Source organism: Streptomyces sp. NPDC088706, from assembly GCF_044752765.1.
Classification (GTDB): domain Bacteria; phylum Actinomycetota; class Actinomycetes; order Streptomycetales; family Streptomycetaceae; genus Streptomyces.
Genome location: NZ_JBIVLW010000003.1, coordinates 282,312 through 396,272, shown reverse-complemented (window position 1 = coordinate 396,272; position 113,961 = coordinate 282,312). Strand labels below are relative to the sequence as shown.

Sequence of the window (113,961 nt, the reverse complement as noted above, 5' to 3'; positions counted from 1 at the left end):
GGGGGCCGTGGACCCGGGCGCCTGCCGTGGCGGTCTCGGGGCCATGGCTGTGCGGCCTGGAGTGCGCTGTCCACGGGGCGTGCGGTCCACGGGGCGTGCGGTCCGGGGCCGGTGCGGTCCGGGGTGTGCGGTCCACGGGGGGCGCGGTCCGGGGTGTGCGGTCCACGGGGGGCGCGGTCCGGGGTGTGCGGTCCACGGGGCGTGCGGTTCGGGGTGTGCGGTCCGCGGCTCGTGTGGCCCACCGCCGGGGCCGTGCGGTTCGGGCCGCGCGGCCGTGGCCATACGCTGGACGGGTGACCCACGAAGCCGCCGGGGGGCCTCCCACCCGGAACGATGAAGACCGGCAGGACGACGACCGGCCCGCCGAGCCGCGGCCGACGCCGGAGACGCAGGGCGCCCCGGCCGGGGCGGCCGGTGACCCGCAGGACGCCGCGCCGCGCCCCGAGGCGCGGTTGGCCAGAGCCGTGCAGGCGGCCGAGCTGGCGCTGATCGAGTTCGAGATCGCGGTGGAGACCTTCCGGGTGGAGGTCGAGAACTTCTCCCGGCTGCACCACCAGAAGCTCGGCCCGATGTACGCGCGCCTCGACGAGCTGGACGCGCAGATCGCCGAGGCGCGGGCCGCGAAGAGCGGTGACCCCGAGGACCTGCGCAAGGCCAAGGAGGCGCGGGACATCGTCATGCCGATGCCCGGCGTCGACGAGCTCTTCCACGACTGGATGGACTCCGACGGGCTCTCCCCCGATGCGTCGGCCATGCTCACCGAGCAGCCGGTGCGGCCGCCGAAGCGGGTCAGGCCGAGCGAGGAGGCCCGCAAGCTCTACCGGGAGCTGGCCCGCAGGGCCCACCCCGACCTGGCCCAGGACGAGCCGGAGCGGGAGCGCAGGGACGAGTTCATCACCCGCGTGAACGCCGCCTACGGGCGCGGTGACGTCGAGTTGCTCAAGGAGCTGGCGGCGGAGTGGGCGGCGGGACCGGCCCGGCCGCTCACCCCGCTCGGCGAGAGCGAGGAGCTCTACGCCCGGCTGGAGTGGCTCAGCCGGCGTAAGGAGCTGCTCACGCTGCTCGCCAAGGAGCTGGAGGACAGCGCGATCGGCTCGATGCTGCGGATGGCCCCGGACGACCCGGACCAGCTGCTGGAGGACATCGGGGACCAACTGCTGGGCGAGGTGTCCCGGCGGGAGGCGGAGCTCGCGGAGATGGTGCAGTAGCGTTCCCGGTGACTCTGCCGCGTACGTACGAGAGAAGGCATGACCCATGAATTTCGCCCCGCTGCCCTCGGTGGATGTCGCGGAGGTGCCGTCGGACGGCCTGGTCCTGGACGTCCGCGAGAACGACGAGTGGGCGGCCGGTCATGTCGAAGGTGCGCTGCACATTCCGATGAGCGACTTCGTGGGCCGGTTCGGTGAGCTGACGGAGGCCGCCGAGGACGGTCGGCGCGTCCATGTGATGTGCCGGGTCGGCGGGCGGTCCGCCCAGGTCACGCAGTACCTGGTGCAGCAGGGGATCGATGCCGTGAACATCGACGGCGGCATGCTCGCCTGGGACGGGGCCGGGCGCCCCATGGTCACGGACAACGGGGCCTCGGCCTTCGTCCTCTGACGCCCGCGCTCGCGGGCTCCTGAACCGCGTCAGCCCAGGGGGTGGGCGGCCAGCAGGTCGCCCAGCGCCTCCTCGTGGGCCGCCGCCGGGCCGAGGGAGAGCTCGATCTGCTTGGCCCAGGCGTGATAGCGGTGCAGCGGGTAGTCGGTGTCCGCGCCGAAGCCGCCGTGCAGGTGCTGAGCGGTCTGCACGATGCGGCGCACCCCGTCGGAGGCCCAGATCTTCGCCACGGCGATGTCACCGTGGCGGGCAGCGCCCCCTCGGCGTCGGTGGAGATCCGCCAGGCGGCCTGCCAGAGCGTCACCTCCATCGCCCGCAGGTCGATGTACCGGTCGGCGGCCTGCACCGCCACCGCCTGGAACGTGGCGACGGGAAACCCGAACTGCTCACGCTTGCCGGTGTACGCGGCGGTCATGGCGAGCACCCGCTCACCCAGCCCGAGGGCCAGCGCGCAGGTCCCCGTGGTGAGCATGACCCGCAGCCAGTCCCAGGCACCGGGCGCGTCGATCAGTTCGCGGGCGTCGACACGTACGCCGTCGAGCCGGACCTCCGCCAGGCGCTCGCCGCTGGTGGAGACCTGGTCCGCCAGGGTGACGCCGTCGCTGGTGGGGTCCACCACGGCGAGGACGGGCCGGCCCTCGGCGGTGTGAGCGGGGACGGCTATCCGGTCGGCCGCCTGGGCCCAGGGGACCGCCGACTGCACGCCGTCGAGCACCCAGCCCGCAGGCGCGGTGTCCCCGGCCTCTCCCTCTGGCCGTGCGGTGACGGCGCGTTCGGCCGGATCGTGGCCGGTGCGCCCGTTCGCCCCGGCGGTCAGGACCAGCTCGCCCCGGGCGGCCCGGGGCAGCAGCTCCGCCGCGAGGGCGCGCTCGCCGTACCGCTCGACGGCCATCGCCACCGCGCAGCTCTCCAGCAGCGGAACCCTGGCCAGGACCTTGGCCGCCTCGCGCAGGACCAGGCAGAGCGCCACCGGGTCGAGCCCGGCGCCCCCGTACTCCTCGGAGACTGTGAGGCCGAGCAGGTCAGAGCTCGCCAGCTCTCCCCACAGTCGGCGGTCGATGTCCTCGGCCACGGCACCCGGGCTCAGCGAGGGGCTGGGCACACGGTCGGGGACGACGCCGGAGAAGACCGCCCGGGCCGCTTCCACGGCCGCCTGCTGTTCCTCGGTGAAGGTGAAGTCCACTGTTCCAACCTCCCGTTGGCGGTACCTGACGGCCCGTCAAGATAGAACAGGTTCTAGGAGAAGGGAACAGGTTCTACGGGGAGGAAACAGCGTCAGCGGTCGAAGTCCAGCTCCACCTCCGGGGTGAGCGGATGCGACTGGCAGGCCAGCACGAAACCCGCTTCCGTCTCCTCCGGCTCCAGAGCGAAGTTCCGCTCCATTCGGACCTCTCCCGAGACGAGGAACGCCCGGCAGGTCCCGCACACCCCGCCCTTGCAGGCGTACGGAGCGTCCGAGCGGCTGCGCAACACCGTCTCCAGCAGCGACTCCGCGTCCTTCACGGGCCAGCTGCCCGACCGCCCGTGCAGGGTGGCCGTCAGTGTGGAGTCGGAGGGGGCGGTGACCTTGACCACCGTGACGTCCGACGGGCCGTCGTCGACGTGGAAGATCTCCTGGTGGATCCGGGTCCGGTCGACGCCCAGCGCGCGCAGGGCCTTCTCCGTCCCCCGTACGAGGCCCAGCGGTCCGCACAGGAACCAGCCGTCCACCGCCGCCACCGGAAGCACCGCCGGCAGCAGCGAGGTGAGCCGCTCGGTGTCCAGCCGACCGGAGGGGAGCCCGGCCGACTGCTCCTCCCGGGAGAGCGCGGTGATCAGCTGGAAGCGGTCCGGATAGCGGTCCTTGAGGTCGGCCACCTCGTCCAGGAACATCGTGGAGGCCGCCGTACGGTCGCTGCGGATCAGGCAGAACCGGGCCTTCTCCTCCTGGGCCAGGAGGGTTGCCGCCATCGACAGCACCGGCGTGATCCCGCTTCCGCCGACCACCGCCGCGAAGAGACCCGGACGGGGCCTCAGGACGAAGCGGCCCATCGGAGGCATGGCCTCCACCTGGTCCCCGACGGACAGCTTCTGCAGGGCGTAGGTGGAGAACGCCCCGCCCTCGACCCCGCGGATGCCGACCCGCACCACCGGTTCGGCGGGCTGCTCGGTGGCCGGTGCGCAGATCGAGTACGAACGGCGGATCTCCTTGCCGTCCACGCTGAAGCGCACGTTCAGGTGCTGGCCCGGGGTGTGGCGGAAGGTCTCGCGCAGCTCGGCCGGCACGGCGAAGGTCACGGCCACCGCATCGTCCGTGATCCGTTCGATCGCGCTGACCCGGAGCGGATGGAACATCTACAACTCCTTGAAGTGGTCGAACGGTTCACGGCAGGCGACGCAGCGGCGCAGGGCCTTGCACGCCGTGGAGGAGAACCGGCTGAGCAGCTCCGTCTCCGTGGAGCCGCAGTGCGGGCAGCGCACCGAGAGCGTCAGCGGCACCGGAGAGCCGTCGGCGCTGTGGGCGCGCGGAGGCGCTATGCCGAACTCGGCCAGCTTGCGGCGCCCTTCGGCGCTGATGTCGTCGGTCGACCACGCCGGTGCGAGCACCGTCACCACGGAGACCTCCGGCACGCCCCTCTCGTGCAGCACCCGCTCGATGTCGGCGGACATGGCCTCGATCGCCGGGCAGCCGGTGTACGTGGGGGTGAGCCGCACGGTCACCCGGCCCGGGCCCTCCACATCCACGCCCCGCAGGACGCCGAGCTCGGCCAGGGTCAGCACCGGGAGCTCGGGGTCCGGGACGGAACCTGCGAGGGTGCGCAGCTCCGCCTCCAGCGGGGTGTCGGTCACCATGACGCCCCCGGGTGGCTGCGGTGCAGGTGCTGCATCTCGGCGAGCATCCGGCCGAACGGCTCGGTGTGCAGGCCCTGCCGCCCCGCGCCCGCCGCCCAGGCCCCGGTCCGCGGCCCGGTCGGGAGCGTCAGCGTGGCCCGCTGCACGGTGTCGGTGACGGCGGAGAGCCAGCTGCGCTCCAGCTCCTGCCAGTCGACGCCTGAGCCCGCGGCGTCCACTCCTTCCACCGGCTGGAACATCTCGCCGGTGAAGCGCCAGAGCGCCTGCAGGCCCCGCTGCGTCCGCTCATGGCTCTCGGCGGTGCCGTCGCCGAGCCGCATGATCCACTGCTCGGCGTGGTCGCGGTGGTAGGCGACCTCCTTGACGGCCTTCGCCGCGAGGTCGGCGAACTCGCCACCCCCGGCCGCCAACCGCTCGTACAACAGGTGCTGGTAGACCGAGAAGTAGAGCTGCCGGGCGATGGTGTGGGCGAAGTCCCCGTTGGGCTGCTCGACCAGCTGGAGGTTGCGGAAGGACCGCTCCTCGCGGAGATAGGCCAGCTCGTCCTCGTCACCGACGAGCGAGAGCAGCACCCGCGCCTGGCCGAGCAGGTCCAGGGCGATGTTGGCGAGGGCCACCTCCTCCTCCAGGACGGGGGCGTGGCCCGCCCACTCCCCCAGCCGGTGCGAGAGCACCAGCGCGTCGTCGCCGAGGGCGAGGGCCGCGCTCACAGGTGCTTCACCCCGTCCGGGATCTCGTAGAAGGTCGGGTGGCGGTAGGGCTTGTCGCCGGCCGGCTCGAAGAACGAGTCCTTCTCGTCGGGGGAGGAGGCGGTGATCTCCGTGGACGGGACGACCCAGATCGAGACGCCCTCGGAGCGGCGGGTGTAGAGGTCGCGCGCGTTGCGCAGGGCCATCTCGGCGTCAGGTGCGTGGAGGCTGCCCGCGTGGGTGTGGGACAGCCCGCGCCGCGAGCGCACGAACACCTCCCACAGTGGCCAGTCGGTCGAGCTGCTCATGCCGTCTCCTCCACGTGCTGTGCGGTCCGGGTGGATGGGGTGGTGTGCTTGGCGGCGTACGCTGCGGCCGCGTCCCGGACCCAGGCGCCCTCCTCGTGGGCCCTGCGCCGCTGGGTGATGCGCTGTTCGTTGCACGGGCCGTTGCCCTTGAGGACCTCCTGGAACTCCGTCCAGTCGATCGCGCCGAAGTCGTGCTGGCCGCGCTCCTCGTTCCACCGGATGTCGGGGTCCGGCAGGGTGAGGCCCAGCGCCTCGGCCTGGGGCACGCAGATGTCCACGAAGCGCTGCCGCAGCTCGTCGTTGGAGTGCCGCTTGATCTTCCAGGCCATCGACTGCTCGGAGTGGGCCGACGCGTCGTCGGGCGGGCCGAACATCATCAGGGACGGCCACCACCAGCGGTCCACCGCGTCCTGGGCCATCGCGTGCTGGGCCTCGGTGCCGCGGCTGAGGGCGAGCAGCAACTCGTACCCCTGGCGCTGGTGGAAGGACTCCTCCTTGCAGATGCGGACCATCGCACGGGCGTAGGGGCCGTAGGAGCAGCGGCAGAGCGGCACCTGGTTGGTGATCGCCGCGCCGTCCACCAGCCAGCCGATCGCGCCGACGTCGGCCCAGGTCAGGGTGGGGTAGTTGAAGATCGACGAATAGCGCTGGCGCCCGGCGTGGAGCTTGTCGAGCAGCTCCTCGCGGCTGGTGCCCAGCGTCTCGGCCGCGCTGTAGAGATACAGGCCGTGTCCGGCCTCGTCCTGCACCTTGGCCATCAGGATCGCCTTGCGGCGCAGCGAGGGCGCGCGGGTGATCCAGTTGGCCTCGGGCTGCATGCCGATGATCTCCGAGTGGGCGTGCTGGGCCATCTGGCGGACCAGTGTGGCGCGATAGGCCTCGGGCATCCAGTCGCGCGGCTCGATGCGGTCGTCGGCGGCCACGGTCGCGTCGAAGACCGCGAGGCGGGCCTCGTCCACCGCGTCCGAGGCCGTGCCTGCGACCTGACCTGCCGCTTTCGCCGTGCCTGAGGTGCTCTGCGTCGTCTGGCCCGCAGTCACTGCCGCCATCCCGGACTCCCTACCGACCGATCGTTCGGTTCATTGACTTCAATGGTCGGTCGGAGGCCCGTAGGGTGTCAACCCTGTGGATAACTGAGTGGTGATCGACGGTGAGCGGGGCGGGATGGATGCGGACCACGGCGGGAGCTCCGGTGGCGGGGATTCCGGCAGCGTGCACGAGGGCGTCCGGCGCCGGGCCGTCAGCCACGGACCTGCGGAACCGGAGGCTCCGGAAACCGTTCCGGCTCGTCCCGGGCCCGGCGTGGGCATAGCCGGGCTGTCATTCGGCCACCAGGTCGTCGCCGCGCTGGCCCTCTCCCTCATCGGGCTGCTGGCCTGCGCACAGGTGTCGATGGTCTTCCTGCACGTCGCCCCGTCCAACACGCTGACCAAGCAGCACGGCAAGTCGGTCGACGAGTGGATCTACCCGGAGTTCGAGCAGAACTGGAAGCTCTTCGCGCCCAACCCGCTCCAGCAGAACGTCGCCGTCCACGTCCGGGCCGAGGTGGCCGGGGCGGACGGGCGCCGCACCACCGACTGGATCAGCCTCACCGACGCGGACGCCGACGCGATACGCGGCAACCTCCTGCCCAGCCATGTGAACCAGAACGAGCTCCGCAGGGGCTGGGACTTCTACGTGAACTCGCACGACGACCGGAACCGGCCCAACGGCCCGCGCGGCGACCTCTCCGAGCGCTACGTCCGGCGCATCGCCATGCTGCGGCTGGACGGGGTCGAGCTGGGCGGCGCGGTCGAACGGATCCAGATCAGGTCGGCCACCAGGCTGATCGCCCCGCCCTCCTGGTCCACCGAGAAGGCCGGCACCCGGCCCAGCTACCGCGTACTGCCCTGGTGGAACGTGACCGCCGACGATCTGCCCGCACCGCGTGACGCGGCGCGCGGCGAGGAGGGTGAGCAGTGACCGCCACCCCGCCCCCCGCACCACCGGCCGACCGGCCCGCGCCCGTCCCGGAGCCCGGCGCGCCGGACCGGATCGCCGCCGCAGGAACGGCTCTGGCCCGCGCCCTCCAGCGCATCACCGCCTCCGCCCTCGGCCCGTACCAGAGCGCCGTCATCCGGATCGGCTTCGCCGCCACCTACCTGTTCTTCCTGCTGCGCGAGCTGCCGCACCGCCACGAGCTGTACGGCCCCGACAGCCCGTGGCACTGGGACCTGGCCCGGCAGCTCACGGCGGGCAACGACGCCTTCTCCGTCCTCCTGTGGTCGGACAGCGCCCTCTGGTTCGAGGTGGTGTACGCGCTGACCGTGCTGTCGGCCGCCGGCCTCCTCCTGGGGTGGCGCACCCGCGTCACGTCGGTCCTCTTCATGGTCGGCGTGCTCTCCGTGCAGAACCGCAGCGTCTTCATGGGCGACGGTGGCGACAACGTCATCCACCTGATGGCGATCTACCTCGTGCTGACGCGCTGCGCCCAGGTCTGGTCGCTGGACGCCCGGCGCTCCGCCCGCGACGCGGAGCGCGGCACGCTCGGCCTGCCGCCCCGGCGGGACGTCGTGGGGCCGCTGCTCTGGGCGGTCCTCGGCCCGGCCCTGCTGACCGCCACCGTGATGGAAGGCCTCGGCGGGACCTGGTGGTTCCCGGTCCTGCTGTGGATCCTCTGGCTCTCCGCCGCCGCCTGGTGGGCCGCGAACCGCTACGCCCCGCACGGGCAGCAACGCGCCCTGCTGGACGTGCTGGCCAACCTCGCCCACAACGCCACGCTCGTCGTGATCATGGTGGAGGTCTGCCTGATCTACGCGACCGCCGGCTGGTACAAGATCCAGGGCTCGCGCTGGCAGGACGGCACCGCGCTGTACTACCCGCTCAAGCTCGACTACTTCGCCCCGTGGCCCGCCCTCTCGGACGTGCTCGCCTCCAGCGGGGTGATGGTGATGGTGCTGACGTACGCGACGGTCATCGTCCAGGTCGCGTTCCCGTTCACCCTGTTCAACCGGCGGCTCAAGAACGTCCTGCTGGTCATCATGATCGGCGAGCACGCCGGGATCGCGCTGCTGCTCGGACTGCCCTTCTTCTCGATGGCGATGATCGCGGCGGACGCGGTGTTCCTGCCGACGGTCTTCCTCGTCTGGCTGGGCGGCCGGGCCGCGCTGGGCCGGCGGCGGCTGCTCGCAAGGCTGCCCCTGTCCGCCCGGTCCCGGAAGGGGCGGGAGGCGCCGGGCGCCGCGGAGGTTCCCGGCGCACGGCCGGTGGCCGACGCGGCCGGACCGGGGGGCGGAGGCCGCGGCGGTCCGGGGGAGGCCCCGCCGCACGGTGCCGGCGGGGGCCATACGCTCGTCGGGTGAGCAGCGAGACCGGCACGGCCGGCAGTACCCCAGAGCCCGCGCCCGTGGACCCCTCGGCACCGGAGCCCCCGCCCGTGGACCCCGTCCCGGCCGAGCCCCTCCAGTACGACGACGGCTACGGGCAGGTGATCGGCGTCGGGCCGCACCCGCTGCCGTGGCCCGAGGGCGAGCGGTACGACCCCGAGCTGCTGGCCCACGGCGACCGGCGCAACGTCGGTGACGCCTACCGCTACTGGACGCGGGAGGCGATCGTGGCCGACCTCGACCTGCGGCGGCACGACTTCCACGTGGCCGTGGAGAACTGGGGCCACGACTTCAACATCGGCTCGGTCGTCCGGACCGCCAACGCCTTCCTGGCGAAGGAGATCCACATCGTGGGCCGGCGGCGCTGGAACCGGCGCGGCGCGATGGTCACCGACCGCTACCAGCATGTGCGCCACCACCCGGACACGGCGGACCTGACCGCGTGGGCCGCGGCCCAGGGGCTGCCGATCATCGGGATCGACAACCTCCCCGGCGCCGTACCGCTGGAGCGGACCGAGCTGCCGCGCCGGTGTGTGCTGCTGTTCGGGCAGGAGGGGCCGGGCCTGACCGAGGAGGCGCGCGAACACGCCTCGATGGTGTGCTCGATCGCGCAGTTCGGCTCGACCCGGTCCATCAACGCGGGGGCCGCGGCGGCGATCGCGATGCACGCCTGGGTGCAGCGGTACGCCGATGTCCCCGATCCCCGGGACACCCCCTAGGCCTGGCGGCGCACCTCCACCACACGGAAGCGGTTGGCGACGAAGGCCGCGTCGCACAGGGCCGCGTTGGCCGCCGGGTTGCCGCCCGAGCCGTGGAAGTCGGAGAACGCGGCCGTCTGGTTGACGTAGACCCCGCCGGTCAGGTTCAGCGAGAGCTGGGCCGACTCGTCCAGGCAGACGTCCTCGATCGCCCGCTCCACCTCGGCGGAGGTGGTGTAGGCGCCGACCGTCATCGCGCCCTTCTCGCGGATCGTGCGGCGGAGCAGCTCCACGGCGGCGGGCGTCGACTCGACCGCCACGGCGAAGGAGACCGGGCCGAAGCACTCCGAGAGGTAGGCCGCGTCCTCGTCGGTCTTGGTCCCGTCGAGCTTGACCACGACCGGCGTCACGACGACGGCGTCAGGGAAGTCGGCGCTGGCGACCGCACGCGAGGGCAGGGCGACCTCACCCAGCTCACCGGCCCCCTCCACCCGCGCCTTGACGTCCGGGTTGACCAGGGCGCCGAGCAGGGCCGCCGCGCGGGCGTCGTCGCCGAGGAGGCCGGTGACGGCCGCCGCGATGTCGGCGACCACGTCGTCGTAGGACTTGGCGCCGTCGTCGGTGGTGATGCCGTCGCGGGGGATCAGCAGGTTCTGCGGGGTGGTGCACATCTGGCCGCTGTAGAGCGAGAGCGAGAACGCCAGGTTGCCGAGCATGCCCCGGTAGTCGTCGGTGGAGTCGACGACGATCGTGTTGACGCCGGCCTTCTCCGTGTAGACCTGCGCCTGGCGGGCGTTGGCCTCCAGCCAGTCGCCGAAGGCGGTGGAGCCGGTGTAGTCGATGATCCGGATCTCGGGGCGGACCGCGAGGGTCTTGGCGATGCCCTCGCCGGGCCGCTCGGCGGCGAGCGCGACCAGGTTGGGGTCGAAGCCCGCGTCGGCCAGCACCTCACGGGCGATCCGCACGGTGAGCGCCAGCGGCAGCACGGCCCTGGGGTGCGGCTTCACCAGCACCGGGTTGCCCGTGGCGAGCGAGGCGAACAGGCCCGGGTAGCCGTTCCACGTGGGGAAGGTGTTGCAGCCGATGAGGAGCGAGATCCCGCGGCCGGTCGTGGTGAACGACTTGGTCAGCTTGAGTGGATCGCGCTTGCCCTGCGGCTTGGACCAGTCCGCGGTCTCCGGTGTGCGGACCTGCTCCTGATAGGCGTACGCGACGGCTTCCAGACCGCGGTCCTGCGCGTGCGGGCCGCCCGCCTGGAACGCCATCATGAAGGCTTGACCACTGGTGTGCATCACGGCGTGGGCCAGCTCGTGGGTGCGGGCGCTGATCCGCGCCAGGATCTCCAGACAGACCAGGGCCCGGGTCTCGGGACCCGCCGCCCGCCAGGCGCCGGTGCCGGCCCGCATCGCCGGGAGCAGGACGTCCACATCGGCGTGCGGATACTCGACGCCGAGCTCCGGGCCGTACGGCGAGGTCTCCCCGCCCGTCCAGCCGTCGGTGCCCGGCTGGTCCAGGTCGAGCCGGGTGTTCAGCACCGCGTCGAACGCGGCTTTGCCCTCAGCCGCCCCGAGACTGCCCGGAGCGCCGCCCTCGCCGTAGGCCTTCGGGTGCTCGGGGTGCGGTGACCAGTACGCGCGGGTACCGATCGTGTCGAGGGCCTGGTCGAGCGTGGGCCGGTGGGTCTCGGACAGCTGCTGGGGGGTGAGCGCGGCGGCCATGGCGGACCAACTCCTCATCGAGCCGGGCGGGGACGTACGGACGGAGTTAGAGTAACCGAACGATCGGTCGGGACAAGGGGCCCCAGGGAACCTGTGGACAACTCATGGGGGAGGATCGCGGACATGACCACGGCCAAGCGGGACACGTACACCCCGGAGACTCTGCTCACCGTCGCTGTTCGGGTCTTCAACGAGCGCGGTTACGACGGCACCTCCATGGAGCATCTCTCCAGGGCGGCGGGCATCTCCAAGTCCTCCATCTACCACCATGTGGCGGGCAAGGAAGAGCTGCTGCGCCGGGCCGTGAGCCGGGCGCTCGACGGGCTGTTCGCCGTCCTCGACGAGCCGGGGGCGGTGCGCGGGCGCGCGATCGAGCGGGTCGAGTACGTCACGCGCCGGACCGTCGAGGTGCTGATGGCCGAGGTCCCCTACGTCACGCTGCTGTTGCGGGTGCGCGGCAACACCAAGACCGAGCGCTGGGCACTGGAGCGGCGGCGCGAGTTCGACCACCGGGTGGCCGAGCTGCTGAAGGCCGCGGTCGCCGACGGCGATCTCCGGGCCGATGTGGACATACGGCTGGCCACCCGGCTGCTGTTCGGCATGGTCAACTCGCTGGTCGAGTGGTACCGGCCGCAGCCGGGCGGCTTCCCGGGGGAGGAGCAGCTCGCCGACACGGTCGTCCAGCTCGCCTTCGAGGGGATGCGGGCGACCGGCCGCTGAGCCCGCGCGCGCCGGGCGCCCGGCCCGGCCGACGCCGGGGCGCGTTCAGGCCAGTTCCGCCGGGCGGTCCGGGCGGGGACCTAGGTCCGTCTCCTCGAAGACCAGCAGCGTGCGCGTCGACAGCACCTCGGGGATGGACTGGATCCGGGTGAGGACCAGTTCGCGCAGCGCCCGGTTGTCCGGCGTGTGCACCAGCAGCAGGACGTCGAAGTCCCCGCTGACCAGCGCGATGTGCGTGGCACCGGGGAGCGCCTGGAGCTGCTCGCGCACGGTGCGCCAGGAGTTCTGCACGATCTTGAGCGTGATGTACGCAGACGCGCCCTGCCCGGCCCGCTCGTGGTCGACCCGCGCGCCGAAGCCGCGGATCACACCGTCCTCGACCAGCCGGTTGATCCGGGCGTAGGCGTTGGCGCGCGAGACATGGACCCGCTCGGCCACCGACCGTATCGAGGCGCGGCCGTCCGTCTGGAGGATGCGCAGGATGTCGCGGTCGATGGCGTCCAGGGGGCGCGCGGGCGGGACCTGGCCGGGGCCCTCGCCCCGGTCGGCCATTTGTTCAGCTGCCATCTGCCCGCGCCTCCCTGTTGTGGACGACCTGCCTCTATCCCAGGCTGTGGAGAACCGTTTGTCCACAGGCTGAAGGTGCCTGTAGCCAAAATGCGCCCGCGACCGAACAATCGGTTGGTGAGGCGCACCACACCCGTGCCTCGCCGGCTGCGCGACACCTACGCGACATGTCCCGCCACCCCGACATATTTCGACACCCTCGAATTCTCGATCTCCATCGATGCCTGGAGGGCTTCCCATGACGGTCCAAGAGCTGCCCGGCGCGGCCGCCTACCGGCCCACGCCGCCCCCGGCCTGGAAGCCGATCACCGACCCCGCCCCGCTGCTCCCGGACCCGGAGCCCTACCGGGTGCTCGGTACGGACGCGGTCGCCGATGTGGACCCCGAGCTGCTGCTGCGGCTCCACGCCGAGCTGGTCCGCGGGCGCCGGTACAACACGCAGGCCACCGCGCTGACCAAGCAGGGCCGTCTGGCGGTCTACCCGTCGAGCACCGGCCAGGAGGCGTGCGAGATCGCCGCGGCCCTGGTGCTGGAGGACCGGGACTGGCTCTTCCCCAGCTACCGGGACACGCTCGCGGCCGTGGCGCGCGGACTCGACCCGGTCGAGGCGCTGACCCTGCTGCGCGGCGACCGGCACACCGGTTACGACCCGCGTGAGCACCGCATCGCCCCGCTCTGCACCCCGCTCGCCACCCAGCTGCCGCACGCGGTGGGCCTGGCGCACGCCGCTCGGCTCAAGGGCGACGACGTGGTCGCGCTGGCCATGGTCGGCGACGGCGGCACCAGCGAGGGCGACTTCCACGAGGCGCTGAACTTCGCGGCCGTCTGGAAGGCGCCCGTCGTCTTCCTCGTCCAGAACAACGGCTTCGCGATCTCCGTCCCGCTGGCCAAACAGACCGCCGCCCCCTCCCTCGCCCACAAGGCCGTGGGGTACGGGATGCCGGGCCGGCTGGTCGACGGCAACGACGCCGCCGCCGTGCACCAGGTGCTGAGCGAGGCCGTGGCCCGGGCTCGCAGGGGCGAGGGCCCGACGCTGGTCGAGGCCGTCACCTACCGCATGGAGGCCCACACCAACGCCGACGACGCCACCCGCTACCGGGTCGACAGCGAGGTCGAGGCCTGGCGGGCGCACGACCCGCTGCGGCTGCTGGAGCGCGAGCTGACCGGCCGCGGGCTGCTCGACGACGAGGGCATCGAGCGGGCGAAGGAGGCCGCCGAACGCATGGCGGCCGCGCTGCGCGACCGGATGAACGCCGATCCGGTGCTCGCGCCGATGGACCTCTTCACCCACGTGTACGCGCAGCAGACCAGCCAGCTCCAGGAGCAGGCCGCCGCCCTGCGCGCCGAGCTGGACGCCGAGCAGGACCACGAGCACAGCGCGGAGGCAAGACGATGACCACCGCGGCGACGAAGACCGGCGGACGCCCCGCGAAGGCGAAACCCGCCACCATGGCGCAGGCCCTCGGGCGGGCCCTGCGCGACGCGATGGCCGAGGACCCGACCGTGCACGTGCTCGGCGAGGACGTCGGCACCCTGGGCGGGGTCTTCCGGATCACCGACGGGCTGGCGAAGGAGTTCGGCGACGAGCGGTGCACCGACACCCCGCTGGCCGAGGCGGGCATTCTCGGGGCGGCCGTCGGCATGGCGATGTACGGGCTGCGGCCCGTGGTGGAGATGCAGTTCGACGCGTTCGCCTATCCGGCGTTCGAGCAGCTGATGAGCCATGTCGCCAAGATGCGCAACCGCACCGGGGGAGCCATGCCGCTCCCCATCACCGTGCGCGTGCCCTACGGCGGCGGGATCGGCGGGGTGGAGCACCACAGCGACTCCTCCGAGGCGTACTACATGGCCACCCCGGGTCTGCACGTCGTCACGCCGGCCACGGTGGAGGACGCGTACGGGCTGCTGCGCGCCTCCATCGCCTCGGACGACCCGGTGGTCTTCCTGGAGCCCAAGCGGCTCTACTGGTCCAAGGCCGACTGGTCGCCCGAGGCCCCGGCCGCGGTCGAGCCGGTCGGCAGGGCCGTGGTCCGGCGCCCCGGGCGCAGCGCCACGCTGATCACGTACGGGCCCTCCCTTCCGGTCTGCATGGAGGCCGCCGAGGCGGCCGTCGCGGAGGGCTGGGACCTCGAAGTCGTGGACCTGCGCTCCTTGGTGCCGTTCGACGACGAGACGGTCGCGGCCTCGGTGCGGCGCACCGGCCGTGCGGTCGTCGTCCACGAGTCCCCCGGTTTCGGGGGCCCCGGCGGTGAGATCGCGGCCCGGATCACCGAGCGGTGCTTCCACCACCTGGAGGCCCCGGTGCTGCGGGTGGCCGGGTTCGACATCCCTTACCCGCCGCCCATGCTGGAGCGGCACCATCTGCCGGGAGTGGACCGGGTGCTCGACGCGGTGGCGCGGTTGCAGTGGGAGGCGGACAGCTGATGGCCCAGGTCCTCGAATTCAAGCTGCCGGACCTCGGTGAGGGGCTGACCGAGGCGGAGATCGTGCGCTGGCTGGTGGAGGTCGGCGATGTCGTCGCCATCGACCAGCCGGTCGTCGAGGTCGAGACGGCCAAGGCGATGGTGGAGGTGCCCTGCCCCTACGGGGGCGTGGTGACCGCCCGGTTCGGCGAGGAGGGTTCCGAACTCCCGGTCGGCGCTCCGCTGCTGACGGTGGCGGTGGGGGCGGTGGAGGCCGCCTCGCAGGGGGACGACGGATCTGCCGCCGCCGAGCCCTCCGGGTCCGGGAACGTGCTCGTGGGGTACGGGACCGGCGCGCCGGCAGCCAGGCGCCGGCGTATCCGGCCGGAGCGGAACGGCGCCCCGGCAGTTCCCGCGGCCGGCTCCGCCCCCGTGGCCGCCGCGCTTCCCGCGGCCATTCCCGCCCCCGTGGACGCCGCGGCTCCCGCAGCCGGTCCCGCGCCGGTCCCGTCCGGCGAAGTCAACGGTCGGCAGGGGCCCGTGGCCGTGGTCTCGCCACTCGTACGGCGGCTGGCCCGGCAGCACGAGATCGATCTGCGGCGGCTGACGGGATCGGGGCCCGACGGGCTCATCCTGCGTGTCGACGTCGACTCCGCGATCCGGCGGGCCGGGGAGGCCACGGAGGCGGAGCCCCGTACGGCAGCCGAGCCGATCGCGGCGCAGGCTCCCACGGCCCGGGGAGGCACGGCCGCGTCGGTCGCCGAGCGGATTCCGCTGCGCGGGGTGCGTGGAGCGGTGGCCGACAAGCTGTCGCGCAGCCGGAGCGAGATCCCGGACGCCACCTGCTGGGTCGACGCGGACGCCACCGAGCTGATGGCCGCCAGGGCCGCGATGAACGCCGCCTCGGGCCCCTCCGGCGGGCCCAAGGTGTCGGTCCTGGCGCTGCTGGCGCGGATCTGCACGGCGGCGCTGAACCGGTATCCCGAGCTCAACTCCACCGTCGACACGGCCGCGCGGGAGATCGTGCGCCTGCCCGGCGTGCACCTCGGGTTCGCGGCGCAGACGGAGCGGGGCCTCGTCGTCCCGGTCGTCCGGGACGCGCACACCCGCAACGCCGAGTCGGTCGGGGCCGAGATCGCCCGGCTGACCGAGCTGGCGCGGACGGGGAAGCTCAGCCCGGCCCAGCTCACCGGAGGCACGTTCACGCTGAACAACTACGGGGTGTTCGGGGTCGACGGTTCGACGCCGATCATCAACCACCCCGAAGCGGCGATGCTCGGCGTCGGCCGGATCATGCCCAAGCCCTGGGTGCACAACGGTGAGCTGGCCGTACGTCAGGTCGTCCAGCTCTCGCTCACCTTCGACCACCGGGTGTGCGACGGCGGAACGGCCGGGGGCTTCCTCCGGTACGTGGCCGACTGCGTGGAGCAGCCGGCGGTGCTGCTGCGCACCCTGTAGGGCCTCCGGTCGCCCCGCGGAGCCCGGCGTCGGGCGGACGTCCCCTCCGGACCTGGCCTGTGGCCACCCCGGAGGGGACGTCGGACACAGGCGCCGCCCATACTCGACGTATGACCGCCTACGACGTGATCGTGCTGGCCGGCGGGGCCGCCAAGCGGCTCGGCGGCGCCGACAAGCCGGCCGTGCGGGTCGGCGGCCGCGCGCTGCTCGACCGGGTCCTGGCGGCCTGCGACGGCGCGGCGGCCACCGTCGTGGTGGGCGGCCGCAGGCCCACCTCCCGGCCGGTGACCTGGACGCGCGAAGTCCCTGAGGGGGGCGGCCCGTTGGCCGCGCTCGGCGCGGGGGTGCGGCTGACGGCGGCGGAGCGGGTGCTCGTCCTCTCCGCCGACCTTCCGTTCCTGGGGCCGGCCACGGTCGACGCCTTGCTCGCCGCCGCCGGTGAGGACGGCCGGGAGGGCGCGCTCTGCACCGACCCCGACGGCCGCGACCAGCCGCTCGTCGCCGTCTACCGCGCGGAGCCGCTCCGCCGGGAGCTGGCCCTGCTCGCCACCGAGCACGGCGGCCTCGCCGGGCTGCCGCTCAGGCTGTTGACCGGGGAACTGGACCTCGCCCGGGTCGACGCCGGGCCGCATGCCGCGTTCGACTGCGACACTTGGGACGACATCGCCACCGCCCGGGCCCGGATCAGGGAGCATGGGGCCGTGCTGGACGAATGGATCACCTCGGTCAAGAACGAACTGGGAATCGACCTCGACGTCGACACCGATGTCCTGCTCGACCTCGCCCGCGACGCCGCGCACGGGGTCGCGCGGCCCGCCGCCCCGCTCACGACCTTCCTGGTGGGGTACGCGGCCGCCCGGGCGAGCGCCGGCGCCGGGCCGGAGGAAGCCGCGGCGGCGGTCGCCGAAGCCGCCCGCAAGGCCACCGCGCTCGCCCTGCGCTGGGAGGCCGAGGCCGCGGAGGAGGGGAGCGGGGCGGAGGCGAGCGGCGACGGGGCCGGAACGCCATGACGGGCGGCGCCCCGACCGGACGCAACGGCATGGCGGGCGGCGCTCCGACCGGACGCAACGGCATGGCGGGCGGCGCTCCGACCGGACGCAACGGCATGGCGGGCGGCGCTCCGACCGGACGCAACGGCATGGCGGGCGGCGCTCCGACCGGACGCAACGCCATGACGGGCAGCGCCCCGACCGGCCCCGACAGGGCCTTGGCGCGTGCCGCGGCCGAGGAGCTGGCCGTCGAGCAGGCCCTGGCACTGGTCGGCGGCCGTCATCAGGTGCGTCATCCGGTGAACGACCAGGCGAGCGATCACGTGCCGTGTGACCAGGAGCCCGGCGGGCCCACCGACGCGTCGGACGACCCGCGGCCTTCCTCGTACCCGCCCCTCCCCCCGTACGCGACGTCCGGCACCCCCACCCCCGCGCCGCCCACTCCCACGCCGCCCTCCCCCGCGCCCGACCTCCCCTGGGACCGGGCGCGGGTCGTCGCCGCGCGGGCCGGGCGGGGCGGGCCGCGCGCCGTGGTCCGGCTGTCGCTGGACCACGCCCTGGGACAGGTACTGGCCGAGCCGCTCGCCGCGCTCACCGACCTGCCGCCCTTCGACACCTCGGCCATGGACGGCTGGGCCGTCGCCGGACCGGGCCCCTGGACCTTCGAGGAGGGCGCGGGACTGCTGGCCGGCACCGGATCGAGTGCCGGCCCCGCCCCCGCCCTGCCCGACGGCACCGCCGTACGCATCGCCACCGGAGCCCGTACCCCCGCCGACACCACCTCGGTCATCCGCAGCGAGCACGCCCAGGTCGACGAGGCCAGGCGGCTGCTCTCCACCCGGCGGCCCGTCGTCACCGGGCAGGACATCCGCCCCCGGGGCCAGGAGTGCCGCTCGGGCGACCAGCTGGTACCCGCCGGGATGGTGGTCACCCCGGCGGTGCTCGGGCTGGCCGCCGCCGCCGGGTACGACGCCCTGCCCGCCGTCGCCCGGCCCCGGGTCGACGTCCTCGTCCTCGGAGACGAACTCCTCGCCGCGGGCCTCCCGCACGACGGCCTCATCCGCGACGCCTTCGGCCCCATGCTCGGCCCCTGGCTGCGGGCCCTGGGCGCCGAGGTGTCCGGCCCCAGCCGCCTCGGGGACGACGCCGAGGCGCTGCGCGAGGCCCTCGCCTCCTGCGACGCCGATGTGATCGTCACCACCGGCGGGACCGCGGCGGGCCCGGTCGACCATGTGCACCCGGTCCTGGCCGCCCTCGGCGCCGAACTGCTGGTGGACGGCGTCGCCGTCCGCCCCGGCCACCCGATGCTGCTGGCCCGGCTCTCCCCGGACGGGCCGTACCTGGTCGGGCTGCCCGGCAACCCGCTCGCCGCCGTATCGGGGCTCCTGACCATCGCCGAACCGCTGCTCGCGGGGCTCGCGGGCCGCCCGGCCCAGGACGCCTACCGGGCGCTCGTCCACGCCGATGTGCCCGGACATCCGCACGACACCCGCCTCGTCCCCGTGGTCCACCGCGCGGGGCCGGCGGGCGGCCGGGACCACGTGGCGCCCCTGCGGTACAACGGTCCCGCCATGCTGCGCGGGATCGCCGTGGCGGACGGACTGGCCGTCGTACCCCCCGGCGGGGTACGGTCCGGCACCGAGGTGGAGATTATCGATCTCCCATGGGCCCCGGCGACGCCGTGGACGGAAGGGTGTTTCACGTGAAACTTCCCGGCCACGACGCGATGGCCAGGCGCGCCGACGAACATGTCGTGCCGACGCGGGTGATGCTCCCCCGGCGGGTCGTCGACGGTCCGGCCCGGCAGGTCGGCAAGCGGCTGCTGATGGCGCTGCTCGTGCTGGCCGCGACGGTGCTGATCGTCTGGCTCGACCGCGCGGGCTACAACGACAACGCCGACGGCAAGGTCGACCTGCTGGACGCGGTCTACTACGCGACGGTCACCCTGTCCACCACCGGGTACGGCGACATCACCCCGTACAGCGACGGCGCCCGGCTGATCAACGTGGTGCTCGTGACACCGCTGCGCGTGATGTTCCTGATCATCCTGGTCGGCACCACTCTCGAAGTCCTCACGGAACGGACCCGCGAGGACTTCCGGCTGAAGCGTTGGAGATCCAACTTGCGTGACCACACCGTCGTCGTCGGCTTCGGCACCAAGGGCCGTTCGGCGATCCAGACCCTCTGCGCCACCGGTCTGCCGAAGGAGCAGATCGTCATCGTCGATCCGGCCTCCAAGGTGATCGAGGCGGCCAACGCCGAAGGCTTCACCGGCGTGCTCGGTGACGCCACGCGCAGCGATGTGCTGCTGCGGGCCGAGCTCCAGAAGGCACGTCAGATCATCATCGCCACCCAGCGGGACGACACCGCCGTGCTGGTCGCGCTGACCGCGCGTCAGCTGAACCGCGGGGCGAAGATCGTGGCGGCGGTCCGCGAGGAGGAGAACGCGCCGCTGCTGCGGCAGTCCGGTGCCGACGCGGTGATCACCAGCAGTGGCGCCGCCGGACGGCTGCTCGGCCTCTCCGTCCTCAGCCCCAGCGCGGGCACGGTGATGGAGGACCTGATCCAGCAGGGCAGCGGCCTCGACCTCGTCGAACGGCCGGTGATAAAGGCCGAGGTGGGCAAGAGCGTCCGGGAGACCGACGACCTGGTCGTGAGTGTGCTGCGCGGGCACCGGCTGCTCGGTTACGACGATCCGGCGGCCAGCCCGTTGCAGCTGACGGACCGGGTCATCACCATCGTGCGCGCCACGCCGCCGACCGGCTCCGGTCCTTCGGGCCCCTCCCTGCCTCACCTGCCGCACCACCGCCCCTGACCCGGTGAGCCGCGCGGCCGGCCGTGCGAGGAGCGCGTCCGGCCGACGGCGGGAGTAGCCTCGCGGCCATGCATGCGATCACGATCCCCGAACCCGGTGGCCCCGAGGCACTCGTCTGGGCCGAAGTACCCGATCCCGTACCCGGCGACGGCGAGGTCCTCGTCGAGGTCGTCTCCAGCGCCGTCAACCGCGCCGATGTCCTCCAGCGCCAGGGCTTCTACGAGCCGCCGCCCGGCTCGTCCCCCTACCCCGGTCTGGAGTGCGCGGGCCGTATCGCGGCGCTCGGCCCGGGGGTGAGCGGCTGGGCGGTCGGCGACGCGGTGTGCGCGCTGCTGTCGGGTGGCGGTTACGCGGAGAAGGTCGCCGTACCGGCGGGCCAGCTCCTGCCCGTACCGGACGGCGTGGATCTGACGGTGGCGGCCGCGCTGCCCGAGGTGACCGCGACCGTCTGGTCCAACGTCTTCATGGTCGCCCACCTCCGCCCCGGCGAGACGCTGCTGGTCCACGGCGGGTCCAGCGGTATCGGCACGATGGCGATCCAGCTGGCGAAGGCGGTCGGCGCCCGGGTGGCGGTCACAGCGGGCAGCCCGCAGAAGCTCGCCGAGTGCGCCGCGCTCGGCGCCGACATCCTCATCGACTACCGCGAGCAGGACTTCGTGGCGGAGCTGGCGAAGGCGACCGACGGCGCGGGGGCGGACGTCATCCTGGACATCGTCGGCGCCAAGTACCTGGACCGGAACGTGCAGGCGCTCGCCGTCAACGGCCGCCTGGCGATCATCGGCCTCCAGGGCGGCGTGAAGGGCGAGCTGAACCTCGGCGCCCTGCTGACCAAGCGGGCCGCCGTCACCGCGACCTCCCTGCGGGGCCGCCCGCTCGACGAGAAGACCGCCATCATCGCCGCCGTACGCGAGCATGTGTGGCCGCTGATCGCCGACGGGGTGGTCCGGCCCGTCGTCGACCGTACGGTGCCCATGGCGGACGCCGCTCAGGCGCACCGGGTGCTTGAGTCCAGCTCCCACATCGGCAAGGTGCTGCTGGTCACGCCGGGCGCGTGAGCAGGCGGAACGCAGAACGGGGCCCGGCACACCACGGTGTGCCGGGCCCCGCTTCCGTTGTACGCCGTCGGCTGTGGCTACAGGTACGGGCCCGAACGGATCGGTCCGTGCGGGTCCCCGCCGCCTTCCTCGTCCTCATGGGTCATTCCGGGCGGCAGCGCGCGGCGCATCTGCTCCAGCTGGGCTCGGGCCGCCATCTGCTGGGCGAACAGCGCCGTCTGGATGCCGTGGAACAGGCCCTCCAGCCAGCCCACCAGCTGGGCCTGCGCGATCCGCAGCTCGGCCTCGGAGGGCACCGACTCCTCGGTGAACGGCAGGGAGAGCCGCTCCAGCTCCTCCACCAGCTCCGGCGCGAGACCGTCCTCCAGCTCCTTCACGGAGCTGGCGTGGATCTCCTTCAGCCGGACCCGGCTCGCCTCGTCGAGAGGAGCCGCCCTGACCTCCTCCAGAAGCTGCTTGATCATGCTGCCGATGCGCATGACTTTCGCGGGCTGCTCGACCATTTCCGTCACCGGGACCTCGCGCGACTCGTCGTCACTGGCACCGCCGCCGACAGCCATTCCGTCCTGGCCCACGACAAGGACCTGCGGATGCTCCTGCGACCGGTCATTCCTCGGCATTTCCATGCCGCCATTGTCTCGCACACATGCCGTACCCCACGTTGGTGCCCCCGGAAACGGATGATCCACCGTCTCCGGGGGCACCGAAGTGAGCGGCCCTACCCCGCGCGTCGGGCCAGCTTCAGCCGGGAGCTGGTGAGTGCGGCGGCGAGCAGCCCGGCCAGCACCGGGACGACCAGGGCCAGCAGGGTGATGGTCTCCCACGGCATCACGATCGGTGTGTACGCCGACTCCATCGGATCCGACCGCATCTGTGCCAGGGCCTCGCGCAGGTCGGTCAGGCGCAGGGCGACCGCGGGCACGATCCCCGCCGCCGTGCCCAGCAGCACCCCGGTGAGGGCGACGACCAGGCACTGGAACCCGGAGAGCGAGCGCCGCACGCCCGGGGGCGCTCCCACCGCGCTGAGCGTGGTGAGGTCGGCCTCGGCGTCGGCCTTGGAGAGCCCGGTGGTGATGGCGGCCGCGCCCAGGGTGACGACCCCGGCGAAGAGGGCGAGGATCAGCAGGACCGCCTCGTCCTCCCGCTGCTGCTGAGGACTCGCGGTCATCACGTACGCGCGGTTTCCGGCCTGCTCGATCGCCGCGTCGGCCGCCTGCCGCTCGGCGTCGTCCGGCTCACGGCTCAGCGTGTAGACGCTGGCGTGGTCCTCGGCGTGCAGGCCGAGCCCGTCCGCGGTCCGCTGCGGCAGGATCAGCCGGATGCCCGGGGTCGACGCGTAGCGGTCCGGCGCGACGTACACCTTCAGCCGGTCCGTGGTGGTGCGGGCCTTGCCGGGGTGCCGGGCGCGGTTCTTCTTGTCCCGGTCGTTGTAGGTGTGGACGGCCTTGAGGGTGACCTCGCCGTTCTTCGCGTACGCCGGGTTGAGCAGGACGGGTACGCCCGCGGCCAGGGCCTTCGCCGCCGCCGGGTCGTCGAGCTTCACGTACGAGGTGAGCAGCCCGGCGTCACCGACGACGACCTTGCTGTCGTCGGAGCCGAGCGAGACGGAGGTGAACTTCTCGTCCATGCAGGCGGGGGAGTTCATCAGCCGCTTGTGCTCGTCGGCCGAGATCCGCAGGGCGAGCTCCTTGGCGCCCTTGCCCTTCAGGGGACAGGAGTGACCCTTTCCGGTGGGCTTGACGATCTCCATGGACCCGCAGCCGCCCTCCTCCTCGTAGTACACCGAGCAGTCGCTGCCGGCCCAGACCCTCCCGATGTCGGCGCGCCCGCCGCTGACGGGGTAGTTCTGCTCGACGGCGGCCCGTGCGCGGGGCAGGGCGCTCTTCTCGGTGGTGTCGAAGACCATCAGCGCGGCGGTGCCCGCGGTCAGGTCGGGCCGGTGGTCGTACGCCTGCTCGGCGGCGCTGCTGCTGGTGTACGTGGCGATGGCGACGCTGCCCGCGACGGCCGCCATGACGGCGGCGACGGCGGGGGCGGTACGGCCCCGGTTGCGGGCCGCGTCGCGCAGGGCCATGCGGGGCGTCAGCGGCAGCCGGCGGCCGAGGCGGCCGAGGAGACCGACGATGACCGGGATGCAGCCGAGGAGGCCGAGTTCGGCGAGTACGGAACCGCCCGCGACCAGCTTGGTGTTGCCGCTGACGCCTCCGTACACCGCGACGGCGATGCCGCCCGCGAGCACGAGGGAACCGACGACCGGCAGCACACGGGAGCTGCGGCGGGAACCGCGGCGGCCGGTGAGCGACTCCAGCACGGACTGGCGTCCCGCCACGATCGCGGGGGCGAGGGCGGCGAGGACCCCGGTGACCAGGCCGAGTACGGCGATGGCGAGGATCTCCCAGGGCCGGACGGTCAGTTCACCGAAGCGGTTGCCGGTGAAGTCCTCGATCATCGGGCGGAACAGGGCGGTGAGGCCGAACCCGGCCCCGACGCCGACGGCGGCGCCGACCGCGCCGAGCACCGCACCGCCCGCGAGCACCACGGCCCGGACCTGGCTCCGGGTGCCACCGCACGAACCGACCAGGCCCAGCTGCCGGCGCGAACGGCGGGCGCCCACGGCGAACGCCGGTCCGGCCAGCAGCACGATCTCCAGGACGGCCATGGCGGCCACCGTGAGGGCCGCCGCGGTCAGCTCCGCGTCGTTGCTCTCCCAGCTCTCCGTGTGCGCGGCCATGGGCACTTCGGAGTCCGGCGGCGGGTCCAGGACGACCTGGCGGGCTCGGACCACCACGCCCCTGTCGTTGGCGGCGAGCACGTCGGGCCAGGTCACGCCGGTTCCGGGCGGACCCTGGACCAGCCACTTCATGTCGCTCGCCTGGGGCGGCAGGATCTCCTTGTCACCGTCCGCCGTCTTCTGCCACGGGGTGATGACCGCGCCGGGAACGGCGAACAGGGACTCCTTGGCCAGCTCGGCGGGGAGTTCCACCGCACCGGTGAGGGTGTAGGCCTGCTGGGGGCCGCGCACGGTGACGCGGTCGCCGATCGACAGCCCGGACGCCTCGATGAAGGCCTCGGTCGCCGCCACCTCGTTCTCGGCCCGCGGGTAGGCGCCGTCGGTCAGTTCGACCCGGCCGCGCAGCAGCGGGTCCGCGACGGCCAGTTCGGTGATCTCGGTGTCGGTGATGCCGTGGCGGGTCGTCACGGACGCGGGCACGGACTGCTCGGTGAGGTACCGCGAGCCCTTAGGGAAGGTCGCCGGTACGTCGAGGCGTTTCCGCTGGTCCTCGGGAAGGGGGTCCGGGGCGTCCTCGGGCGTCTGCCACAGGGCACCGTCGGGCATCTGCTCCAGCCGGACGGAGCCCATCCCCTGGTCCGAGTAACGGGCGTCGGCCGCCCCCAGCTCCGCCGTCAGCTCCTCCGCCAGGGTGGGCAGGGCGCTGCGGTACGTCACGTCGGCGGCGGTCACCCCGAGGACCGGCAGGGCGATCATGGCGACGACGAGGGCGCTGCGGCCCTTGGCCCGCGCGGCGTCGCGTCTGGCTATGCGGAGGGCGGCGCGCCACCCGGAGAAGGGGCTCACTCGGCGGTCCCGGAAGCGGCGGAGGTGGTCCCGGCGGCTCCCGCGAGCAGCGAGTCGGCCCCGGTGGTCAGCGTCTGGTCGACGATCGAGCCGTCGCGGAGGAAGACGACCCGGTCGGCCCAGGCCGCGTACCGGGGCTCATGGGTCACCATGACCCCCGCCGCTCCCTGGTCGCAGCGGGTGCGCAGCAGGGCGAGGACGGCCTCGCCGGTCTCGGAGTCGAGCGCTCCGGTCGGCTCGTCGGCGAGCACGAGGCGCCGCTCGCCGACCAGGGCGCGGGCGATGGCGACGCGCTGCTGCTGGCCGCCGGACATCTCGTCGGGGAAGCGGTCGGCTATCTCGGTCAGCTTCATCTCGGCCAGAGCGGCGAGGGCTTCCTTGCGGGCCTTGCGTACGGAGACGCCGTCGAGTTCGCGGGGCAGCGCGATGTTCTCGGCGGCCGTCAGGGCGGGGATGAGGTTGTAGTCCTGGAAGACGTATCCGACGCTTCGGCGGCGCAGGGCGGCGACGCCCTTGCGGCCGAGGGAGGCGATGTCCTGGCCCTCGATGATCACGTGACCGCTGGTGGCGTTGTCGAGCCCGCCGGCCAGGGTCAGCAGGGTGGACTTGCCGGAGCCGGAGGGCCCCATCACGGCGACCAGCTCCCCCGGGTACACGGAGAGGCTGATGCCGCGCAGGGCGTGCACCTCGGCGATGCCGGAGCCGTGGGTACGGGTCAGCGCCCGCAGTTCGAGTACGGGGGCGCCTGAGGACGGCGGCGGTGTTTTGGCGGCGGGCGAGGACATGGTGGGTGGTTCCCCCTAGGACGAAACGCGCTGGTCGTGGAGTGCGGAACAGGAGTCGAGCAGGCTCAGCGCCGGGTCTTCGCCCGCCCCGTCAGAGACCGGGCCGGGCTCCGGGTGGCCGCCGGTCCGGGTTCGGTTGAGGGCTCGGTGGCGGCGGCCTCGGCGAGGCGGACGAGCCGCGACTCGCAGTGGTCGAGCCAGCGGGCCTCGGCCTCCGCCTGGAAGATCAGCTGCTCCACCACGAGGAGCCAGGCGACCTCGTCCCGGTCGGCCGGGACGTCGGCCAGGGCCTGCGCCTTGAGCCGGGTGTAGTCCTGCATGGCCTTGAGGGTGTGGTGGCGCTGGGACTGGATGACAGCGCGGATGTCGACACCCGGGGCCCCCACGGCCATGGCGAGCTTGATGGCCAGCTCGTCGCGGGGCGGACTGGTGCGGTCCACCGGGGTCTCGAACCAGTTGCGCAGCTCGGCCCGGCCGTCGCCGGTGATCGCGTAGAGGTCGTGCCCGGCGTCGTCGGCCCCCTCCTTGACGATCATGCCGTCGCGCTCCAGACGGCCGAGCGTCGTGTAGACCTGGCCGACGTTCAGGGGCCAGGTGGAGCCGGTGCGCGACTCGAACTCGGTGCGGAGCTGGGAGCCGTAGCGCGGGCCCCGCTCCAGGAGGGCCAGCAGCCCGTGACGGATCGACATACCGAGTATGTATACCGAGTATGTTGCTCCTGGCAAGTCCCTCCGGCGTACCGCTACGGAGGGCGGCGGTCAGTTCACGCGGCGCAAGCGGAACGCGAGGAAGCCGAGTCCCAGGCCGACCAGGGCGATGCCGGTACCCAGCGACACCTGCCGCACCTGCCGCAGGGCGGCGGCGTCCAGGGCGCGGGCGGCCGGAGTCCCGGGGTCGCGGGACGCCTCGGGCGACGGCGTGACGACCGGCAGGTCGGCGGCGCTCTCCTCGGGCTCGTCCGACGGTTCGGGATCGGCCGGCGGCTCGGCCCGCGCCAGCTCCAGCGGGGTCAGCGAGCGCCCGGGGCGCGCTTTCCCGGCCCCCGCCGCACGCCCGGCCATCGGTGCGGTGGACCCCGACACCTCGACCGAAACGGAACGGCCGGGCGAAGGGGACGCGGAGCCCGCCGGAGCCCCGGCGCCGTCGACGTACGCGGAGTCCGCGGACGGGTCGGAGCCCGGCTCCACGGCCCCGGGACTGAGGGCGCCGGACGGGGCGGGCGGGGCCGAGGGGAGCGCGGAGGGGGGTGCGGCGCCCGACGTGAGGGGCGTGGCGATGGGGCTCGACGCCCCGGAGGGAGCGGCGCTGACGGACGGCCCGCCGGCCGCCGACGACGCGTGGGCGGTATCGCTCCGCGGCTCCCACGGGCCCAGCACCGTACCGGCCGCCACCAGCAGACAGACCGCGCACCTCGACGACCACACGGCCGGAAGTCCTGGAGCCATGAGATCAGCGTCACATGGGCCTTCCCGTCCGGCATCCCGGACGGGCAACAAGGAGATAACCGGCCGTTCCGGGTCGACTACCGATCCGGAACCTCGGTCATTACGGCGTCATCATGATCGAATCAGCCGCACATGATCAGAAACGGACACAGGGCGGGGGGCGAACACCGGGCGGGGAAATCGAAGCCCCGCGCGGTCGAAACAACCCGCGCCGGGGGGACGAATCCGCACCGGTGGGACGAACCCACGCCGGGGGGACGAATCCGCACCGGTGGAACGAACCCGCGCCGGGGGGACGAATCCGCGCCGGGGGGACGAATCCGCGCCGGTGGAACGAACCCGCGCCGGTGGAACGAACCCGCGCCGGTGGGTCCCTCGCCGGGAGGCCTACCGGCCGGTCAAGAAGGCCGGCCCGTGGAGATCTGCAGCTCGAAGTGGGCACCCTGCTCGGGGACCGCCGTCCCCGGCGACGGGAACTGCCCGACGACCTGGCCCTCCGCGTATGTGTTGCCGGGCTCCTCGATCTCCTTGACCGTCCAGCCGGCGGCCGCCGCGCACTCCTTCGCCGAGAAAACGTCCTTGTAGACGAAGCGCGGCGCCTGGACCTTCTGCGGGTCGTTGGAGTCCTCCGGCGCGTCCGTGCACAACGTGCTCTTCATCGTCCGGTTGCGCTCCGGCGGCCGGTAGCCCTCCTCCGTGGAGGTCTCGCTGGTCCCCGGATCGCCGCCCTTGCCCGCGTCGTCGTCCTTCTTCTGGAGGGCGACCGCGGTGATCAGGCCGCCGACGGCGAGCAGCGCGACGACGATCGAGCCGACGATGACCGGCATGTTCCGCCGCGAGCCGCCGCCCGTGGCGCCGGCGGCCGTCCCGTGCTGTGGGCCGAGCGGGTACGGCGGCGGGGTGTGGTGGGCGAGCGGGCCCGGCGCCGCGTAGCCCTGGGCCGCCTGCGGGTAGCCGTAGCCCTGCGCGGGCGTCGGGGCCGGCTGGTTGTACGGGCCCGGCCGGTGCGGCTGCGGGTGCTGCGGATGCGGCTGGTACGGCGTCTGGACGCTCTGCGGGGCCGGGGCGGCCTGGTCGACGGGCGGGAACACCGCCGAGCCGACGCCCGCCCCGCTGTTGGCCGGTCCGCCCCCGGCGACGATCGCCGGCGCGCCGGTCCGGCCCCCGGAGGCGTTCAGCACCCGGGCGATCTCGTCGCGCATCGCGGCGGCGCTAGGGAAACGCTCGTTCGGGTTCTTCTTGAGGGCGCGGGCGACGAGCGCGTCCATCGCCGGGGTGACCGACCGGTTGATGCTGGACGGCGCGACCGGCTCCTCCTGCACATGCGCGTACGCGATGGCGAGCGGCGAGTCCGCGTCGAACGGGATCCGGCCGGTGAGCAGCTGGAAGAGCATGATGCCGACCGAGTACAGGTCGGAGCGGGCGTCGACACCGCGGCCGAGGGCCTGTTCGGGGGAGAGGTACTGCGGGGTGCCGACGACCATGCCGGTCTGCGTCATCGAGGTGACACCGGACTGCATGGCGCGGGCGATGCCGAAGTCCATGACCTTCACGACGCCACGCTTGGTCATCATCACGTTGCCGGGCTTGATGTCGCGGTGGACCAGGCCCATCTCGTGGCTGGTCTCCAGCGCGGCCAGCACGTCCGCCGTCACCTTGAGCGCCTTGTCGGCGGGCATCGCGCCGTGCTGGCGGATGTCGGCGGCCAGCACCGAGCCGAGCGGCTGCCCCTCGACGTACTCCATGACGATGTAGGGCATCAGCGCGCCGCCGAGCTCGTCCTCGCCGGTGTCGAAGACCGAGACGATGTTGGTGTGCTGGAGCTTGGCGACGGCCTGCGCCTCGCGCCGGAACCGCTCGCGGAACGACTGCTCGCGCCCCAGCTCCGTGTGGAGGGTCTTGATCGCGACCTGGCGGTCGAGGGCGGAGTCGTAGGCCAGGTAGACGGAGGCCATCCCGCCTTCGCCGAGCAGGTCGCGCAGCTGGTAGCGACCGCCTGCCACCGCCCCGCCCGCGTAGCGGCCCTGTGCGCCGTCCTGGCTCATGACTTGCATCCCCCTAGGCGGCGCACTCTGCACACGCGATGTTTCTGTAGGACGTGATCGCGTGCGACGCGGTTCCGTTCGACGCGATGCTGTCCGACGTGATCGACGCGCCAAGTCTGCCCGAGGGGTCCGACACGTCAAGCCGGGTGCCCGTTCCGTGACCCTACGCACAAGAAGCGTCTCGGAAGCGTTACAGGAAACGCGGGAAACAAGGGGGAGGGCGCGCCGGCCGATCGGATGATCCGTCCGGAGCGGAACCAGGGTGTCCGGTGGAGGCTGTAGCGTGACGTGGCAATGCAGCAAGGCACCGTGAGAACCCGCGGACGCGCGGACAGATACGACGGCGAGGACTGATGGCACCCGATTCCGAAGCAAACGGCGGCGGAGTTTCGGATGGCTCCGACGCCTGGGGTGTCGGCGGCGTCGTCGGTGACGGACGCTACCGGATGACCTACCGGCTCGGCCGTGGCGGCATGGCGGAGGTGTACGCGGCGGAGGACGTCCGGCTCGGACGTACGGTCGCGGTCAAGCTGCTCCGCTCCGACCTGGCCGAGGACCCGGTCTCCAAGGCCCGCTTCACGCGCGAGGCGCAGTCCGTGGCCGGCCTCAACCACCACGCGATCGTGGCCGTGTACGACTCCGGCGAGGACGTCGTGGGCGGCCAGACCGTCCCGTACATCGTGATGGAGCTGGTCGAGGGCCGCACCATCCGCGACCTCCTCCTGACCGCCGAGGCGCCGCCGCCCGAGCAGGCGCTGATCATCGTCTCGGGGGTGCTGGAGGCGCTGGCCTACTCGCATCAGCACGGCATCGTGCACCGTGACATCAAGCCCGCCAACGTGATCATCACGGACTCCGGCGCGGTCAAGGTGATGGACTTCGGCATCGCGCGGGCGCTGCACGGCGCCCAGTCGACGATGACCCAGACCGGCATGGTCATGGGCACGCCGCAGTACCTCTCCCCCGAGCAGGCGCTCGGCAAGGCCGTCGACCACCGCTCCGACCTGTACGCCACCGGCTGCCTGCTCTACGAACTGCTCGCGCTGCGGCCCCCGTTCACCGGTGAGACCCCGCTCTCGGTGGTCTACCAGCACGTCCAGGACATCCCGGTGCAGCCGTCCGAGGTCTCGGACGTGGTGCCGCCGGAGCTGGACGGACTGGTGATGCGCTCGCTGGCGAAGGACCCGGACGACCGGTTCCAGAGCGCCGAGGAGATGCGCGGCCTGGTCCAGTACAGCCTGCAGATGCTCCAGGTGCAGGGCGGCCACACCGGTACGTGGAACACCGGCCCGGTCGCGCTCCCCGAGGGCGCCCGGACCCCGCCGCACGGGGTGACGGGCTCGACCCGCGCGATGGGCCACCCGGTGCACGGGGACACTTCGCAGGGCCCGATCCTGCCCCCGCTCAACCCGGACGACGGCGGCTACGACGGCGGTCAGCGCGGCGGAGGCGGGCGCGGCAAGATGTGGCTCTTCGTGGTGCTCGCCCTGGTCGCCATCGGCGCCGGGGTCGCCTTCGCGGTCAGCGCGTCGAAGGGCAACGGCGACAAGAAGGAGCCGGTCAAGCCGTCCTCCTCGGTGAGCTCGTCCGAGGAGGAGCCGTCGGAGAAGCCGTCCGAGGACGAGAAGACCGATGAGCCGGAGGAGCCGGACACCTCGTCGGGCGGCCAGACGCAGCCCGACCCGCCGCAGTGGTCCCAGGACCCGACCCCGAGCCGGCCCTCCTTCACCCCGTCCCCGACCCCGTCCGACCCGGACACCGGTACGACGGACGGCAACACCAACGAGGGCTCCAGCGGCGAACCGAGCGGCGAGCCCAGCGACCCGGCCACCGACCCGGGCACGCCGGGCGGCGGCAACGGGGGCAACGGCGGCAACGGGGGCAATGGCGGCAACGGGGGCAACGGTGGCGAGCCGGGCGGATCCGAGGGCGCGAACACCGGCAGCGGGGACACCACCGGCCCCACGGCGGGGGGAACCACCGCCTAGTCCGTGAAGGCGGCGCACACCGCCTCGTATTCGCGGGTCCACCACACCGCCAGGGCCGACACCGCGGGGAACTGCGGGTCGGCCCTTCGGTCGTCCAGGCGGTAGCGCCAGCGCAGTATCCAGAAGTCGTTGAGCCGTTCCCACCACACCCGGTGCACGGCCGCGGCCAGTTCGGCCGTTCCCGGCCCCGCGGCTCGCCGGTACGCGCGGGCGTACGCCCCTACCTTCGCCAGGTCCAGTTCCCCGCCCGGCTGCACGAAGAAGATCGCCGCCGCCCGGACCGCCTCCTCGGCGCGCGGCTGCACCCCCAGCCGGTCCCAGTCCACGATGGCGACCGGATCGGCGCCCCGGTAGAGCAGGTTGAGCGGATGGAAGTCCCCGTGCACCCACCCGGTGGCGGGCCCGTCCGGGGTCGGCGGCCGGCGGTGCGCATGCCGCTCCAGCAGCGTCCGGCGCTCCACGAGGCGATGCACGGCGAGCTCGTCGAAGGCGTCGCGGGGGGTGTCCCGGGGGCGCTGTCCGCGCGCCGCGGCCAGCAGCTCGTCGATCAGCGCGAATGTGTCGGCCGCGTCCGGACTGCCGTACCCGGCGGGTAAGGGCCCGTGGGAGACCCCGGGTTCCCGCTCCGGCGGCATGACCTGCTCAAGGGCGGTGTGTACGGCTCCGAGGAGCGTCCCGAGCCGCTGGGACTGGTGGGCGGTGAGCTGGGACCCGACCCGGTGCAGTCCCTCGACCCAGGGGTGCAGCGCGTAGCAGCGGTCGCCGATCACCGTGACCGTGGTGCCCTCCGCGTCGGTCAGCGGCGGGACGACGGGCACGCCGAGGGAGGCCAGGCGCTGGGTGGCGCGGTGCTGGTGCACGATGGTGGCGCGCTCGCCGGTGGCGTCGTCGATGTGCCTCTTGTCGAGGTGGTGCTTGAGGAAGTAGGAGCCGCGGGTGGTGGACACGCGGTATCCGTGGTTCAGCAGCCCCTTGGCGATCGGCTCGCAGGCCAGGGGTTGCCCCACGTCCGGGTAGCGGCGCAGCACCTCGCCGACCGGAGGAACTGGTGGGCGGGTTGCATATGAGCGCGGCACTTACCAAATGCTAGATCACACAGCGTGGCGGACAAGCAGACTTGCGCCGAAGTCCAGAGTGTGCTCGGTGACGAAGTGCGGGTCGACCCGGAGGTAGGCCGCGTCGAAGGGTTCCCCGTCGGCGTGGGTGGGCGGGGCACCGAAGAGTTCTGCCTGCCCGGGGCAGGGATGGACGATCTCGGCCGGCCCGGTGAACTGCACCGACCACAGGTCGCCGCCGTCGCCCGGGGAGGCCGCGTTGTAGTTGTCCGCCCCGTAGGCGACGACGCTTCCGTCGCACGCCTCGTGGTAGCCGAAGCCGCTGTGCATCCGCAGCAGGATGCGGCCGTCGCTCACGATGTGCCGGGCCACCGCCAGGAACGGCAGGGCGCGCATGCTCGTGGCGAGGCGGCCGTACGGGACCCGGCGGAGCAGCTCGATCGGCGCGCCGGGCCCGGTCGCGGGGGATTCGTCGGAGGGCATACGGTCCACTGTCCGGCACGCGTAGGAGCCGGGTAAGAGTCCCCGGGCCCCAGGTGGCCCGGGACCAAGGTCCCGGCGCTCATCCCTCCGTACGGCGTCGGCTCAGCGGCGCTCGGCCTGGAGCCGGGCGACGTACGCGGCCGCCTGCGACCGGCGCTCCATACCCAGCTTGGACAGCAGGCTGGAGACGTAGTTCTTGATCGTCTTCTCGGCGAGGTGCAGCCGCTCCCCGATGACCCGGTTGGTCAGCCCCTCTCCGATCAGGTCCAGGATCTTGCGCTCCTGCTCGGTGAGGTTCGCCAGCTTGTCGTCGCCCTTGCCGTTGGCCCCGTCGCGGAGCCGCTCCAGCACCCGGGCGGTGGCGGCGGGGTCCAGCAGGGATTTGCCGGCGGCGACGTCACGCACGGCATTGAGCAGTTCATCGCCCCGGATCGCCTTCAGCACATATCCCGAAGCGCCGGCCATGATCGCGTCGAAAAGGGCCTCGTCATCGGCGTACGAGGTGAGCATCAGGCATTTGATGTTCTCGTCCAGCGAACGGACCTCCCGGCACACCTCCACGCCGCTGCCGTCGGGCAGCCGGACGTCGAGCACCGCCACGTCGGGGCGCGTCGCCGGGATCCTGACCAGGGCGTCGGCGGCCGTGCCCGCCTCGCCGACCACCTCGATGTCGGACTCGACGGAGAGCAGCTCATGGACGCCACGCCGGACGACCTCGTGATCGTCGAGCAGAAATACCGTGATTTTTCCATCTTCGCGCACGATCGCAGTCTCACATACTCGCCCCCTCTCCGCTCTTCCCTGCCGCTGATCCGCGGGATAACGTGCCGTTGTTCCGGCGGCCTGCAAGGCTGTTACCAGTGCTGTGACCAGCAGAGCTTCGTGATTTTTTCGATTTACTTGGAAATCCAAGCAAAAACGCAGGTCAGATAGGGTTTCGCAGTTATGCGATGCACTGGGTAACGTGCCTATGACAGGGCGCTCGCCGGGGCACCTGTCACGCCTGTATCCCGGCCGAGCGGCACCCACCCCGTGCACGGGTCCGGACACAGGCGAGCCGCACTGGTCTCCCGGCAGACCCCGGGGGCCGGACCGACGGAGGAGCACGCACGTGACCGTGGAGAGCACTGCCGCCGCGCGTAAACCGCGACGCAGCAGCAAGCGGACCAGCGCCGCGAAGACGCCACAGAGTTCCGAGCCCCAGCTCGTGCAGCTGCTGACGCCCGAGGGCGAGCGTGTCGAGCACCCGGACTACAGCATCGACCTGAGCGCCGACGAGCTGCGCGGTCTGTACCGGGACATGGTGCTGACCCGCCGTTTCGACGCCGAGGCGACCGCCCTGCAGCGGCAGGGGGAGCTGGGCCTGTGGGCGTCGCTGCTGGGCCAGGAGGCCGCGCAGATCGGCAGCGGCCGGGCGCTGCGCGACGACGACTACGTCTTCCCCACCTACCGCGAGCACGGAGTGGCCTGGTGCCGTGGGGTCGACCCCACCAACCTGCTGGGCATGTTCCGCGGGGTGAACCACGGCGGCTGGGACCCGTCCACCAACAACTTCCACCTGTACACGATCGTCATCGGCTCGCAGACCCTGCACGCCACCGGCTACGCCATGGGCGTCGCCAAGGACGGCGCGGACTCCGCCGTGATCGCGTACTTCGGTGACGGCGCCTCCAGCCAGGGTGATGTCGCGGAGTCGTTCACCTTCTCCGCGGTCTACAACGCCCCGGTCGTGTTCTTCTGCCAGAACAACCAGTGGGCCATCTCCGAGCCCACCGAGCGCCAGACCCGCGTGCCGCTCTACCAGCGCGCGCAGGGGTACGGCTTCCCCGGCGTCCGGGTCGACGGCAACGACGTACTGGCCTGTCTGGCCGTGACCCGCTCGGCGCTGGAGCGCGCCCGCCGCGGTGAGGGCCCGACCCTCGTCGAGGCGTTCACCTACCGCATGGGCGCCCACACCACCTCCGACGACCCGACGAAGTACCGGGCCGACGAGGAGCGGGCCGCCTGGGAGGCCAAGGACCCGATCCTGCGGCTGCGCGCGTACCTGGAGAAGGAGAAGCTCGCCGACGAGGCCTTCTTCACCGCGCTGGAGACGGAGAGCGAGACCCTCGGCAAGCGGGTGCGCGAGGCGGTACGGGCGATGCCCGACCCGGAGCCGATGGCCCTGTTCGAGCACGGCTACGCCGACGGCAGCTCGCTCGTCGACGAGGAGCGCGCCCAGTTCGCCGCTTACCAGGCATCGTTCGCAGACTCCGCCGAGGAGGGCAAGTAGCCATGGCCGTGGAAAAGATGTCCATCGCGAAAGCGCTCAACGAGTCGCTGCGGCTGGCCCTCGACACCGACCCCAAGGTCCTCATCATGGGTGAGGACGTCGGCAAGCTCGGCGGCGTCTTCCGCATCACCGACGGCCTCCAGAAGGACTTCGGCGAGGAGCGGGTGATCGACACCCCGCTGGCCGAGTCCGGCATCGTCGGCACCGCGATCGGCCTGGCCCTGCGCGGCTACCGCCCCATCGTCGAGATCCAGTTCGACGGCTTCGTCTTCCCCGCGTACGACCAGATCGTCACGCAGCTCGCCAAGATGCACGCCCGCGCGCTCGGCAAGATCAAGCTGCCGGTCGTCGTCCGCATCCCCTACGGCGGTGGCATCGGCGCGGTCGAGCACCACAGCGAGTCCCCCGAGGCGCTGTTCGCGCACGTCGCCGGGTTGAAGGTGGTCTCTCCGTCCAACGCGAGCGACGCCTACTGGATGATGCAGCAGGCCGTCCAGAGCGATGACCCGATCATCTTCTTCGAGCCCAAGCGGCGTTACTGGGACAAGGGCGAGGTCGACACCGAGTCCATCCCCGGCCCGCTCCACAAGGCCGTGACCGTCCGCGAGGGCAACGACCTCACGCTCGTCGCGTACGGCCCGATGGTGAAGGTCTGCCTGGAGGCGGCCGCGGCCGCCCAGGAGGAGGGGAAGTCGGTCGAGGTCCTGGACCTGCGCTCGATGTCCCCCATCGACTTCGACGCCATCCAGACGTCGGTCGAGAAGACCGGCCGGCTCGTCGTCGTCCACGAGGCGCCCGTCTTCTACGGCTCCGGCGCGGAGATCGCCGCCCGCATCACCGAGCGCAGCTTCTACCACCTGGAAGCGCCGGTGCTCAGGGTCGGCGGCTACCACGTGCCCTACCCGCCGGCCCGGCTGGAGGACGAGTACCTGCCCGGCCTGGACCGGGTGCTCGACGCCGTCGACCGCTCGCTGGCGTACTGAGGGATTGAGGGGTCGTGACGACGATGACACAGACATCCGCTCGCTTCCGCGAGTTCAAGATGCCCGACGTGGGCGAAGGGCTCACCGAGGCCGAGATCCTCAAGTGGTTCGTCCAGCCCGGTGACACGGTCACCGACGGCCAGGTCGTGTGCGAGGTCGAGACGGCGAAGGCGGCGGTGGAGCTGCCGATCCCGTTCGACGGGGTGGTGCACGAGCTGCGCTTCCCGGAAGGCACGACGGTGGACGTCGGCCAGGTGATCATCTCGGTGGACGTGGCACCGGGGAGCGGGGACGAGGTTCCGGTTCCCGCCCCGGTGCAGGAGCCGGTGGAGGCCGCCGCTCCGGATGGCGAGCCGAAGGGCCGTACGCCGGTCCTGGTCGGCTACGGGGTCGCGGAGTCCTCCACCAAGCGCCGTCCGCGCAAGGGGGCGGCGGCTCCCGAGGCCGCCGCCGTCGCGGCGGCGGTACAGGCGGAGCTGAACGGCCACGGAACTCCGGTGCCCGCTCCCGACGCGGTGACCGCCCGTCCGCTGGCCAAGCCGCCGGTGCGCAAGCTCGCCAAGGACCTGGGGATCGACCTGGCGACGGTGGTGCCGACCGGCAAGGACGGCGTCATCACCCGCGAGGACGTGCACGCGGCCGCGGCTCCGGCCGCTGCCGCCGAGGCGCCCGCGGTCTCCGAGCCGGTGGCGGCGGCCGCGCCCGAGGCCCCGGCCGCCGTGGGCTCGGCCCGCGAGACCCGCATCCCGGTCAAGGGGGTCCGCAAGGCGATCGCGCAGGCGATGGTGGGCAGCGCGTTCACCGCGCCGCATGTCACCGAGTTCGTCACGGTCGACGTGACGCGCACGATGAAGCTGGTGGCGGAGCTCAAGGAGGACAAGGACATGGCGGGGGTGCGGGTCAACCCGCTCCTGATCATCGCCAAGGCCCTCCTGGTGGCGATCAAGCGGAACCCCGAGGTCAACGCCGCCTGGGACGAGGCCAACCAGGAGATCGTGCAGAAGCACTACGTGAACCTGGGCATCGCGGCGGCCACCCCGCGCGGTCTGATCGTGCCGAACATCAAGGACGCGCACGACAGGACGCTGCCTCAGCTCGCGGCGGCCCTGGGCGAGCTGGTCGCCACGGCTCGGGACGGCAGGACGTCCCCGGCGGCCATGGCGGGCGGCACGGTGACGATCACCAACGTCGGCGTCTTCGGCGTCGACACGGGCACCCCGATCCTGAACCCGGGCGAGTCCGCGATCCTGGCGGTCGGCGCGATCAAGCTCCAGCCGTGGGTCCACAAGGGCAAGGTGAAGCCGCGTCAGGTCACCACGCTGGCCCTGTCGTTCGACCACCGCCTGGTCGACGGCGAGCTGGGCTCCAAGGTGCTGGCCGACGTGGCGGCGATCCTGGAACAGCCCAAGCGCCTGATCACCTGGGCGTAGCCGGCCGCAGGAACGGCGAAGGGGCCCGGCCCGCACGATGTGTGCGGGCCGGGCCCCTTGCTCGAACGCGCGGGCGGGTCACGTCGTGAACCCGTGGTCCGGCGGTTACTTCGTGAACCCGTGTCCGGCGGCTACTTCTTGAACCCGTAGTCCAGGAGCTTCGTCGCGTCGGCCGTGCGGTTCGCCTCGGAGGACGACGTGAGCACGGTGCCGATGACCGTCTTGCCCTTACGCGTCGCCGCGAAGACCAGGCAGTACTTGGCGGTCGGGCCGGAGCCCGTCTTCACGCCGATCGCGCCGCTGTAGCTGCTGAGCATCTTGTTGGTGTTGGTCCACGCCATGTTGCGGTAGCCGCCACTCCTGGTGGTGACCTTCTGCGTCGTCGACTTCGTCTTGACGATCGAGCGGAACGTGGAGTTCTTCATCGCCTGGCTGGCGATGATCGTCAGGTCGCGGGGGGTCGAGTAGTTGTTCCCACCCCCTATGCCGTCGAACGAGTCGAAGCTGGTGTTCTTCAGCTTGAGGCTCTTCGCCGTGGAGTTCATCTTGCCGATGAAGGACTTCACGCGGGCCGCACGGGTCGTGCCGGAGCCGAACTTGTCGGCCAGGGCGTACGCCGCGTCGCAGCCGGACGGGAGCATCAGGCCGTAGAGGAGCTGGCCCACGGTGACCTTGTCGCCGACGATGAGCCGGGCGGACGAGGCGTTCTTGGAGACGATGTAGTCGCTGTACGCCTTCTGGACCGTGACCTTGCTCTTGAGGTTCACGTTCTTCTGCGACAGCACCACGAGAGCGGTCATGATCTTCGTGGTGGAGCCGGTGGAACGGCGGATGTCCGCGGACTTGCTGTACAGGCCCTTGCCGGTGTCGTTGTTCATCACGAAGCCGCCCTTGGCGACGATCTTCGGAACCGGCGGCGCTGCGGCGTGCGCCGTCGAGGCGAAGGCGCCGCTCGCGAGCACCGCACCTGCGGTGAGTGCCACGGTGCTCGTGATGGTGACGCGATTGATGCGCTTGATCCCGATTTTCAACTGAACGCTCCAAATGCCCCTGATATGCGGCCACATAAGGGTGCCGCTCGGTGATGAGACGATTGGGGCGGGCGAAAGGATGCGTTCCCGGACGGGTGAATTTGCGCAAGCTTGGCTTTGACGCCGGACATCCGACGCCGGCCCGGCGGCCGGCAGGGTGACCGTGAGGTCCAGAATCCGGACGGGGGTCCAGCATGCGTGCATGTTGTATCTATGCTGTGCGCATGCCTGCCTCCGCCCCCGTGCAGCCGCCGCGTACGTCCCTCAAGCAGCCACCCGCCGCCGAGCGCGTCTACACGCACATCAAGGAGGCGGTCCTGGACCGTCGCTACGAGGGCGGGACGCTGCTCACCGAAGGGGGGCTCGCCGACGCGGTAGGGGTGTCGCGGACGCCCGTACGGGAGGCGCTGCTGCGGCTGGAGGTCGAGGGGCTGATCAAGCTCTACCCGAAGAAGGGCGCCCTCGTGCTCGCCGTCTCCGCGCAGGAGATCAAGGACGTGGTGGAGACTCGGCTGCTGGTGGAGGAGTTCGCGGCACGCAAGGCCGTGCCCGCCTCCGCGCAGTTGGTCGCACGGCTCGAAGAACTCCTGGAGGAGCAGCGGCAGCTCGCGGAGGAGGGGGATCTGGCGGCCGTGGCGGTGAAGGACCGCTGTTTCCACGCCGAGATCGTGAAGCACGCCGGCAACGAGATCCTCTCGCGCCTCTACGACCAGTTGCGCGACCGCCAGTTGCGGATGGGTGTCGCGGTGATGGAGGCCCACCCGGGCAGGATCGAGGCCAACATCACCGAGCACGGTGAGCTGTTGGCGGCGATCAGGGCCGGGGACGCCGAGGGTGCCGCACAGGTCGTGCGGCGCCATGTCGGCCGGGTGCGGGTGCTGGTCCGGGGTGAGGACCGGTGAGTTCGGCCGCCGCTCCCTCGCCCCCGTTGCCCGGTGACCCGCCCGGGGGCCGGCGCGCCGCCTGGGTCTGGGGCATCGGCGTCGCCGTCTACTTCGTCGCCATCATCTTCCGTACCAGCCTGGGCGTGGCCGGTCTCGATGCCGCCGACCGGTTCGACGTCAACGCCTCGGCCCTGTCGACGTTCTCCATCCTCCAGCTCCTCGTCTACGCGGGCATGCAGATACCCGTGGGGCTGATGGTCGACCGGCTCGGCACCAAGCGGGTCCTCACCATCGGGGCCGTCCTGTTCACGGTCGGTCAGCTCGGCTTCGCGCTCTCCCCCTCGTACGGCATGGCGCTGGCCGCACGCGCCCTGCTCGGCTGCGGTGACGCGATGACGTTCATCAGCGTGCTGCGGCTCGGCAGCCGCTGGTTCCCCGCCCGGCGCGGCCCGCTGATCGGACAGGTCGCGGCGCTCTTCGGCATGGCCGGCAACCTCGTCTCGACGCTCTTCATCGCACGCGCGCTGCACAGCTTCGGCTGGACCACGACCTTCGCCGGCAGCGCGGCGGCGGGTGCGGTCGTGCTGGTCCTGCTCCTGCTCTTCCTCAAGGACCACCCCGAGGGGCACGAGCCGCCGCCCGCCGAGCACGCGGGCGCCGCCTACGTCCGCAGGCAGATCGCCGCCGCCTGGCGGGAACCGGGGACCCGGCTGGGCATGTGGGTCCACTTCACCACCCAGTTCCCGGCGATGGTGTTCCTGCTGCTCTGGGGGATGCCGTTCCTCGTGGAGGCGCAAGGGCTGAGCCGGGCGACGGCGGGCACGCTGCTCACCCTGGTGGTGCTCTCCAACATGGCCGTGGGGCTCGTCTACGGGCAGATCATCGCCCGCCACCAGGAGGCGCGGGCCCCCATCGCCCTGGGCACGGTCGCGACGACCGCCCTTCTCTGGGCCTGCGCGATCTTCTACCCCGCCGATCACACGCCGATGTGGCTGCTGACCGCCCTGTGCGTGGTGCTGGGCGCCTGCGGCCCCGCCTCGATGGTCGGCTTCGACTTCGCCCGGCCCGCCAACCCGCCGGAGCGTCAGGGCACCGCCTCGGGGATCGTCAACATGGGCGGGTTCATCGCCTCCATGACGACGTTGTTCGCCGTGGGGGTGCTGCTGGACACGACGGGCGGCAACTACCGGGTGGCGTTCGCCTCGGTCTTCGTCCTGGAGGCGTTCGGCGTCGCCCAGATCCTGCGGCTGCGCCGCCGGGCGGCGCTGAGGGAACGCGACCACCATGTGGTGAGCCGTGTGGAGGCCGTGCACGTACCCGCGTGAGACGCGCGGCCGAGGGCTGGGCGGCGCGCCCGCCCGTCCGTGAGTGAACTCCGGGGCGGGCGCCGCCGGGGAAGCCGGAGGTTACGGAGTCACGGCGAAGTGGTCCAGGATCGCCGTGGCCAGCTCCTGGTCCCCCTCGGCCTTGATCCGGTCGGTGACCGCGGCGGGGCGGACCCGGCCGCAGGCGAGGCGTACGTACGTCTCCCAGTCCATGGAGAGCGTCACCGCCGGGCCCAGCGAGGGGGAGCCGTCGATCGAACCGCGGCCCTCGGCGTCGACCCGTACCGTCCGCAGGAACTCCACCGGACCATGCACGTCCAGCACCACCGCCGAGTTGGCCGGCGCTCCCGCGCTCTTGGCGATCACCTTCGGCAGAGCGGCGAGCAGGACGTCCCGGGTGATGTGCGCGCCGGGGGAGTCCAGGTTGCCCGGCTGACCGAGCGTCGTCCGCAGGTCCTGCTCGTGCACCCAGACGTCGAAGGCCCGCATGTTGTAGGCCACTTCGAGGGTCTGCTCGGCACCGAGGGGCGCGCGGACCGTCGTCTCCGGGGCACGGGACTCGTTGCGGAGCTGCCGGGCGCGGCGGATGAGGACGTACTCCAGCTCGGACGTCATCTCCGGGGCGGTGTGGTGGCGCCGGACGTCGACCTGCATCTCCATGTAGCGGGCGAAGTCGCTCTGTACGTGGTAGAGGTCGCGCGGCAGCGTATGGATCGGGCGCGGGTCGCCGAGCATCTCGCACTCCATGCCGATGACGTGCGACACGATGTCCCGCACCGACCATCCGGGGCAGGGCGTGCGGCGGTTCCACTCCCCCTCCGCGAGTGGCTTGACCAGGTCGGCTATCGCTTCGATGGAGTGAGTCGCGGAGTCGGCGTAGGTCTGGAGGCTGGGATGGACGGTCACGGGACCCCTCGGCGGTTCTTCGGTGCATGGGCTGGAGAGCAGGGAGGGCCGGCGGGCGGGCCGGCACGGACGACGCTGTCTGCGGGCTGCTGTCTGCTTGCTGCGTGGGAGTTCTAGCCGCCTAAGTTACGCTGCGAGCAGGCACCCCGGCAGTGCTTTCGTGTGACGATCGTAGGCCCGTGTTGACGGCTCGAATGCCAGGACGGTGGTAGTGTGCGCGCCTCCCTCATCCAGATCGCAGTAGACCCGGACGAATCCGTCGAGGCCCGGCGGGAGCGAGCCGCCGCGCTGGTGGTCGCCCAGCGCGGCGTCGACCTGGTGGTCCTTCCCGAACTCTGGCCGGTCGGGGCGTTCGCCTACTCCGTCTTCGAGCAGGAGGCCGAGCCGCTCCAGGGCCCCACCCACGAGGTGATGGCGAAGGCGGCCGCCGAGGCCGGGGTCTGGCTGCACGCGGGTTCGTTCGTCGAGCGCGCCCCGGACGGCGTCCTCTACAACACCACGCTGGTCCTCACCCCGGACGGCGAACGCTCGGCGGTCTACCGCAAGATCCACCGCTTCGGCTTCGACCAGGGCGAGGCGGTCATGATGGGCGCGGGCGACGAGCTGGTGACCGTCGCCCTGCCGCAGACCACGCTGGGCCTGGCCACCTGCTACGACCTGCGCTTCCCGGAGCAGTTCCGTGGTCTCGTCGACGCGGGCGCCGAGACGCTCGTCGTGGCGGCGGGCTGGCCGGAGCGCCGCCGCTCCCACTGGACGCTCCTGGCGCAGGCCCGCGCCGTCGAGAACCAGGCGTACGTCCTTGCCCTCGGCACGGCGGGCAGCCACGCCGACATCCCGCAGGCCGGCCACAGCATCGTCGTCGACCCGTGGGGCGAGGTGCTGGCCCAGGCCGGGGCGGACGAGGAGATCCTGACCGTGGAGTTCGACCCGGCGAAAGTGGGCGCGACCCGTGAGCAGTTCCCGGCGCTGAAGGACCGCCGCCTGGGGCTCGCGCCGCCGCGGTCCTGAGTCCCGCCGTTGTTTCACGTGAAACAGCGAACTCTCGCGCCCGGTCGCTCCCTCAGTCCTCGTCCTCCTTGTCCGCCAGCACGATCACGCACATCGATACGGCGATGAGCAGCGCGATGTCCGCGTCCTCCCGGACCACGTCGATGCCGTAGGTGTCCCGGAGGGTCAGCCGGCGCCGCGAGATCTGGGCCAGCAGCTCGCCGTCGTACTCGATGGCGAACTCGCGGTCCAGGATCTTGCCGCTGACGTCGAGCTCCGTACCGTCCACCAGGGTCACCCGGTAGTGGTTGCGGAGCAGCGAGAGCCGCTTGTGCCTGACCGTGGCCAGCTCCTCGCCGCCGCGTTCGATGAGCATGGTGTCGCGCAGGCTGATCAGCTTCTGCCGCAGCTCGACGAGCACCCGGCCGTCGGCGTTCTTCAGCTCGAAGGTGTCGCGCAGCCGCATGGCCTTGCCGTCGACCAGGAAGACCTTGCGGCCCTCGCTGTCCTCGATCCAGTAGTCGTCACCGATGGCGAACAGCCGCTCCCGCACGAGAAGTCTCATGCGACACAGGTTCCCCCGGGCCCCGGCGGAATGCGCGCAGGTGGGGCAGGTGTTGACTTGTGGCATGGCAACTCGTGCACGCGTCCGCGCCCCCGAACTGATCGGCAAGGGCGGCTGGCTCAATACAGGCGACCGGCAGTACACCCTCCGAACTGCGAGGACGCATCGTCATCCTCGATTTCTGGACGTCCTGAACCATTGAGGGAACTCCAGAGAGGGTGAGACCGTGCATCACCACACCATCGCTGACCTGTACCTACGCCTGTCGCTGGACAGGGAGGGCAAGACAGCGATCGACCGCCAGGAAGCCGACTGCCGCGCGTGGGCGGAGCGCAACGGGATCACGGTCCGTAAGGTCCACATCGACCGGGGACGGTCCGGATACAAGAGCGTCAGCCGCAAGGGCTTCGACGACGCCATCACGGCCGTGACGTCCGGAGTCGTCGGTGTGCTGATCGTGTGGAAACTCGACCGGTTGAGCCGTAAGGGTATCGGCGAGGTCGGCAGGGCCCTGGACGACTTCAGCCGGGTGGGCGGGCGGCTCGTGTCCGTCATGGACGGTCTCGACACGGCGAACGACAGCGCCCGCGTCACCATCGTGCTCCTCGCCGAGCTTGCCCGCAACGAGTCCCGGAACCTGGGAATGCGCGTCGGCAACGCGAAGCGGTACCTGCGGCAGCGAGGCCAGTGGATCGGTGGACAGCCCCCATACGGGCTCAAGGTGGACCCGGACACCAAGAGGCTTGTGCACGACCCGGAGACTGCCGTGTACGCGCGGCTGATCGCTGACGAAGCGCTCTCCGGGAAGGCCCTCGTTCATGTGGCGCGGTTCCTGAATGAGCATGGGATCGAGTCGGCCCGTGGCGGACAGTGGAACTCGTCCAGCGTGATGCAGTTGCTTCGCGGTCCCGCCTTCGCCGGGCTCATGCCTCAGACAACGTACGAGGAGGCGGCGGACGGGACCCGAAAGTACGGCTCGAAGGTCATTCCATACCGCGATCCCGAAACGCTGGACACCGTGAGCATCGGTGAAGGCATCCTCACGGTAGGAGAGCGCGAACTCATCATCAGGCAGCTCGAATCCCGTACCTTCCCGGTTGCCGGAAAGCGCCATGGACAGAAGCAGGGGACAGCGCTCCTGACCGGGATAGCCGCTGTGGCCTGTGCGGGTCACTTATGAGCAGGGCCGGAACGTCGTATGCCTGCTCCTCGAACCGGATGGGGCGGGGGTGCCTCGGAGTCACCGCGCGGGTAGAAAGCCTCGATACCTACGTGAGTGACGCGTTCTTGCGCCGTCTTCCCGCCCTTGAGCCCGACGACGACCTGCTTGCCGTCATCGCGGAGCGCTGGGTGAAGCAGGAGGACCCGGAAGTGTTCGCCAAGCGTGACGCGATCGAAGCCGAAATCAAGGAGGAGGAAGCGCGTCTCGCCGATCTGGAGGAAGCGCGCTACGTACGGGGAGAGTTCAGCGGATCGGATGCCATCGACCGGTACAACAGGCTTGCCGGAAGACTTCGAGGGCGCATCGAGGGCCTGAGGGGTGGCCTTGCGGACTTGCACGCCCGGGGGATCAGCTTGCGCATCCTGACGGGAACGCTGGCCGGTAGCTACTCCCCCAAGGGTGAGGGCAAGTTCTTCTTCACGATGATGGTCGCGTTCGCCGAACTGGAGCGGGACATGATCGTGGAGCGCACACGGGCAGGACTGGATGCTGCTAAGGCTCAAGGGCGTACTGGTGGGCGTCCTGCCGTGATGGACGCTGACAAGCTCGCTGCGGCCCGCGCGCGCCGCGCCAAGGGGGAGAGCGTCACGGCCATTGCCAAGGCGCTGGGAGTGTCCCGTGCGACGCTGTACCGGGCGCTGAGCGACGAGGCGTAGTCAACTCGACCCAAGAGGCCGTCTGCCCGCTGGGGTGGGCGGCTTTGTCGTGTGTGGTCCTGTGGTGGGCCTCGCTGAAAGTTCGGGGGCCGACCGCTTTGGCGATCCCAGCCCAAGCTCGACATGCCCGCGCTGGGTGCGATCACGTTTTTTTCATGCTCTTACCCTCTTGACCAGCGCTGCTGCTCTCTGAGTCGGGTGAGAAAGCCACAGTTAAGGGTGGGGAGGGAGCACGAAAGCGGACCTTAGGGGACCGCCGGCGTATGGCATCTCCGGGTCCGTACGGGTTGACTGCCGACCGTAGCTATCCAAGGTAGGGCGTCGGCCGGTTCTCCAGGAAATGTTGGATGCGCAGCCGCTGCGTGTGGTGCATAGGCAGTTCACTCACCTCGCCCGGCTCCACGAACCGGAGTTCCGTGCTCTCATCCGAGATCGTCAGTGTCCCGCCGATGATGCGCCCGCGAAAGCACACGTTGAACTGCCTTCGCACCTCTCCGTCCGTGTAGGCGATGACGTGGCGCGGGTCTGTGTAGGTGCCGACAAGTCCCGTGATCTCCACGTCGAGCCCCGTCTCCTCCTTGACCTCGCGGACGGCCGTACCGGGCAGGGAGTCGTCCATGTCCATGCCGCCGCCTGGCAACGCCCACAGATCGTTGTCCCGGCGTCGTTGAAGCAGGATGCGGCCCTGCTCGTCGGTGACGACGGCGGAAGCCGCTACGACCAAGCTGTTGGGCAGGGGAGCGTTCGGATCGTCGTAATACTCGGTGCGTGCCATCGGCTCACCCTTCCACGGTCTGAGCTGTCTCCCACACGGAGTTGAAGCTGTTCGCGTAGGCGCCGAACACACCCCCGTCGCCACTGCGCCGAAGGTGCCAGACGGGCGCACCGTACGCGTTCACGCCCCACACGTGGGCATTGACCAACACTTGATCGTCCGCGCGGCACAGGCTGTTGTAGAGCGTTGTTCCGTGCACCCGCAGTTCAATGCCCGGTACCCCGATGAGTGGCCGGTAGTGCATCAGCGCCAGACGGCACCGGCTCTCGATCCCGTGACCGAATTTCTCTTCGCGGCCCCTCTGTTGCACGTTCTCCGCGTCCGCGTCCCCCAGAGCGATCCGGATCGTGCACCCCCCGGCGGCCCGCTCTCGAAGAAGGTCGTTCAGGCTCGGGTACGCCTCATGCAGGTACACCCCCGCGTAGACCAGTACGTCAATGAGCTTCCGCGCTTGGGCGAACAGCTCCACGTACGTGGAAACGGGCACGTCCGCCCGCTGGTCGTACAACGCCACAAGTTCCGGGCTGACTGCCCGCGCGGCGCGTGCCTGCCTGAGCGCCGGCCAGAGCGCGTGTACGTCCTCCCCCAGGGTCTCGGCAGCTTGCAGAGCTGTCGCGCGCCGTGGTGTGCGGCCGAGGTTGACCCACCGTTCCACGGATTTGGGATCTACTCCCACCGACTCGGCCAGGCTCTCGTGCGTCCATCCTCCGGACGCCATGGCAGCCCGGAGACGTTCGTTCGGCATGGCATCTCCCTTGTACGCGGACATTCCAGGGACGTTCTACCTGCTGCGGGACGTCCCGAAGTGGGAAACGTACGAGGTTCCCCCGTCCCGGCGACGGCTGGAAGATCACCTCATGAGCGAGCCCAGGACGTATCCCAGTGCACCGGTAGAACTACCGCTGTGGCCACCGGCCTTGGAGCCGACACCGTGGACGGGTGCGCCGGTTGCATGGAGTTGGCCAACGTGCGTGACCGTGCCCGTGCGGTGGGCGACACGACCACGGTGTCCGACTGCAACGTCTACATGCGACGCCACCCGGAGGGGCACCAATGAGTACGCGAACGGTGTACCGGTTCGTATCCCACACGATCCGGCACGCTCCGGAGGGCGGAGTCGTCTACGAAGCGTTCTGTACGGCTGCCGACTGCGGGGCCGACTCCGGTCCCCAGGGTGACCAGGAAGCCGCACAGGACTGGGCTCTCCGGCACGCGGGGCGCACCGGTCACGATCTCTTCCGGCGCGTCGTGGCCGACCATGGGCGGGTGACCCGCGCCGGATAGCAGGGGTCAGGGCTGGGGGAGCGCAGGAGAGAGCACCGGTAGTGGCACCCTTGGACGCATGAGCAAGCGAGCCCGCGTCCGCGCCCCTGAGCTGCAAGGGCGGTCCTGGATCAACACCGGTGGCAAGGAGCTGTCCCTCGCGGACTTCCGAGGTCGCACATTGGTGCTAGATTTCTGGACCTTCTGCTGTGTGAACTGCCTGCATGTCCTGGATGAGCTGCGGGAGCTGGAGGAGAAGCACCGCGACACCGTGGTGATCATCGGGCTCCACTCGCCGAAGTTCGTCCACGAGGCCGAGCACCAGGCCGTCGTCGATGCCGTCGAGCGGTACGAGGTCCACCACCCGGTCCTGGACGACCCCGAGCTGGCCACCTGGAAGCAGTACGCCGTCCGGGCCTGGCCCACGCTCGTCGTCATCGACCCCGAGGGCTATGTCGTCGCCCAGCACGCGGGCGAGGGCCACGCGCACGCCATCGAGAAGCTGGTCGAGGAGCTGGAGGCCGAGCACGCCGCCAAGGGCACGCTCCGCCGGGGCGACGGCCCGTACGTGGCGCCGGAGCCTGTCGCCACGCATCTGCGCTTCCCGGGCAAGGCGCTGCTCCTGCCCGACGGGGGCTTCCTCGTCTCCGACACCACCCGGCACCGCCTGGTCGAGCTGGACGCGGACGGCGAGACCGTACGGCGCCACTTCGGCACGGGGGACCGCGGGCTGAACGACGGCGGCCCGGACGAGGCCCGGTTCAGCGAGCCGCAGGGGCTCGCCGTGCTCCCGGACGGCCGTATCGCCGTCGCGGACACCGTCAACCACGCGATCCGCGCCCTGGACCTCACGACCGGGGTGACCAGCACCCTCGCCGGGACCGGCCGTCAGTGGTGGCAGGGGACGCCGACCAGCGGCCCGGCGCGCGAGGTGGACCTCTCCTCGCCGTGGGACCTGGCCTGGTTCGGTGACCGGTTGTGGATCGCCATGGCGGGTGTGCACCAGCTGTGGACGTACGACCCCGAGGACCAGGCCGTGCGCGTCGCCGCCGGGACGACCAACGAGGGCCTGGTCGACGGGGAGGCCGCCGAGGCCTGGTTCGCCCAGCCGTCCGGGCTCGCGGTCTCCGCCGACGGCGACCGGCTCTGGGTCGCCGACTCCGAGACCTCCGCCCTGCGCTGGGTCGACCGGGACGGGCAGGTGCGCACGGCTGTGGGCACCGGCCTCTTCGACTTCGGGCACCGCGACGGGGCGGCCGCCCAGGCGCTCCTCCAGCACCCGATCGGCGTGACCGCGCTGCCCGACGGGTCCGTGGCGATCTCGGACACGTACAACCACGCCCTGCGCCGCTACGACCCCGCCTCCGACGAGGTCACCACGCTCGCCACCGACGTACGCGAGCCGAGCGACGCGGTGCTGGTCGACGGCGACCTGGTGGTCGTCGAGTCGGCCCGGCACCGGCTGACCCGCCTGCGGCTGCCCGAGGAGGCCGTACGCGTCCCCGAGCAGGCGCACCGTACCCAGCGCGCGGCCACCGAGATCGCCCCGGGCACCCTCCGGCTCGACGTGGTCTTCCAGGCGCCGGCGGGACAGAAACTGGACACCCGGTACGGGCCCTCGACCCGCCTGCTGGTCTCCGCCACCCCGCCCGAGCTGCTGGCCGAAGGCTCCGGCGCGGGCACCGACCTGGGGCGCGACCTGGTCCTCGCGGACGAGGTCACCGAGGGCGTGCTGCACGTCTCCGCGATGGCGGCGTCCTGCGACGACGACCCGGCCGACGAGTACCCGGCCTGCCATGTCCACCAGCAGGACTGGGGCGTCCCCGTGCGCGTGACGGCGGCGGGAACGGCCCGGCTGCCGCTGGTGCTGGCAGGGATGGACGAGCAGGGCTGAACCACGGGCGGCGCGGGAGCCACCGGTCCAGGAGGAGAGGCCGGTGGTTCCCGCGCGTCACGTTCGGTGATGCGGTGGGACCCTGACGGGCCAGGGCCGCACCGATCCGGTGGGAACCTGACGAGTAAGGGCCTTACCGCGGGTCAGTGGTAGCGCTGCTCGTCGTCCTGGACGACCGTGGTGGTGGGCGGCACGACCATGCGCCGACGGCGGGCGATGCTCATGTAGACGAAGACCCCGATGAGGCCGACGAGCATCATGATCCAGCCGACCAGGTCGACATTGACGGTGTCCACCTTCCAGTCGGTCGCGAACGCCAGGATCGCGCCACCACCGATCAGAAGAATGCATCCTCCGAGCCCCATGATTCCCGCCTCCTCGACGATCCGGTGTATCCGGACCGGTTGTACGGGTCGGGTACCCGGCCCGGCAACAACCATGTCCGAGCCGGTCGTTGAGCGTGGCTGTCAGCCCGTCAGGAACGCCGTGAGCGCGTTGGCCAGCAGATACGGGTCGTCCGCGCCGCACAGTTCACGGGCGCTGTGCATGGACAGGATGGCGACGCCGATGTCCACGGTCTGGATGCCGTGCCGGGCCGCGGTGATCGGGCCGATCGTCGTGCCGCAGGGCATCGAGTTGTTGGAGACGAACGTCTGCCACGGCACGCCCGCCTTCTCGCAGGCGGCGGCGAACACCGCGCGGCCGCTGCCGTCGGTGGCGTACCGCATGTTGACGTTGACCTTGAGGATCGGCCCGCCGTTGACCACCGGGTGGTGCGTCGGGTCGTGCCGCTCGGGGTAGTTGGGGTGCACGGCGTGGCCGGTGTCGGAGGAGAGGCAGACCGTTCCGGCGAGGGCGCGGGCGCGGTCCTCGTAGGTACCGCCCCGGGCGAACACCGAACGCTCCAGCACCGTACCCAGGAGCGGCCCGTCGGCCCCGGTGTCGGACTGGGAGCCGTTCTCCTCGTGGTCGAAGGCGGCCAGTACGGGGATGTACGGGAGCTCGTCGTCCGGCTGCCCGGCGACGTCGGCCAGGGCGGCGGTAGCGGCGTGCACGGAGAGGAGGTTGTCCATCCGCGGCCCGGCGACCAACTCCCGGTCCCGGCCCAGGTAGGACGGCGGTTCGATGGCGTGCGGCATGAGGTCCCAGCCCGTGACGTCCTCCGCGTCGACGCCGGCCTCCTCGGCGACGAAGCGGATCAGGTCGCCCTCGGCCACCTCGCCCAGACCCCAGATGGGCTGCATGTGGCGCTGCCGGTCGAGCTTGAGGCCGTCGGTGTTGGCCGACCGGTCCAGGTGCACGGCCAGCTGGGGCACCCGCAGCAGCGCCCGGTCGATGTCGACCAGCCGGTCGGTGCCGTCCCGCAGCGAGATCCGGCCGGCCAGGCCGAGGTCCCGGTCGAGCCAGGTGTTGAGCAGCGTGCCGCCGTAGACCTCGACGGCGATCTGGCGCCAGCCGTGGGACCCGGTGTCCGGCAGCGGCTTCACCCGCAGGTTCGGGGAGTCGGTGTGCGCGCCGACGATCCGGAACGGGGTGTGCGCGGACGCGCCCTCCGGCACGTACCAGGCGATGATCGCCCCGCCGCGGAGCACGTATTTCCCACCGGCGCTCGCGTCCCAGGCGGCGGTCTCCTCGACCTGGCGGAATCCGGCCTCCTCCAGCCGGGCGGCCGCGTTGGCCACGGCGTGGTACGGGGACGGGCTCGCCGCCAGGAAGGACATCAGGTCATCGGTGTGCGCACGGTCGAACCGGTGGCGAGAACTCATGGTCTTCACTGTATCGAGGGACCTGAGTCCGGAATCCGGTGACCGGCTGGGGTACTGCCCCGGGGCCTACAGCTCGTCGATCGCGGTCAGGTCGATGTCGATGTCGTACGGGGCGGACAGCTTGAGGCGGTCGTGGTGGACGCCGGTGGAGACGTAGGTCCTGTTGACCGGGTCGAGTTCGTAGGTGATGACCATGGGGCGGTGCCCATCGCCCACCATTTCCACGAGCCAGAAGTGCTTGATGCCCGCCGCCGCGTACTTGTGCGGCTTGGTGTCCCGGTCGCGGTCCTCGGAGTCGGGGGAGACGACCTCGACGGCGAGGAGAACGTCGGCGGCCTCGTAGCGAGTCTGGAGCTGATTGCCGTCCGCCTCCGCCGACACCACCACCAGATCCGGCTCGGGCACACTCCGTCTGCCCAGGACGACCGCCATCTCCCGACGCACGCGCAGGTGCCCAGGCACATGGAGGCGCAGCCCCTGCTCCAGCAGATACATCGCCAGCGTGTGGAACTTCCGCTGCGGACTGACAAAAACCAGGCTCCCGTCGATCAGCTCCGTGTGCGGCGGGAGGTCAAGCGTGAAGAACTCGTCCACGGTGTAGCCGTCCGCAGGCGGGACCGGCCACTTGGAGCCGTCCGGCTGACGGTGCAGCGATTCGGGCAGTGCCTCGGCGGTCATGGTTCCTCCCATGGACGGGATTCCGGGCCATGCACTCAGCGTACCCAGCTGATACGACAGCGCCGCCACCCGAACGAATTCCGGGTGGCGGCGCACGTTGACGAAACAGACGAGCGATTTCCTAGAAGGACGCCTCGTCCAGCTCCATCAGGGAGTTGTCGACGCTCTCGGCGAGCGCGCGCTCGGCTGAGACGCCCGGCAGGATGTTCGCGGCGAAGAACTTCGCGGCGGCGATCTTGCCCTGGTAGAAGGCCACGTCCTTGGCGGAGGCGGTCGGCAGCTTCTCGGCCGCCACGGTCGCGCCCCTGAGGAGCAGGTAGCCGACGACGACGTCGCCGGAGGCCATCAGCAGGCGGGTGGTGTTGAGGCCCACCTTGTAGATGTTCTTGACGTCCTCGCCGGTCGCGGTGAGGTCGGTGATCATCGTGCCGACGATCGCCTCCAGGTCCACGGCCGCCTGGGCGAGCGAGTCCAGTGCGGGGGCCAGCTCCTCGTTGCCCTGGGCGCCCGCGAGGAACTTCTTGATCTCCTCGGAGAGCGTGTTGAGCGAGACGCCCTGGTCGCGGACGATCTTCCGGAAGAAGAAGTCCTGGCCCTGGATGGCCGTCGTGCCCTCGTAAAGGGTGTCGATCTTGGCGTCCCGGATGTACTGCTCGACCGGGTACTCCTGGAGGTAGCCGGAGCCGCCGAACGTCTGGAGCGACTGCGCCAGCTGCTCGTAGGACTTCTCGGAGCCGTAGCCCTTGACGATCGGCAGCAGCAGGTCGTTGAGGCCGTTCAGCGCCTTGGCGTCCTCGCCCGCGGCCTCCTTCTCCTGGATCGCGTCCTGGACGGTGGCGGTGTACAGCACGAGGGAGCGCATGCCCTCGGCGTACGCCTTCTGCGTCATGAGCGAGCGGCGCACGTCGGGGTGGTGCGTGATGGTGACCTTGGGCGCCGTCTTGTCCATGAACTGCGACAGGTCGGTGCCCTGGACGCGCTCCTTGGCGTACTCCAGCGCGTTCAGGTAGCCCGTGGAGAGGGTGGCGATGGCCTTCGTGCCGACCATCATGCGGGCGAACTCGATGATGCGGAACATCTGGCGGATGCCGTCGTGCTTGTCGCCGATCAGCCAGCCCTTGGCGGGGTGGCGGTTGCCGAAGGTCATCTCGCAGGTGTTGGAGGCCTTGAGACCCATCTTGTGCTCGACGTTCGTCGCGTACACACCGTTGCGCTCGCCCAGCTCACCGGTGGTCCAGTCGAAGTGGTACTTCGGGACCAGGAAGAGCGACAGGCCCTTGGTGCCGGGGCCCGCACCCTCGGGGCGCGCCAGCACGTAGTGGAGGATGTTCTCGGACATGTCGTGCTCGCCCGAGGTGATGAAGCGCTTCACACCCTCGATGTGCCAGGAGCCGTCCTCCTGCCGCACGGCCTTCGTCCGCCCGGCGCCGACGTCGGAGCCGGCGTCCGGCTCGGTCAGCACCATCGTCGAGCCCCACTGCTTCTCGACGGCGATCTCCGCGACCTTCTTCTGCTCCTCGGTGCCCTCCTCGAAGAGGATGCCCGCGAACGCGGGACCGGAGGAGTACATCCACACGGCCGGGTTCGCACCGAGCAGCAGCTCCGCGTAGCCCCAGATCAGGGAGCGGGGCGCGGTGGTGCCACCGATCTCCTCGGGCAGGCCCAGGCGCCAGTACTCCGAGTCCATGAAGGACTGGTACGACTTCTTGAAGCTCTCCGGGACCGGCGCGGTGTTGGTCTCCGGGTCGAAGACCGGCGGGTTGCGGTCGGCGTCGGCGAAGGAGTCGGCGAGCTCGTTCTCCGCGAGGCGGACGACCTCGTCGAGGATGCTCTTCGCGGTGTCGACGTCCATCTCCGCGAACGGACCGGTGCCGTACAGCTTGTCGCGCCCGAGGACCTCGAAGAGGTTGAACTCGATGTCGCGGAGATTCGACTTGTAGTGCCCCATGGGAAGGCTCCGTAATCAATAGCAGTGGCGCGCAGCGCCCCGGGGAGTGATGCGGGTCGGGCGACAGGCAGGCGTGGGTACAGGCAGACGCGGGTGTATCAGCTGACCTCTACGATGATGCTACCCGTCAGTAATAACGCGCAACCCCTCAAGCCGTAGATGTGTCCGATTACTCTTTGCAGCATGTACGGCTACGACCAGAACCCTGGTGCTCAGCAGCAGATGGGTCAGATGGGCGGCGGCTACGGCGAGCAGCCGCTGTATCCCGAACCCTCTCCGCCCTCCCTGGCCGACGCGGTACGGGCCTTCACCACCGGCTCCCTCTCCGCCGAGGACTTCCAGCAGATCTTCGCCACGTCGAAGGTCTACTGTCCGCGCGGTGACAACCCCGGCTTCCTGGCCCTGCACAACACGCAGCAGCCCGTGATCCCGATGTTCACCACGCTCAAGGAGCTGCGGCTCTACGCGGGCAAGGAGTCCAAGTACTTCGTGATCACCGGCGCCGAGGTGATCGACCTGCTGCCCACGGGGTACGGCTTCGTCCTGGACATGGAGGGCGATCACCGGATGGTCTTCGACGCCAAGGCGGTCGAGCAGATGGTCGACTTCGCGATGCGTCGTATGTACGGGTAGGTTCCGGGCTCGTGGGTCGCTGACCTGCGAGTTCATCGTCCGGGCCAGGGTCCGCGCCAGGGGTGGCGCGGACCCTTTGTGCTGCTGGAAGTGCTGGCGGAGGTACTGCCCGCAGTGCCCCTGAGCGCGGCGGGAACGGCGCACGCCTTGCAGGATGTTCATCATTCAACTAAATTCGTTCCAGAAGATCCCGCCCGGAGGTGGCTCCCATGCCCGCAGTGACCGTCGAAAACCCGCTGACCCTGCCCAAGGTGGCCGCTTCGGGTGACGCCGCGGCCCGCCCCGTGCTCGCCGTCACGACGGCGCCGAGCGGATTCGAGGGCGAGGGCTTCCCGGTCCGCCGCGCGTTCGCGGGGATCGATTACCAGCACCTCGACCCGTTCATCATGATGGACCAGATGGGTGAGGTGGAGTACGCCGCCGGCGAGCCGAAGGGCACCCCCTGGCACCCGCACCGCGGCTTCGAGACCGTCACGTACCTGATCGACGGCAGCTTCATCCACCAGGACTCCAACGGGGGCGGCGGCACCATAGAGAACGGTGACACCCAGTGGATGACCGCCGGATCCGGGCTGCTGCACATCGAGGCACCGCCGGAGTCGCTCGTCCTGTCCGGCGGGCTCTTCCACGGCCTCCAGCTCTGGGTGAACCTGCCCAAGGCCGACAAGATGATGAACCCGCGCTACCAGGACATCCGTGGCGGCGAGGTCCAGCTCCTCGCCTCCCCGGACGGCGGTGCGCTGCTCCGGGTCATCGCCGGTGAGCTCGACGGGCACCAGGGGCCGGGCATCACCCACACTCCGATCACGATGATCCACGCCACCGTGCGGCCCGGCGCCGAGGTGACCCTGCCCTGGCGTGAGGACTTCAACGGCCTCGCGTACGTCCTGGCCGGGCGCGGCACGGCCGGCGAGGAGCGCCGCCCGATCCGCCTCGGACAGACCGCGGTGTTCGGCAGCGGCTCCTCGCTGACCGTCCGCGCGGACGAGAAGCAGGACGGGAACACCCCGGACCTGGAGATCGTCCTCCTCGGCGGCCGGCCGATCCGGGAGCCGATGGCCCACTACGGCCCGTTCGTGATGAACAGCCAGGCCGAGCTGAAGCAGGCCTTCGAGGACTTCCAGGCCGGCCGCCTCGGGACCGTCCCCGCCGTCCACGGCATGTGACGACCCCCTCGTACGCGTACGGAGCGATCCTTTCGTGCGCGTACGGAGCCCGCCGGGCCCCTCATGTGACGACCCGTCACCCGTACGGTGGCGGCGGGCGGGCCGGCCGGCGCGCGCCGTGATCGGCTGGGAGGGTGCCTGCCTCCCAGCCCCTTCTGCCCGACGGCGCCCGCCGCGCGGCCGCCTGGTGCGGTGTCGTCCTGCTGGTCGCGGGGGTCGCCGCCGTCGCCGTCTGGCTGGTCGTCACCCTCAAGACCGCGGTCACGCCGGTGCTGCTCGCCCTCCTCGGCACCGCGCTGCTCGGCCCCGTGCACCGCTGGCTCATCGCCCGTGGGCTCAACCGGTCGCTGGCCGCCGGGCTGACCTGTGCGGCGCTCGTCGCGGTGGTGGGCGGGGCCGGGTACATCGTGGTCACCGCCCTCATCGACAGCGGTGACCAGATCGTCCGGTCCCTCAAGGAGGCCGGTCAGTGGGTGATCGACCACCTCGACATCGCCGGCAGCTCCGACGTCGACGACCTCGCCGACAACGCCGGGAACCTGATCGGCAAGTTCGGCGCGAGCGCCGCGGGCGGTCTGCTCAGCGGGATCAGCCTGGTCGGCACGCTGGTGGCGACCGGTGTGCTGGCCCTCCTGCTGACCTTCTTCTTCCTCCGCGACTCCGACCGGGCGGCGCACCTCGCGCACGCGGTGGCCCCGCGGGGCACCGGTGACCTGGTGGAGGCCATGGGGCGGCGGGCGTTCGAGGCCGTCGAGGGCTTCATGCGCGGCACCACGTTCATCGCGCTGATCGACGCCGTGTGCATCACGGTGGGCCTGCTGATCCTGGACCTGCCGGGGGCGGTGGGACTGGGCGCGCTGGTCTTCGTCGGTGCCTACATCCCGTACCTCGGGGCCTTCATCTCCGGCGCCGTCGCCGTGCTGGTCGCGCTGGCCGACCGGGGGTTCGTGATCGCGCTGTGGGTGCTGGGGGTGGTGCTCGCGGTCCAGCTGCTGGAGGGCCATGTGCTCCAGCCGGTGATCCAGAGCCGTACGGTGCAGATGCACCCGGCGATGATCATGATCGCGCTGACGGCGGGAGCGGGCGTCGCCGGACTGATGGGCATGCTGCTCGCCGTCCCGATGTGCGCGGCGGCCGTCGGCGTCCTGGGTGAACTACGCAGGCGCTCGGGAGACGCTGTCGGCCCGTCCGGCGTTTGAGGACGGAACCCCCGCGAGGGAGACCCCGCCCGCCCGGAGCCCCCGCACCCACCCGGGCCTAAACCTCCGCCCCACCCGCCTCGTACAGCTCGAACCAGATCGACTTCCCCTCCCCCCGCGGATCCACCCCCCACGCGTCCGCCAGCATCTCCATCAGCACCAGCCCCCGGCCGCTGGACGCCATCTCCCCGGGCCGCCGCTTGTGCGGCAGCTCGTCGCTCGCGTCGGCCACCTCCACCCGCAGCCGCCGCTCCCCGCGCTCCCCCGACACCTGCGCCACCATCAGCGCGTCCCCGTCCGTGTGGACCAGCACATTGGTGGCCATCTCCGAGACCATCAGGACGGCCGAGTCGACCTGCTCGGGGTCCTTCCAGTCGTGCAGCAGCTCCCGGACGAGCTGCCGGCCCACCGCGATCCGCTCGGGCTCGGCCTGCGCGATCGTCAGGACACTGCGCCGGGTCGGCGTCTGCGGCGCCCGGGTGCTCGCACGGCGCAGCACCAGCACCGCGATGTCGTCCTCGCGCCGGTCCGCGAGCGGCCCGGTCGTGTAGTGCGAGGTCGGCCCGTGCACGGCCTGGACCAGGGCGTCGGCCATCTGCTCCAGATCCTCGGTGGGCTCCTCAAGGACCGGGCGCAGCCGGGTCCAGCCGGAGGCCATGTCGTGGCCGCCGGTCTCGATGAGGCCGTCCGTGCAGAGCATGATCGTTTCTCCGGGTTCCAGGACGACCCGGGTGGTGGGGTAGTCGGCGTCCGTCTCGATGCCGAGCGGCAGCCCGCCCGCCGTCTGCCGGATCACCGCGGTGCCGTCGGCGCTCACCACCACCGGGTCGGGGTGGCCCGCGCGGGCGATGTCCAGCGTTCCGGTCTCCGGGTCCACCTCGGCGTACAGGCAGGTGGCGAAGCGCGACGCGGCGGGCTCGTCGTCGCCCGCCACACCTTCGTAGGCGTCGGTCAGCCCGGAGAGGAAGCGCGAGGCCCGGGCCAGCACCGCGTCGGGACGGTGGCCCTCGGAGGCGTACGCGCGCAGGGCGATGCGGAGCTGGCCCATCAGTCCGGCGGCCCGCACGTCGTGGCCCTGGACGTCGCCGATGACCAGGGCGATCCGGCCGCTGGGCAGCGGGATCATGTCGTACCAGTCGCCGCCCACCTGGAGCCCGCCGCCGGTCGGTACGTACCGCGCCGCCACCGTCATGCCGGGGATGTCCGGTCCCAGCGTCGGCATCATCGAGCGCTGGAGCCCGAGCGACAGCTCCCGTTCGGTCTCCGCGACCCCGGCCCGGGCCAGTGCCTGGGCGAGCATCCGGGCCACCGTGGTGAGCACCGCGCGCTCGTCGGGCGAGAACCCCACCGGATGCTGGAACCCCGCCATCCACGCGCCCATCGTGCGGCCGGAGGAGACCAGCGGCAGGTACGCCCAGGACTGCCGCCCGAAGCGCCGGGCGAGCGGCCAGGTGGCCGGGTAGCGGCGGCGGTACTCCTCGGGGGAGGGGAGATAGATGGCGCGGCCGGTGCGGACGACCTCGGCGGCCGGGTAGTCCGTCTCCAGAGGCATGTCGGTGAAGGGTTCCTCGTCCCCCGGGCTCTGGCCGTGGTGGCCGATGATCGTCAGCCGCTCCCCGACGGAGCCGAAGACCGCGAGCCCGTCCGGGGAGAAGCCGGGCATGGAGAGGGACGCGGCGACCCGCAGCACCTCCTCCGTGGACCGGGCCTCCGCCAGCGCCCGTCCGGCGTCCAGCAGGAACGCCTCCCGGGACCTGCGCCAGTCCCCGGTGATCGGCGTGTGGGGGCCGGACGAGCCCAGCTGGGGCTCGGCGACCTCCTGGAGCGTGCCGATGAGCAGGTAGTTCTCCGCGTTCCCGGCCGCGTCGACGACCGGCTTGGAGCGGCTGCGTACGGTACGCAGCACCTGCCCCCGTTCGTCCACGATCCGCAGCCGGGCCTCGGCCAGGGTCCCCTCGGCGACGGCCAGGTTCACGACCCCGTAGATCTCGTTCCAGTCGACCGGATGGAAACGGGAGCGCACCGCCGCCTCCCGGTAGCTGCCGGACTCGGCGGGCAGGCCGAGCAGCCGGGCCGCCTCCGCGTCGAGCGTGACCGTGCCGGCTGCGTTGTCCCAGCGCCACAGGCCGGTCGCGATCGCGGCCAGGACGTCCTCGGTGCGCATTGCCCCACTTTAGGAAGATGTGCTCGCCGTACGCCACCGAGGGGACGCCGAGTGCGAACGTTGTCCGGTGTGGCTCGTCGGCGTACGGCCGGTCCCCGGCGGGAGCGGGCGGGAAAGGGAAATGAAGAGGCCCCGTGCCGGGCGGTAGCCTGGGGTGGCTCAATCCACCACCCCGAACCGCGAAGACTGGATGAACGACGATGCATCGGTACAGGTCCCACACCTGCGGCGAGCTCCGCGCCTCTGACGTCGGCACCGACGTCCGGCTGAGCGGCTGGCTGCACAATCGCCGAGACCTGGGTGGCATCCTCTTCATCGATCTGCGCGACCACCACGGTCTGGTGCAGCTCGTCGCCCGCCCCGGCACCCCCGGCAACGACGCCCTGGCGAAGCTCACCAAGGAGACCGTCGTCCGGATCGACGGCAAGGTCTCCGCACGCGGCGCCGACAACGTCAACCCGGAGCTGCCGACCGGTGAGATCGAGATCGAGGTCACCGAGGTCGAGGTGCTCGGCGAGGCCGGGCCGCTGCCCTTCACGATCAACGCCGAGGACGGCGTCAACGAGGAGCGGCGCCTGGAGTACCGCTTCCTCGACCTGCGCCGCGAGCGCATGCACCGCAACATCATGCTGCGCTCGGCCGTGATCGCCTCCATCCGCTCCAAGATGGTGGCCCTCGGCTTCAACGAGATGGCGACCCCGATCCTCACCGCGACCTCGCCCGAGGGCGCCCGCGACTTCGTCGTCCCGTCCCGGCTGAACCCCGGCAAGTTCTACGCCCTGCCGCAGGCCCCGCAGCAGTTCAAGCAGCTGCTGATGATCTCGGGCTTCGACCGCTACTTCCAGATCGCGCCCTGCTTCCGCGACGAGGACGCCCGCGCGGACCGTTCGCCGGGCGAGTTCTACCAGCTCGACGTCGAGATGTCGTTCGTCGAGCAGGAGGACGTCTTCCAGCCGATCGAGAAGCTGATGACCGAGCTCTTCACCGAGTTCGGCAAGGGCCGCGAGGTCACCTCGCCGTTCCCGCGCATCCCGTTCCGCGAGTCGATGCTGAAGTACGGCAACGACAAGCCGGACCTGCGGGCCAAGCTGGAGCTCGTCGACATCTCGGACGTCTTCGCCGACTCCGGGTTCAAGGCGTTCGCCGGCAAGCACGTCCGCGCGCTGCCCGTCCCGGACACCGCCGGCCAGTCCCGCAAGTTCTTCGACGGCCTCGGTGAGTACGCCGTCGAGCACGGCGCCAAGGGCCTGGCCTGGGTGCGCGTGGGCGAGGACGGCACGCTGGCGGGACCGATCGCCAAGTTCCTCACCGAGACCGATGTCAAGACGCTCACCGAGCGCCTCTCGCTGGTCCCGGGGCACGCGGTGTTCTTCGGGGCGGGCGAGTTCGACGAGGTCTCCAAGATCATGTCGGTCGTCCGGGTCGAGGCCGCCAAGCGCGCCGGCCACTTCGAGGAGGGCGTCTTCCGGTTCTGCTGGATCGTCGACTTCCCGATGTACGAGAAGGACGCGGAGACCGGGAAGATCGACTTCTCGCACAACCCCTTCTCGATGCCCCAGGGCGGCCTGGCCGACCTGGAGGAGAAGGACCCGCTGGACATCCTCGCCTGGCAGTACGACATCGTCTGCAACGGCATCGAGCTGTCCTCGGGCGCCATCCGTAACCACGAGCCCGAGCTGATGCTCAAGGCCTTCGAGATCGCCGGGTACGACCGCGAGACCGTCGAGCACGAGTTCGCGGGCATGCTCCGCGCGTTCCGCCTCGGCGCCCCGCCGCACGGTGGCATCGCCCCCGGCGTCGACCGCATCGTGATGCTGCTCGCCGACGAGCCCAACATCCGCGAGACGATCGCCTTCCCGCTCAACGGCAACGCCCAGGACCTGATGATGGGCGCCCCGACCGAGCTGGACGAGTCCCGGCTGCGCGAGCTGAACATCCAGCTGCGCAAGCCGGTCGCGGCGAAGGGCGCCTCCGAGAAGCCCGCCGCCGACAAGTAGGCGCCGCCGCGCCGCTTCGCCGTGGCGGATGTTTCACGTGAAACAGCCCCCGATCACCCGATCGGGGGCTGTTTCGTCGTGCTCACGCAGGAGCTGAAGACGGCCGGGTTCGTCGCGCGGGCTCGCAGAGCTCCCCGGCGGCCGGGCGACGCCGTACAGCCGGATGGCCCCGGATCGGGTTCGGCCGCGCCGGGACCGGCAAGGACTGGCACCGAGACACCCCTCTCGCACCGCGTGCCGCCGCCACGCCGTCCGCCGTCATCCGAGGAGCCCGCCACCGTGTCCGTCCCGCGCCGCCCGCCCGCCCTGCTCACCGCACCGCTCCTCGTCCTGGCCCTGCTGCTCGCCGGCACCGGCTGCACCTCCGGCACCGCGCCCGCGAAGGCCCCGGTGGGGGCCCCGGGGAAGGGTGCGGCGGGCCCGGAGTCCGACGCCGCCTCCGTACACCGGGAGTCGGCCGCCGCCGAGCCGGCGCCGAGCCCCGCGGAGATCCCGGGCCTGGGGCCGCTGACCCGGGCGGAGATCCCCGAGGGGGCCCGGCAGGCGTTCGTCGTCGCCGGGGAGGACGAGGACGCCCATCGGTCCAGCGCGGTGCTGTACAGCCGCGAGGACCTGGCGCGGGGGTGGGTGGCGGTAGCCGGTCCCTGGGACGCCCACAACGGCATGGAGGGCTGGACCGACCATCATGTGGCGGGCGACCGGAGGTCCCCCAAGGGTGTCTACTCCCTCACCGACGCGGGCGGTCGGCTCCCCGACCCGGGGGCTCTGCTCCCGTACGACGAACACCCCCGGTTCGCGGTGGACGGCGAGGGGTTCTTCGGGGAGCCCCTGGAAGGCTCGTTCGACTACGTCGTCGCCATCAACTACAACCGCACGGCGGGGGTCACCCCCCTGGACCGCCACCGCCCCCTCGGCCTCGGGCGCGGCGGCGGCATCTGGATCCACGTCGACCACGGCGGCCCCACCCAGGGCTGTGTCTCCATCCCGGAGGAGCGCATGGAGGAGCTGCTGCGCACCCTGGACCCGGAGCTGGACCCGGTGATCGTGATGGGGGACGCGGAGACGCTGGAGCGGTGATCTGGGCTACGGGCGGGGGCCCTTGCTTCGTACGCTGAGGATGTTGCCCGGTACAAGTGACTCGGTACAAGTGGCCCGGTGACCCGGTGACCCGGTGACCCGGTGGCCCGGTGGCCCGGTGGCCCGGTGGCCCGGTGACCCGGTGCAGGAGGAGGTCGTCGTGAGCGTGGTCGAGGACCGCGTCCTGACGCAGGACGTCTTCGAGGAGCTGGCCCGTAGCGCCATACGCGCGGAGGAGGTGCTGCGGCTGGAGTTCGTGAACGGGAAACTTGGGGTCAAGGGGTCAAGGTCCACTCGCAGCCCGACGGTGTGCGCTACGAGCAGGTCGTGACGGTGCCGTACGGCAAGACCGTCACCCTCCCCGACCCGGTCGGGATCGAGCTGGACACCGAGCGCTCAAGAGCTGGGTGCGCTGACCCGACGCCGTACGAACGGAGCCCGGGACCAGTGCTCGTGGTCCCGGGCTCCTCACGTACGTACGGCGGTGGCTACGCCGGCTTCTCCTCCAGGCGCGGGAACAGCACCGCGCCCTTCGTCACCGTCGCGCCGACGGGCAGGACGCCCCAGGTGCCCGCGTCCTGGACCCTCTGGTCGGCCAGCGCGCCCAGGGACTCCTCGGCGCCCAGCGACTCCCACAGCTGCTGCGAGGTGTCCGGCATCACCGCGTTGAGCAGGACCGCGACCCCGCGCAGCGCCTCGGCGGCCGTGTACAGGATGGTCGCCAGGCGGGCCTGGCCCTCCGGGGTGGTGTCCTTGGCCACCTTCCACGGCTCCTGCTCCGTGATGTAGCCGTTGACCTGCTTCACGAAGTCGAAGACCGCCAGGATGCCGGACTGGAAGTCCAGCTCCTCGCCGATCTTCCGGTCGGCCGTGGCCACCGCCTTCGCCAGACCCTCCTGCACGGCCCGCTCGGCGTCACCGGCGGCCGTGGCCTCCGGCAGTGCCCCGCCGAAGTACTTGCCGACCATGGCCGCGACGCGCGAGGCGAGGTTGCCGTAGTCGTTGGCCAGCTCGGAGGTGTAGCGGGCGGTGAAGTCCTCCCAGGAGAACGAGCCGTCGCTGCCGTACGCGATCGCCCGCAGGAAGTACCAGCGGTAGGCGTCCACGCCGAAGTGCGAGGTCAGGTCCTGCGGCTTGATGCCGGTCAGGTTCGACTTCGACATCTTCTCGCCGCCGACCATCAGCCAGCCGTTGGCGACGACCTTGCCGGGGAGCGGCAGGCCCTGCGCCATCAGCATCGCGGGCCAGATCACCGAGTGGAAGCGGAGGATGTCCTTGCCGATCAGGTGCACGTTCGCCGGGAACGTACCGTCGAACTTCTCCTGGTTGGCGCCGTAGCCCACGGCCGTCGCGTAGTTGAGGAGCGCGTCGATCCAGACGTAGATGACGTGCTTGTCGTCCCAGGGCACCGGGACGCCCCAGTCGAACGTCGAGCGCGAGATCGACAGGTCCTGCAGACCCTGCTCGACGAAGTTCACGACCTCGTTGCGCGCCGACTCGGGCTGGATGAAGTCCGGGTTCGCCGCGTAGAACTCCAGCAGCTTCGGGCCGTACTCGCTGAGCTTGAAGAAGTAGTTCTCCTCCTTGAGGAGCTCCACCGGCTTCTTGTGGATCGGGCAGAGCTTCTGCCCGGCGAACTCGCCCTCGCCGTCGATCAGATCGCCGGGGAGCTTGTACTCCTCGCAGCCCACGCAGTACGGGCCCTCGTACCCGCCCTTGTAGATCTCGCCCTTGTCGTACAGGTCCTGCACGAACTCCTGCACACGGTCGGTGTGCCGCTTCTCCGTCGTCCGGATGAAGTCGTCGTTCGCGATGTTCAGATGCTCCCAGAGGGGCTTCCACGCCTCCTCGACGAGCTTGTCGCACCAAGCCTGCGGAGTGACGTTGTTCGCCTCGGCCGTGCGCATGATCTTCTGACCGTGCTCGTCCGTGCCGGTGAGGTACCACACCTTCTCGCCGCGCTGGCGGTGCCAGCGCGTGAGCACGTCGCCTGCGACGGTCGTGTAGGCGTGGCCCAGGTGAGGAGCGTCGTTGACGTAGTAGATGGGGGTCGAGACGTAGTACGCCGTCGCCCCCTGCTTCTCGGATCCAGTGGCCGCCATGGTCGAAATCCTAACGGCCCGATCAAGATCCACTCACATCGATAAACCGGCCCCGTGAGTGCGCGGAGGAGTCCCCTCCGGTGGAGAGCTTTGCGAAACGTCCCCTTCCGTCATCACCGACCGGTCGCCTCCGGCTCGCGCACCAGGATCCTGATGCTGACCGCCTCCGGCGCCAGGACCGGGTCGCCGGGCTCGACCTCGGGCCGACGACTACGTCAGCGAACCCTTCGAGTTCCCCGAGCTGGTCTCCCGGGTCCGTGCCCCGCGTCGGCGCGGCGCCCGGCCCGTACCGGGCGCCGGCTACGCCCCGTGAAACGGCTGCCCGGCGCGGCGCGATCGGGCGGTCCGAGGGGGCGGCGGAGGCGGGGCCGGCCCGTCGAACCTGTCGGCCGGCGCGGTGGCGTACGACGTGCCGGGCGGTTCGGTCACGGCGGTCCCGGGCCCGGAGGGCGGCGGTCACGGCGGTCCCGGGCCCGAGGGCGGCGGTCTCGCCGTGACCGTACGGCTGCCGGTCGATCAGCCCTCGGAGCGGGTCTCGCGGGCCGTGATCCAGGTCGGCAGCCCGGCGAGGAGCTCCCGGTAGAGCTCGGCGTCCGTGATCTCGCGCGGGGCCGGGCCGGCGTGGAAGAACGCGGCGTTGGGGGCGCCCAGCTTCCGCAGGAAGTCGAAGCCCTTGCCGTCCTGCTCGCCGAAGCCGACGAACTGGAAGAACAGCGGCAGCCGTGCCGCGTCCGCCAGCGCCTGGCGGGCGAGCTGCTTGGCGTCCGGCGGGCCGTCCGTCTGGAAGATCACCAGGGCCGGGGTGGTGGCCTGCGACTTCTCGTGGTGCGCCACGATCTCCTCGACCGCGCGGTGGTAGTTCGTCCGGCCCAGACGCCCGAGCCCCGCGTTCAGCTCGGTGACACGGCCCTCATGGGCGGCCAGCTCGATTGTTCCGGTGCCGTCGATGTCGGTCGAGAAGAAGACGACGGGCACGGTGGCTTCGACGTCCAGGTGCGCGGCGAGCGCGACGGCGCGGTCGCCCAGGTGCTGGGCGCTGCCGTCCTTGTAGAACGGGCGCATGGAGCCCGAGCGGTCCAGCACCAGGTAGACCCGGGCGCGGAGCCCGGCCAGCCCGTGCGCCTTGAGCGCCACCTGCGCCGCCTTGTACGGGGCGACGAGCTGGGGTGCGCGCGCGGTGACGCGGGCGAGGGTGGTGGCGGGCCTGGGAGTGGGGGTCGCCTTGGTCGCCGCGGGGGTTGTGGGGGTTGTGGGGAGTGCGACGGGGGGCGCGGGGGTTGCGACGGGGGTCGCGGGGGGTTCGGCGGTCGCGGCGGCTTCGTCGACCTCGGCGGCTTCGTCGAACTCGGTGGGGGCCGCGGTCGAGGGGGCAGCTGCGGGGGCGGGGATTGCTCCCGTTTCCGGGGCTGCTTCCCGAGTGGGTGCGGCTTCCGCTTCCGGTTCGGGCGCGGACTCGGGCGTCGACTCGGGCTCCGGGGCGAGGTCGAAGTCGAAGTCGATCGTGATCGGGTCCAGAGTCGGGATCGGCTCCGGGGTCGCGGCCGGTGCCGGAGCAGCCTCCTCCGCCTTCTCGGGCTCGGCGGCGGGCCCGTCCGTCGTGACGGGCTCCGCGGCCTTCACCGGCTCCGCGGCCTTCACCGGCTCCACGGCGGGCTCATCCGCCGTGACCGGTTCGACGACCGGCTCGGCCTTCGGCTCCGCGACCGGCCCGGGGACGGTCTCCGCCACGGGTTCAGCCTTCGGCTCCGCGACGGTCTCCGGCATCGGCTCGGCCTTCGGCTCCGCGACGGTCTCCGGCATCGGCTCGGCCTTCGGCTCCGCGACGGTCTCCGGCACCGGCTCGCCCTTCGGCTCCGCGACGGTCTCCGGCACCGGCTCGCCCTTCGGCTCCGCGACGGTCTCCGGCACCGGCTCGGCCTTCGGCTCCGCCTCCGCATTCGCCTCCGGACCCGACCCCTGCGCCGGAACGGTCGGTGAGGGCTTCGCCGGAGCGGCGGGCGCCTTGTCGAAGGCCGCGGCCACCAGGTCCGCCGCACCGGCCTCACCGTCGGTGGTCTCCGCGACCGGCGAAGCCGGGGCCGGAATCGACGCCTTCGGCTCCGGAACCCTCGGCTCGGACGTCTTCGGCTCCGACGAATTCGGCTCGGACGTCTTCGGGTCCGACGGGGACCCGGCCGCCGAAGTGGTCTCCGGTCCCGGCTCCGTGGACTGAACGCGCTCGGCCTGGGGCGGGACGGTGGCCGTGGTCGGCTCGTCCTGCTCCGTGCGGCCGAACACCTTACGCAGCAAGCTCCGAATGCCCATGGGCGAGGCCTTTCGCATGAGTTGGGTGCGGGGAATGTCCGACCGGGGCGTTTTCATCCCTGGCCAGGACGGATACGTAAGGTTAGCGGCCGGATCCGGCCGTTCGCCGGTCCGGCCCACCCGGGCGTCAACCGAGCCGCAACCGATCCCGGACCGAGTCCGGGGCCGTACCCGCGGACGGCCAAGGGAACAGCGGTGGCCCGGACTTCACCCGCCGTTCACCGGGAGTCCGTCGGACCGCGTGCGGGCGCACCTACCGTCACGCACGAGACACCGACGGAGGGAATCCACGTGCGTAACCTGCTGCCGCTCATCAGCTCCCACCCGGGCGGGCGGTCCGCGCTGACCTGCCGCTTCCGCTGCGGGGACGCCTGCTTCAAGGAGACGCCGAACACCAGCGACAACGAGTACGCCGACGACATCATCGCCCGTGCGGTCTCGCGCCGCTCGATGATGCGCGCGGCCGCCGTGGTCACGGTCGCCGCGGCAGCCGGGACGGCCGCGCTGACCGGCCCGAACGCCCCCCAGGCGGCGGCAGCCGCGCTCACCGGGCACGGCCACGAACCGGGCCCGCCGCACAAACCCGCCCGGTCCGGCGCCCGGGGCCTGCGGTTCTCGCCGGTCGCGCCGAACAAGGACGACAAGGTCACCGTCCCCGACGGCTACAGCCAGAACGTGGTGATCCGCTGGGGCGAGCCCATCCTGCGCGGGGCACCCGCCTTCGACCCGGACAAGCAGACCGCCAAGGCGCAGGCGGGCCAGTTCGGTTACAACAACGACTTCCTCTCGCTCCTCCCGCTCCGCGGTGAGCACGGCCGCCAGGTCCTGGTCGCCAACCACGAGTACACGGACGAGATCCTCATGTTCCGCGGCTACGATCCGGCCAACCCCACGCGCGAGCAGGTGGAGATCGCCTGGGCCGCGCACGGACTCTCCGTGGTCGTCGTCCAGGAGGAGCACCGCACCGGCAAGCTCGGCCCGGTCAACCGTCACCCGCTGAACCGCAGGCTCACCGCTACGAGTGAATTCCGGCTCACCGGACCGGCCGCGGGAAGCGCTCTGCTGCGTACCTCCGCCGACCGCACCGGCCGCAAGGTGCTCGGCACCCTCAACAACTGTGCGGGCGGCACGACTCCGTGGGGTACCACGCTGCACGGCGAGGAGAACTTCAACCAGTACTTCGCCAACGGCACCACCGACATGCACAAGCGGTACGGGATCGGCTCCACCGCCACCGAACGCAAGTGGGAGCGGTTCGACCGGCGGTTCGACCTGGCGCAGGAGCCCAACGAGGCCAACCGTTTCGGCTGGGTCGTCGAACTCGACCCGTACGACCCGGACTCCACCCCGCGCAAGCGGACCGCGCTGGGCCGGTTCAAACACGAGGCCGCCCAGCCCCGGCTGACCTCGGACGGACGTCCGGTCATCTACATGGGTGACGACGAGAAGTTCGACTACCTCTACAAGTTCGTCTCCAGCAAGCGGATGAAGAAGGGCAACTCGCGGGCCGCCCGCGAACACAACCTGACGCTGCTGGACGAGGGCACGCTGTACGTGGCGAAGCTGACCGGAGACTCGCCGTCCGCCGAGATCGACGGCACCGGGAAGCTGCCCACCGACGGCGAGTTCGACGGCAGCGGCGTCTGGATCCCGCTGGCCACCGGCACCACCTCGCACGTGCCGGGGATGACCGCCGACGAGGTGTACGTCTACACGCGGCTGGCCGGTGACAAGGTCGGCGCCACCAAGATGGACCGGCCCGAGGACGTCGAGCCCTCGCCGCGCACCGGCCGGGTCTACGTGGCGCTCACCAACAACTCCGACCGGGGCAAGGCGGGCAAGGCCGGGGCGGACGAGGCGAACCCGCGCAACGCCAACAAGCACGGGCAGGTCCTGGAGCTCGCGGAGAACTGGGACGACCCGGCGGGTGACGGTTTCGCCTGGCGGCTCTTCCTCGTCGCGGGCGACCCGAACGACCCGGCGACCTACTTCGCGGGCTTCCCCAAGGAGAGCGTCAGCCCCATCTCCTGCCCGGACAACGTGGCGTTCGACGACCACGGCAACCTGTGGATCTCCACGGACGGCAACCAGCTCGGTTCGCACGACGGCCTCTTCGGCGTCGCTACCCACGGCGACCGGCGCGGTGAGCTGAAGCAGTTCCTGACCGTCCCGACCGGTGCGGAGACCTGCGGCCCGGTCATCCAGGACCGCCGGGTCCTGGTCGCCGTCCAGCACCCGGGCGAGATCGACGGCGCCTCGGTGGAGAAGCCGGCGAGCACCTGGCCGGACGGGCCCGGGAAGATCGTCCGCCCCTCCGTCGTCGCGGTCTGGCGCAAGGACGGACGCGACATCGGCGTGTGACCCCGGCCCGCCCCTCTCGTGGTGGGGCCGATCGGCCATCAGGCCTGTGCCGATCCGGTGTGGGCCTGATGTACATCCGAGTCTGCTGGGCGGCGCCCGCCGACGTCCACCGGACTAGAGTCGGACCCATGGTTTCCGGTGACGCGCCGCAGACGGAAGGAAGCGTCCGGGTCGACGTGTGGATCTGGTCGGTCCGGCTGACGAAGACCCGTGCCCAGGCGGCCGCCGCCTGCCGGGCGGGGCATGTGAAGGTCGGCGGCGAGCGGGCCAAACCCGCCCAGGCCGTCCGTGTCGGCGACGAGGTCCGGCTCCGGCACGCGGGGCGGGACCGGGTGGTCGTCGTGTCGAAGATCGTGAAGAAGCGGGTCGGCCCGCCGGTGGCCACCGACTGCTTCGTCGACAACAGCCCGCCTCCGCCGCCCCGCGAGCTGGCGATCCAGGTTCCGGTACGGGACCGGGGTACGGGCCGCCCGACCAAGCGCGACCGCCGTGAGATGGAGCGCCTCCAGGGACGCCCGCCGGAGCTCTGAGCCGACCGGCGGTCCTCCGTAGGGGTTCTGTCCCGTCGTTTCACGTGAAACGACGGGACAGGGTTTCACGTGAAACATCGGGACGGACATCCCGCGCTTGTCGGTATGGGGCGACTCCCGGGGCGCCGGGTTCTCCGTACGGCTCCGTCAGCGCGCTGGCCGGTCCTAGCGCTGTCCGGCCCTGCGGCGCCCCAGCAGTACCTGGGCCAGCACCGCCCCCACCAGCAGGACCGCGCCGACCACCAGCACTACCCACACCGTCGTCCGCAGCGCGGCGGTCAGCGCGTCGACCACTGCCGCCGCCGCGTCCCGGTCGCCGCCCGGCACCTCGTCCAGCACCCGGCTCCGGCCGACCGCCACGAGGATCCGCAGCACGATCGCCCCGAGCACGAACCCGGCGCCGACGGCTGCCATGGCGGTCAGGGCGGCCGGGAGCCCGCCCCGTACGGTTGCGATGCCCACCACCAGCACGAGGAGTACCAGCGTGGCGACGGCCGGCCAGATGCTGCAGTAGCGCAGCCAGCGGAAGGAGTCCCTGAGGGTGTCGGCACGGTCCGCGCCGATCACCGTGATCTCCGTGCGCTGCACGGGGATCTGGTCCGCGAACGGCACCCCCTGGCGCACCAGATCCCGCTTGACCTGCTCGATCACAGGGGCCAGGTCGATGGTGACCGCTTCGCCGCTGTCACCGTCCAGCGCGGCGGTCACCGCCTCGTGGGCGGTCCGGTTCGCGGTGTCCCAGGCGTTCCCGAAGGCCTCGGTGGTGGTGAAGGACCGCACGGTCTCGTGCAGGAAGTCCCGGACCGTGTCCTGGAGCGGGCCGAGGTCGATCTGCCGCATCGCCTCGTCGGTGATCAGGTCCGTGACCGTGCTCTGTACCGCCGGGTCGGAGGAGAGCGAGGAGACGGCCGCGACGTACCGGTCGGTGTCGTCGATCTCCAGGTCGACCCAGGCGGAGAGCGCGCTGAACGGCACCAGGACGGCGAGCAGGACGAGCAGGACGGCCGAGAGGGCCGCCGAGGTCGCCGAGAGAGAGGTCCGCACCCCTCCAGGGAAGCGCGTCCGGGGCCGGGCCGCCCCGGGCGGTGAGCCGTTCGAGTTGCCGGGCCGCGCGGGCGGGTGTGCTCTGGAGAAACGGGGGTGCGAGACGGGGCGACGGAAGGAACTGTCCGCGATGGTCACACACGCAGCCATGCCCGGCCGGAAGGGGGCCAGCGCGCACGCCCGGCCCCACCGTCTCACTCCGCTCTCCGCCGCGGTCCCTCTCTCCCTCGGCATCACCTACGGGTTCTACGCGGCGTTCATCCGCCGAGACGGCGGCCCCAGCACCGGCGGGCAGGTCGTCCTGGCCCTGGTCTCCGGTGCGGCGGTGGCGGCCCTCTGCTTCGCGCTGGGCCGGATCCAGCGGACGCTGCCGTACGGGCTGCGGGCAGTGGCATACGGCGCTCTGACAGCCGGCGCGATCGGCTTCCTGGTGAGCCTGACGGATACCGGCGTGCCGCGATCGATCGTGCTCGGCCTGGCGGTGGGCGTGGGCGTCTTCCTGGCGACGTTCTACTTCTTCTACTCCAGGGAGCGCTGACCGCCGGGAGCCGGCCGCGAGGGGCCTTCCAGCCGTGGACACCGACCGTGGGCGCGGCCGCCAGATCGGATCTGGCGGTCGCGCCCCGGCGTCTGGCGCCCAAGGAATGAGGAAGCCGGGAGGAAGCGGGAGGAGGAGCGCGCGATGACGGACGACAGGGAGACCGCCGTGACGGCGGAGGCCGGCACCGACGGGGACCCGCTGCGGGTCGCGGTGATCATCGGCAGCACGCGCGAGGGGCGCATCGGCGACACGGTCGGCCGCTGGTTCCTGGAGTGTGCCCGGGCGCACGGCGAGCTCGACCTCGTCGTGCTGGACCTCGCGGAGTTCGACTTCCCCGTGCACTACCCGCAGCGGGCGACGGAGCAGATGACGGAGTTCGCCGGGGCGATCGGGGAGGCCGAGGCCTTCGTCGTCATCACCCCGGAGTACAACCGCTCCTTCCCCGCCTCCCTCAAGCAGGCCATCGACTTCGCGTACGACGAGTGGCGGACCAAGCCGGTCGGATTCGTGAGCTACGGCCACGGCTCGTCCGGGCTGTACGCGGTGGAGCAGCTGCGCTCGGTCTTCACCGAGCTGCACACGGTGACCCTGCGCAACGGGGTCGCCCTCGACTTCCTGCACACGCCGCTGGAGGACCGCGCCGGAGCCTGCGCACGGGAGAGGGCGGCGCGGCTGATGCTCGACCAGCTCCGCTGGTGGGGTTGGGCCCTGCGCGAGGCGCGAGTGGTCCGCCCCTACGTCTCCTGACGCCGGCCCCGGCCCACGCCCGCCCCCCGACCATCGACGACGACGTACAAGGAATGGATTCATGAGCACTGAACTGGCCATCGAGACCACGGGGCTGGTGAAGGTCTTCGGCGAGAACCGCGCGGTGGACGGCGTCGACCTCGCCGTCCCGACCGGCACCGTCTACGGGGTCCTCGGACCCAACGGCGCCGGGAAGACCACCACCGTGCGGATGCTCGCCACACTGCTGCGCCCGGACGACGGCTCCGCCCGGGTGTTCGGCAAGGACGTGGTGAAGGACGCCGACGCGGTCCGCAGCCGGGTCAGTCTCACCGGGCAGTACGCCTCGGTGGACGAGGACCTGACCGGCACCGAGAACCTCATCCTGCTCGCCCGGCTCCTCGGGCACTCCAAGCCGGCGGCCCGCGACCGGGCGGCCCAGCTGCTCGAAGGGTTCGGGCTGACCGAGGCGGCGGGCAAGCAGGTGAAGAACTACTCAGGAGGCATGCGACGCCGCATCGACATCGCCGCCTCCATCCTCAACACCCCCGATCTGCTCTTCCTGGACGAGCCGACCACCGGGCTCGACCCGCGCAGCCGCAACCAGGTGTGGGACATCGTGCGCGCGGTCGTCGCGCACGGCACCACGGTGCTGCTGACCACGCAGTATCTGGACGAGGCCGATCAGCTGGCGTCCCGGATCGCCGTGATCGACCACGGCCGGGTGATCGCCGAGGGCACCAAGGGCGAGCTCAAGGCCTCCGTCGGCTCGGGCACCGTCCACCTGCGGCTGCGGGACGCCGCCCAGCGGCCGGAAGCCGAGCGGGTGCTGTCGCTCGAACTCGACGCCGCGGTCCAACTCGACGCGGACCCGGTGGCGCTGACCGCCCGGATCGACGCGCACGGCTCCGACCGGGGCGCGGCGGAACAGGCGGCACGGGCCCTGGCCGAGCTGGCCCGCTCCGGCATCACCGTCGACAACTTCTCGCTGGGACAGCCCAGCCTCGACGAGGTCTTCCTCGCCCTCACGGACAAGAAGGGAGTGGCGGCATGAGCACCGCGACCACCAAGACAGAGCTCGAAGACGTCGCACTCGCCGCACCGGACGGGGAGCGCCTCTCGGCTCTCCTGGTGGGCCTGGACCGGCCGCCGAGGCCCAGCGCGCTGTCGGCCTCCTTCACCTTCGGCTGGCGCGCCATGCTGAAGATCAAGCATGTGCCGGATCAGCTCTTCGATGTGACGGCTTTCCCGATCATGCTGGTCCTGATGTACACGTACCTCTTCGGCGGGGCGCTGGCCGGCTCCACGCAGGAGTACATCCAGTTCCTGCTGCCCGGCATCCTGGTGATGAGCGTCGTGATGATCACGATGTACACGGGCGTCTCGGTCAACACGGACATCACCAAGGGTGTCTTCGACCGGTTCCGTACGCTGCCGATCTGGCGGCCCGCACCGATGGTCGGCTATCTGCTCGGCGACGTCCTGCGCTATGTGCTGGCCTCCCTGGTGATGCTCACCGTCGGCATGATCATCGGGTTCCGACCGGAAGGCGGAGTGCTGGGGGTGCTGGCCGGGGTGGCCCTGCTGCTGGTGTTCTCGTTCGCGTTCTCGTGGATCTGGACCATGTTCGGGCTGTTGCTGCGCACGGAGAAGTCCGTGATGGGCGTCAGCATGATGGTGATCTTCCCGCTGACCTTCCTGAGCAACGTCTTCGTCGACCCGAAGACGATGCCGGGCTGGCTGCAGGCCTTCGTGAACAACAGCCCCATCACCCACCTGGCCACGGCGGTCCGCGAGTTGATGGCGGGCAACTGGCCCGCGTCCGATCTCGTCTGGTCGCTGGGATGGGCCGGAGTGATCATGGTCGTCTTCGGTTCCGTGACGATGCGGCTCTACAACCGGAAGTGAACGGCCAGCGGTGACCCACCCCTGTGACCGGCCTCCGTGACCGACCTCCGTGAACGACCTCCGTGTACGACCTCTGTGGCCCGGTGCCTGTTCGGCGCCGGGTCACAGCCGCCATTCGGGGGAGACGCCGGGGCGGTAGGCGCAGGTGGTTCCCGTGGTGACGGACTCCCGCAGGTGGGCTGCCAGTTCGGGGTGGAGGGAGTCCAGCTTGCGCAGGGTGTCGCGGATGCGGGCGGTGACCGTCTTACGGGCGCGCTCGGTCTGGTCGCCCAGACGACGGCTCCGCCCGCCGAGTCCCGCCGCGGTGCGCAGCTGGTCCAGGAGGGCCTGCCGCTCCCGGTCGTACGCCTCGACCTGCCGGGTGTCGTCCCGCGCCGCCGCGCGGTCTATCTCGGCGTCCAGCCTGGCCAGGTGGTCCTTGTACCGGCGCTTGGCCTCCTCGTCGAGCACCGGGTCGCCGCCCAGCTGCCCGGCGGCGACCACGACGCTGCCACCCTCGGGGGCGAGCAGCTGCACGGCCGGGACGTCGGCACCCGGGAGCCCCAGCAGGCTGTGCAGGTCCCGCAGTCCCTTGGCGTCGGGGACGTGCACGGTCCGGCCGTCCCAGCGCAGCTGCCATACCGAACCGTCGCGGCGGAACTCCGCCGCGGCCGGGGCGGGGACGGGGGAGCGGACGACGGCCCCGTGGTCGGTGGCCGACGGGGCGGTGCGGAGGGCGGGCCCTTCGGAGACCAGGTGGTCCAGGCCCAACTCGGCTGCCTCCCGCTTCACTTCGGTGAGGAGGGTGCGGGCCCGGTCCGTGTCGCCCGGCGCCGCGCGGGCGAGGAGGGAGCGGGCCAGGCGCACCCGGGCGCGTACGGACCAGGGGCGGGCGCCGAGGCGGTCCGCGGAGGCGGCGGCCTCGGTGAGCGTGGCCACCGCCGCGTCCCGGTCGTCGCGGGCGGCGGCGAGCAGCCCGAGCCAGAGGTCGACGGGGCCGCCGATGTCGCACCCGTACAGCGAGACGACCCACTGGCCCGTGTAGGGGATGAGCTCGTCCTCCGCGCGGGTGATGAGGTGCCGGTCGCCGGTGGTGGCGGCCGTCTGGGCCAGCAGTCGGAGCCAGAGCGGCATGAACGGCCGCGGATAGGGGGCCGGGCGGTCCGACTGCTCGGCGATCAGGCGGAGGGCCGGGGCCGCGTCGCCCTGCTCCACCGCGGTGAGCGCCTCCAGCAGCCCGGGGTGCGGGTACCGGGCGCCCGGGAGGACGGTGAGGATCTTCTCGGCCTCCGCGAACCGCCCCTGGAGCAGATGCAGGGACCAGTGCAGATGGCACCGCATGAAGCCGAATGCCTCGTGGTCCTCACCCCCGGGGGCGAGCGCCTCGCCGTGGAGGGCCTCGACCGCCTCGGTGAACCGGCCCTGGAGGGAGGCGATCAGGCTGCTGTCGACGGCGATGCCCAGGGCGAACCGGGGCAGCTCCGAGCGCTCGGCGGCCCGGACGAACGTGCGGTACTGGTCGATGAAGGCCGGGTCGCCGAGCTCCAGCAGGGCGACCCACCGCATGGAGGTGGCGTGCAGCTCCATGTCCAGGTTCTGGGTGCGACGGCCGACGACGGCCATCTCGTCGGTCAGTCCGAGCCGCTCCGCCGCCGAGCCGAGGCCCCAGACGGAGTCGTGGCGCGCCCAGAGGGAGAAGGCGAGGGCTTCGTCGTCCGAGCCGTTGCGCGCCAGGGCCATGATGTGGATGGCCAGCTCCTGCGCGAGCCGGTCGGCGGAGAGGCTGTCCTGCCCGTCCTTGCCGGTGACCTTGCGGTGGGCCTCGCCCAGGAGCGTCACCATGAACGCCTCACCGCCGCCCAGGGCGCCCTGGCGGTACAGGGTGATCGCCACCCGGGCCAGCAGCTCGGGCTCGTCCAGCTCCCGGGCCAGGACGACCGCCCGGTCCAGCAGGCGGTCCCCCTCGGCGCTCTCCCCGGCGTGCCGCAGCTGTTTGCCGAGGTCGAGGCAGATCAACGCGGTCCGGCGGCGGTCGCGGGCCGGCGCCCTCTCCGCCGCCGCCGCGCCTGTCCCACCGACCGCTTCCGGGCCCGCTTCCCCCGACGCCACCACCAGGGCCCGGCGGTAGTGGCCGATGGCCTCCTCGTCGGCCAGGCGCCCCGAGGCGTCCCGGGCGGCGGCGAGCAGCAGGTCGATCCGGCGGTCCCGCTCCAGCTCCGCCCCGGCGAGGTGGGCGTGGCGGGCGAGGTCACCGGGGAGCACCGCGTCGTCGAGGCCGCCGTGCGCGTCCAACGCCCGTACGGCATCGGCGTGGCGGCGGCGGGCGTCCGCGTCCCTCAGGGAGGCGTACAGCGTCTCGCGCAGCAGGTCGTGGGCGAAGGCGTAACTCCCCGAGGGGCGCGGGACGACGACCCGGGCGACGATCGCCGACTCCAGCAGCCGCTCCACCTGGGGGACCGGGGAACCGTGCACCACGGCCAGGACCTGCCGGCGGAACTCCCGGCCGAGCACGGCGGCGGCGGTCAGCAGCGAGACGACCGCGTCCGGCAGCAGGCTCAGCCGCTGCCGGACCGCCTCCCGCACCCCGGGCGGGATGGTGGAGACGGGGCTGCCGCTGTGCCAGAGCCGGGCCGTCTGCTCGACGAAGAACGGGTTGCCGCCGGTACGCCGGTGGACCTCGTCGACCAGGTGGGGCGCGGGCTCGCGGCCCGTCGTCACGGCCATCAGCGCCCCCACCTCGTCGCGGGCCAGGCCGGTCAGGGTGAGGGTGGCCGAAGCGCGCGAGACGAGCGGCAGGATCAGCTGCTGGAGCGGGTGGCCGACGGCCTCCACCTCGACGTCCCGGTAGGTGCCGATGAGCAGCAGCCGCTCGAACCAGGCGTGCTGGGCGGCGAATTCGAGGAGCCGGAGCGAGGCCGGGTCGGCGCTGTGGAGGTCGTCCAGGACCACCACCAGCGGGCGGCTCTGCGAGACGGTGACGAGGGCCGTGGTCACCGCGTCGTACAGCCCGAAGGCCTCGGCCCCGTCCGACGAGGCACCGGGCGCACCGGGAGCACCAGCTGCTGAAGTGCCAGGTCCGGAAGTGCCGGGTGCGCCGGCTCCGGCGGCCGCCCCGCCGTCCCTGTCCGCCCCTTCCGTGCCCGGACCCGGAGCCGTACCCGTACTCGGTCCCGTACTACCCGGTCCGGGTCCCGTGCCCACACCCGTGCCCGTACTCGGACCCGTCCCCGCGGCCGTGGCGTCGGTCGCGGGGTCGCCGAGGAGGATGCCGAGCCGCCCGTCCGACGCCTCCTGGGCCGCCGCCCACTCCGCCGCCGTGGCGGAACGGCGCAGTCCGCGCAGCACCTGCACCCAGGGCCAGTAACCCGGGGTGCTGTCGGAGTCCCAGCAGGAACCGCCGACCATCAGCGCCCCGCGCCGGCGCGCCTCATGCGCGGCTTCGGTGACGAGGGTGGTCTTTCCGATCCCGGCCTCACCTGTGACCAGCACGAGACCTCCGTGGCTGTCCGTGGCCCGGACGATCTCCGAGCGGAGGACGCCTGCCGGATGGTCGCGCCCGAACAGAGCAGGGGTCATGACCACACGATAGGAGGACCCACTGACAACGGCTCCCGCTTTTGCGCGCGGACCGGCCCGGGACCGGCCCGGGACTGGCTCGGAACCCGCCCGGCACCGGATCGGAACCCGCTCGGAACCCGCCCGGCACCGGCCGGTGACCGGGTCCGAACCGGCCGGTGACCAGGTCCGGGAGGGCGCGCCCCCCGGTCACCGGCAGTGGATCCTCAGTCGCGCACCACCGTCACCGGGCACGGCGCGTGCTGCGTGACGTGGAGGCTGACCGAACCGAGCAGCGTCGCCCTGAGGCCGCTGCGGCCGCGGGCGCCCACGACGAGCAGACTGGCGCCCCGGGCCCGGTCCAACAGGGTCTGAGCGGGGTTGCCGATGACCACGATCCTGCTGATCGCGGCCGCTCCCTCGGCGCCGAGGGCCTCCTCCAGCGCCTCGTTCAGCGAGACGGTCGCCAGCGCCTGCGGGTCGAAGTCCTCCGGCAGGCCCGGCATCATCGAGGCCCAGCTGGTCGCGGGGTATTCCCAGCTGTTCACGGCCTCGACGGTGTCACCGGTCAGCTCGGCCTGACGTACGGCCCAGTGCAGTGCCCTGATGGAGGGATCGGACCCGTCCACGCCCACGACGATCCTGCCCATGTCTGCCTCCAGCTCGCTCCGACTCGGTACAGCGTCCGCCTTCACTGTAGTCAAACCGGACAATAGGGCTGGTCCGGACGGATGGGTGGCCGGCCAGGACGGCCGGCTCAGTCCAGTCGCAGGTCCGCGAGTTGCTGTTCGAAGGGGACGACCGCGTCATCGCCGTCGTCCAGCCCAGGCGCCCGGGAGGCCCCGGAGACCGTGCGGCCCAGGACCGCCGAGGCCAGCTCGCCGCCCGCGCGGCGGATCCGGGAGGGCAGCCCCTCGGTGTACTCGTCGCCGGAGGAGCCCCAGTCCTCGGACGCGGCATAGACGGACGTCGGTACGGTGACGGCCCGCAGGTAGGCGAAGAGCGGCCGCAGCGCGTGCTCCAGGACCAGCGAGTGGCGGGCCGTGCCGCCCGTCGCGGCGATCACGACGGGCTTGCCGGTCAGCGCGGTGTTGTCGATCAGGTCGAAGAACGACTTGAACAGACCGCTGTACGAGGCGGTGAACACCGGCGTCACGGCGATCAGCCCGTCCGCCTCCGTCACCGCGTCGATCGCCTCCCGCAGCGTGGCCGAGGGGAAGCCGCTGAGCAGGTGGTGGGCGATGTCCACGGCGAGGTCCCGGAGTTCGACGACCTGGACCTCGACGTTCCGGTCCTGCTCGGCCGTCAGGCGCTCGCGGGTGGCGGTGGCCAGCCGGTCGGCCAGCAGCCGGGTGGAGGACGGCTGGCTGAGCCCGGCCGAGACGGCGACGATGCGCAGGGGCGTGGTGGCGAACATCGAGGTCAGGCCTCCTTCTCAGGGGCAGGGGCGGTACGGGCGGCGGCGACCGCCGGATGGAGGGGCGCGGACTCCGGCACACCGGCCGGCCGCAGGTTGGCGAACTCCTTGCGCAGCACGGGCACGACCTCCTCGCCGAGGATGTCGAGCTGCTCCAGGACCGTCTTCAGCGGGAGCCCCGCGTGGTCCATCAGGAACAGCTGCCGCTGGTAGTCGCCCACCGCGTCCCGGAACGTCAGCGTCCGTTCGATGACCTGCTGCGGGGAGCCCACCGTCAGCGGGGTCTCGCGGGTGAAGTCCTCCAGGGACGGGCCGTGGCCGTAAACCGGCGCGTTGTCGAAGTACGGGCGGAACTCCCGTACCGCGTCCTGCGAGTTCCTGCGCATGAACACCTGGCCGCCGAGCCCCACGATGGCCTGTTCGGCGGTGCCGTGACCGTAGTGGGCGTAACGGCGCCTGTAGAGGGAGACCATTTTCCTGGTGTGCTCCATGGGCCAGAAGATGTTGTTGTGGAAGAACCCGTCACCGTAATAGGCGGCCTGTTCGGCGATCTCCGGGGAGCGGATGGAGCCGTGCCAGACGAACGGCGGGATGCCGTCCAGCGGGCGCGGGGTCGCGGTGAAGGACTGCAACGGGGTGCGGAACTTGCCCTCCCAGTCCACGACGTCATCGCGCCACAGCCGGTGCAGCAGGGCGTAGTTCTCGATGGCCATCGGGATGCCCTCCCGGATGTCCTTGCCGAACCAGGGGTAGACCGGCCCGGTGTTGCCCCGGCCCATCATCAGGTCGACGCGGCCGTCCGCGAGGTGCTGGAGGGTGGCGTAGTCCTCGGCGATCTTCACCGGGTCGTTGGTGGTGATCAGGGTGGTGGAGGTGGACAGGATCAGGTTCTCGGTGCGGGCGGCGATGTAGCCGAGCGTCGTCGTCGGGGAGGACGGGACGAACGGCGGGTTGTGGTGCTCGCCGGTGGCGAAGACGTCCAGGCCGACCTCCTCGGCCTTCTGCGCGATGGCCAGGGTCGCCTTGATCCGCTCGCTCTCCGTGGGCGTCCGGCCGGTGGTCGGGTCGGTGGTGACGTCTCCGACGGTGAAGATCCCGAACTGCATGGCGTCCGCCTCCTGAGTGTCGCGGTAAATGGTTGAACGTTGAACTACACCCTACAACGGGACGCCCCGACGACCTATTCCCTTGCCGTGATCACCTCCCTGCCGCGGTTTTTCCACCCGGCCCGAGCCTGTGGCCGGTACGCTGACCCCATGACCTCCCTGCCGTGCCGAAACTGGTGGCGCTCCTCCTAGGAGCGGCCGCAGCACCTGTCTGCACGGAACCCAGGGCCGTTCACCATGGACGGCCCTTTTCGCTGCCTTCTCATAGGCGCGATGTACGGGAACGGGGCACCGCGTCCCACCCTTAGGGCCGTCCTCCACGCACCCACCACCCGCGAGGAGACCTCACCCATGCCCACCACCACCGCCACCGCCATCACCCCGGTCGCTCCGGCCGAGCTTCGCAGCGCCGAGTTGGAGCACCACCTCGCCCAGCACCCCGGCCGCTTCCGGGTCCTCACCGGCGACCGTCCCACCGGCCCCCTCCACCTCGGCCACTACTTCGGCACCCTGCGCAACCGGGTCCGCCTCCAGGACCTCGGCGTGGACGTCATGATCCTCATCCCCGACTACCAGGTCCTCACCGACCGGGACACCGCCGAGCGGCTGGGGGAGTACACCGACGGGCTGCTCCTGGACTACCTGGCCCTCGGCATCGACCCCGCCCGGTCCACTGTCTTCAACCACAGCGCCGTCCCCGCGCTCAACCAGCTGCTGCTGCCCTTCCTCAGTCTCGTCTCCGTCGCGGAGCTGAGCCGCAACCCCACGGTCAAGGACGAGATCGCGCACTCCCGGCAGTCGGCGGTCAGCGGGCTGATGCTCACCTACCCGGTCCACCAGGCGGCCGACATCCTCTCCTGCAAGGGCAACGTGGTCCCGGTCGGCCTGGACCAGCTGCCCCACCTCGAACTCACCCGGACCATCGCCCGCCGCTTCAACGAGCGGTACGGGAACCTCTTCCCGGAACCGGACGCCCTGCTCTCCGCCGCACCCCTGCTGCTCGGCACCGACGGCACCAAGATGAGCAAGAGCCGCGCCAACTCCGTCCCGCTCGGCGCCACCGCCGACGAGACGGCCCGCCTGATCAAGGGCGCCACCACGGACGCCGACCGGCACATCACCTACGACCCCGACACCCGCCCCGGGGTCTCCTCCCTGGTCCTGCTGGCCGCCCTGTGCCTGGAGCGGGACCCGCACGAGGTCGCGGAGGAGATCGGCGACGGCGGAGCCGCTGCTCTCAAGCGGACGGTGACCGACGCGGTCAACAGCCACCTGGCCCCCTTCCGGGCCCGGCGGGCGGAGTACGCGGCGGACCTCACGTACGTACGGTCGGTGCTGCGCTCAGGCAACGAGCGGGCGAACGCGCTCGCGGAACGGACCCTGGAGGAGGTCCGGGAGGCGATGGGCACGTTCCGGTAGCTCCCCGCGCGAGCCGTCACGGGGCGATGGGCACGTTCCGGTAGCTCCCCGCGCGAGCCGTCACGGGGCGATGGGCACGTTCCGGTAGCCAGGTGAACGGAGCCTCGGCGCAACGACCTCACTGCCGCGGCAGCACCGCCGGCTGCCGCCGCAGCAGCTCCGCAAGGCCCCGCCGGGGGCGGCGATCACCACCCGGTCCTGGGCGCGCAGGACGTACTCGGGGTCCAGGTCCCAGACCAGGCCGGAGGGCGGCGGAGGGCCGCCCGCCGGGGGGTACGGGGGGAGTGCGGCGAGGTCCGGGTTGCGGTCGGCGGGCGGGGTCGCGTCGATGGCCAGGACCCGCCACGCGCTCGCCTGGAACGCGTCCTCCACCGTGCGGCCCTCCAGCTGCGGGTGGCCGGCCACCTCCAGGGCGGCGAAGAGCATGACCTTCCGCTCGACCGGCACCGCACCCAGGATCTGGCGACCCATCATGGCGACCGCGAAGGAGGGGGCGGCCAGGTGGGAGACGGACCGGGAGCGGGTCAGGGCCCCGGGGTGCGCGGTGCGCAGGGTGCGGTAGACGGCGGTGGCGAACTCGTCGTCGTACAGCCGCAGCGCCACCCTCAGGTCCGGCTTCACCGACCGGGCGTACAGCGTCGCTTCCAGGTTCGTCGTGTCGACGCTGGTGAGCGCCAGGAGGGCGTGGGCGCGGCGGATCTTGGCCGCTTCGAGGACGCCTTCCTGGGTGACGTCGCCGAGGACGGTCGGCACGTGCATGGACCGGGCCAGCGGGATGCCCCGTGCCTCGGGGTCCTCCTCCACCACGACCACGGGGATGTCGAGCTCGCGGAGGCGTACGAGGACGCGCGTACCGATCTTGCCGAGTCCGAGTAGCACCACGTGCCCCGACAGGCCGCGCGGCGGGCGGCGCAGCGCGGAGGCGGTGCGCAGGGTGCCGAACGCCTCCAGAACCGCCGCCACCAGCAGGGGGAGCAGGAGGAGCCCGGCCACACCGGAGAGGATCTGGATGATCTGCCGGGCGTCCGGTCCGTCCTCCGCCGGGTCGCCCATCGCCAGCAGGTCGAGCAGGGTGAGGTAGGTGGAGTGCACGACGCTGTCCTCGGTGGTCAGCACCGAGGCGACCACCAGGGCGAGCACGGCCGCCGCGACGCCGAGGGCCGACCAGCGCAGCCGCCGGGAGAAGACCTGGGCGAGGGGGGCGCCCCGGCCGCCCATGCGGGTCGCGGGACGGTCCGGGTCGGCCCGGGTGACCGTCTCCAGGACGACGGTCCCGCGCCCGGTCGCCGCTGCGACGGTCTGCTCGTCCGGCAGGAGTTGGGGGCCCTCGTCGCCGCTGCTGTCCGAACCCTCGGCCCCCGCCGGGTCGTTGGTGGTGGAGGAGAGCAGTGCGAGGGTGCACAACCCCGGGTCGAGCGTCTCGCCGGGGCGGGGCGGCGGGCGTTCGGCTGCGCGCAGGAGCAGCCCCTCGGCCTGGATGACCTTGCTGCTGCCGGTGAGCGCGGTGGCGGCGAGGGCGGGGGCGGCCGTGTCGGCGTCGGAGAGGACCGTGGTGGAGGCGTCCAGCAGCGCCGGGCCGATGCCGGGCATGGCGACGGCCGCCGCCTGATCGAGCAACTCCTCCAGGTGCTGGCCGAGCTTGCGGTTGTAGAGCCGGATCACCAGCCGCAGCCGGGGGTTGAGGCGGCGGGCGGTCAGGGCGGCGCGGATGTTGCGCTCGTCGTCGTCGTAGACGAGGGCGAGGGCGGCGGCCCGGTCGACGCCCGCCTCCTCCAGTACGTCGTCGGAGGGCTCGGGCGCCTCCATGATCCGGACGGCCTCGACCCCGGCGTTGGTGTCGTTGTCGCCCCCGTTCCCGGTGGCCGTGGTGCGGTTCATCGCTGCCGACATCCGCCCGAACAGGGCGGCGGCCCGGCCGCGTTGGGTCAGGGGCGTCTCGGGGCTGTTGGCGTCACGGCCGGGCGGCAGGAGCAGGGTGACCCGTTCCCCGTAGACGAAGCGCAGTTCCACGGCGAGCCGGCGCGCCAGTGCGTCGTCACCGCAGACGATCATGTGGCCGGCGGACGGCGGACGCCCTGGCTGCGGACGTCCTGGCTGCGCTCGTCCTGGCTGCGGACGCCCTGGCTGCTGAGGAAGTGGGGGCACGAAACCCAGCATGCCGTGATCCTTCCGGCTCGGTCTGCCCGATCAGTGGGTGAGCGTGTGCGATCTTCGCACGGTGATGCGGGAAGGCCGGCTGGTTCACCGCGCCGCCGCCGGGCCCGTCAGCGGGTGGAGGCCAAGTACGGCTGGTGGAGGCCGGGTACGGCGGGTGAAGGCCGCATACGGCGGGTGGAGGCCGCGTACGGCGAGTGGAGGCTGCGTACGGCGAGTGGAGGCCGCATACGGCGAGTGGAGGCTGCGTACGGCTGGGCGGTCCGGAGGTGGCGGGGCCCGGTTGCTGCGGCACTGCGAACCGCGCCGCAGCAACCGGGCTGCCTTTCCCCCGTATCCCCCGTGCTCCCCCGTGTGCTACCCCGTTGTGTTGCTGACCTGATCCTGTCATCGGGCCCCCGCCCACCGCATTGCCGGACTCCGGCAATCTTTACGCCTCCCTGATGCCGGGCACCGGCACCGCCCGGTGTGCGTTGGTGAGATGACAGGACCGTTGCAAGGCTGAAGGAGTGTCCGTGGCCGAGCCCGCGATCCCCCAGGAGATGTTGGGGAACTATGCCCAGATTCTGGGCGAAGTCGCCACGACCGGCCGCCGTCTGACGCGTAACGAGCTGGAGATGCGCCGGGCGCTGGGCCGGGAGGCGGCTGACGCGGGCCATCAGCTGCGCGCGCTGGTGACGATGCACCTGGCGCAGACGCGGAAGGCCTGGCCGCGCGCGGCTGCCGGAAACAGCCCTGCGGTGACGGACGCGGTACTGGCCGCGGTGGAGCAGGCGGTCGACGCGTTCGCCGAGGGGTTCGAGCGGGCGCAGCGGCTCACCGTACGGCGGGAGGAGGCGGCGCGCCGGGAGTTCATCGACGATCTGCTGTACGGGCGGAGCGACTTGGTCCGCCTCGCCGAGCGGGCCACCCGCTTCGGCCTGCGGCTCTCCCGGGCGCACGCGGTCGCGGTGGCGTCGGGCCCGGAGGCGTACACGGAGACGGACGCGGTGCCGCGCAGTGTGGAGGCGGCGCTGCTGGCCCGGTTCAGCGGGCGCAAGATCCTGTTGACGACGAAGGACGGTCGGATCGTGTGCATCGCCCCCGGCAGCCAGCCCGACGTCCTGCGCTACTTCGCCAAGCAGTCGCACGCGGCGACGGACGGCGGCCGGGTCGCGGTCGGCCGCCCGCACAAGGGCCCGGGCGGGGTGGTCCACTCGTACGACGAGGCGCTCGAAGCCCTAGGGCTGGCGGAGCGGATGGGGATGGAGGACCCGGTGCTGTACGCCTCGGACCTGCTGGTCTACCCGGTGCTGACCCGGGACCGGCAGGCGATGGCGGACCTGGTGCGCAGCGAGCTGGGCCCGCTCCAGAAGGCGCGGGGCGGCGCGGAGCCGCTGCTGAGGACGCTGGCGGTCTACTTCGACGCGGGCTGTGTGGCGGCCGAGACGGCCCGTCGCCTGGCGCTGAGCGTCCGGGCGCTGACGTACCGGCTGGAACGCATCCACCAGCTCACCGGCTCCGACCCGGCGGACCCGATGCACCGCTACAGCCTGCAGACGGCCGTGATCGGTGCCCGTCTGCTGGACTGGCCGGCCAAGGAGCTGTGAGGCGCCCCGGCCGGCCTGCTCCGGCGGCCTCCTGGACCACGCCGGCCGTGCCGAAGCCGAAACCGGTGGTGAGCTCGGGCGGGCCCGGGCCCGTACGACGGGGCTCCCGACAGCACAACGGCCGGCCCGGGCAGCCGTGGTGACGGCGGCCCGGACCGGCCGGAGCAGGGGCCGGGCGGGATCAGTCGCCGCGTGTATCGCCCGCGGGTTCGGGGGTGAGTTCGTCGTGGTCGGCGAGCCGGCGCTCGGGAGCGGATTTGGCCACCTCCTGTGCCGCACCGCCCTGATCCACCTTGTCGCCGTCGCGCAGGGCCTGGATCTTCTCGACGATCGGCTGCGTCCACCGGGCGGTGAGCGGCCCGACGATGACGAGGATCAGGACGTACGCGGTGGCGAGCGGCCCGACGCGCGGCTCGGTGGCCACGGCCAGACCGGCGATGACGATGGAGAACTCACCGCGCGCCACGAGCGTGCCGCCCGCCCGCCAGCGTCCGCGCGAACCGATGCCGGCCCGGCGGGCCGCGTACCAGCCGGTGAAGATCTTGGTGAGGATCGTGACGACGGCCAGGATGGCGGCGGGCAGCAGCACCGGCGGGATGTCGGCCGGGTCGGTGGAGAGCCCGAAGAAGACGAAGAACACGGCGGCGAACAGGTCGCGCAGCGGGGTGAGCAGCTTGCGGGCCCCCTCGGCGACCTCACCGGAGAGGGCGATGCCGACGAGGAACGCGCCGACGGCCGCGGACACCTGGAGCTGCTGGGCGACACCGGCGACGAGCACGGTGAGGCCGAGGACGACCAGGAGCAGCATCTCCGGGTTGTCGGAGGAGACCGCGCGGCTGATGAGGCGGCCGTGGCGCAGGGCCAGGTAGAGGACGAAGCCGACGGTGCCGAGGGCGATGAGCAGGGCGAGGCTGCCACCCGCGAGGCTGACACCGGCGAGCATGGCGGTGAGCAGCGGCAGGTAGACCGCCATCGCCAGGTCCTCCATGACGAGGACGCCGAGGATGACGGGGGTCTCGCGGTTACCGAGCCGCCCGAGGTCGGTCATCACCTTGGCGATCACGCCCGACGACGAGATCCAGGTGACTCCGGCGAGCGCGACGGCGCCGACGGGCCCCCAGCCGAGGATCAGGGCGGCGACGGCACCGGGCGTCGCGTTGAGGACGAGGTCGACGACCCCGGACGGATACTGCGTCTTCAGGCTGGTCACCAGCTCGGACGCGCTGTACTCGAGCCCCAGCAGGAGCAGCAGCAGGATGACGCCGATCTCGGCGCCGACCATGGTGAACTCTTCGCTGGCGTCGAGCGGGATGAGCCCGCCGTGGCCGAAAGCGAGCCCCGCGAGCAGATACAGCGGAATCGGCGAGAGCCCTATTCGCCCGGCGACCCGCCCGATGAGCCCGAGCCCGAGGATGACGGCACCCAGCTCCACCAGCAATGCAGTCGTGTCATGCACGGTCAGCCCTCCGCAATGATGTCGGAGAGCGCGTCGACGCCCTCACGCGTACCCACGGCGACGAGCGTGTCCCCGATGGCGAGCCGAAAGTCCGGCTCCGGCGACGGGTGCGCGCTGTGCGTACGCAGCACCGCCACGATGGACGCCCCGGTCCGGGTCCGCGCCCGCGTCTCCCCCAACAGCCGTCCGCCGTAAGGGGAACGGGACCCGAGCGGGATGTGCTCGGTGACGAGGTCGATGCCCTCGGTCCGTACGGCGTCGATGGGCGCGGGGTCGATGAGGTGGGCCAGCGCGGTGGCCTCGGCCGTCGTCAGGGGCACGGACAACTGGCACGAATCAGGGTCGTCCTGTTCGTAGAACCCGATGAACCGCCGCCCGTCGTGGTGGACGACGACGGAGATGTGCTGCCCCGTCTCGGTGGTGAAGTCATACTGAGCACCCACTCCGGGCAGTGACGTGCGACGGGTTCCCATGACTTCCTCCCGAGACGTGCGTCGCTGCGTCGGCGCACTTGGCGATCTCTTTATCAGGCCATTACCTTATCGGTTGGCCTGAAATGATCACTGATCCCGGCGGCACGGGGGCCTGCCTCGACGGACCGGCCCGGCGCGGGGTAGAGCCTGGCCGTCGACCGGCCTCACGGGGTGCGGGTCAGTACTTCCCGTCGACCGGCCTAACAGGCTGCGGGTCAGTACTTCCCGTCGACCGGAATCCAGCCGGACCACGTCTCGGGCTGGTAGAACTTGCCGGTGTCGCCGTCGTAGCGCAGGACCCGCAGGCGTACGTTCCCGGCCTCGCGGTAATCCTTGTCGCAGGTCGCCCAGGTGTTGACCCCGAGCTTGTTGATGCAGACCTCGGCGGCGCGCCCGTAGTCGGTGTAGACCCCGACGGCCGCGGACATGCCGTCCTTCTTCGTGTCGCCCGACCAGACGATGTCGCCGTTGTGCTGAAGGCACCCCTTGACGCCGTAGGCGGCGGTGGAACCGAGGCACGTGTTCGCCGACGGAACGGCCTTGGCCGAGGCCTGAACGGCGGAGGGGGCATCCGCCTCGGGCTCAAAGGAGGGGAGGTCCGTTCCGGCTTCCGGGGCGACGCCTTCCACGATCTTCACATCGGCCGGCATCTGCACTTCCTGGAGGCTGTCCACCGCATCCTCGGCCAGCGCGGGCGTCACCGTGAGAGCCGAGAACGCCAGTGCTGACGCACCAGCGAGAGCGCTCACCTTTATGCGCCAGTTCTCACGCATATTTCACTACCCCCGCACCTGACTCCTGTTTAGAAGCCACCCATTGTTGAATGTGAACAGGATGTGAGGCTAAGGGATCTCCCCGCGCGGTGGAAGTTACCGACGAGTCCGAACGCACGGCAGGAGGGGCAGGCACCCTCAGGTGCCTGCCCCTCCTGCCGCCGGGATGCCGGGGTCGGCCTACCGCGCGTCGGGCGGTTCGGCAGCCGGCTGCCCGTCGCTGCTCCCGGAGAACGACAGGTCGAGGGCGCACGACGCCGGAATCTCATCGACAGGTACCGCGCACTCCGCGGGGTCCGTCACACCTTGCCCCTCCAACTGGGGCTGCCCTGCCTGACGCGTACCCGTCTCGATGTTCCCCGCCATGCCCTCCACCGGGGCGGGGTCGGACGGCGCCGCGGGTCCGGCGGGCCGGGTGCTCTCAGAACCACCCGACGAGGAGGAACAGGCGGCAGCGCCTGTCGCGGCGCACAAGACGAGTGCGGCAGAGGCCGCGGCGGTGCGAAAACGCATGAGGATCCCCCTACGCGGACGCTCGGGCATCCGAGTCACCAGTCGATCCACCGTGCCACAGAGCACGGCACGGAAGGCGCGGAAAGTGTGAAGAAGCCGAGCCGTTGCGCGGCGGGGCGTCTGCCCAACGCGATGTCCACGGGCGGCTGGTGAAGCAGGACGATCCGGCGCCGCACGCCGGCCTCGTCACCGCTTCCGTCCGGATACCCGCTCCTGTGCGAGCGTTGCGACCCTCGACGCGGGCGATCAACGCGGCTGGGACAAGCGGGGCATGAGCAGCTCCAGCGCCTCCTCCCAGCGGAACTGACCCGCTACGCCACCCGACTTGGGATGATGGGGCTCGTGGGCCCCGACCAGGATGCCCATGTCCCGCAGCCTCCGCAGGCTCTCGGTGTACGCGGGATGGGCCGCCTGGGCGGAACTCACGTACGGCAGGACGGCGGTGGGGATGCCGAACCCGTACGACTCACACAGGATGCCCAGGGCCAACGTGTCCGAGATCCCGGCCGCCCACTTGTTGATCGTGTTGAACGTGGCCGGTGCGACGGCGATGGCGTCCGGGTCCGGAAGCGGACGCGGATCGCCGGGAGACCGCCACGCCGAACGGATCGGATACCCGGTCTGCGCCTCGACGCCCGGCGCGTCGATGAAGCCCAGCCCCTGCGGAGTGGCGACGACGCCGACCTCCCACCCGCGCTCCTGGGCCGCCGTGATCAGCTGTGCGACCTCACCGGCGATACCGGCCGCGCAGACGACGACGTACAGGAAGGGCTTCTTGGCCTGCGGTGCGGGCGGTCGGCTCACGCGGGGCTCCCAGATGAGGGCGGAAGGGGTGCGATCCCGGCAGCGTACGTCCGGAACAAGATCAGGAAGCCCCCGGGCACCTGCCCGCCGTGCCCCCGCCAACAACGAGACCGACAGGTGGCCGGTGGTGAGGTGGTGGGGCGCGAGCCGGATCAGTTGAGCGACGGCGGGACCCAGGCGTGATGACGCAAGATCATACGTGTGGCGATCCGGGACGGTGTCAGTCGCATCGCCGCGTTCCGCAGGGTGACGGCCAGCGGGTGGGACAGTTGCTGGCCCATGCTCCCGGCCTGCCGGGCGGCTCGTGCGACGGCCTGGCTCCGCGGCCGGCGCTCGGCCTCGTAGCGGGCGAGCGCGGCCTCGACGGTGGATTCGGCACCGAGGGCAGCGGCCAGCGTGACCGCGTCCTCCAGTGCCTGGCAGACGCCCTGTCCGAGGTTGGGGGTCATCGTGTGGGCCGCGTCGCCGAGCAGCGCGATCCGGCCGACCACATAGGAGGGGAGAGGCGTGCGGAGTTCGTTCACGTCGTGATGCAGCACGGCCTCGGGCCGGGTCGCGTCGAGCAGAGCGGGGATCGGGTCGTGCCAGGTGTGGAACCGCCGGCGCAGTTCGGTCAGCGGGTCGGCGAACCGCGTCCGGACGGGAAGGCTGAGGACGGCGTGCCACTCGGCCCTCCCGTCCAGGAGCGCGATGTGACCGAACTCCGCGCCCCGGCCCCAGGTCGGCTCGAAGTCGGTACGCAGATCGACCACGTGCTCGGTGATCGCGCGCAGCACCGTCGAGCCGCTGTGGACCGGGCCGGGGTGATCCGGGAGGAGTTGGCCGCGGACTGTGCTGCCGATACCGTCGGCGGCCACCACCAGATCGGCCTCCAGGACCGTGGTGCTGTAACCGACGTGAACCGTCCCCGGGCCGACCTGCTCGACCGTTGCCGCCTCGGAGCCCGTCGCCAGGGACCCGGCGGGCAGGCCCTCGCGTAGCAGCCGGTGCAAGGTGGAACGGGGAATACCCATGATCGGCGTGCCCACCGCCTTCTCCAGTGCCGAGCCGTCCATCCGGGCCAGCCAGCCACCCCGGGGCGTCCGGGTGCCACCGCTGTACTGGCCCCGCGACGCGTCCCGGACCGCCCTGCCGACGCCGAGTTCGTCCAGTGCCCGCAGGCCGTTGGCAGCCAGCGAGATGCCCGCCCCCGCGTCCTAGAGCACGGACGAACGCTCAAGGACCGTCACGTCCCAACCGAGGCGGTGCAGCCCGATCGCGGCGGCTAGCCCGCCTATGCCTCCCCCGACCACCACTGCCGTGCTGCCCATGCCCGAGCCCCCTTTTTTTTCTACACTTGTAGAAACGGACTCTATCCTGAGTCACTACGGGTGTAGAAAGGGGCCATGGCTTCCGATCGGCGCACTCTTCTGGCAGACGCAGCTCTAGACGTCCTTGCCGACGAAGGGATGCGCGGCCTGACCCACCGCGCCGTCGACCGCAAGGCAGCCATGCCACCCGGCACCACCTCGGCCTACTTCCGGACCCGCGCCGCGCTGTTGACCGGACTCGTCGCCCATCTGGTCCGGCTCGACCAGGCGGAACTCCACGCGACGGCCGACAAGTTGCCACCTCTGCGTACCGTCGAAGAGCTGGTGGACGGCATGGTGACGCTCACCCGACAGCGGCTCACCGGCGAGGGCCGCCGACGCTCGCTCGCCCGCCACGCTTGCGCCATCGAGAGCGTGCGCGACAAGGAGCTGCGCGAGATCCTCGTTCCCCGTGAGAACGCCGGCCGCGAGGCCGTCCGGCTGTTCCTCGCGGAGCAGGGCGTGACGGACGCCGAGAACCGCACTCACACTCTGCTGACCTGCGTCGACGGACTGGTCTTCGACCGACTGGTGAACGGCGGCGACGTACAGCGCGAGGCGCTCGAAGGGCTGGTCGCCGCCGCGCTTCGAGGGCTACACGTTGCGACATCTCCGGGGGTGATGACGACCAGGGGCAGGCCGGCTCCTGCGTCCGCTGCGGCGTGTTGCGACCCCTCCGGGGGTGGTGACGACCGGCTGCCGAGGTGGCTGAAGAGGTCGGGCAAGTCGGGTTGCGACCCCTCCGGGGGTGATGACGACCAGTCCGCGCCGTCCAGCAGCGCCGTACCGATGTCCGGGTTGCGACCCCTCCGGGGGTGATGACGACACATGACCACGCCCACCCGCCCGGTACTCGACCAGTGTTGCGACCTCTCCGGGGGTGATGACGACTCGGCGGCGATGGCTGCGCGCTCGTCGCGGCGGGCGGGTTGCGACCCCTCCGGGGGTGATGACGACGCCTCCCCCAAAGGTACGGGCCGCATTGCGCCAGGCGTTGCGACCCCTCCGGGGGTGATGACGACGCGGCGCAGGGTCAGGCCGTCGTCCTCCCAGGCGTGGTTGCGACCCCTCCGGGGGTGATGACGACCGGGCGGGGTCATCGTCCTGTCGAAGGACAACCAGATGACGTTGCGACCCCTCCGGGGGTGATGACGACCTGCCCGCACGGCGATGGGTCAGGCGATCGGTACGGGTTGCGACCCCTCCGGGGGTGATGACGACTCCAGCCCGGCAGCGGTATGGATCGCGTCGATCAGGTTGCGACCCCTCCGGGGGTGATGACGACCCCGAGGAGCAGGGCCGATGAGCGACCACGGATACACGTTGCGACCCCTCCGGGGGTGATGACGACGGGTGAGCACACGGACCCCTGCGAGGTGCAGGCTGGAACGTTGCGACCCCTCCGGGGGTGATGACGACTTCACGGAGGACGGTTTCGGTGAGCCCGGTCGACGGTTGCGACCCCTCCGGGGGTGATGACGACCCGAGGGTAAAGCCCCTGGTCACCAAAGCTCCGCTCCGGTATCCCAGGGCGGATTTTGCAGCGACCTGACGGTAGTGCATCAGCGCTGGTCAAGGCACCGGGGCCGGATGACGGGAAGCCGCGCGGAGGAGTTGTCAGTGGCGTCCGCCAGGTTACGACTTTCAGTGGTCGAGCCGAGAGGCGGTACCACGTGAGTACGGCGGTATTGCTCTATAGCATGTTTTACAGAATCTCGTGACTAATTGCGAGACAGCGGCATCCTCATTCCTTTAGTCGGCTACTTTCTGTGCTGTCGTCGCCGATCAACACGGCGCCACGGCATGGATCAGTAGCGCTCTGGGGGTGCTGTGCGGGTCAGAGTGGACGTTGGCGCGGATGTGCCGAGCATGGGCTGGGAGCACGTGCACGGGCCGGCGCGCGCAGTGATGTACGAATTGCTCAGCAGCCAGGATGCGGCCATGGCCAAGTCCTTGCACGATGAGGGCTGGAGAGGTCAGCCGCTCAAGCCCCTGGGCCTGACGGCACCTCAGTTCAAGGGCGCGCCCAAAAAGCGTGGGGTCTACACGACGTCGCGGGACGGGTCCGTTTGGCTGGGGTCGCCGGTGCCGGAGATCGCGGCGGTTCTGGTATCGGCGCTTGCTTCTCGTACCGAGATCGTTTGGGGTCCGGCACGGTTGAAGGTGCGGGGCTTCACTGTTGACGTCGGGGCTTCGGCGCCGGATGGGCCGGTGGAGATGGAGACCGCGACTCCGGTCGTGGTCCTCCCGGCGCCGAGTGGATTGCGCGTGCTTGAGGCGGGGCCCCGTCGGCGATTCACCGTGCGGGGGGCGCCGCGAATCGGCGCGCAGGTCCGGGTGGCCATGGAGGCCGACCCCCGGTTCGTGGAGGCTCTGCGGTCCTGGGGGCTCGGGCTGGACACCCTCCAGGGCTTCGGGTGGATCCGGTGAGCGCGTTAGCTGTCGACGTCCCGCGGCTCGCCGCGACGAGCCACCCGCTCCAGCGCGCGGGTGCCTGGGCAGTCGTGGTGCTGGCCGACCGGGCAGACCTGTCCGAGATCACTGAAGCTGACCTGGACGCCGTGGCCACCCGGCTGGTCGAGGATGTGACGGCCGCCGCCGTGGCGCCGAAGGATTCGGCCGCGTACGACTGGTGGAAGGTCCTCTTTGCGCTCTACCCCAACTCCAAGGCCACACACAGCAAGCGGCACCGCGACCGTGGTGTCCTCGAGCCGGAGATCGCGGGGCTCTTCGTGCCCGATCCTCCGGCCTCCCCGATCTGGCCTTGTACGTTCTGTGGTAGGCCCGCCGCTGTGGCGTGGACGAAGTCGAACCTGCCGATGTACGACACGAACAAGGCGCTCAACACCTTGCCGCCAGGCGTCGCCGGCTGGCCGATTTGCCGCGGCTGTCGTATCGCCACCTGGGCCCTGCCGTACGGAGCGTGGGTTACCGCCGGGTCGGCGACCGTGCTCTCCTGTGAACAGGATGCGGTCGAGCGCGAATTCGTCGTTCGCAATGTGCTGCGTGCCAAGCGGATCATGCAGCTTGGGTTCGGTGGCCTCGGAGCTGGGGCTCGGCCCGAGGCAGTGGTCCTGCGGGCCCTGAAGTCCTTGGGGCCGGATCTGTCGGTCGCCGGATCCGCGCTGTGGAGTTTCAAGAACGACAACCAGGAACCGTGGCTGCGCGTGACACGGACCCGTCGTGCCGTGCCCTTCTTCCTGGCGACAGTGGAAGGCAACGCCGGGCCGCGGCGCGGGTGGCGGTTGCTGGAGCTGGCCCTGACCCGGTGGGACAAGGACGGGCAGCTGGTCACGAGCGGGTCTGCTGAGGCGGCCAGGTTGCTGTTCGAGGCCGAGGACGGCCGTAGTCGGTCACTGCTGTTGCAGCTTCACTTCCTTCTGGACGAGCCGAACAAGTCTTGGAGCCTGCGGAATCGTGCGGCCCTGACGCGACTCGCCTTTACCTACGCCGAGGAGATTCTGGGCATGAACCCGGACCTGAAACCGGTGGCGACGGTGATCGCCGACTGGATCGAGCATGGGAGCGGTGCTCCGAGGGGGCGCCTCGCCGAGTACCGAAATGTCGCCCTTAGCGATTACAAGCTGGGCGCCCTGCTGATGCAGGCGCATTTCCGCCTGACCCTTGACGGCCGGGATGTGAAGGCCGGCCCCGAGGACTGGCGGCCGTTGATCCAGCAGCGTCCGCGCGCCTGGGAGCAGCGCATGCTGCTGTCCGCCACCGTGCTTGAGCTCCTTCAGGAGCGGGGCGTGGCAGTGAACGAATCGCCTGCCGATCCGGACGGCGAGGCCCGCACCGAACTCCTCATGGAGCGGCCGCTACTTGGCGGCGAAGACGATGATGACGATGACTTGGGAGCTGCATAGTGGCCTACCTGGCAGGGAAGATGGTGCTCGCCGTCGAAGCGGGCGCGCCCAACAATGGCAAGGGTGAGGACACCAAGGCCAGGGTCAAGTACGCGCGGATCCGCGGCAGGCACTACCCGTACATCTCCGCTCAGGCCGTACGGCGCTGGACACGTGACGGCATGGTCGAACTCGGCTCTGTGCCCTCACCGGTGACTCGCGTCGGTAAGGCGCAGAACAAGGCGCAGAAGGGCAACACCGACGCCAACCCTGTGCGTTACGCCGACGACGACCTGTTCGGCTACATGAAGGCGGGCGCCAAGAAGGACGGCGCCGCCACCACGCTACGGGACAGCCCGTTCATGCTGGGCACCCTCATGTCGGTCGAACCCGCCTATCCCACTGAGGACTTCGGCGTGATGTCGCGTGGTGTGTCCGAACCAGTTCTGCATGGACACGAGTTCTACACCGCTGACCTGGCCGCTCCGTTTCTCTTGGATCTGCCGAGGATCGGTACGTTCACCCTGCCCGATGCCGGAGGCGTGGGCCGCCCGAACTACCTCAGCGAGGAAGAGGCCATGCAGGTTGCTGAAGCAGCTCAGGCCGGCGCCTCGCCGGGCATCTTCCGTGACCAGCCGGCCATCCGGTTGCCGATCGAGGAACGCCGCAGCCGCGCCGCCCTCCTCCTGGAGGCGCTCGCGCACCTGAGCGGCGGTGCCAAACAGGCCCTCCACTATGGGGACCGCGTCCCTGCCCTGCTGGTGATGGTTCCGTTCAAGGGAGGCATCAACCCGCTGGCCCACTGTGTGGACGGGCAGGAAGGGGCCGGCCTGAGGGTGCGGGGTGAGGTGCTGCGCAAGGAGCTGAAGGCATGGGACGGTGAATGGGAGGCCCCGGTGCGGATGGGCTGGCGCCCCGGCTTCCGCGACCTGATGCGGGAGGACTTCGAGAAGGAGTGTGCCCAGGAGATCAAGGACGGCACCATCGTCATCGACCACCCCCGCACGATCCTTCGCGATCTGGCCGCCGAATTCCGGGACGGCCGGCTGGACGGCTGGTTCGACGACCCCGCCCGGTGAACCCCATGCCGGTGCAGAGCGCACCCCGAACAGCGTGGCGCGCGGACTTCTGGGCCCCCGTCGCCTCCTTTCGCAACCCTCTCTTTCCCGGGCTCAGTCACGGCCTGCCGCTGCCCCCACCCTCGACCGTACGGGGGTTGCTGGCCGCCGCCACCGGAGAGCGCACCGAGCCTCTGTCCCTTGGCATGGCCGCCCGCTCGGACGGCGCCGGTGTGGACGCCGAGACATACCACCCCATCTCTGCCGACGGCTCCAACCCGGCGGTCTCCGGCCGCGTGCGCTCCATCAAGGGGGGCATGACCATTCGCGACCGTCCCTTCCTGGCTCACGTACATCTCACGATCTGGTTGCCCGGACCGGACGGCGACCGCATTGCGCAAGCACTCCGTCGCCCGCGCTGGCCGTTGCGCCTGGGACGGTCTCAGGATCTCGTCCATCCGTTGAAGCTTCGCCGAACTACGTTGCGTCCGGTGACGGCGGCGACCATCGATCACGCGCTGGCACCGATGGACGGCCATGACGTACCCCAGGCGACCGTGCACCGTATGGCGGCGAGCGTCTCAACGGACCGGCTCTCCACCACATGGTCCGACTACCTGTGGTGTGACACCCCCACCGGGCCGCACCCGGTGCGGGACGCGTACGAGGACGACACAGGACAGGCGGTATGGCTGCTCACCCCCTGACCCCGAGGCTCGCGCCGCGTACCCTCGCCGATGTCCGCGCCAAGTCCGCACCGACACACGACCCTGAGCGGCTGACCACGCACTCCCGCATCGTCCACGACACAGTGGCGCAGATCGAACAACGCGTCGCAACGGCCGGGGTACTGGCCACCGAGCCGGCGTTCTGGGCACGGGTACGGACAGCAGCCCTGCTCCACGACACGGGCAAGGTTGCCGAGGGCTTCCAGCAGCAACTACGGCCCGGGGGACCGTTCTGGGGACAGCGCCATGAGGTGCTTTCCCTGGCCTACGTCGACCTGCTCACCTCCGCAGGGACGTGGAGTGATGAGGACCGGCTGGTGATCGCCACACTCGTCGCCACCCACCACAGGGCCCTGCATGCGGGGAACTCCGCTTCAGGCAGGGGAAAGCAGAGCCTCTCGCAGCTCTACAACTCTCGCACGCGGTGGGCGGAAGCCTTCACCTGCACTCCATGCCCGAACGGAGACTCGCACATCCAGGTCACCCGCAAGCTGCATCGGGAACTCCTCGCCTGGTTCTCCGGCGCCCTGCACATGGACCCGCCCACACTCTCCCCCGACGGTCCCGCGGTGGCAGACCGCGCCCACCGCGTCCTCGACCACCTGCTCACCACTTGGCGCCAACCGGTCGCAGCAGACGAAGGGCTGCTCGCTGTACTCGCCCAGGGCGCCCTCACCCTCGCCGACCATGCCGGTTCCGCGCATGAGTGCCTGCAGACCCACATGCCATTGCCCACCGACTACCTCCAACGGCTCCCTTACCCTCCCTACCCCCACCAACGACATGCTGCAGCCACCGACGGACACCTCATCCTCGTGGCACCCACCGGCAGCGGTAAGACGGAAGCGGGTCTCTCCTGGGCCGCACAGCAGATGCGTACGATGCCAGGCCTGCCCCGCGTCGTCTGGACCCTGCCGTACCGGGCGTCACTCAATGCGGCACGCCGCAGGTTTGCGCGCGACCTGGACCCGGCGCCGGGGAAAGACACCCCGGACATCGGACTCCTTCACGGCACTGTCGCTCACACGCTTCTCGGCGAGGCGGCGGAGGACGAATGCCCTGACGGGGATGCGAGCCGAGACGTCGTACCGACCGCGGCGATGGCCCGCCAGGCGCGGGCCCGTGCCGGCGCTATGCGTCTGTTCACCCAGCGCCTGCGCGTCGCTACTCCGCACCAGCTGTTAAGGGGTGCCATCGCCGGTCCCGCTTACTCCTCCGTACTCCTGGAACAGGTGAACTCGGTCTTCGTCCTGGACGAACTCCACGCCTACGAAGCGGAGGTCTTCGGCCGGCTCTGCGCCGCCATGAGCCTGTGGGAACGGCTCGGCAGCCGCGTCGCCGTCCTTTCCGCCACGCTGGCCCCGCCGATGATTGCACTGATCGAAGAGACCCTCACCCAGCCGGTGAAGTGCCACCGCGCACCGCAGGGCACCAGCCCGGTCCGCCACCGGCTCCTCCTGGACGAGAACCCCCTCACCGTCCCGGAGAGCGTCGCCCGCCTGCGTGCCTGGCTGGAAGAGGGGCACAGCGTGATCGTGGTTGCGAACACGGTGGCTACCGCGCAGACCCTGTATGAGGAGCTGGCGGTTTGCGCCCGGGCCTGTCTGCCCGATGACCCGCACGCCGCCCTGCTGCTGCACTCACGCTTCAGGCACGGCGACCGTGACGCCATCGAGGGGAACTTGCTGCGACGCCATCCCGAACGTGTCGCGGGTGGCAGCCGCTCCCGCCGAGGCGGACTGACCATAGCGACGCAGGTGGTCGAGGTGTCCCTGCAGCTGGACTTCGACCGTGGGGCTGTGGAGAACGCGCCGATCGAAGCCGTGGCTCAGCGCGCGGGGCGCGTCAACCGCCGAGGCCTGCACCCCGAAGGGGCCGTGGAATTCCGCGTCCACCGTACGCCGGCCGGTCGGCCGTACGAGGACGCCGCTGTCGCCGCATCTTGGGAAGCGCTGACCACACTCGCCGCGGAGGGCAGGGAAACACTCAGCGAAGAAGACATCGACACGCTCCTCCGCCTGGCCTACGACACCGACTGGGGCAGGTCCTGGGAGGCGAAGGCTCGCCGGGCGCGGGACGACTTCGCCAGCACCTTCCTCACCTTCACCGATCCGTTCCACGACCGGACCGAGTTCGCCGAGAAGCTGAGTGAGCAGTTCGACAGCACCGAGGTGCTGCTCCGTGAAGACATCGACGAGTACCGCGACCTCACCACCGGAGAGGAGGGCCACCCGCTGCGCGCGACGGGTCTGCTCATCCCACTCCGGTACGGCCAGCTCAAGACGTACAACGCAGAGTTCGAACGGGAACTGGGAGTGCATGTGATCGACGGTGTCTACGACGCGGCTACGGGGCTTGAACCACCGCTGGAGCCGGAGACCATCCTGTGACCACTGTGACGACTTCCGCCGGCGGGGCAGGGGATGAGGAAGTCCAGCTCGGCGGCGTCCACATCAAGTATCTCCATCACTGTCCGCGTCAGCTCTGGCTCTACACCCGCGGCTACCGGCCTGAGCAGCGCAGCGACCTCGTCGCGTTCGGCGAAGTCGTCGATGACACGAGCTTCTCGCGCCGCCGCGACATCGACCTCGGTGAGGCGAAGATCGACTGGGTCACCACCGGCGCCATCGTCCATGAGACCAAGTCCTCGCGGGCTCCCTCACCTGCCCACGCTGCGCAGGTACGCCACTACTGCCTCCTGCTGGAGCGCCGGGGCGTCGCCGTACGCGGTGGAACCGTCCACTACCCCTTGATCCGCCGCACCACCGACGTTCCCTGGGACAGCACCGCCCGCACCGAAGCCGAAGATTCCGAGGCCCGCGCCCGAGTCACTATCGCAGCCGAAGAACCACCGGCCCGTCTTGCCCGCGCCAACTGCCGCCGCTGTTCCTACCTCGACTACTGCTGGGGAGACTGATGCCCGCCGTCGGCCGCACCTACTGGTTGACCGAACCCTGCCGTATTCGCCGCGAGGACAACAGCGTCCGCATCGAGCGAGCCGACGGCAACCCGGTCCGTATCCCCATCACCGATATCCGCGACCTCATCACCTTCGACCATGTCGACATCAATACATCAGCCCTCTCCCTCCTGAGCCGTAACGGCGTCGCCCTCCACGTCCTGGATCACTACGGCAACCACGCCGGGCACTTCAGCCCTTCTGAATCCATGTCGTCGGCCAGCGTTGTACGGAGGCAGGTGGAGATCACCGGCTCTCCCGAGCACCGTGCGGCGACCGGCCGCGCGCTCGTCCTTGCGACAGCGGAGAACCTCCGGTGGGCGCTGGACACCGACATCCTGAACCCGGCCCTCCAATCACTGCGCACCGCTCTGCCTGAGTGCCGCGACAGCGACGCGATCATGGGCCAGGAAGGCAACTTCCGCCGAACCGCCTGGGCCGTCCTCGACACCCAGTTGCCGGCCTGGCTCCGCCTCAACGGCCGCACGCGCCGCCCACCGACCAATGCTGGCAACGCCTTCGTCAGCTACCTCAACACGCTCGTCTACGCCCGCGTCCTCACGGCTCTGCGCACCACACCGCTGCACCCAGCGATCGGCTTCCTGCACGCTGACACCGACCGCCGCCGCAACACCCTCGCGCTCGATCTGGCCGAGCCGTTCAAGCCCCTCTTCGCCGAGCGGCTCCTGAAACGGGCGGCTGCCCAAAAGAGGCTGAAACCGTCGGATTTCGAGACGGACGTGGCCCGTGCTTCCCTCAGCAAGGATGGCCGCAAGAAGGTCGCCGCCCTCGTCAAGGAGGAGTTGGCGACGACGGTCTACCACCGCACTCTCAAACGCAAAGTCAGTTACGAGGAACTCATCCATCTGGAAGCACTCAAGATCGTCCGGATGTGTCTGGAAGACCGGCCCTACAAGCCCTTCCGGCCCTGGTGGTGAGCGGCCATCTTTGTGATCCTGGTCTACGACACCGCGGTTGAACGTAACCCGAAGGTCCTCAAGACGTGCCGAAAGTATCTTCATTGGACACAGCGAAGCGTCTTCCAGGGCGAACTCAGCTCAGCGCAGTACCGAGCGCTGATGGCTGCGCTGAAGACCACGATCGACCCGGACTACGACAGCATCGTCACGTACGCCGCCAGATCCCCCGACATGATCGAATCCACCACCCTGGGGGTTGACCTGGGCGGCCCCGGCGACATCCTCTGAACCGCTGTGACCTGGGCTGATGCACTACCGATGGACTGCTGCACAACCGGTGCCGAAGAGGGGCTAGAGGGGGGCCGTGACCTGCGACTTTACCCTCGGGGGGGCCGTGATCACCCCCGGAGGGGTCGCAACCCGAACTCGACATCCGCTGGACCGGCACCGACGAGGGCCGTGATCACCCCCGGAGGGGTCGCAACGCAGGCCGCAGCGCGACGCCCTCGGGGCCGCCCCGTGGGCCGTGATCACCCCCGGAGGGGTCGCAACCGGACTTCTTCGGCTACGAGGCGGCCCTGGTGTTCGGGGCCGTGATCACCCCCGGAGGGGTCGCAACTCGTCCGGAGACTCCAGGCAGGTCTCCGGATCGTGGGCGGGCCGTGATCACCCCCGGAGGGGTCGCAACACGATCGACTACGCACTCAAGAGCATCTGTAAGCGGGGGCCGTGATCACCCCCGGAGGGGTCGCAACGTGATGGCTCGGGACCGGCCACGCTTGGAGGGAGGGGCCGTGATCACCCCCGGAGGGGTCGCAACATGATCCGCGGCATGAGCATGCCGCCGGTCAGGCCCGGGCCGTGATCACCCCCGGAGGGGTCGCAACGCCCTCAGCCGGTTGTAGATGCGGTCACCGGTGGTCGTGGGCCGTGATCACCCCCGGAGGGGTCGCAACCGCTCGCCTGGTGGGAACTCCTCCAGGACCCCGGCGAGGGCCGTGATCACCCCCGGAGGGGTCGCAACTGGCCGACGACGATGTCGGGCCGCACGTCGCGGAGGGCCGTGATCACCCCCGGAGGGGTCGCAACGGACGACGGGGCACGACACCGGGCCAGACCGCGTCGGGCCGTGATCACCCCCGGAGGGGTCGCAACCCGTAGCCAAGCATCCGCGGCGTTCCCGCCGCGAGGGCCGTGATCACCCCCGGAGGGGTCGCAACGCGCGTACGCCGCCCGCGACCCCGCCGACTGCTCCCGGGGCCGTGATCACCCCCGGAGGGGTCGCAACTGGTTGTCGATCCACACGAACCCGGCGGACACGATGGGGCCGTGATCACCCCCGGAGGGGTCGCAACTCAACGGGCTCGGGCTCAGCGCCCGCAACGCGCTGGGGGCCGTGATCACCCCCGGAGGGGTCGCAACGTAGCGTGCGGGAGCACTGAGCGTGATTCCGCGGTGGGGCCGTGATCACCCCCGGAGGGGTCGCAACTCGTTGAGGGGCTGGTCGGTATTGGTCAGCGGCAGGGGCCGTGATCACCCCCGGAGGGGTCGCAACAGGAGCGCGAGGAGCACACCTCGCTCCGCTACCGGGGGCCGTGATCACCCCTGGAGGGGTCGCAACATCTCCTCCCGCACAGCCGCCAACTCAGCACGGGCACGTGCCGTTATCACCCCTGGAGGGGTCGCAACTCGCCGAGAGCGACGCGATCATGCGCACCGACGTCGAGTGCCGTGATCACCCCTGGAGGGGTCGCAACGCGTGCAGGGTCCAGGGCACCAGCACGATGGCCGTCAGTGCCGTGATCACCCCTGGAGGGGTCGCAACATGTCTGTGATGATGCCGCCGAGGCTGGAGACGTCCAGTGCCGTGATCACCCCTGGAGGGGTCGCAACCGCGTCCGCGAAGGCGATCACGTGCAGCCGGGTCGTGGTGCCGTGATCACCCCTGGAGGGGTCGCAACGCATGCACCTGGTGTGGGAAGAGGGAACGCCGTACCGCAGTGCCGTGATCACCCCTGGAGGGGTCGCAACCTCACGCTCTGCGGTCTGACGGGCGGTCTCAGCGGCGTGTGCCGTGATCACCCCTGGAGGGGTCGCAACAGCAGCGTCAGGCCACCAACGGCGACTGATCCGGCGTGCCGTGATCACCCCTGGAGGGGTCGCAACGAGAGCCTCCAGGTCTTCGCGTGCGGTCTGATCGGGTGCCGTGATCACCCCTGGAGGGGTCGCAACGGGGAACGCAGGGCGGTGTCCCAGCGCAGCCACAGGGTGCCGTGATCACCCCTGGAGGGGTCGCAACGCGCAGGGCAACTCTGGGGCCTGCCCAACGACCTGAGTGCCGTGATCACCCCTGGAGGGGTCGCAACCACAGGGCGCACGGCGCGCCGCGTTCGGGGTGATGGGGTGCCGTGATCACCCCTGGAGGGGTCGCAACCCTGACCCAGCACAACGGGGCCGCCCGCGGAATAGGGGGCCGTGATCACCCCTGGAGGGGTCGCAACTCAACACCGTGGGCCTGGCCCTGGACCAGCCGCGAGCCTGGGCCGTGATCACCCCTGGAGTGGTCGCAACGCGCACCGGGCGATCAGGGCGCCGACGGTGTCGGTCGGGCTGTGATCACCCATGGAGGGGTCGCAACGTGAACGAGGGCGAAACTGCCGGGACTTGATGGGGAACGGGCCGTGATCACCCCTGGAGGGGTCGCAACCCGCTTCGACCCCCGCGAGGTCCTCGACGGGATGCGCGCCGTGATCACCCCTGGAGGGGTCGCAACGTCCAGTACGAGGTGATCGTGCCGATCCCGTGCGGGGTCTCGACGTGCCGTGATCACCTCTGGAGGGCGCAACGTAATTCTGGGGCGCCTCTCCGCTGCGCTCCGTGGCGGGGTGCCGTGATCACCCCTGGAGGGGTCGCAACAGCAGCAGAACCGCTGGTACCAACCGCCCGCGCCGAGCCGGTGCCGTGTTCACCCCTGGAGAGGCAACATGACGCCGTGGCAGAGCGGGCCGTGCAGACCTGTGTGGCCGTGATCCCCCTGGAGGGGTCGCAACAACTCGGGTATGGGCTTGCTCGTCCCGTCCGGGGCAAGTCTTCATCAACCCCCGAGGGGATTCCAACGCGTGCGCGGCGCGCTTGTGGGCCCGGGCGGTGCGGGTGTCATCATCCCGACCGGCCTCGCAACGTCGAGAGAGGTGCGGTCGGCAGCGGGTCGTCATCATCTCTGGAGGGTCCCATCACCTGATCGCGCCGGGCACGCTCCATGGCTTCGGCGCCGGGATAGCCCCAGGAGGGATCGCAACGGGTGCTACGGGTCGGCGACGGTCGGGCCCGTATGGCCGGTATCACCCCTGGAGGGGACGTGAGCTCGGGGTCTGCGGCCCCACCGCACTCGGGGGGCCGGCCTGCGATCATTCGCGTGGACAATCTGCGGCCGATACACCGCCGGGGGTGGCGACGTCCTCTCCTGATCCTGTCGCGTGTGACGCTAGGACGGGTGCTCGCTCCGCGTCAGTACCGTCGGCCAGCCGATGACCGCGTCCGCCTGGACGTTGCGCAGTGACGTTCCCTCGAAGCGGGCGCCCGTGACGTCGGTCGGGCCCAGGAGGGGGATGCCCGTGTTGACGCTGCTCAGTTTCGCGCCCGTCAGGTCGGTGTCGCGCAGGTCGGCGTCCCGGAGGTTGCAGCCGGCCAGGACCGCGCCGCGCAGGGAGGCTCCGCGCAGGTCTGCGCCGGTGAAGTCGCAGAACTTGAACCAACAGCCCTCCAGGGTCGCGTAGCGGAGGTCCGCCCCCGCGAACGAGCAGCGCGCGAAGCGCAGTTGGTTCGTGCGCGTCGATGCGAGGTTCTGGTGGGTGAAGTTCTCGCCGCTTACGGCCGCATAGCGGTGGAGCTCGGAGAGGCGTTGGCGGGCGGTCAGTGGCGTGGTCATGGAGACCAGCGTCCCAGCAGGGGTGAAGGGCGGCGTCGAGTTTTCGACAGTTCGGCAGTTCGACCGATGAACGTTCGCAGGTCGTTCACGAGTCACTGACGGGGGACTTGGAGCCCTCTCGGTTCGTTTTGGGCGCGAGTGCCCGTCCGCCTGTTGTACTGTGATCGGGTCATCACGCTCTGTGTGTGCGTTGCGCGCACATGGGGCGGCCCCCGGTGGTGTTACAGCACCTAGCCGAGGGCCTTCACCCAACTAGTGGAACGGAACTCCACCGGGATGCTTTGGCATGCTATCGCGCCGGTTCGGCGCTACACGAAGGCCTCGCACGATGTCGTGCGTCATCCGCGTCTGTGCAGTGACGCGAAGATCCTGCTGCTGTACGTACAGGGGTTTGCCCGATGAGCGGACGCATCTGGCGCTGTCCGAGCATGCCCAGAAGATCGGCGTCAAGGGGCGCGCCTATCAGAAGGCCAAGGAGCAACTGGTCATGCATGGTTTCGTGCATGAACGGCGGGTCTCGGGGGAACGGGGGTTGTGGGTCACCCATCAGTTGTTCTCCAACGTCCCGTTGAGCGATGCCGACGCCCTTGCCGTGTGGCGGGAAGTCGGCGTGGGCGCTGGTGCGTCTCCGAGTGCGCACTTTCCGACCGTCGGTGAGCCGGGTCCCCGGACCGTCGGTCGTCAACTACCGGTAGAGGAAGAACGGGAGAAGAGCTCATCCCGCCCACCCACCGAAGCACCGGCGGAGAGCGTCACTTTGGAAGCCTTGCCACCTCAAGAGGCCGAGGCTGAACGGGTTCTGTTGTCCCTTCGGCATGTCAGTCGGGAGTTGCACCTCGGGGTTCTCGAAGCCCGAGGGCTGGTGGCGCAGGCTGTGGAGTGGCTGCGGCGCGGGGTCTCGGTGGGTGAGCTTCGGCGGGTTTTGAGCAGTGATCTGCCGGAGGGTGGGGTGCGGTCGGCTGTGGGATTCCTGGGGCATCGGCTCATGCAGAAGATGCCCGAAGCGCCGCAGGGGCAGCGGCGGGCTCCTGTTGCTCCGGCGGCCGTGGAGGAGGAGGCTCCGCCACCCGTTCCTCCGTATGTCGCGCCGCTGGTGACCTGCCAGGGGCCCGGGACCGAGCATGTCTTCCGGTCCATGGCGGGGGAGACCGAGTGCCCCGACTGCCAACAGGCTGCCGCCTGGGCCCGCTGGGCCGAACGGCGGGCCGCCGATCTTGGGGTCGATCTCGCCGAAGAGGCTGCGGCTGCCGTGGAAGCCGGGCGCAGTCCGGACGGGTGGCGGGCGCGGCTCGCTGCTGCCGCCGCGTCCGGGGCCAGCGGCGGGCAGTAGGCCGCTCCCGTTGCGACCGGTGGTCCGGCCCCCCGGTGCCCCGTCATCGGACCCGGGCGGCCGCTCGCGGAGGTGTAGTTGGCCGATTTCCGCAGCGTTCCTCATGGTGCGGTGTTCGCCCAGGCGATGTCACTCCCGCTCCTGGGACGTTCGCCCTGGGCGCCGTCCAGCGGAGGAGCGGATTCCCCTGGTCCGTCGGTCCGTCGGTCCGTCGGGCGCGGACGCCTCTGTGCCCGGCGACGCGAGTACGTTGCCGGGCACAGGCGATGAGGCCGAGGCGGGAACGCGTCAGTCCGTGATCTCGATCTTGTCCTTGTCGTTCTTCCGTGGCGCGGAGGACGTGTCGGGCGACGGCGAGGACGGGCCGCCGGTGCGGTTCTTCAGGTTCTCCAGGAGAGCGGCGACGTCGACGCCCGTCGTGGAACTGAGCAGCTCCACGCCTTGGGCCACGTTGTCGGTGACCGTACGGGCCAGCTGGCTGGCGCCGTCCGTCGAGATGACCGTCAGCTTGTCGATGGCGCTCAGCGGCTCGGAGGCCTTGGCGACCACGTCCGGGAGGACCTGGACCAGCATCTGGAGGACGGCCGCGTCACCGTACTGCGCGAACGCGTCGGCCTTCTTGTGCATGGCCTCGGCCTCGGCCGCACCCTTGGCCGCGATCGCCGCGGCGTCCGCCTCACCCTCGATGCGCACCGCGTCGGCCAGCGCCGAACGGTGGAGCTTCTCACCCTGACCGGTCAGACGCGAGCGCTCCGCGTCCGCCTCGGCCTCCTTGACCTGGGCGATGCGGCGGGCCTCCGCCTCCTGCTCGGCCTGGTAGCGGGCGGCGTCGGCGGGCTTGCGGACCTTGGTGTCCAGCTCGCGGTCGGTCAGCGCCGCCTGGCGCTCGGCGACCTTCTCCTGCTCGGCGAGGACTTCCTGCTGGCGCGCGGCCTCGGCGAGCGGACCGGCGGCGTTGGCCTTGGCGGCCGCTGCTTCGGTCTCGGCCTTGATCTCGGCCTGCTTCAGGTAGTACGTCCGCTCGGCGATGGCGATCTCCTCGGCCGCCTTCAGCCGGGCCTGCTCCGAGGCGCGCTTGGCGATGGCCTCGGCGATGTCCGCCTCCTGCTTGGCGCGGGCGGCCTCCGGACGGCCGAGGTCCTCCAGGTAGGAACCCTCGGTGGTGATGTCCTGGATCTGGAAGGCGTCCAGGATCAGGCCCTGGCCGGAGAGGCTGGCCTCCGCCTCCTCGGCGACCTGCCCGGCGAACGCGGCCCGGTCACGGATGATGTCCTCGACCGACATACGGCCGACGATCGCGCGGAGCGCGCCGGAGAGCACTTCCTGGGTGAAGCCGACGATCCCGTTCTGCTGCTGCAGGAAGCGCTGGGCGGCGGCCCGGATGGCGTCCTCGCTGCCGCCGACCTTGACGATCGCCACGCCCTCAAGGTTGGACTTCACCCCGCGCAGGGTGACCGCGCCGCGTACGGCGATGGGGATGTGCCGGCTGGAGAGGTCCAGGGTGAACTTCTGCTGGACGAACGGCACGACGAAGACACCGCCACCGACGACGACCTTCTGGCCGCTGTTGTCGATGCTGGTGAGGCCGGTGACCGGATCGGTCGACCTCTTGCCTCGGCGGCCGGTGATGATGAAGGCCTCGCTGGGCCCGGCGACCTTGTACCGCGTGATGACGACCAGGCCGAGCAGGACGAGAAGTACGACGATGCCGATGACGGCGATGACAACTGGACTCATGAGAAAGGTCCCCCCCTGCCTCCCGAGTGGGGGACGGCAGATTGTTGCGGTGCCAGGTGGTGCCAGGTGCTGTTAAGTGCCAGGTGCTGTTAAGTGCTGGGTGCTGGGTGCTTACGTGCGGTGAGGGTGAGGGCGAGGTGGTGGTGTCGGCCCTGTGCGGGCGTTGCGTGCCGGGCGGTGGCTGGATCCGGTCGGCGGCGGTCCGCGCGTCAGCGTTCCACCGGGCGGACCGCCACCGATGTCGTCGACAGCTCCGCCTCCACCCAGATCTCGGCGCCCCGGACGACGGGCGTCGGGCACTTGGCCGCGTACTTGACGGGGTGACCCGCCAGCCGCAGCATCACCTCGCCGTAGCCGTCGGCCGGAATGGCCGTCACGACCGTCCCGGACGTGCCGACGAGGTCGCCGCCGCGCGGTGTGGAGGACGTCTGGTCCCGCATCAGGGCCTGGCTGAACTTCCAGGTCAGCCAGGCCGCCACGACTCCGGCCGCGATGCCGGCCACGGTGGCCACGAACGTCCCGGCACCCGTGGTGCCCAGCACGATCGCCCCGCCGAAGCCGAGCATCGACAGGAAGCCGGCGATCACCGGGAGGGAGAGCAGTCCGTCGAAGAGCCCGTCGAGCACGCCGTCGAGCATGCCTTCCAGGACGCCGCCGAAGATGAGGGAAAAGGCCAGCAGGACGATCCCCGCAATGCCGAGACCGAGAAAGAAGGTCACGTGATCACTCCCCTGTTCGTCGACTTCCCCCGTATGTTTCCGTCGAACTGGCTGGATGATCCCACGAGAGCCCGGTTGGTGACACTGCCGGAACCCGGCAATCTTTACGCCGTTTTGATGCCGGACAACTGATCAGCAAGGGTGGAAAGCGACTGGAAGGTGGCGCCCAGGAGTGCGACGTGCTTCCAGCGGAGTACGCCGTCGGGGCCGATGAGGAAGACCGCCCGCCGTACGCCGATGCCCGGGGCGCTCACCCCGTACGCCCTGGCGATCTCCCGGCCCTCGTCGGCCAGCAGCGGCATGCGCAGGCCGTAGGTGCGGGCGAACGACTCGTGGCTGTCCACAGCCTGTGGACTGACGCCCCAGACCTCCGCGTCGAGCCCTTCGAAGGTCTCCATGCCCGAGGAGTACGAGCACAGCTGCTTGGTGCAGACGCTGGTGTTGTCACCGGGGTAGAAGGCGAGGACGAGAGCCCGGCCGCGGGCGGCGGAGAGCGCGTAGTCGCCGCGGTCGAAGGTGTCCCCCGACAGGACACCGCCGGGGAGGGTGAAGTCCGGTGCCGGGGCGCCGAGGGGAGGTCCTGCCGCCATGAGGGCTCCTTCTTATGCGTTCGCGTGGCGCTGTTCATGTGTTCGTGACGCTCTGGGGGTGTTCGTGGTGCGTACACGGACGGGTCCGTGCTCGTACAGTGAACGGCACTTTCCGCCCGTTGACACGTTCGGCCCAATCCGGAACGGGGTTCGCACCGAATACGTACAGGAGCGGGCTGACCGGCCCCGCACCCGGATCTGGAGGTACGTGTGGCCCAACCACCGCCGTCGGCAGCGGTTCTCGTCCTGCACGGGGGCCATGAAACCGGTACGGAGCCACCGCCCTGGGGCCCCCTGAACCTCTCCGGCATCCGCATGCGGCCCTTCGTCCGCGCCCTGCGCCGGGCCACCCGCGCGTCCGAGGGCGGTACGGAGGTCCTCGTACGGCAGGTGCGCTACGTCCACCGGGGGTGGAACGGGACGCGCGCCGACGCCCTGCGTGACGCGCTGGCCGCACTGGACGCGGTCGGCGAGGAGGCCGGGGACGTACCGGTGGTCCTTCTCGGCCACTCCATGGGCGCACGCGCCGCCCTGCGCGCCGCCGGGCACCCCCTCGTACGCGGAGTCGTCGGCCTCGCCCCCTGGTGCCCGCCGGGCGACCCGGTCACCCAGCTCGCCGGGCGCGACATCGTCCTGGTGCACAGCAGCCGGGACCGGGTCACCAGCCCCCAGGCCACCCAGTCCCTCACCGCCCGGGCCCGTCGCGCCGGCGCCCGTACCTGCATGGTCACCGTCCGGGGCGGCGACCACGCGATGATCCGCCGCGCCCCGGCCTGGCACCGCCTCACGACCACCCTGGTCACCGGGCTGCTCGGTACGGGCACCCTGCCCGGCCCGGTCACCGCCGCCCTCGGCCTGCCGCCGACCGCCGAACCCACCGAGGGCACCCTCGACCTCGACCGGCTGCGGGCCGAGCGGGGCGCCGGACTCCAGCCGAGCCCCTGATCCCACCGCCCGCCCCATCGCCCACCCCGTCGGGCGCCCACCCCCGCCCCGCCCCCGCCGCTCTGCGGATGCGGTGCCGGAGGCAGCCGCCCAGGATGGAGATCCGGAGGCCGATCTACGGCGGAGGAGAAGCCCTTGCAGGCCGAAGCGTGCGGCGACGGTATGCCGTCGTCCTTCGACCCCGCGACCGTGGCGGCCCTGCTCGACGGCAACCCCGCCGGAGTGGCCGTACTCGACGCGCACCTGCGCTACACCTACGTCAACCCGGCGCTCGAACGGCTCAACGGCCTCCCCGCCGCGTCCCACCTGGGCCGCACCTTCTCCGAAGTGCTGCCCGAACTCCGCGGCCAGGCCGACGTCCTGCGCGGCGTCCTGCGCGACGGCGAGCCCCGCGAGCAGACCGTCAGCGGCCGGACCTGGGCCGCCGACTCCGACGACCTGAGCCTCTGGCGCGCCACCTACCACCGGCTGGAGACCGGCGGGTCCGTGTGCGGGCTGGTGGCGATCGTCGTCGAGATCACCGACATCACCCGGCAGCGGGCCGAGCTCGAAGAGGCCCGCGCCCATGTGGCCCTGCTGAGTACGGCCGCCGTCCGGATCGGCACCACGCTCGACATGGACACCACCTGCCGGGAGCTCGCCGAGTTCATGGTGCCGGCCTTCGCCGACGTGGCGGCCGTCGACATCTTCCCGCCCGAGGTGGGCCACCCCGTCCGCCGCGCCGAGTCCGGTGTCCTGCGGTTGCGGCGGGCCGCGCTGCGGGCCGAGGGCCCGCTCGACGAACAGGTGCAGATGTTCGGCCACCCGGGGGAGTACGTCGACTTCGCGGCGGACTCCGCGGTGACCCGCTGCCTGGCCGACAACGACCCGGTCCTCGACGAGTGGGCCGACCATCAGCGCGGCCGGAGCGCGCTCACCTCGGAGCGGATCATCGCCTCCCAGGCCCTCGGACTGCGCGAGGCGCTCGTCGTCCCGCTCACCGCCCGGGGCCGGTCCCTCGGCGCGCTCAGCCTGGTCCGGGCCGAGGGGTCCCCCGCCTTCACCGACCAGGACGTGGTGGTCGCCCGGGAACTCGCGGGGCGGGCCGCCGTCGACCTCGACCACGCCCGCCGCTACGACCACGAGCACAGCATCGCCCGCGAGCTCCAGGGCTCCCTGCTCTCCGAGCCCCGCGGCCCCCACCCGCACGTGGAGATCGCCACCCGCTATCTCCCCGCCGACCGGGGCGTCCTGGTGGGCGGCGACTGGTTCGACGTCGTCCCGCTCAAGGACGGCCGCCACCTCAAGGCGATGGGCGACGTGATGGGCCACGGGGTTGAGGCGGCCGTGGCGATGAGCCACTACCGCTCGCTGCTGCGGCTGCTGGCCGGCGACGACCTGCCGCCGCACCGGATTCTGGAGCAGCTCGACGAGATGGTGGAGCGGTCGGGGCTGGACCGGGCGGCGACCTGCCTGCTCGCCGTCGTGGACCGGTTCGGCGGGGTGTGCGAGGTGGCCAGTGCGGGCCATCTGCCGCCGGTGTTCATCGACCCGGGGGCGGCCGGGGCGCGCATCGTCCCGGTGGAGTCCGGGCCGCCGCTGGGCACCGGGTTCGGCGGCTACCGGACCACCGCCGTGCCGTGCGGACCGGGGACGGTGCTGTTCATGTACACCGACGGACTGGTGGAGCGCCGGGGTGAGGACATCGACGTCTCCGTGGGGCGGCTGGCCTCCCTGACCCTGCCGCGCACCGGAGGCCTGGAGGATTTGCTCGACCAGGTGCTGGACCGGTTCGGCGGGGACGCGGAGGACGACATCGCGGTGCTGGCCTCCCGGATCAAGGAGGGGCCGCCGGTGCTGCGGAGGCCGGGGACTCCCGGGACCGGATGAGGGGCCGCCCGCCGGGGCGCGGACTCCTGGACCGGATGAGGGACCGGCCGCTGGACCGATGAGGGACCGGCCGCGCCGAGTCGGGGGCCCCCGGGACCGGATGAGGCCGGGACGCCGGGTCGGGGACCCCCGGGGCCGGATGAGGGACCGGCCGCCAGGTCCGAGTGGGCCGGGGCCGGATGAGGGGCCGGCCGCCAGGTCCGAGCGGGCCGTCCCCCGGGTCAGTTCTCCCGTCGCCGGCCGCGCAGTTGCCGCAGGACGAGGGCGGCCGAGGTGATCAGCGGGAGCATCCCCGCCATCGCGTCGGCGGTGTTCAGCTTGCCGTTCGAGCCCTTGGCCCGCCGTACCTGCTTGGACGCCCTGATGACGGCGAGCGCGCTGCTGCCCAGGCTCAGCGCCAGCCCCACCTTGCTGCCGCGCATGCCCTTGGCGGACGCGGAACGGTTCTTCTTCGCCATCGGCGGTACCTCCAGGTGTACGCGGGGCGTGGGCCGGACTCTCCTGATGCGTCGCCCGTTCCACGTAACCGGCTCCGCCCCGCCCCCGCAAACGGACGGGTCGGCGGGGTCCGGGCGCGTTCGGGTCACCAGCCCGTCCAGAGCAGATGGTTGATCAGCAGCGCCGGGGCCACCGACGCGACCAGCCAGTACCGCGCGGTCCGGGCGGGCAGCAGCGCGGCGGCGGGCAGCAGCCACAGCAGGAACGGCTGCCAGATGCGCTCGGTCTCCGCCTTGCTCATCCCGGAGAGGTCGGCGGCGAGCAGCGCCACCAGCGCCGCCAGGACGAGCAGCGCCAGCCGCTGGGCGGGAACGGGTGCGGCGGCGGAGTCCGGGGCGGTGGCAGAGTCCGGGGCGGTGGCAGAGTCCGGGGCGGTGGCCGCTGTGTCGCCCGTACGCGGTGCCGGGGTGCCCGTACGCGGTGCCGTGTCGCCCGTACGCGGTGCCGGGGTGCCCGTGCGGAGCGCCCGTACGGCCCCGGGGGCGTACGACGCGCTCCGGCGCACTCCGGCGACGGCGGCCAGCCCCGCCGCGAGGACGGCGCAGGCGAGGTTGGCCCAGACCCAGTACGCGTACGGGCGCACGCCCCCCGCGCCCTGGTAGTAGCGCTCGACCAGCAGGTGGTACGCGGTCCACCAGTGGAAGCCGGCGAGGGTAAAGGCGGCCGGGACCACCAGCGCGCCGAGCAGGAACGGGACCACCGGGCGGGCCGTCCGGGCGAGCCCCAGGACCGCGAGCAGGACCGCCGCCATCAGCCCCAGTCCGTAACTGAGGTAGCAGGTCCACCCGAACAGCAGGCCCCCGCCCACCGCGGCGGCGGCCGGGAAGCGGACCCGGCGCGTCGCCGCGAGCGCGAGCAGGGCCACCGACCAGGCGGTGACGGCGGCGAAGTACCCGTCGGCGGAGACGCCCGCCCAGACGGCCGCCGGGGCGAGGACGAGGAAGGGCGCCGCGCGCCGGGCCAGCTGCTCACCGGCCAGGACGCGCACGGTGATCAGGGCGGCCAGCACCGCCGAACTGCCCACGACGACACACCAGACGGCGGCCCACGCACCCCCGCCGAGCCCGATGCGGTCCAGCCAGACGAAGGTCAGCGTCGCGCCCGGCGGGTGCCCGGCCACATGGGCGGGCCAGTTGCCGGGCTCGCCGAACAGGATGTGGTCGGTGAAGTCGCGCAGGGTGGCGGGGATGTCGTCGAAGCGGTCGATCACCCGCAGGTACTCGTGCTTGGTGGTGAGCCGCCGCTCGACGCCCCGGTACCAGCCGTCGATCAGCGCCATCGAGAAGACCCAGACCGTGGACCCGGCCCAGGCCGCCGCGAGGAGCCCGCGCCAGGGCAGCCGGGCGGCGAGCGGTGGGCCGTACGCGATCACCAGCACGGCCATGGTCAGCGCGGCGGGAGTGCCGGGGCCCAGGTGGGGGTCCCAGGAGGCCAGGAGGGGTGGCCACTGGGCGTGGAGGGTGCCGGTCCGGTTCTGGACGTACCGGCCGATGAGGATGGCGGCGGTGACGAGCAGGGCGGCGAGGGCGGCGGCGGTGAGGTCGTGGCGCCGGGCGCGTGCGTCCTCCGGGGGCGGGAGCTTCCCGGCCGTCCCCGTGGGGTGCGTGGCTTCCGTACGACGTTCCGTCCGATCGGCCCGGTCCGCCTGGTCCATGTCCTCGTCCTCGGTCTTCACGCTGGCACGCTATGCACGCCGGGCCGCGTTCCCGCGGTACGACAGGGCCCGGCGCCCGACCGCTGGGCCGTACGAGCGGCGCGCGGGTGAGGCCGGGGCCGTGGCGCTTCCCGTTCGGGCCCCGGCGCCTAGCGTCGGGGCCATGTCCCTGCCCGGCCTCCTCCGCCGCATCCGCCACCGCACCCCCGTCGACCCCGCGTTCTGGCGCAGCCCGGTGCGCGGGGTGCGCTTCACGGCGGTGCTGGGGCTCGTGCTGCTCGTCGGGCTCACCGTCGTGGCCGTAACCGGGCTGCTCTCGTACGCCGCCTACAACCCGGACCTGGACCCGGCCAACGACTCCACCCCGGACAAGGGGTGGCTCGGCTTCTACCTCTTCGCCTGGCCGACCGGGCCGCACTGGCTCTACCGGCTGACGCAGGGGGTGCACGTCACCCTGGGCATCGTGCTCGTCCCCGTCCTGCTGGCGAAGCTCTGGTCGGTGATCCCGAAGTTCTTCGCGCTGCCGCCCGTACGGTCGGTGGCCCATGCCCTGGAGCGGATCTCGCTGCTGCTCCTGGTGGGCGGGGCGCTGTTCCAGTTCGTCACCGGGCTGCTCAACATCCAGCTGGACTATCTGTTCCCGGGGTCGTTCTACCGGCTGCACTTCTACGGGGCGTGGGTGTTCCTCGCCGGGTTCGTCGCGCACACGGCCCTCAAACTGCCGCGCGCGGTACGGGTGCTGCGCGACGGCATCCCGCGCGGAGCGGCCGACGGCGCCGGGCCGGCCGGTGAGCGCGACGAACTCGCCTCGCCCGATCCGCTGCCGCCGACCCTCTCCCGGCGCGGGGCCTTCGCGATGGTCGGGGCGGGGTCGCTGCTCCTGCTGCTCACCTCGGCCGGGCGGAGCTTCGACGGGCCGCTGCGCCGGACCGCGCTGCTGACCCCGCGCGGTGGTACGGAACCGGGTCCCGGCGGCTTCCAGATCAACAAGACGGCCGCCGCCGTCAAGATCACCGCGGCGGACCGGGGGGAGGCCTGGCGGCTGCGGGTGCGCGGACCGGCCGGTGAGTTCCGTTTCTCCCGGGCGGAGTTGCTGGCCATGGAGCTGCACAGCGCCGCGCTCCCGATCGCGTGCGTGGAGGGCTGGTCGACCTCGGACCAGCTCTGGCGCGGGGTGCGGCTGCGGGATCTGGCGGCGATCGCCGGGTATCCGGACCGGCCGCCGGGGGTGCTCGTAAAGTCGGTCCAGCGCGGGGGGCCCTTCCGCAGAGCCGCCCTGCGGGACAACCAGGTCCGCGACGGCCGTTCGCTGCTCGCGCTGGAGGTCAACGGGGAGCCCCTGACGGCCGATCACGGCCACCCGGCCCGGATCATCGTGCCGGCCGCGCCCGGGGTGCTGAACACCAAGTGGGTCGGGTCGCTGACGTTCGGGGAGCGGTGATGGCGACACCGGCCACGCCCCGCCCCCGGCGCCTCTCCGCGCGCTCGTCGCCGCGCCGGTGGTACGGCGAGGGCCCGCTGCACCTGCTCCTGCTGGTCGCCACCTTCTGCCTGGCCGGCTACGCGGGCGTACGCCTCCTGGACGGCGACACCCTCGGCGTACTCCTCTGGTTCGCCGGGTCGGCGCTGCTGCACGACATGGTGCTGGTCCCGTTGTACGCCGG

Annotated in this window: 92 protein-coding genes, 9 pseudogenes and 2 CRISPR repeat arrays; of the genes and pseudogenes, 55 read left to right on the top strand and 46 right to left on the bottom strand. The window is 71.3% G+C overall.

Annotation, left to right across the window (positions count from 1 at the left end; genetic code table 11):
* Positions 1-293: 293 nt before the first annotated feature.
* On the top strand, positions 294-1,208 hold the full coding sequence (locus ACIQAK_RS11260; RefSeq protein WP_366388669.1) for a J domain-containing protein: 915 nt from the start codon (positions 294-296) through the stop codon (positions 1,206-1,208).
* 46 nt (positions 1,209-1,254) lie between these two features.
* Positions 1,255-1,599: a rhodanese-like domain-containing protein gene (locus ACIQAK_RS11255; protein ID WP_366388670.1), complete on the top strand. Its 345-nt coding sequence runs from the start codon at positions 1,255-1,257 to the stop codon at positions 1,597-1,599.
* A gap of 29 nt (positions 1,600-1,628) precedes the next feature.
* Here ACIQAK_RS11255 and ACIQAK_RS11250 read toward each other — a convergent pair.
* From ACIQAK_RS11250 to paaA, 6 genes and pseudogenes are all read right to left on the bottom strand, one after another.
* Positions 1,629-2,782: pseudogene (locus tag ACIQAK_RS11250) on the bottom strand (acyl-CoA dehydrogenase family protein).
* 92 nt (positions 2,783-2,874) lie between these two features.
* The gene (locus ACIQAK_RS11245; protein ID WP_366388671.1) at positions 2,875-3,933 is read right to left on the bottom strand and encodes a 2Fe-2S iron-sulfur cluster-binding protein; all 1,059 of its coding nucleotides are present in this window, start codon (positions 3,931-3,933) and stop codon (positions 2,875-2,877) included.
* A complete protein-coding gene (gene paaD, locus ACIQAK_RS11240) occupies positions 3,934-4,431 on the bottom strand; it encodes a 1,2-phenylacetyl-CoA epoxidase subunit PaaD (protein WP_366388672.1) in 498 nt (165 codons plus the stop codon).
* Positions 4,425-5,141, bottom strand: coding sequence for a 1,2-phenylacetyl-CoA epoxidase subunit PaaC (gene paaC / locus ACIQAK_RS11235; protein ID WP_366388673.1), 717 nt, complete (start codon positions 5,139-5,141; stop codon positions 4,425-4,427). Before paaC ends, paaD begins: the two co-directional genes overlap by 7 nt.
* Positions 5,138-5,428 (bottom strand): 1,2-phenylacetyl-CoA epoxidase subunit PaaB, encoded by a 291-nt coding sequence (gene paaB, locus ACIQAK_RS11230; RefSeq protein ID WP_018513917.1) that lies wholly within the window; start codon positions 5,426-5,428, stop codon positions 5,138-5,140. Before paaB ends, paaC begins: the two co-directional genes overlap by 4 nt.
* A complete protein-coding gene (paaA, locus tag ACIQAK_RS11225; protein ID WP_366388674.1) occupies positions 5,425-6,477 on the bottom strand; it encodes a 1,2-phenylacetyl-CoA epoxidase subunit PaaA in 1,053 nt (350 codons plus the stop codon). Before paaA ends, paaB begins: the two co-directional genes overlap by 4 nt.
* A gap of 115 nt (positions 6,478-6,592) precedes the next feature.
* Here paaA and ACIQAK_RS11220 point away from each other — a divergent pair, with 115 nt between their 5' ends.
* From ACIQAK_RS11220 to ACIQAK_RS11210, 3 genes are read left to right on the top strand one after another with little or no spacing between them, the layout of a single operon-like run.
* Positions 6,593-7,390: a DUF5819 family protein gene (locus ACIQAK_RS11220; protein WP_366388968.1), complete on the top strand. Its 798-nt coding sequence runs from the start codon at positions 6,593-6,595 to the stop codon at positions 7,388-7,390.
* Positions 7,387-8,769: an HTTM domain-containing protein gene (locus ACIQAK_RS11215; RefSeq protein ID WP_366388675.1), complete on the top strand. Its 1,383-nt coding sequence runs from the start codon at positions 7,387-7,389 to the stop codon at positions 8,767-8,769. Before ACIQAK_RS11220 ends, ACIQAK_RS11215 begins: the two co-directional genes overlap by 4 nt.
* Complete coding sequence (locus ACIQAK_RS11210; RefSeq protein ID WP_401847929.1) at positions 8,766-9,512, top strand: TrmH family RNA methyltransferase; 747 nt, start codon at positions 8,766-8,768, stop codon at positions 9,510-9,512. Before ACIQAK_RS11215 ends, ACIQAK_RS11210 begins: the two co-directional genes overlap by 4 nt.
* Here the strand turns inward: ACIQAK_RS11210 and paaN are convergent.
* Positions 9,509-11,209: a phenylacetic acid degradation protein PaaN gene (gene paaN / locus ACIQAK_RS11205; protein ID WP_366388676.1), complete on the bottom strand. Its 1,701-nt coding sequence runs from the start codon at positions 11,207-11,209 to the stop codon at positions 9,509-9,511. The two genes, ACIQAK_RS11210 and paaN, sit on opposite strands and share 4 nt — an antisense overlap.
* Positions 11,210-11,332: 123 nt before the next feature.
* Here paaN and ACIQAK_RS11200 point away from each other — a divergent pair, with 123 nt between their 5' ends.
* Positions 11,333-11,929 carry a TetR/AcrR family transcriptional regulator gene (locus ACIQAK_RS11200; protein ID WP_366388677.1) on the top strand — a complete coding sequence of 199 codons (597 nt, stop codon included), beginning with the start codon at positions 11,333-11,335 and terminating at the stop codon, positions 11,927-11,929.
* A 45-nt stretch (positions 11,930-11,974) separates the two neighbouring features.
* Here ACIQAK_RS11200 and ACIQAK_RS11195 read toward each other — a convergent pair whose 3' ends face one another.
* Positions 11,975-12,496: an Lrp/AsnC family transcriptional regulator gene (locus tag ACIQAK_RS11195; protein WP_366388678.1), complete on the bottom strand. Its 522-nt coding sequence runs from the start codon at positions 12,494-12,496 to the stop codon at positions 11,975-11,977.
* Positions 12,497-12,734: 238 nt separating this feature from the next.
* Between ACIQAK_RS11195 and pdhA (ACIQAK_RS11190) the strand changes: the two genes are divergently transcribed.
* The 7 genes from pdhA (ACIQAK_RS11190) (at position 12,735) to ACIQAK_RS11160 (ending at position 21,215) form a co-directional block, all read left to right on the top strand.
* Positions 12,735-13,892, top strand: coding sequence for a pyruvate dehydrogenase (acetyl-transferring) E1 component subunit alpha (pdhA, locus tag ACIQAK_RS11190; protein ID WP_366388679.1), 1,158 nt, complete (start codon positions 12,735-12,737; stop codon positions 13,890-13,892).
* Positions 13,889-14,920 carry an alpha-ketoacid dehydrogenase subunit beta gene (locus tag ACIQAK_RS11185; protein WP_366388680.1) on the top strand — a complete coding sequence of 344 codons (1,032 nt, stop codon included), beginning with the start codon at positions 13,889-13,891 and terminating at the stop codon, positions 14,918-14,920. The genes pdhA (ACIQAK_RS11190) and ACIQAK_RS11185 overlap by 4 nt, the downstream gene beginning before the upstream one ends.
* Entirely contained in the window at positions 14,920-16,356 is a 1,437-nt protein-coding gene (locus ACIQAK_RS11180) for a dihydrolipoamide acetyltransferase family protein (protein ID WP_366388681.1), read from the top strand. Before ACIQAK_RS11185 ends, ACIQAK_RS11180 begins: the two co-directional genes overlap by 1 nt.
* Positions 16,357-16,466: 110 nt before the next feature.
* Positions 16,467-17,366, top strand: coding sequence for an NTP transferase domain-containing protein (locus ACIQAK_RS11175; protein ID WP_366388682.1), 900 nt, complete (start codon positions 16,467-16,469; stop codon positions 17,364-17,366).
* A 161-nt stretch (positions 17,367-17,527) separates the two neighbouring features.
* On the top strand, positions 17,528-19,051 hold the full coding sequence (locus ACIQAK_RS11170) for a molybdopterin molybdotransferase MoeA (RefSeq protein ID WP_366388970.1): 1,524 nt from the start codon (positions 17,528-17,530) through the stop codon (positions 19,049-19,051).
* Positions 19,009-20,160: a potassium channel family protein gene (locus ACIQAK_RS11165; protein ID WP_366388683.1), complete on the top strand. Its 1,152-nt coding sequence runs from the start codon at positions 19,009-19,011 to the stop codon at positions 20,158-20,160. Before ACIQAK_RS11170 ends, ACIQAK_RS11165 begins: the two co-directional genes overlap by 43 nt.
* Positions 20,161-20,228: 68 nt before the next feature.
* Positions 20,229-21,215, top strand: a complete 987-nt coding sequence (locus ACIQAK_RS11160) for an NAD(P)H-quinone oxidoreductase (protein WP_366388684.1) — start codon at positions 20,229-20,231, stop codon at positions 21,213-21,215.
* 77 nt (positions 21,216-21,292) lie between these two features.
* On the opposite strand, the gene ACIQAK_RS11155 is transcribed toward ACIQAK_RS11160, so the two are convergent.
* The 6 genes from ACIQAK_RS11155 to ACIQAK_RS11130 all read right to left on the bottom strand — a co-directional run bounded on the left by ACIQAK_RS11155 (position 21,293) and on the right by ACIQAK_RS11130 (position 29,067).
* Entirely contained in the window at positions 21,293-21,841 is a 549-nt protein-coding gene (locus ACIQAK_RS11155) for a bacterial proteasome activator family protein (RefSeq protein WP_366388685.1), read from the bottom strand.
* Between the two features lie 92 nt (positions 21,842-21,933).
* Positions 21,934-24,792 (bottom strand): FtsX-like permease family protein, encoded by a 2,859-nt coding sequence (locus tag ACIQAK_RS11150; RefSeq protein ID WP_366388686.1) that lies wholly within the window; start codon positions 24,790-24,792, stop codon positions 21,934-21,936.
* Positions 24,789-25,577, bottom strand: coding sequence for an ABC transporter ATP-binding protein (locus ACIQAK_RS11145; protein ID WP_366388687.1), 789 nt, complete (start codon positions 25,575-25,577; stop codon positions 24,789-24,791). Before ACIQAK_RS11145 ends, ACIQAK_RS11150 begins: the two co-directional genes overlap by 4 nt.
* A gap of 65 nt (positions 25,578-25,642) precedes the next feature.
* Entirely contained in the window at positions 25,643-26,266 is a 624-nt protein-coding gene (locus ACIQAK_RS11140) for a PadR family transcriptional regulator (RefSeq protein ID WP_366388688.1), read from the bottom strand.
* A gap of 69 nt (positions 26,267-26,335) precedes the next feature.
* Entirely contained in the window at positions 26,336-27,022 is a 687-nt protein-coding gene (locus ACIQAK_RS11135; RefSeq protein WP_366388689.1) for a hypothetical protein, read from the bottom strand.
* A 398-nt stretch (positions 27,023-27,420) separates the two neighbouring features.
* Complete coding sequence (locus ACIQAK_RS11130; RefSeq protein WP_366388690.1) at positions 27,421-29,067, bottom strand: protein kinase domain-containing protein; 1,647 nt, start codon at positions 29,065-29,067, stop codon at positions 27,421-27,423.
* Positions 29,068-29,420: 353 nt separating this feature from the next.
* Between ACIQAK_RS11130 and ACIQAK_RS11125 the strand changes: the two genes are divergently transcribed.
* Positions 29,421-31,055: a protein kinase domain-containing protein gene (locus ACIQAK_RS11125; protein WP_366388691.1), complete on the top strand. Its 1,635-nt coding sequence runs from the start codon at positions 29,421-29,423 to the stop codon at positions 31,053-31,055.
* On the opposite strand, the gene ACIQAK_RS11120 is transcribed toward ACIQAK_RS11125, so the two are convergent.
* The 3 genes from ACIQAK_RS11120 to ACIQAK_RS11110 form a co-directional block, all read right to left on the bottom strand.
* Positions 31,052-32,083, bottom strand: a complete 1,032-nt coding sequence (locus ACIQAK_RS11120) for a phosphotransferase (protein ID WP_366388971.1) — start codon at positions 32,081-32,083, stop codon at positions 31,052-31,054. The genes ACIQAK_RS11125 and ACIQAK_RS11120 overlap by 4 nt on opposite strands.
* A 63-nt stretch (positions 32,084-32,146) precedes the next feature.
* Positions 32,147-32,593, bottom strand: a complete 447-nt coding sequence (locus tag ACIQAK_RS11115; RefSeq protein ID WP_366388692.1) for a pyridoxamine 5'-phosphate oxidase family protein — start codon at positions 32,591-32,593, stop codon at positions 32,147-32,149.
* Between the two features lie 102 nt (positions 32,594-32,695).
* Positions 32,696-33,355 carry a response regulator transcription factor gene (locus ACIQAK_RS11110; protein ID WP_366388693.1) on the bottom strand — a complete coding sequence of 220 codons (660 nt, stop codon included), beginning with the start codon at positions 33,353-33,355 and terminating at the stop codon, positions 32,696-32,698.
* A gap of 349 nt (positions 33,356-33,704) precedes the next feature.
* Between ACIQAK_RS11110 and pdhA (ACIQAK_RS11105) the strand changes: the two genes are divergently transcribed.
* From pdhA (ACIQAK_RS11105) to ACIQAK_RS11095, 3 genes are read left to right on the top strand one after another with little or no spacing between them, the layout of a single operon-like run.
* A complete protein-coding gene (gene pdhA / locus ACIQAK_RS11105; RefSeq protein WP_366388694.1) occupies positions 33,705-34,865 on the top strand; it encodes a pyruvate dehydrogenase (acetyl-transferring) E1 component subunit alpha in 1,161 nt (386 codons plus the stop codon).
* Between the two features lie 2 nt (positions 34,866-34,867).
* Positions 34,868-35,848, top strand: coding sequence for an alpha-ketoacid dehydrogenase subunit beta (locus tag ACIQAK_RS11100; RefSeq protein WP_366388695.1), 981 nt, complete (start codon positions 34,868-34,870; stop codon positions 35,846-35,848).
* 14 nt (positions 35,849-35,862) lie between these two features.
* Positions 35,863-37,278: a dihydrolipoamide acetyltransferase family protein gene (locus ACIQAK_RS11095; protein WP_366388696.1), complete on the top strand. Its 1,416-nt coding sequence runs from the start codon at positions 35,863-35,865 to the stop codon at positions 37,276-37,278.
* 131 nt (positions 37,279-37,409) lie between these two features.
* Here ACIQAK_RS11095 and ACIQAK_RS11090 read toward each other — a convergent pair whose 3' ends face one another.
* Positions 37,410-38,309 carry a D-alanyl-D-alanine carboxypeptidase gene (locus tag ACIQAK_RS11090; RefSeq protein WP_366388697.1) on the bottom strand — a complete coding sequence of 300 codons (900 nt, stop codon included), beginning with the start codon at positions 38,307-38,309 and terminating at the stop codon, positions 37,410-37,412.
* A 224-nt stretch (positions 38,310-38,533) separates the two neighbouring features.
* On the opposite strand from ACIQAK_RS11090, the gene ACIQAK_RS11085 reads away from it, so the two are divergent.
* Positions 38,534-39,211: a GntR family transcriptional regulator gene (locus ACIQAK_RS11085; RefSeq protein WP_366388698.1), complete on the top strand. Its 678-nt coding sequence runs from the start codon at positions 38,534-38,536 to the stop codon at positions 39,209-39,211.
* Positions 39,208-40,518, top strand: a complete 1,311-nt coding sequence (locus tag ACIQAK_RS11080; protein WP_366388699.1) for an MFS transporter — start codon at positions 39,208-39,210, stop codon at positions 40,516-40,518. Before ACIQAK_RS11085 ends, ACIQAK_RS11080 begins: the two co-directional genes overlap by 4 nt.
* Positions 40,519-40,599: 81 nt before the next feature.
* On the opposite strand, the gene ACIQAK_RS11075 is transcribed toward ACIQAK_RS11080, so the two are convergent.
* Positions 40,600-41,424, bottom strand: coding sequence for a maleylpyruvate isomerase family mycothiol-dependent enzyme (locus ACIQAK_RS11075; protein ID WP_366388700.1), 825 nt, complete (start codon positions 41,422-41,424; stop codon positions 40,600-40,602).
* Between the two features lie 213 nt (positions 41,425-41,637).
* On the opposite strand from ACIQAK_RS11075, the gene ACIQAK_RS11070 reads away from it, so the two are divergent.
* Positions 41,638-42,432: a carbon-nitrogen family hydrolase gene (locus ACIQAK_RS11070; RefSeq protein ID WP_366388701.1), complete on the top strand. Its 795-nt coding sequence runs from the start codon at positions 41,638-41,640 to the stop codon at positions 42,430-42,432.
* Between the two features lie 52 nt (positions 42,433-42,484).
* On the opposite strand, the gene ACIQAK_RS11065 is transcribed toward ACIQAK_RS11070, so the two are convergent.
* Positions 42,485-42,976 carry an LURP-one-related family protein gene (locus ACIQAK_RS11065; protein WP_366388702.1) on the bottom strand — a complete coding sequence of 164 codons (492 nt, stop codon included), beginning with the start codon at positions 42,974-42,976 and terminating at the stop codon, positions 42,485-42,487.
* Between ACIQAK_RS11065 and ACIQAK_RS11060 the strand changes: the two are divergent.
* The 3 genes and pseudogenes from ACIQAK_RS11060 to ACIQAK_RS11050 form a co-directional block, all read left to right on the top strand.
* Positions 42,975-43,164, top strand: a pseudogene (locus ACIQAK_RS11060) (alkyl hydroperoxide reductase); the annotation flags it as partial. The gene ACIQAK_RS11065 and the pseudogene ACIQAK_RS11060 overlap by 2 nt on opposite strands.
* Positions 43,165-43,202: 38 nt before the next feature.
* Positions 43,203-44,156, top strand: a complete 954-nt coding sequence (locus tag ACIQAK_RS11055) for a recombinase family protein (protein WP_366388703.1) — start codon at positions 43,203-43,205, stop codon at positions 44,154-44,156.
* 92 nt (positions 44,157-44,248) lie between these two features.
* Positions 44,249-44,854: a recombinase family protein gene (locus ACIQAK_RS11050; RefSeq protein ID WP_366388704.1), complete on the top strand. Its 606-nt coding sequence runs from the start codon at positions 44,249-44,251 to the stop codon at positions 44,852-44,854.
* A 304-nt stretch (positions 44,855-45,158) separates the two neighbouring features.
* On the opposite strand, the gene ACIQAK_RS11045 is transcribed toward ACIQAK_RS11050, so the two are convergent.
* Together ACIQAK_RS11045 and ACIQAK_RS11040 are read right to left on the bottom strand one after the other, a co-directional pair.
* Positions 45,159-45,629 carry an NUDIX domain-containing protein gene (locus ACIQAK_RS11045; protein WP_366388705.1) on the bottom strand — a complete coding sequence of 157 codons (471 nt, stop codon included), beginning with the start codon at positions 45,627-45,629 and terminating at the stop codon, positions 45,159-45,161.
* A 4-nt stretch (positions 45,630-45,633) separates the two neighbouring features.
* The gene (locus ACIQAK_RS11040; RefSeq protein ID WP_366388706.1) at positions 45,634-46,374 is read right to left on the bottom strand and encodes a helix-turn-helix transcriptional regulator; all 741 of its coding nucleotides are present in this window, start codon (positions 46,372-46,374) and stop codon (positions 45,634-45,636) included.
* Between the two features lie 112 nt (positions 46,375-46,486).
* Here ACIQAK_RS11040 and ACIQAK_RS11035 point away from each other — a divergent pair.
* The 3 genes and pseudogenes from ACIQAK_RS11035 (at position 46,487) to ACIQAK_RS11025 (ending at position 48,786) form a co-directional block, all read left to right on the top strand.
* Positions 46,487-46,686: pseudogene (locus ACIQAK_RS11035) on the top strand (hypothetical protein).
* Positions 46,683-46,913, top strand: coding sequence for a hypothetical protein (locus ACIQAK_RS11030; RefSeq protein WP_366388707.1), 231 nt, complete (start codon positions 46,683-46,685; stop codon positions 46,911-46,913). Before ACIQAK_RS11035 ends, ACIQAK_RS11030 begins: the two are co-directional and overlap by 4 nt.
* 58 nt (positions 46,914-46,971) lie before the next feature.
* Positions 46,972-48,786: a thioredoxin-like domain-containing protein gene (locus tag ACIQAK_RS11025; RefSeq protein WP_366388708.1), complete on the top strand. Its 1,815-nt coding sequence runs from the start codon at positions 46,972-46,974 to the stop codon at positions 48,784-48,786.
* A gap of 143 nt (positions 48,787-48,929) precedes the next feature.
* Here ACIQAK_RS11025 and ACIQAK_RS11020 read toward each other — a convergent pair whose 3' ends face one another.
* The 4 genes from ACIQAK_RS11020 to ACIQAK_RS11005 all read right to left on the bottom strand — a co-directional run bounded on the left by ACIQAK_RS11020 (position 48,930) and on the right by ACIQAK_RS11005 (position 53,178).
* Positions 48,930-49,151 carry a DUF6458 family protein gene (locus ACIQAK_RS11020; protein ID WP_030563210.1) on the bottom strand — a complete coding sequence of 74 codons (222 nt, stop codon included), beginning with the start codon at positions 49,149-49,151 and terminating at the stop codon, positions 48,930-48,932.
* 102 nt (positions 49,152-49,253) lie between these two features.
* Positions 49,254-50,552 (bottom strand): M18 family aminopeptidase, encoded by a 1,299-nt coding sequence (locus tag ACIQAK_RS11015; RefSeq protein ID WP_366388709.1) that lies wholly within the window; start codon positions 50,550-50,552, stop codon positions 49,254-49,256.
* Positions 50,553-50,618: 66 nt separating this feature from the next.
* Complete coding sequence (locus ACIQAK_RS11010; RefSeq protein WP_366388710.1) at positions 50,619-51,242, bottom strand: Uma2 family endonuclease; 624 nt, start codon at positions 51,240-51,242, stop codon at positions 50,619-50,621.
* A 109-nt stretch (positions 51,243-51,351) separates the two neighbouring features.
* Entirely contained in the window at positions 51,352-53,178 is a 1,827-nt protein-coding gene (locus tag ACIQAK_RS11005; protein ID WP_366388711.1) for an acyl-CoA dehydrogenase, read from the bottom strand.
* 183 nt (positions 53,179-53,361) lie between these two features.
* Between ACIQAK_RS11005 and ACIQAK_RS11000 the strand changes: the two genes are divergently transcribed.
* The 3 genes from ACIQAK_RS11000 to ACIQAK_RS10990 all read left to right on the top strand — a co-directional run bounded on the left by ACIQAK_RS11000 (position 53,362) and on the right by ACIQAK_RS10990 (position 56,176).
* On the top strand, positions 53,362-53,811 hold the full coding sequence (locus tag ACIQAK_RS11000) for an SseB family protein (protein WP_365051419.1): 450 nt from the start codon (positions 53,362-53,364) through the stop codon (positions 53,809-53,811).
* Between the two features lie 209 nt (positions 53,812-54,020).
* Positions 54,021-54,977, top strand: a complete 957-nt coding sequence (locus ACIQAK_RS10995) for a pirin family protein (RefSeq protein WP_366388712.1) — start codon at positions 54,021-54,023, stop codon at positions 54,975-54,977.
* A gap of 134 nt (positions 54,978-55,111) precedes the next feature.
* Positions 55,112-56,176, top strand: coding sequence for an AI-2E family transporter (locus ACIQAK_RS10990; RefSeq protein WP_366388713.1), 1,065 nt, complete (start codon positions 55,112-55,114; stop codon positions 56,174-56,176).
* Positions 56,177-56,234: 58 nt separating this feature from the next.
* Here the strand turns inward: ACIQAK_RS10990 and ACIQAK_RS10985 are convergent, their stop codons facing one another.
* Complete coding sequence (locus ACIQAK_RS10985) at positions 56,235-58,340, bottom strand: SpoIIE family protein phosphatase (protein WP_366388714.1); 2,106 nt, start codon at positions 58,338-58,340, stop codon at positions 56,235-56,237.
* Between the two features lie 200 nt (positions 58,341-58,540).
* On the opposite strand from ACIQAK_RS10985, the gene aspS reads away from it, so the two are divergent.
* From aspS to ACIQAK_RS10970, 3 genes are all read left to right on the top strand, one after another.
* The gene (aspS, locus tag ACIQAK_RS10980; protein ID WP_366388715.1) at positions 58,541-60,337 is read left to right on the top strand and encodes an aspartate--tRNA ligase; all 1,797 of its coding nucleotides are present in this window, start codon (positions 58,541-58,543) and stop codon (positions 60,335-60,337) included.
* 279 nt (positions 60,338-60,616) lie between these two features.
* Entirely contained in the window at positions 60,617-61,414 is a 798-nt protein-coding gene (locus ACIQAK_RS10975; RefSeq protein ID WP_366388716.1) for a L,D-transpeptidase family protein, read from the top strand.
* 160 nt (positions 61,415-61,574) lie between these two features.
* Complete coding sequence (locus ACIQAK_RS10970; RefSeq protein ID WP_366388717.1) at positions 61,575-61,745, top strand: hypothetical protein; 171 nt, start codon at positions 61,575-61,577, stop codon at positions 61,743-61,745.
* Positions 61,746-61,902: 157 nt separating this feature from the next.
* Here ACIQAK_RS10970 and metG read toward each other — a convergent pair whose 3' ends face one another.
* A complete protein-coding gene (gene metG / locus ACIQAK_RS10965; protein ID WP_366388718.1) occupies positions 61,903-63,516 on the bottom strand; it encodes a methionine--tRNA ligase in 1,614 nt (537 codons plus the stop codon).
* 117 nt (positions 63,517-63,633) lie between these two features.
* On the opposite strand from metG, the pseudogene ACIQAK_RS10960 reads away from it, so the two are divergent.
* A pseudogene (locus tag ACIQAK_RS10960) lies at positions 63,634-63,808 on the top strand (response regulator transcription factor); the annotation flags it as partial.
* A 54-nt stretch (positions 63,809-63,862) separates the two neighbouring features.
* A pseudogene (locus ACIQAK_RS10955) lies at positions 63,863-64,099 on the top strand (hypothetical protein); the annotation flags it as partial.
* Here the strand turns inward: ACIQAK_RS10955 and ACIQAK_RS10950 are convergent.
* Positions 64,033-65,820, bottom strand: coding sequence for a VWA domain-containing protein (locus tag ACIQAK_RS10950; RefSeq protein ID WP_366388719.1), 1,788 nt, complete (start codon positions 65,818-65,820; stop codon positions 64,033-64,035). The pseudogene ACIQAK_RS10955 and the gene ACIQAK_RS10950 sit on opposite strands and share 67 nt — an antisense overlap.
* A 291-nt stretch (positions 65,821-66,111) precedes the next feature.
* Here ACIQAK_RS10950 and ACIQAK_RS10945 point away from each other — a divergent pair, with 291 nt between their 5' ends.
* Positions 66,112-68,181, top strand: a complete 2,070-nt coding sequence (locus tag ACIQAK_RS10945; protein ID WP_366388720.1) for a PhoX family protein — start codon at positions 66,112-66,114, stop codon at positions 68,179-68,181.
* A 128-nt stretch (positions 68,182-68,309) separates the two neighbouring features.
* Positions 68,310-68,711 carry a S4 domain-containing protein gene (locus tag ACIQAK_RS10940; protein WP_366388721.1) on the top strand — a complete coding sequence of 134 codons (402 nt, stop codon included), beginning with the start codon at positions 68,310-68,312 and terminating at the stop codon, positions 68,709-68,711.
* Positions 68,712-68,876: 165 nt separating this feature from the next.
* Here the strand turns inward: ACIQAK_RS10940 and ACIQAK_RS10935 are convergent, their stop codons facing one another.
* Complete coding sequence (locus tag ACIQAK_RS10935) at positions 68,877-69,755, bottom strand: hypothetical protein (protein ID WP_366388722.1); 879 nt, start codon at positions 69,753-69,755, stop codon at positions 68,877-68,879.
* A gap of 130 nt (positions 69,756-69,885) precedes the next feature.
* On the opposite strand from ACIQAK_RS10935, the gene ACIQAK_RS10930 reads away from it, so the two are divergent.
* The 4 genes from ACIQAK_RS10930 (at position 69,886) to ACIQAK_RS10915 (ending at position 72,930) form a co-directional block, all read left to right on the top strand.
* A complete protein-coding gene (locus ACIQAK_RS10930; protein WP_366388723.1) occupies positions 69,886-70,293 on the top strand; it encodes a hypothetical protein in 408 nt (135 codons plus the stop codon).
* A 144-nt stretch (positions 70,294-70,437) separates the two neighbouring features.
* Complete coding sequence (locus tag ACIQAK_RS10925; protein ID WP_366388724.1) at positions 70,438-71,043, top strand: NAD(P)H-dependent oxidoreductase; 606 nt, start codon at positions 70,438-70,440, stop codon at positions 71,041-71,043.
* Positions 71,044-71,104: 61 nt separating this feature from the next.
* Positions 71,105-72,076, top strand: a complete 972-nt coding sequence (locus ACIQAK_RS10920; RefSeq protein WP_366388725.1) for an ATP-binding cassette domain-containing protein — start codon at positions 71,105-71,107, stop codon at positions 72,074-72,076.
* On the top strand, positions 72,073-72,930 hold the full coding sequence (locus tag ACIQAK_RS10915; RefSeq protein WP_366388726.1) for an ABC transporter permease: 858 nt from the start codon (positions 72,073-72,075) through the stop codon (positions 72,928-72,930). Before ACIQAK_RS10920 ends, ACIQAK_RS10915 begins: the two co-directional genes overlap by 4 nt.
* A gap of 102 nt (positions 72,931-73,032) precedes the next feature.
* Here the strand turns inward: ACIQAK_RS10915 and ACIQAK_RS10910 are convergent, their stop codons facing one another.
* The 4 genes from ACIQAK_RS10910 to ACIQAK_RS10895 all read right to left on the bottom strand — a co-directional run bounded on the left by ACIQAK_RS10910 (position 73,033) and on the right by ACIQAK_RS10895 (position 78,987).
* A complete protein-coding gene (locus tag ACIQAK_RS10910; protein ID WP_366388727.1) occupies positions 73,033-76,485 on the bottom strand; it encodes an AAA family ATPase in 3,453 nt (1,150 codons plus the stop codon).
* 206 nt (positions 76,486-76,691) lie between these two features.
* A complete protein-coding gene (locus ACIQAK_RS10905; protein ID WP_366388728.1) occupies positions 76,692-77,114 on the bottom strand; it encodes a universal stress protein in 423 nt (140 codons plus the stop codon).
* Positions 77,115-77,221: 107 nt separating this feature from the next.
* Positions 77,222-77,881: an FMN reductase gene (locus ACIQAK_RS10900; protein WP_366388729.1), complete on the bottom strand. Its 660-nt coding sequence runs from the start codon at positions 77,879-77,881 to the stop codon at positions 77,222-77,224.
* Between the two features lie 5 nt (positions 77,882-77,886).
* Positions 77,887-78,987 carry an LLM class flavin-dependent oxidoreductase gene (locus ACIQAK_RS10895; RefSeq protein ID WP_366388730.1) on the bottom strand — a complete coding sequence of 367 codons (1,101 nt, stop codon included), beginning with the start codon at positions 78,985-78,987 and terminating at the stop codon, positions 77,887-77,889.
* Between the two features lie 351 nt (positions 78,988-79,338).
* On the opposite strand from ACIQAK_RS10895, the gene trpS reads away from it, so the two are divergent.
* Positions 79,339-80,406 carry a tryptophan--tRNA ligase gene (gene trpS, locus ACIQAK_RS10890; protein ID WP_366388731.1) on the top strand — a complete coding sequence of 356 codons (1,068 nt, stop codon included), beginning with the start codon at positions 79,339-79,341 and terminating at the stop codon, positions 80,404-80,406.
* Between the two features lie 118 nt (positions 80,407-80,524).
* Here trpS and ACIQAK_RS10885 read toward each other — a convergent pair.
* Positions 80,525-82,563 (bottom strand): annotated as a pseudogene (locus tag ACIQAK_RS10885) (NAD-binding protein).
* A gap of 512 nt (positions 82,564-83,075) precedes the next feature.
* On the opposite strand from ACIQAK_RS10885, the gene ACIQAK_RS10880 reads away from it, so the two are divergent.
* Entirely contained in the window at positions 83,076-84,149 is a 1,074-nt protein-coding gene (locus ACIQAK_RS10880; protein WP_366388732.1) for a helix-turn-helix domain-containing protein, read from the top strand.
* Positions 84,150-84,330: 181 nt separating this feature from the next.
* Here the strand turns inward: ACIQAK_RS10880 and ACIQAK_RS10875 are convergent, their stop codons facing one another.
* The 5 genes and pseudogenes from ACIQAK_RS10875 to ACIQAK_RS10855 all read right to left on the bottom strand — a co-directional run bounded on the left by ACIQAK_RS10875 (position 84,331) and on the right by ACIQAK_RS10855 (position 89,478).
* A complete protein-coding gene (locus ACIQAK_RS10875; protein ID WP_366388733.1) occupies positions 84,331-85,605 on the bottom strand; it encodes a cation:proton antiporter in 1,275 nt (424 codons plus the stop codon).
* Between the two features lie 2 nt (positions 85,606-85,607).
* A complete protein-coding gene (locus tag ACIQAK_RS10870) occupies positions 85,608-86,078 on the bottom strand; it encodes a TrkA C-terminal domain-containing protein (protein ID WP_366388734.1) in 471 nt (156 codons plus the stop codon).
* A gap of 215 nt (positions 86,079-86,293) precedes the next feature.
* Entirely contained in the window at positions 86,294-86,851 is a 558-nt protein-coding gene (locus ACIQAK_RS10865) for a hypothetical protein (protein WP_366388735.1), read from the bottom strand.
* Between the two features lie 759 nt (positions 86,852-87,610).
* A complete protein-coding gene (locus ACIQAK_RS10860; RefSeq protein ID WP_366388736.1) occupies positions 87,611-88,168 on the bottom strand; it encodes a flavoprotein in 558 nt (185 codons plus the stop codon).
* A gap of 152 nt (positions 88,169-88,320) precedes the next feature.
* Positions 88,321-89,478 (bottom strand): annotated as a pseudogene (locus ACIQAK_RS10855) (FAD-dependent monooxygenase).
* A gap of 75 nt (positions 89,479-89,553) precedes the next feature.
* Between ACIQAK_RS10855 and ACIQAK_RS10850 the strand changes: the two are divergent.
* The 9 genes and pseudogenes from ACIQAK_RS10850 to cas2 form a co-directional block, all read left to right on the top strand.
* Positions 89,554-90,108: pseudogene (locus ACIQAK_RS10850) on the top strand (TetR/AcrR family transcriptional regulator); the annotation flags it as partial.
* A 9-nt stretch (positions 90,109-90,117) separates the two neighbouring features.
* Positions 90,118-91,000: direct repeats of the CRISPR family, unit length 29 nt; unit sequence GTTGCGACCCCTCCGGGGGTGATGACGAC.
* A 386-nt stretch (positions 91,001-91,386) separates the two neighbouring features.
* Complete coding sequence (locus ACIQAK_RS10845) at positions 91,387-91,947, top strand: CRISPR-associated endoribonuclease Cas6 (protein WP_366388737.1); 561 nt, start codon at positions 91,387-91,389, stop codon at positions 91,945-91,947.
* Positions 91,948-92,021: 74 nt separating this feature from the next.
* Positions 92,022-93,383, top strand: a complete 1,362-nt coding sequence (locus tag ACIQAK_RS10840; protein WP_366388738.1) for a hypothetical protein — start codon at positions 92,022-92,024, stop codon at positions 93,381-93,383.
* A 20-nt stretch (positions 93,384-93,403) separates the two neighbouring features.
* Positions 93,404-94,441: a type I-B CRISPR-associated protein Cas7/Cst2/DevR gene (gene cas7i / locus ACIQAK_RS10835; RefSeq protein ID WP_401847917.1), complete on the top strand. Its 1,038-nt coding sequence runs from the start codon at positions 93,404-93,406 to the stop codon at positions 94,439-94,441.
* Between the two features lie 5 nt (positions 94,442-94,446).
* On the top strand, positions 94,447-95,127 hold the full coding sequence (gene cas5 / locus ACIQAK_RS10830) for a CRISPR-associated protein Cas5 (RefSeq protein WP_366388740.1): 681 nt from the start codon (positions 94,447-94,449) through the stop codon (positions 95,125-95,127).
* Positions 95,109-97,538, top strand: a complete 2,430-nt coding sequence (gene cas3 / locus ACIQAK_RS10825; RefSeq protein WP_366388741.1) for a CRISPR-associated helicase Cas3' — start codon at positions 95,109-95,111, stop codon at positions 97,536-97,538. The genes cas5 and cas3 overlap by 19 nt, the downstream gene beginning before the upstream one ends.
* A 5-nt stretch (positions 97,539-97,543) precedes the next feature.
* Positions 97,544-98,065 (top strand): CRISPR-associated protein Cas4, encoded by a 522-nt coding sequence (locus ACIQAK_RS10820; protein WP_366388742.1) that lies wholly within the window; start codon positions 97,544-97,546, stop codon positions 98,063-98,065.
* A complete protein-coding gene (gene cas1b / locus ACIQAK_RS10815; protein ID WP_366388743.1) occupies positions 98,065-99,045 on the top strand; it encodes a type I-B CRISPR-associated endonuclease Cas1b in 981 nt (326 codons plus the stop codon). Before ACIQAK_RS10820 ends, cas1b begins: the two co-directional genes overlap by 1 nt.
* Before the next feature lie 12 nt (positions 99,046-99,057).
* Entirely contained in the window at positions 99,058-99,315 is a 258-nt protein-coding gene (cas2, locus tag ACIQAK_RS10810) for a CRISPR-associated endonuclease Cas2 (RefSeq protein ID WP_366388744.1), read from the top strand.
* A gap of 103 nt (positions 99,316-99,418) precedes the next feature.
* A CRISPR array of direct repeats spans positions 99,419-102,078; the repeat unit is 29 nt; unit sequence GCCGTGATCACCCCCGGAGGGGTCGCAAC.
* A 433-nt stretch (positions 102,079-102,511) separates the two neighbouring features.
* On the opposite strand, the gene ACIQAK_RS10805 is transcribed toward cas2, so the two are convergent.
* The gene (locus tag ACIQAK_RS10805) at positions 102,512-102,955 is read right to left on the bottom strand and encodes a pentapeptide repeat-containing protein (protein ID WP_366388745.1); all 444 of its coding nucleotides are present in this window, start codon (positions 102,953-102,955) and stop codon (positions 102,512-102,514) included.
* 276 nt (positions 102,956-103,231) lie between these two features.
* On the opposite strand from ACIQAK_RS10805, the pseudogene ACIQAK_RS10800 reads away from it, so the two are divergent.
* Positions 103,232-104,285: pseudogene (locus tag ACIQAK_RS10800) on the top strand (hypothetical protein).
* 288 nt (positions 104,286-104,573) lie between these two features.
* Here the strand turns inward: ACIQAK_RS10800 and ACIQAK_RS10795 are convergent.
* The 3 genes from ACIQAK_RS10795 to ACIQAK_RS10785 all read right to left on the bottom strand — a co-directional run bounded on the left by ACIQAK_RS10795 (position 104,574) and on the right by ACIQAK_RS10785 (position 107,331).
* Entirely contained in the window at positions 104,574-106,022 is a 1,449-nt protein-coding gene (locus ACIQAK_RS10795; protein ID WP_366388746.1) for an SPFH domain-containing protein, read from the bottom strand.
* A 209-nt stretch (positions 106,023-106,231) separates the two neighbouring features.
* Positions 106,232-106,741 carry a hypothetical protein gene (locus ACIQAK_RS10790; protein WP_366388747.1) on the bottom strand — a complete coding sequence of 170 codons (510 nt, stop codon included), beginning with the start codon at positions 106,739-106,741 and terminating at the stop codon, positions 106,232-106,234.
* 104 nt (positions 106,742-106,845) lie between these two features.
* Entirely contained in the window at positions 106,846-107,331 is a 486-nt protein-coding gene (locus ACIQAK_RS10785; RefSeq protein ID WP_366388748.1) for a peroxiredoxin, read from the bottom strand.
* A 210-nt stretch (positions 107,332-107,541) separates the two neighbouring features.
* On the opposite strand from ACIQAK_RS10785, the gene ACIQAK_RS10780 reads away from it, so the two are divergent.
* Positions 107,542-108,276 carry an alpha/beta fold hydrolase gene (locus ACIQAK_RS10780; protein WP_366388749.1) on the top strand — a complete coding sequence of 245 codons (735 nt, stop codon included), beginning with the start codon at positions 107,542-107,544 and terminating at the stop codon, positions 108,274-108,276.
* A 162-nt stretch (positions 108,277-108,438) separates the two neighbouring features.
* Positions 108,439-110,145: a SpoIIE family protein phosphatase gene (locus ACIQAK_RS10775; RefSeq protein WP_366388972.1), complete on the top strand. Its 1,707-nt coding sequence runs from the start codon at positions 108,439-108,441 to the stop codon at positions 110,143-110,145.
* Between the two features lie 221 nt (positions 110,146-110,366).
* Here the strand turns inward: ACIQAK_RS10775 and ACIQAK_RS10770 are convergent, their stop codons facing one another.
* Together ACIQAK_RS10770 and ACIQAK_RS10765 are read right to left on the bottom strand one after the other, a co-directional pair.
* Positions 110,367-110,603 (bottom strand): hypothetical protein, encoded by a 237-nt coding sequence (locus ACIQAK_RS10770; RefSeq protein WP_366388750.1) that lies wholly within the window; start codon positions 110,601-110,603, stop codon positions 110,367-110,369.
* 125 nt (positions 110,604-110,728) lie between these two features.
* Complete coding sequence (locus tag ACIQAK_RS10765; protein WP_401847994.1) at positions 110,729-112,297, bottom strand: hypothetical protein; 1,569 nt, start codon at positions 112,295-112,297, stop codon at positions 110,729-110,731.
* A gap of 163 nt (positions 112,298-112,460) precedes the next feature.
* Here ACIQAK_RS10765 and ACIQAK_RS10760 point away from each other — a divergent pair, with 163 nt between their 5' ends.
* The gene (locus ACIQAK_RS10760) at positions 112,461-113,738 is read left to right on the top strand and encodes a molybdopterin-dependent oxidoreductase (RefSeq protein ID WP_366388752.1); all 1,278 of its coding nucleotides are present in this window, start codon (positions 112,461-112,463) and stop codon (positions 113,736-113,738) included.
* Positions 113,739-113,961: the final 223 nt, after the last annotated feature.

Excerpts from the sequence above, each read along its gene's own strand:
- ACIQAK_RS11045 (WP_366388705.1), bottom strand. The coding sequence starts at position 45,629 with ATGGCACGCACCGAGTATTACGACGATCCGAACGCTCCCCTGCCCAAC.
- ACIQAK_RS11025 (WP_366388708.1), top strand. The coding sequence starts at position 46,972 with ATGAGCAAGCGAGCCCGCGTCCGCGCCCCTGAGCTGCAAGGGCGGTCC.
- paaD (WP_366388672.1), bottom strand. The coding sequence starts at position 4,431 with ATGGTGACCGACACCCCGCTGGAGGCGGAGCTGCGCACCCTCGCAGGT.
- ACIQAK_RS11255 (WP_366388670.1), top strand. The coding sequence starts at position 1,255 with ATGAATTTCGCCCCGCTGCCCTCGGTGGATGTCGCGGAGGTGCCGTCG.
- ACIQAK_RS10845 (WP_366388737.1), top strand. The coding sequence starts at position 91,387 with ATGGGCTGGGAGCACGTGCACGGGCCGGCGCGCGCAGTGATGTACGAA.
- ACIQAK_RS10765 (WP_401847994.1), bottom strand. The coding sequence starts at position 112,297 with ATGGACCAGGCGGACCGGGCCGATCGGACGGAACGTCGTACGGAAGCC.
- ACIQAK_RS11165 (WP_366388683.1), top strand. The coding sequence starts at position 19,009 with ATGGGCCCCGGCGACGCCGTGGACGGAAGGGTGTTTCACGTGAAACTT.
- ACIQAK_RS11245 (WP_366388671.1), bottom strand. The coding sequence starts at position 3,933 with ATGTTCCATCCGCTCCGGGTCAGCGCGATCGAACGGATCACGGACGAT.
- trpS (WP_366388731.1), top strand. The coding sequence starts at position 79,339 with ATGCCCACCACCACCGCCACCGCCATCACCCCGGTCGCTCCGGCCGAG.
- aspS (WP_366388715.1), top strand. The coding sequence starts at position 58,541 with ATGCATCGGTACAGGTCCCACACCTGCGGCGAGCTCCGCGCCTCTGAC.
- ACIQAK_RS10760 (WP_366388752.1), top strand. The coding sequence starts at position 112,461 with ATGTCCCTGCCCGGCCTCCTCCGCCGCATCCGCCACCGCACCCCCGTC.
- ACIQAK_RS10895 (WP_366388730.1), bottom strand. The coding sequence starts at position 78,987 with ATGCAGTTCGGGATCTTCACCGTCGGAGACGTCACCACCGACCCGACC.
- ACIQAK_RS10985 (WP_366388714.1), bottom strand. The coding sequence starts at position 58,340 with ATGCGCACCGAGGACGTCCTGGCCGCGATCGCGACCGGCCTGTGGCGC.
- ACIQAK_RS11000 (WP_365051419.1), top strand. The coding sequence starts at position 53,362 with ATGTACGGCTACGACCAGAACCCTGGTGCTCAGCAGCAGATGGGTCAG.
- ACIQAK_RS11015 (WP_366388709.1), bottom strand. The coding sequence starts at position 50,552 with ATGAGTTCTCGCCACCGGTTCGACCGTGCGCACACCGATGACCTGATG.
- cas7i (WP_401847917.1), top strand. The coding sequence starts at position 93,404 with ATGGTGCTCGCCGTCGAAGCGGGCGCGCCCAACAATGGCAAGGGTGAG.
- paaB (WP_018513917.1), bottom strand. The coding sequence starts at position 5,428 with ATGAGCAGCTCGACCGACTGGCCACTGTGGGAGGTGTTCGTGCGCTCG.
- ACIQAK_RS11125 (WP_366388691.1), top strand. The coding sequence starts at position 29,421 with ATGGCACCCGATTCCGAAGCAAACGGCGGCGGAGTTTCGGATGGCTCC.
- ACIQAK_RS10925 (WP_366388724.1), top strand. The coding sequence starts at position 70,438 with ATGACGGACGACAGGGAGACCGCCGTGACGGCGGAGGCCGGCACCGAC.
- ACIQAK_RS10900 (WP_366388729.1), bottom strand. The coding sequence starts at position 77,881 with ATGTTCGCCACCACGCCCCTGCGCATCGTCGCCGTCTCGGCCGGGCTC.
- ACIQAK_RS11175 (WP_366388682.1), top strand. The coding sequence starts at position 16,467 with ATGACCGCCTACGACGTGATCGTGCTGGCCGGCGGGGCCGCCAAGCGG.
- ACIQAK_RS10770 (WP_366388750.1), bottom strand. The coding sequence starts at position 110,603 with ATGGCGAAGAAGAACCGTTCCGCGTCCGCCAAGGGCATGCGCGGCAGC.
- ACIQAK_RS10940 (WP_366388721.1), top strand. The coding sequence starts at position 68,310 with ATGGTTTCCGGTGACGCGCCGCAGACGGAAGGAAGCGTCCGGGTCGAC.
- ACIQAK_RS11180 (WP_366388681.1), top strand. The coding sequence starts at position 14,920 with ATGGCCCAGGTCCTCGAATTCAAGCTGCCGGACCTCGGTGAGGGGCTG.
- ACIQAK_RS10805 (WP_366388745.1), bottom strand. The coding sequence starts at position 102,955 with ATGACCACGCCACTGACCGCCCGCCAACGCCTCTCCGAGCTCCACCGC.
- ACIQAK_RS11140 (WP_366388688.1), bottom strand. The coding sequence starts at position 26,266 with ATGTCGATCCGTCACGGGCTGCTGGCCCTCCTGGAGCGGGGCCCGCGC.
- ACIQAK_RS11100 (WP_366388695.1), top strand. The coding sequence starts at position 34,868 with ATGGCCGTGGAAAAGATGTCCATCGCGAAAGCGCTCAACGAGTCGCTG.
- paaA (WP_366388674.1), bottom strand. The coding sequence starts at position 6,477 with ATGGCGGCAGTGACTGCGGGCCAGACGACGCAGAGCACCTCAGGCACG.
- ACIQAK_RS10995 (WP_366388712.1), top strand. The coding sequence starts at position 54,021 with ATGCCCGCAGTGACCGTCGAAAACCCGCTGACCCTGCCCAAGGTGGCC.
- ACIQAK_RS11085 (WP_366388698.1), top strand. The coding sequence starts at position 38,534 with ATGCCTGCCTCCGCCCCCGTGCAGCCGCCGCGTACGTCCCTCAAGCAG.
- ACIQAK_RS10905 (WP_366388728.1), bottom strand. The coding sequence starts at position 77,114 with ATGGGCAGGATCGTCGTGGGCGTGGACGGGTCCGATCCCTCCATCAGG.
- cas3 (WP_366388741.1), top strand. The coding sequence starts at position 95,109 with ATGGCTGCTCACCCCCTGACCCCGAGGCTCGCGCCGCGTACCCTCGCC.
- ACIQAK_RS11030 (WP_366388707.1), top strand. The coding sequence starts at position 46,683 with ATGAGTACGCGAACGGTGTACCGGTTCGTATCCCACACGATCCGGCAC.
- ACIQAK_RS11170 (WP_366388970.1), top strand. The coding sequence starts at position 17,528 with ATGACGGGCAGCGCCCCGACCGGCCCCGACAGGGCCTTGGCGCGTGCC.
- pdhA (WP_366388679.1), top strand. The coding sequence starts at position 12,735 with ATGACGGTCCAAGAGCTGCCCGGCGCGGCCGCCTACCGGCCCACGCCG.
- ACIQAK_RS10775 (WP_366388972.1), top strand. The coding sequence starts at position 108,439 with ATGCCGTCGTCCTTCGACCCCGCGACCGTGGCGGCCCTGCTCGACGGC.
- ACIQAK_RS10795 (WP_366388746.1), bottom strand. The coding sequence starts at position 106,022 with ATGAGTCCAGTTGTCATCGCCGTCATCGGCATCGTCGTACTTCTCGTC.
- ACIQAK_RS10870 (WP_366388734.1), bottom strand. The coding sequence starts at position 86,078 with ATGGGAACCCGTCGCACGTCACTGCCCGGAGTGGGTGCTCAGTATGAC.
- paaN (WP_366388676.1), bottom strand. The coding sequence starts at position 11,209 with ATGGCCGCCGCGCTCACCCCCCAGCAGCTGTCCGAGACCCACCGGCCC.
- ACIQAK_RS10930 (WP_366388723.1), top strand. The coding sequence starts at position 69,886 with ATGGTCACACACGCAGCCATGCCCGGCCGGAAGGGGGCCAGCGCGCAC.
- ACIQAK_RS11195 (WP_366388678.1), bottom strand. The coding sequence starts at position 12,496 with ATGGCAGCTGAACAAATGGCCGACCGGGGCGAGGGCCCCGGCCAGGTC.
- ACIQAK_RS11065 (WP_366388702.1), bottom strand. The coding sequence starts at position 42,976 with ATGAGACTTCTCGTGCGGGAGCGGCTGTTCGCCATCGGTGACGACTAC.
- metG (WP_366388718.1), bottom strand. The coding sequence starts at position 63,516 with ATGGCGGCCACTGGATCCGAGAAGCAGGGGGCGACGGCGTACTACGTC.
- ACIQAK_RS10920 (WP_366388725.1), top strand. The coding sequence starts at position 71,105 with ATGAGCACTGAACTGGCCATCGAGACCACGGGGCTGGTGAAGGTCTTC.
- cas5 (WP_366388740.1), top strand. The coding sequence starts at position 94,447 with ATGCCGGTGCAGAGCGCACCCCGAACAGCGTGGCGCGCGGACTTCTGG.
- ACIQAK_RS10785 (WP_366388748.1), bottom strand. The coding sequence starts at position 107,331 with ATGGCGGCAGGACCTCCCCTCGGCGCCCCGGCACCGGACTTCACCCTC.
- cas1b (WP_366388743.1), top strand. The coding sequence starts at position 98,065 with ATGCCCGCCGTCGGCCGCACCTACTGGTTGACCGAACCCTGCCGTATT.
- ACIQAK_RS10910 (WP_366388727.1), bottom strand. The coding sequence starts at position 76,485 with ATGACCCCTGCTCTGTTCGGGCGCGACCATCCGGCAGGCGTCCTCCGC.
- ACIQAK_RS11135 (WP_366388689.1), bottom strand. The coding sequence starts at position 27,022 with ATGGCTCCAGGACTTCCGGCCGTGTGGTCGTCGAGGTGCGCGGTCTGT.
- ACIQAK_RS11040 (WP_366388706.1), bottom strand. The coding sequence starts at position 46,374 with ATGCCGAACGAACGTCTCCGGGCTGCCATGGCGTCCGGAGGATGGACG.
- ACIQAK_RS11155 (WP_366388685.1), bottom strand. The coding sequence starts at position 21,841 with ATGGAAATGCCGAGGAATGACCGGTCGCAGGAGCATCCGCAGGTCCTT.
- ACIQAK_RS11130 (WP_366388690.1), bottom strand. The coding sequence starts at position 29,067 with ATGAGCCAGGACGGCGCACAGGGCCGCTACGCGGGCGGGGCGGTGGCA.
- ACIQAK_RS11160 (WP_366388684.1), top strand. The coding sequence starts at position 20,229 with ATGCATGCGATCACGATCCCCGAACCCGGTGGCCCCGAGGCACTCGTC.
- ACIQAK_RS11005 (WP_366388711.1), bottom strand. The coding sequence starts at position 53,178 with ATGGGGCACTACAAGTCGAATCTCCGCGACATCGAGTTCAACCTCTTC.
- ACIQAK_RS11200 (WP_366388677.1), top strand. The coding sequence starts at position 11,333 with ATGACCACGGCCAAGCGGGACACGTACACCCCGGAGACTCTGCTCACC.
- ACIQAK_RS11185 (WP_366388680.1), top strand. The coding sequence starts at position 13,889 with ATGACCACCGCGGCGACGAAGACCGGCGGACGCCCCGCGAAGGCGAAA.
- ACIQAK_RS11010 (WP_366388710.1), bottom strand. The coding sequence starts at position 51,242 with ATGGGAGGAACCATGACCGCCGAGGCACTGCCCGAATCGCTGCACCGT.
- ACIQAK_RS11220 (WP_366388968.1), top strand. The coding sequence starts at position 6,593 with ATGGATGCGGACCACGGCGGGAGCTCCGGTGGCGGGGATTCCGGCAGC.
- ACIQAK_RS10865 (WP_366388735.1), bottom strand. The coding sequence starts at position 86,851 with ATGCGTGAGAACTGGCGCATAAAGGTGAGCGCTCTCGCTGGTGCGTCA.
- ACIQAK_RS10950 (WP_366388719.1), bottom strand. The coding sequence starts at position 65,820 with ATGGGCATTCGGAGCTTGCTGCGTAAGGTGTTCGGCCGCACGGAGCAG.
- ACIQAK_RS11115 (WP_366388692.1), bottom strand. The coding sequence starts at position 32,593 with ATGCCCTCCGACGAATCCCCCGCGACCGGGCCCGGCGCGCCGATCGAG.
- ACIQAK_RS11145 (WP_366388687.1), bottom strand. The coding sequence starts at position 25,577 with ATGTCCTCGCCCGCCGCCAAAACACCGCCGCCGTCCTCAGGCGCCCCC.
- ACIQAK_RS10915 (WP_366388726.1), top strand. The coding sequence starts at position 72,073 with ATGAGCACCGCGACCACCAAGACAGAGCTCGAAGACGTCGCACTCGCC.
- ACIQAK_RS11020 (WP_030563210.1), bottom strand. The coding sequence starts at position 49,151 with ATGGGGCTCGGAGGATGCATTCTTCTGATCGGTGGTGGCGCGATCCTG.